The sequence below is a fragment of the Pseudoalteromonas atlantica genome, assembly GCF_043641955.1.
Classification (GTDB): Bacteria; Pseudomonadota; Gammaproteobacteria; order Enterobacterales; family Alteromonadaceae; genus Pseudoalteromonas; species Pseudoalteromonas atlantica_A.
In genome coordinates this window covers 1-115,343 of sequence record NZ_JBHZRV010000008.1, presented here as the reverse complement: position 1 = coordinate 115,343, position 115,343 = coordinate 1, and the positions used below count along the sequence as shown (strand labels likewise).

At 40.3% G+C, this 115,343-nt stretch carries 101 protein-coding genes, 2 tRNA genes and 1 rRNA gene (1 of these 104 running past the window's edge); 41 read left to right on the top strand and 63 right to left on the bottom strand.

From position 1 onward, the window contains the following. The 5 genes from ACHUE3_RS15440 to ACHUE3_RS15420 all read left to right on the top strand — a co-directional run. Nucleotides 1-1,111, top strand: partial view of an SIS domain-containing protein gene (locus ACHUE3_RS15440; RefSeq protein WP_394193252.1) — the 3' portion only. Its footprint begins 26 nt before the window's first position; the window shows 1,111 of its 1,137 coding nt (coding positions 27-1,137); the start codon falls outside the window, past its left edge; the stop codon is at nucleotides 1,109-1,111. Continuing rightward, entirely contained in the window at nucleotides 1,104-2,033 is a 930-nt protein-coding gene (locus ACHUE3_RS15435; protein WP_394193251.1) for an ROK family protein, read from the top strand. Before ACHUE3_RS15440 ends, ACHUE3_RS15435 begins: the two co-directional genes overlap by 8 nt. After that, nucleotides 2,030-3,196, top strand: a complete 1,167-nt coding sequence (nagA, locus tag ACHUE3_RS15430; protein WP_394193250.1) for an N-acetylglucosamine-6-phosphate deacetylase — start codon at nucleotides 2,030-2,032, stop codon at nucleotides 3,194-3,196. The genes ACHUE3_RS15435 and nagA overlap by 4 nt, the downstream gene beginning before the upstream one ends. A gap of 161 nt (nucleotides 3,197-3,357) precedes the next feature. Further along, the gene (gene fusA / locus ACHUE3_RS15425) at nucleotides 3,358-5,442 is read left to right on the top strand and encodes an elongation factor G (RefSeq protein ID WP_394193249.1); all 2,085 of its coding nucleotides are present in this window, start codon (nucleotides 3,358-3,360) and stop codon (nucleotides 5,440-5,442) included. Nucleotides 5,443-5,830: 388 nt separating this feature from the next. After that, nucleotides 5,831-6,244 carry a hypothetical protein gene (locus tag ACHUE3_RS15420; RefSeq protein WP_394193248.1) on the top strand — a complete coding sequence of 138 codons (414 nt, stop codon included), beginning with the start codon at nucleotides 5,831-5,833 and terminating at the stop codon, nucleotides 6,242-6,244. A gap of 109 nt (nucleotides 6,245-6,353) precedes the next feature. Here ACHUE3_RS15420 and ACHUE3_RS15415 read toward each other — a convergent pair whose 3' ends face one another. The 12 genes from ACHUE3_RS15415 to ACHUE3_RS15360 all read right to left on the bottom strand — a co-directional run bounded on the left by ACHUE3_RS15415 (nucleotide 6,354) and on the right by ACHUE3_RS15360 (nucleotide 18,940). Continuing rightward, nucleotides 6,354-9,089: an ExeM/NucH family extracellular endonuclease gene (locus ACHUE3_RS15415; protein ID WP_394193247.1), complete on the bottom strand. Its 2,736-nt coding sequence runs from the start codon at nucleotides 9,087-9,089 to the stop codon at nucleotides 6,354-6,356. A gap of 142 nt (nucleotides 9,090-9,231) precedes the next feature. After that, a complete protein-coding gene (gene hemB, locus ACHUE3_RS15410) occupies nucleotides 9,232-10,239 on the bottom strand; it encodes a porphobilinogen synthase (protein ID WP_394193246.1) in 1,008 nt (335 codons plus the stop codon). Nucleotides 10,240-10,248: 9 nt separating this feature from the next. Further along, entirely contained in the window at nucleotides 10,249-12,096 is a 1,848-nt protein-coding gene (locus tag ACHUE3_RS15405) for a sensor domain-containing diguanylate cyclase (RefSeq protein WP_394193245.1), read from the bottom strand. Between the two features lie 2 nt (nucleotides 12,097-12,098). Continuing rightward, nucleotides 12,099-12,881 (bottom strand): TatD family hydrolase, encoded by a 783-nt coding sequence (locus tag ACHUE3_RS15400; RefSeq protein WP_394193244.1) that lies wholly within the window; start codon nucleotides 12,879-12,881, stop codon nucleotides 12,099-12,101. Beyond that, nucleotides 12,881-13,399, bottom strand: a complete 519-nt coding sequence (locus ACHUE3_RS15395) for a hypothetical protein (RefSeq protein WP_394193243.1) — start codon at nucleotides 13,397-13,399, stop codon at nucleotides 12,881-12,883. The genes ACHUE3_RS15400 and ACHUE3_RS15395 overlap by 1 nt, the downstream gene beginning before the upstream one ends. After that, nucleotides 13,400-14,143 (bottom strand): twin-arginine translocase subunit TatC, encoded by a 744-nt coding sequence (tatC, locus tag ACHUE3_RS15390; protein ID WP_394193242.1) that lies wholly within the window; start codon nucleotides 14,141-14,143, stop codon nucleotides 13,400-13,402. It abuts the gene before it with no gap. Between the two features lie 45 nt (nucleotides 14,144-14,188). Further along, the gene (tatB, locus tag ACHUE3_RS15385; RefSeq protein ID WP_394193241.1) at nucleotides 14,189-14,521 is read right to left on the bottom strand and encodes a Sec-independent protein translocase protein TatB; all 333 of its coding nucleotides are present in this window, start codon (nucleotides 14,519-14,521) and stop codon (nucleotides 14,189-14,191) included. Between the two features lie 5 nt (nucleotides 14,522-14,526). Beyond that, nucleotides 14,527-14,766, bottom strand: coding sequence for a Sec-independent protein translocase subunit TatA (tatA, locus tag ACHUE3_RS15380; protein WP_394193240.1), 240 nt, complete (start codon nucleotides 14,764-14,766; stop codon nucleotides 14,527-14,529). A 68-nt stretch (nucleotides 14,767-14,834) separates the two neighbouring features. Beyond that, the gene (gene ubiB, locus ACHUE3_RS15375) at nucleotides 14,835-16,439 is read right to left on the bottom strand and encodes a ubiquinone biosynthesis regulatory protein kinase UbiB (RefSeq protein WP_394193239.1); all 1,605 of its coding nucleotides are present in this window, start codon (nucleotides 16,437-16,439) and stop codon (nucleotides 14,835-14,837) included. 9 nt (nucleotides 16,440-16,448) lie between these two features. Continuing rightward, entirely contained in the window at nucleotides 16,449-17,063 is a 615-nt protein-coding gene (locus tag ACHUE3_RS15370; protein WP_394193238.1) for a ubiquinone biosynthesis accessory factor UbiJ, read from the bottom strand. A 36-nt stretch (nucleotides 17,064-17,099) separates the two neighbouring features. Continuing rightward, nucleotides 17,100-17,855 (bottom strand): bifunctional demethylmenaquinone methyltransferase/2-methoxy-6-polyprenyl-1,4-benzoquinol methylase UbiE, encoded by a 756-nt coding sequence (gene ubiE, locus ACHUE3_RS15365; protein ID WP_099295194.1) that lies wholly within the window; start codon nucleotides 17,853-17,855, stop codon nucleotides 17,100-17,102. 98 nt (nucleotides 17,856-17,953) lie between these two features. After that, the gene (locus tag ACHUE3_RS15360; protein ID WP_394193340.1) at nucleotides 17,954-18,940 is read right to left on the bottom strand and encodes a GGDEF domain-containing protein; all 987 of its coding nucleotides are present in this window, start codon (nucleotides 18,938-18,940) and stop codon (nucleotides 17,954-17,956) included. Nucleotides 18,941-19,275: 335 nt separating this feature from the next. On the opposite strand from ACHUE3_RS15360, the gene ACHUE3_RS15355 reads away from it, so the two are divergent. Then, nucleotides 19,276-21,066, top strand: a complete 1,791-nt coding sequence (locus ACHUE3_RS15355) for a DUF885 domain-containing protein (protein WP_394193237.1) — start codon at nucleotides 19,276-19,278, stop codon at nucleotides 21,064-21,066. Nucleotides 21,067-21,111: 45 nt separating this feature from the next. On the opposite strand, the gene mtnK is transcribed toward ACHUE3_RS15355, so the two are convergent. Beyond that, nucleotides 21,112-22,329 (bottom strand): S-methyl-5-thioribose kinase, encoded by a 1,218-nt coding sequence (mtnK, locus tag ACHUE3_RS15350; RefSeq protein WP_394193236.1) that lies wholly within the window; start codon nucleotides 22,327-22,329, stop codon nucleotides 21,112-21,114. Between the two features lie 133 nt (nucleotides 22,330-22,462). Here mtnK and mtnA point away from each other — a divergent pair, with 133 nt between their 5' ends. After that, nucleotides 22,463-23,488 carry an S-methyl-5-thioribose-1-phosphate isomerase gene (gene mtnA / locus ACHUE3_RS15345; RefSeq protein ID WP_394193339.1) on the top strand — a complete coding sequence of 342 codons (1,026 nt, stop codon included), beginning with the start codon at nucleotides 22,463-22,465 and terminating at the stop codon, nucleotides 23,486-23,488. On the opposite strand, the gene ACHUE3_RS15340 is transcribed toward mtnA, so the two are convergent. The 4 genes from ACHUE3_RS15340 to ACHUE3_RS15325 are packed head-to-tail and all read right to left on the bottom strand — an operon-like array spanning nucleotide 23,485 to nucleotide 25,693. Continuing rightward, complete coding sequence (locus tag ACHUE3_RS15340; protein ID WP_394193235.1) at nucleotides 23,485-23,823, bottom strand: gamma-glutamylcyclotransferase family protein; 339 nt, start codon at nucleotides 23,821-23,823, stop codon at nucleotides 23,485-23,487. The two genes, mtnA and ACHUE3_RS15340, sit on opposite strands and share 4 nt — an antisense overlap. 18 nt (nucleotides 23,824-23,841) lie before the next feature. After that, nucleotides 23,842-24,384, bottom strand: a complete 543-nt coding sequence (locus tag ACHUE3_RS15335; protein WP_394193234.1) for a 1,2-dihydroxy-3-keto-5-methylthiopentene dioxygenase — start codon at nucleotides 24,382-24,384, stop codon at nucleotides 23,842-23,844. Beyond that, a complete protein-coding gene (gene mtnC / locus ACHUE3_RS15330) occupies nucleotides 24,381-25,067 on the bottom strand; it encodes an acireductone synthase (protein ID WP_394193233.1) in 687 nt (228 codons plus the stop codon). Before mtnC ends, ACHUE3_RS15335 begins: the two co-directional genes overlap by 4 nt. After that, entirely contained in the window at nucleotides 25,064-25,693 is a 630-nt protein-coding gene (locus tag ACHUE3_RS15325) for a methylthioribulose 1-phosphate dehydratase (protein WP_394193232.1), read from the bottom strand. The genes mtnC and ACHUE3_RS15325 overlap by 4 nt, the downstream gene beginning before the upstream one ends. A gap of 98 nt (nucleotides 25,694-25,791) precedes the next feature. On the opposite strand from ACHUE3_RS15325, the gene ACHUE3_RS15320 reads away from it, so the two are divergent. Both ACHUE3_RS15320 and ACHUE3_RS15315 read left to right on the top strand, forming a co-directional pair. After that, complete coding sequence (locus ACHUE3_RS15320; RefSeq protein WP_394193231.1) at nucleotides 25,792-26,934, top strand: methionine aminotransferase; 1,143 nt, start codon at nucleotides 25,792-25,794, stop codon at nucleotides 26,932-26,934. Next, on the top strand, nucleotides 26,922-27,698 hold the full coding sequence (locus ACHUE3_RS15315; RefSeq protein WP_394193230.1) for an amidohydrolase: 777 nt from the start codon (nucleotides 26,922-26,924) through the stop codon (nucleotides 27,696-27,698). Before ACHUE3_RS15320 ends, ACHUE3_RS15315 begins: the two co-directional genes overlap by 13 nt. A gap of 516 nt (nucleotides 27,699-28,214) precedes the next feature. Here the strand turns inward: ACHUE3_RS15315 and ACHUE3_RS15310 are convergent. From ACHUE3_RS15310 to ACHUE3_RS15300, 3 genes are all read right to left on the bottom strand, one after another. Further along, nucleotides 28,215-28,307: transfer RNA gene (locus ACHUE3_RS15310), tRNA-Ser, on the bottom strand. A 51-nt stretch (nucleotides 28,308-28,358) separates the two neighbouring features. Next, nucleotides 28,359-28,449: transfer RNA gene (locus tag ACHUE3_RS15305), tRNA-Ser, on the bottom strand. 212 nt (nucleotides 28,450-28,661) lie between these two features. Continuing rightward, entirely contained in the window at nucleotides 28,662-28,802 is a 141-nt protein-coding gene (locus ACHUE3_RS15300) for a hypothetical protein (protein ID WP_167850806.1), read from the bottom strand. A gap of 324 nt (nucleotides 28,803-29,126) precedes the next feature. Between ACHUE3_RS15300 and ACHUE3_RS15295 the strand changes: the two genes are divergently transcribed. Next, complete coding sequence (locus tag ACHUE3_RS15295) at nucleotides 29,127-29,996, top strand: diacylglycerol/lipid kinase family protein (RefSeq protein ID WP_394193229.1); 870 nt, start codon at nucleotides 29,127-29,129, stop codon at nucleotides 29,994-29,996. A gap of 39 nt (nucleotides 29,997-30,035) precedes the next feature. Here the strand turns inward: ACHUE3_RS15295 and ACHUE3_RS15290 are convergent, their stop codons facing one another. Then, nucleotides 30,036-30,965, bottom strand: a complete 930-nt coding sequence (locus ACHUE3_RS15290) for a DMT family transporter (RefSeq protein ID WP_394193228.1) — start codon at nucleotides 30,963-30,965, stop codon at nucleotides 30,036-30,038. Nucleotides 30,966-31,103: 138 nt separating this feature from the next. Between ACHUE3_RS15290 and ACHUE3_RS15285 the strand changes: the two genes are divergently transcribed. Then, nucleotides 31,104-32,546 (top strand): aminotransferase-like domain-containing protein, encoded by a 1,443-nt coding sequence (locus ACHUE3_RS15285; protein WP_394193227.1) that lies wholly within the window; start codon nucleotides 31,104-31,106, stop codon nucleotides 32,544-32,546. Between the two features lie 62 nt (nucleotides 32,547-32,608). Here ACHUE3_RS15285 and ACHUE3_RS15280 read toward each other — a convergent pair whose 3' ends face one another. Beyond that, nucleotides 32,609-33,406, bottom strand: coding sequence for a YggN family protein (locus ACHUE3_RS15280; RefSeq protein ID WP_394193226.1), 798 nt, complete (start codon nucleotides 33,404-33,406; stop codon nucleotides 32,609-32,611). Nucleotides 33,407-33,800: 394 nt separating this feature from the next. Here ACHUE3_RS15280 and ACHUE3_RS15275 point away from each other — a divergent pair, with 394 nt between their 5' ends. Next, a complete protein-coding gene (locus tag ACHUE3_RS15275; protein WP_082665493.1) occupies nucleotides 33,801-33,989 on the top strand; it encodes a PA3496 family putative envelope integrity protein in 189 nt (62 codons plus the stop codon). Nucleotides 33,990-34,025: 36 nt separating this feature from the next. Here the strand turns inward: ACHUE3_RS15275 and ACHUE3_RS15270 are convergent, their stop codons facing one another. Together ACHUE3_RS15270 and ACHUE3_RS15265 are read right to left on the bottom strand one after the other, a co-directional pair. Further along, entirely contained in the window at nucleotides 34,026-34,508 is a 483-nt protein-coding gene (locus tag ACHUE3_RS15270) for a glutathione peroxidase (RefSeq protein ID WP_394193225.1), read from the bottom strand. Nucleotides 34,509-34,575: 67 nt separating this feature from the next. Beyond that, on the bottom strand, nucleotides 34,576-35,445 hold the full coding sequence (locus ACHUE3_RS15265) for a LysR family transcriptional regulator (protein WP_394193224.1): 870 nt from the start codon (nucleotides 35,443-35,445) through the stop codon (nucleotides 34,576-34,578). Nucleotides 35,446-35,613: 168 nt separating this feature from the next. Here ACHUE3_RS15265 and ACHUE3_RS15260 point away from each other — a divergent pair, with 168 nt between their 5' ends. Further along, nucleotides 35,614-36,768: an iron-containing alcohol dehydrogenase gene (locus ACHUE3_RS15260; protein ID WP_394193223.1), complete on the top strand. Its 1,155-nt coding sequence runs from the start codon at nucleotides 35,614-35,616 to the stop codon at nucleotides 36,766-36,768. Between the two features lie 7 nt (nucleotides 36,769-36,775). Here the strand turns inward: ACHUE3_RS15260 and ACHUE3_RS15255 are convergent, their stop codons facing one another. Next, nucleotides 36,776-37,075 carry an AzlD domain-containing protein gene (locus ACHUE3_RS15255; protein WP_394193222.1) on the bottom strand — a complete coding sequence of 100 codons (300 nt, stop codon included), beginning with the start codon at nucleotides 37,073-37,075 and terminating at the stop codon, nucleotides 36,776-36,778. After that, nucleotides 37,072-37,779: an AzlC family ABC transporter permease gene (locus ACHUE3_RS15250; protein WP_394193221.1), complete on the bottom strand. Its 708-nt coding sequence runs from the start codon at nucleotides 37,777-37,779 to the stop codon at nucleotides 37,072-37,074. Before ACHUE3_RS15250 ends, ACHUE3_RS15255 begins: the two co-directional genes overlap by 4 nt. Nucleotides 37,780-37,895: 116 nt before the next feature. On the opposite strand from ACHUE3_RS15250, the gene ACHUE3_RS15245 reads away from it, so the two are divergent. Continuing rightward, the gene (locus ACHUE3_RS15245; protein WP_394193220.1) at nucleotides 37,896-38,552 is read left to right on the top strand and encodes a cytochrome b/b6 domain-containing protein; all 657 of its coding nucleotides are present in this window, start codon (nucleotides 37,896-37,898) and stop codon (nucleotides 38,550-38,552) included. Between the two features lie 60 nt (nucleotides 38,553-38,612). Here ACHUE3_RS15245 and ACHUE3_RS15240 read toward each other — a convergent pair whose 3' ends face one another. Beyond that, nucleotides 38,613-39,065 carry a c-type cytochrome gene (locus ACHUE3_RS15240; protein WP_394193219.1) on the bottom strand — a complete coding sequence of 151 codons (453 nt, stop codon included), beginning with the start codon at nucleotides 39,063-39,065 and terminating at the stop codon, nucleotides 38,613-38,615. A gap of 237 nt (nucleotides 39,066-39,302) precedes the next feature. Next, nucleotides 39,303-39,773, bottom strand: a complete 471-nt coding sequence (locus ACHUE3_RS15235; protein WP_394193218.1) for a DUF2721 domain-containing protein — start codon at nucleotides 39,771-39,773, stop codon at nucleotides 39,303-39,305. Between the two features lie 250 nt (nucleotides 39,774-40,023). Between ACHUE3_RS15235 and ACHUE3_RS15230 the strand changes: the two genes are divergently transcribed. From ACHUE3_RS15230 to ACHUE3_RS15220, 3 genes are all read left to right on the top strand, one after another. Beyond that, a complete protein-coding gene (locus tag ACHUE3_RS15230; protein WP_394193217.1) occupies nucleotides 40,024-44,079 on the top strand; it encodes a S8 family serine peptidase in 4,056 nt (1,351 codons plus the stop codon). Between the two features lie 182 nt (nucleotides 44,080-44,261). Then, nucleotides 44,262-48,653, top strand: coding sequence for a S8 family serine peptidase (locus ACHUE3_RS15225; protein WP_394193216.1), 4,392 nt, complete (start codon nucleotides 44,262-44,264; stop codon nucleotides 48,651-48,653). A gap of 140 nt (nucleotides 48,654-48,793) precedes the next feature. Continuing rightward, nucleotides 48,794-50,977: a S9 family peptidase gene (locus tag ACHUE3_RS15220; RefSeq protein WP_394193215.1), complete on the top strand. Its 2,184-nt coding sequence runs from the start codon at nucleotides 48,794-48,796 to the stop codon at nucleotides 50,975-50,977. A gap of 189 nt (nucleotides 50,978-51,166) precedes the next feature. Here ACHUE3_RS15220 and ACHUE3_RS15215 read toward each other — a convergent pair whose 3' ends face one another. After that, nucleotides 51,167-51,688 carry a TlpA family protein disulfide reductase gene (locus tag ACHUE3_RS15215; protein ID WP_394193214.1) on the bottom strand — a complete coding sequence of 174 codons (522 nt, stop codon included), beginning with the start codon at nucleotides 51,686-51,688 and terminating at the stop codon, nucleotides 51,167-51,169. An 82-nt stretch (nucleotides 51,689-51,770) separates the two neighbouring features. On the opposite strand from ACHUE3_RS15215, the gene ACHUE3_RS15210 reads away from it, so the two are divergent. Together ACHUE3_RS15210 and ACHUE3_RS15205 are read left to right on the top strand one after the other, a co-directional pair. Continuing rightward, on the top strand, nucleotides 51,771-52,142 hold the full coding sequence (locus tag ACHUE3_RS15210; RefSeq protein ID WP_394193213.1) for a DUF4870 domain-containing protein: 372 nt from the start codon (nucleotides 51,771-51,773) through the stop codon (nucleotides 52,140-52,142). A 67-nt stretch (nucleotides 52,143-52,209) separates the two neighbouring features. Then, nucleotides 52,210-52,644, top strand: a complete 435-nt coding sequence (locus ACHUE3_RS15205; protein WP_394193212.1) for a YqaA family protein — start codon at nucleotides 52,210-52,212, stop codon at nucleotides 52,642-52,644. On the opposite strand, the gene folX is transcribed toward ACHUE3_RS15205, so the two are convergent. From folX to ACHUE3_RS15175, 6 genes are all read right to left on the bottom strand, one after another. Then, nucleotides 52,641-53,000, bottom strand: a complete 360-nt coding sequence (gene folX, locus ACHUE3_RS15200) for a dihydroneopterin triphosphate 2'-epimerase (protein WP_394193211.1) — start codon at nucleotides 52,998-53,000, stop codon at nucleotides 52,641-52,643. The two genes, ACHUE3_RS15205 and folX, sit on opposite strands and share 4 nt — an antisense overlap. Before the next feature lie 3 nt (nucleotides 53,001-53,003). Then, complete coding sequence (gene folE, locus ACHUE3_RS15195; RefSeq protein WP_099295229.1) at nucleotides 53,004-53,558, bottom strand: GTP cyclohydrolase I FolE; 555 nt, start codon at nucleotides 53,556-53,558, stop codon at nucleotides 53,004-53,006. 21 nt (nucleotides 53,559-53,579) lie between these two features. Further along, complete coding sequence (gene folM / locus ACHUE3_RS15190) at nucleotides 53,580-54,299, bottom strand: dihydromonapterin reductase (protein ID WP_394193210.1); 720 nt, start codon at nucleotides 54,297-54,299, stop codon at nucleotides 53,580-53,582. 290 nt (nucleotides 54,300-54,589) lie between these two features. Continuing rightward, nucleotides 54,590-55,420: an ammonia-dependent NAD(+) synthetase gene (gene nadE, locus ACHUE3_RS15185; RefSeq protein WP_394193209.1), complete on the bottom strand. Its 831-nt coding sequence runs from the start codon at nucleotides 55,418-55,420 to the stop codon at nucleotides 54,590-54,592. Nucleotides 55,421-55,479: 59 nt separating this feature from the next. After that, complete coding sequence (locus tag ACHUE3_RS15180) at nucleotides 55,480-56,109, bottom strand: YceH family protein (protein ID WP_394193208.1); 630 nt, start codon at nucleotides 56,107-56,109, stop codon at nucleotides 55,480-55,482. A gap of 18 nt (nucleotides 56,110-56,127) precedes the next feature. Beyond that, nucleotides 56,128-59,484 carry an ATP-binding protein gene (locus ACHUE3_RS15175; protein WP_394193207.1) on the bottom strand — a complete coding sequence of 1,119 codons (3,357 nt, stop codon included), beginning with the start codon at nucleotides 59,482-59,484 and terminating at the stop codon, nucleotides 56,128-56,130. Between the two features lie 242 nt (nucleotides 59,485-59,726). On the opposite strand from ACHUE3_RS15175, the gene ACHUE3_RS15170 reads away from it, so the two are divergent. Further along, on the top strand, nucleotides 59,727-62,015 hold the full coding sequence (locus tag ACHUE3_RS15170; RefSeq protein WP_394193206.1) for a penicillin acylase family protein: 2,289 nt from the start codon (nucleotides 59,727-59,729) through the stop codon (nucleotides 62,013-62,015). 10 nt (nucleotides 62,016-62,025) lie between these two features. On the opposite strand, the gene ACHUE3_RS15165 is transcribed toward ACHUE3_RS15170, so the two are convergent. Beyond that, on the bottom strand, nucleotides 62,026-63,111 hold the full coding sequence (locus ACHUE3_RS15165; protein ID WP_394193205.1) for a GGDEF domain-containing protein: 1,086 nt from the start codon (nucleotides 63,109-63,111) through the stop codon (nucleotides 62,026-62,028). Nucleotides 63,112-63,443: 332 nt separating this feature from the next. Here ACHUE3_RS15165 and ACHUE3_RS15160 point away from each other — a divergent pair, with 332 nt between their 5' ends. After that, nucleotides 63,444-64,976, top strand: coding sequence for a carbon-nitrogen hydrolase family protein (locus ACHUE3_RS15160; protein WP_394193204.1), 1,533 nt, complete (start codon nucleotides 63,444-63,446; stop codon nucleotides 64,974-64,976). Then, nucleotides 64,977-65,294 carry a DMT family transporter gene (locus tag ACHUE3_RS15155; protein WP_394193203.1) on the top strand — a complete coding sequence of 106 codons (318 nt, stop codon included), beginning with the start codon at nucleotides 64,977-64,979 and terminating at the stop codon, nucleotides 65,292-65,294. A gap of 348 nt (nucleotides 65,295-65,642) precedes the next feature. Here ACHUE3_RS15155 and ACHUE3_RS15150 read toward each other — a convergent pair whose 3' ends face one another. Further along, entirely contained in the window at nucleotides 65,643-66,524 is an 882-nt protein-coding gene (locus ACHUE3_RS15150; protein ID WP_394193202.1) for an EamA family transporter, read from the bottom strand. 412 nt (nucleotides 66,525-66,936) lie between these two features. Between ACHUE3_RS15150 and ACHUE3_RS15145 the strand changes: the two genes are divergently transcribed. After that, a complete protein-coding gene (locus ACHUE3_RS15145) occupies nucleotides 66,937-67,320 on the top strand; it encodes an MAPEG family protein (protein ID WP_394193201.1) in 384 nt (127 codons plus the stop codon). Nucleotides 67,321-67,418: 98 nt separating this feature from the next. On the opposite strand, the gene ACHUE3_RS15140 is transcribed toward ACHUE3_RS15145, so the two are convergent. From ACHUE3_RS15140 to ACHUE3_RS15130, 3 genes are all read right to left on the bottom strand, one after another. Continuing rightward, a complete protein-coding gene (locus ACHUE3_RS15140) occupies nucleotides 67,419-68,630 on the bottom strand; it encodes a M56 family metallopeptidase (protein ID WP_394193200.1) in 1,212 nt (403 codons plus the stop codon). Between the two features lie 9 nt (nucleotides 68,631-68,639). Next, nucleotides 68,640-69,014, bottom strand: coding sequence for a BlaI/MecI/CopY family transcriptional regulator (locus ACHUE3_RS15135; protein ID WP_394193199.1), 375 nt, complete (start codon nucleotides 69,012-69,014; stop codon nucleotides 68,640-68,642). A gap of 61 nt (nucleotides 69,015-69,075) precedes the next feature. Then, nucleotides 69,076-69,768, bottom strand: coding sequence for a pseudouridine synthase (locus tag ACHUE3_RS15130; RefSeq protein WP_394193198.1), 693 nt, complete (start codon nucleotides 69,766-69,768; stop codon nucleotides 69,076-69,078). Between the two features lie 83 nt (nucleotides 69,769-69,851). Here ACHUE3_RS15130 and ACHUE3_RS15125 point away from each other — a divergent pair, with 83 nt between their 5' ends. Then, entirely contained in the window at nucleotides 69,852-70,157 is a 306-nt protein-coding gene (locus tag ACHUE3_RS15125; protein WP_099295242.1) for a DUF6482 family protein, read from the top strand. 40 nt (nucleotides 70,158-70,197) lie between these two features. Then, nucleotides 70,198-70,602 carry a GNAT family N-acetyltransferase gene (locus tag ACHUE3_RS15120; protein WP_394193197.1) on the top strand — a complete coding sequence of 135 codons (405 nt, stop codon included), beginning with the start codon at nucleotides 70,198-70,200 and terminating at the stop codon, nucleotides 70,600-70,602. A 53-nt stretch (nucleotides 70,603-70,655) separates the two neighbouring features. On the opposite strand, the gene ACHUE3_RS15115 is transcribed toward ACHUE3_RS15120, so the two are convergent. From ACHUE3_RS15115 to ACHUE3_RS15105, 3 genes are all read right to left on the bottom strand, one after another. Further along, the gene (locus ACHUE3_RS15115; RefSeq protein ID WP_394193196.1) at nucleotides 70,656-71,957 is read right to left on the bottom strand and encodes a hypothetical protein; all 1,302 of its coding nucleotides are present in this window, start codon (nucleotides 71,955-71,957) and stop codon (nucleotides 70,656-70,658) included. Between the two features lie 174 nt (nucleotides 71,958-72,131). Beyond that, complete coding sequence (locus ACHUE3_RS15110) at nucleotides 72,132-72,494, bottom strand: HopJ type III effector protein (protein ID WP_394193338.1); 363 nt, start codon at nucleotides 72,492-72,494, stop codon at nucleotides 72,132-72,134. 13 nt (nucleotides 72,495-72,507) lie between these two features. After that, nucleotides 72,508-73,617 (bottom strand): TIGR02281 family clan AA aspartic protease, encoded by a 1,110-nt coding sequence (locus ACHUE3_RS15105; RefSeq protein ID WP_394193195.1) that lies wholly within the window; start codon nucleotides 73,615-73,617, stop codon nucleotides 72,508-72,510. 312 nt (nucleotides 73,618-73,929) lie between these two features. Between ACHUE3_RS15105 and ACHUE3_RS15100 the strand changes: the two genes are divergently transcribed. Further along, a complete protein-coding gene (locus ACHUE3_RS15100; protein ID WP_394193194.1) occupies nucleotides 73,930-74,967 on the top strand; it encodes a hypothetical protein in 1,038 nt (345 codons plus the stop codon). A gap of 5 nt (nucleotides 74,968-74,972) precedes the next feature. On the opposite strand, the gene ACHUE3_RS15095 is transcribed toward ACHUE3_RS15100, so the two are convergent. The 6 genes from ACHUE3_RS15095 to lptM all read right to left on the bottom strand — a co-directional run bounded on the left by ACHUE3_RS15095 (nucleotide 74,973) and on the right by lptM (nucleotide 79,613). Beyond that, on the bottom strand, nucleotides 74,973-75,677 hold the full coding sequence (locus ACHUE3_RS15095; protein WP_394193193.1) for an HAD-IA family hydrolase: 705 nt from the start codon (nucleotides 75,675-75,677) through the stop codon (nucleotides 74,973-74,975). A gap of 11 nt (nucleotides 75,678-75,688) precedes the next feature. Next, complete coding sequence (locus tag ACHUE3_RS15090) at nucleotides 75,689-76,654, bottom strand: tyrosine recombinase XerC (protein ID WP_394193192.1); 966 nt, start codon at nucleotides 76,652-76,654, stop codon at nucleotides 75,689-75,691. Further along, on the bottom strand, nucleotides 76,651-77,274 hold the full coding sequence (locus ACHUE3_RS15085; protein WP_394193191.1) for a DUF484 family protein: 624 nt from the start codon (nucleotides 77,272-77,274) through the stop codon (nucleotides 76,651-76,653). The genes ACHUE3_RS15090 and ACHUE3_RS15085 overlap by 4 nt, the downstream gene beginning before the upstream one ends. After that, a complete protein-coding gene (gene dapF, locus ACHUE3_RS15080) occupies nucleotides 77,271-78,101 on the bottom strand; it encodes a diaminopimelate epimerase (RefSeq protein ID WP_394193190.1) in 831 nt (276 codons plus the stop codon). The genes ACHUE3_RS15085 and dapF overlap by 4 nt, the downstream gene beginning before the upstream one ends. A 63-nt stretch (nucleotides 78,102-78,164) precedes the next feature. Then, complete coding sequence (lysA, locus tag ACHUE3_RS15075; RefSeq protein ID WP_394193189.1) at nucleotides 78,165-79,418, bottom strand: diaminopimelate decarboxylase; 1,254 nt, start codon at nucleotides 79,416-79,418, stop codon at nucleotides 78,165-78,167. Then, on the bottom strand, nucleotides 79,419-79,613 hold the full coding sequence (gene lptM, locus ACHUE3_RS15070; RefSeq protein ID WP_394193188.1) for an LPS translocon maturation chaperone LptM: 195 nt from the start codon (nucleotides 79,611-79,613) through the stop codon (nucleotides 79,419-79,421). 134 nt (nucleotides 79,614-79,747) lie between these two features. On the opposite strand from lptM, the gene cyaY reads away from it, so the two are divergent. From cyaY to add, 8 genes are all read left to right on the top strand, one after another. Beyond that, nucleotides 79,748-80,071, top strand: coding sequence for an iron donor protein CyaY (gene cyaY, locus ACHUE3_RS15065; RefSeq protein ID WP_394193187.1), 324 nt, complete (start codon nucleotides 79,748-79,750; stop codon nucleotides 80,069-80,071). Continuing rightward, on the top strand, nucleotides 80,068-80,724 hold the full coding sequence (locus ACHUE3_RS15060; protein ID WP_394193186.1) for an alpha/beta hydrolase: 657 nt from the start codon (nucleotides 80,068-80,070) through the stop codon (nucleotides 80,722-80,724). The genes cyaY and ACHUE3_RS15060 overlap by 4 nt, the downstream gene beginning before the upstream one ends. A gap of 22 nt (nucleotides 80,725-80,746) precedes the next feature. Beyond that, entirely contained in the window at nucleotides 80,747-81,589 is an 843-nt protein-coding gene (locus tag ACHUE3_RS15055) for a DUF2914 domain-containing protein (protein WP_394193185.1), read from the top strand. Nucleotides 81,590-81,629: 40 nt separating this feature from the next. Next, a complete protein-coding gene (gene hemC / locus ACHUE3_RS15050) occupies nucleotides 81,630-82,580 on the top strand; it encodes a hydroxymethylbilane synthase (RefSeq protein ID WP_394193184.1) in 951 nt (316 codons plus the stop codon). Beyond that, a complete protein-coding gene (locus ACHUE3_RS15045; protein WP_394193183.1) occupies nucleotides 82,581-84,413 on the top strand; it encodes a uroporphyrinogen-III C-methyltransferase in 1,833 nt (610 codons plus the stop codon). Continuing rightward, nucleotides 84,410-85,513 carry a heme biosynthesis HemY N-terminal domain-containing protein gene (locus tag ACHUE3_RS15040; RefSeq protein ID WP_394193182.1) on the top strand — a complete coding sequence of 368 codons (1,104 nt, stop codon included), beginning with the start codon at nucleotides 84,410-84,412 and terminating at the stop codon, nucleotides 85,511-85,513. Before ACHUE3_RS15045 ends, ACHUE3_RS15040 begins: the two co-directional genes overlap by 4 nt. Before the next feature lie 28 nt (nucleotides 85,514-85,541). Then, entirely contained in the window at nucleotides 85,542-88,220 is a 2,679-nt protein-coding gene (locus ACHUE3_RS15035; RefSeq protein ID WP_394193181.1) for an ATP-binding protein, read from the top strand. A gap of 89 nt (nucleotides 88,221-88,309) precedes the next feature. Then, nucleotides 88,310-89,311 carry an adenosine deaminase gene (gene add / locus ACHUE3_RS15030; RefSeq protein WP_394193180.1) on the top strand — a complete coding sequence of 334 codons (1,002 nt, stop codon included), beginning with the start codon at nucleotides 88,310-88,312 and terminating at the stop codon, nucleotides 89,309-89,311. A 35-nt stretch (nucleotides 89,312-89,346) separates the two neighbouring features. Here the strand turns inward: add and ACHUE3_RS15025 are convergent, their stop codons facing one another. From ACHUE3_RS15025 to ubiD, 5 genes are all read right to left on the bottom strand, one after another. Continuing rightward, nucleotides 89,347-89,757, bottom strand: coding sequence for a CBS domain-containing protein (locus ACHUE3_RS15025; protein WP_394193179.1), 411 nt, complete (start codon nucleotides 89,755-89,757; stop codon nucleotides 89,347-89,349). Between the two features lie 123 nt (nucleotides 89,758-89,880). Continuing rightward, on the bottom strand, nucleotides 89,881-90,603 hold the full coding sequence (locus ACHUE3_RS15020; protein ID WP_394193178.1) for a helix-turn-helix transcriptional regulator: 723 nt from the start codon (nucleotides 90,601-90,603) through the stop codon (nucleotides 89,881-89,883). A 26-nt stretch (nucleotides 90,604-90,629) separates the two neighbouring features. Beyond that, nucleotides 90,630-90,950: a hypothetical protein gene (locus tag ACHUE3_RS15015; protein ID WP_394193177.1), complete on the bottom strand. Its 321-nt coding sequence runs from the start codon at nucleotides 90,948-90,950 to the stop codon at nucleotides 90,630-90,632. 103 nt (nucleotides 90,951-91,053) lie between these two features. Further along, nucleotides 91,054-91,767: an NAD(P)H-flavin reductase gene (gene fre / locus ACHUE3_RS15010; protein ID WP_394193176.1), complete on the bottom strand. Its 714-nt coding sequence runs from the start codon at nucleotides 91,765-91,767 to the stop codon at nucleotides 91,054-91,056. A 73-nt stretch (nucleotides 91,768-91,840) separates the two neighbouring features. Further along, nucleotides 91,841-93,307 (bottom strand): 4-hydroxy-3-polyprenylbenzoate decarboxylase, encoded by a 1,467-nt coding sequence (gene ubiD / locus ACHUE3_RS15005; protein ID WP_394193175.1) that lies wholly within the window; start codon nucleotides 93,305-93,307, stop codon nucleotides 91,841-91,843. Between the two features lie 270 nt (nucleotides 93,308-93,577). Between ubiD and ACHUE3_RS15000 the strand changes: the two genes are divergently transcribed. Further along, the gene (locus ACHUE3_RS15000; RefSeq protein WP_394193174.1) at nucleotides 93,578-95,461 is read left to right on the top strand and encodes a diguanylate cyclase domain-containing protein; all 1,884 of its coding nucleotides are present in this window, start codon (nucleotides 93,578-93,580) and stop codon (nucleotides 95,459-95,461) included. After that, a complete protein-coding gene (locus ACHUE3_RS14995; protein ID WP_394193173.1) occupies nucleotides 95,436-96,128 on the top strand; it encodes a putative bifunctional diguanylate cyclase/phosphodiesterase in 693 nt (230 codons plus the stop codon). The genes ACHUE3_RS15000 and ACHUE3_RS14995 overlap by 26 nt, the downstream gene beginning before the upstream one ends. A 16-nt stretch (nucleotides 96,129-96,144) precedes the next feature. Here ACHUE3_RS14995 and ACHUE3_RS14990 read toward each other — a convergent pair whose 3' ends face one another. The 5 genes from ACHUE3_RS14990 to ACHUE3_RS14970 form a co-directional block, all read right to left on the bottom strand. Further along, nucleotides 96,145-98,166 carry a methyl-accepting chemotaxis protein gene (locus ACHUE3_RS14990; protein WP_394193172.1) on the bottom strand — a complete coding sequence of 674 codons (2,022 nt, stop codon included), beginning with the start codon at nucleotides 98,164-98,166 and terminating at the stop codon, nucleotides 96,145-96,147. A gap of 76 nt (nucleotides 98,167-98,242) precedes the next feature. Then, entirely contained in the window at nucleotides 98,243-98,527 is a 285-nt protein-coding gene (locus ACHUE3_RS14985; RefSeq protein ID WP_394193171.1) for an MliC family protein, read from the bottom strand. Between the two features lie 311 nt (nucleotides 98,528-98,838). Beyond that, complete coding sequence (locus tag ACHUE3_RS14980; RefSeq protein WP_394193170.1) at nucleotides 98,839-99,783, bottom strand: tetratricopeptide repeat protein; 945 nt, start codon at nucleotides 99,781-99,783, stop codon at nucleotides 98,839-98,841. Nucleotides 99,784-99,869: 86 nt separating this feature from the next. Next, complete coding sequence (locus tag ACHUE3_RS14975; protein WP_394193169.1) at nucleotides 99,870-101,270, bottom strand: M20/M25/M40 family metallo-hydrolase; 1,401 nt, start codon at nucleotides 101,268-101,270, stop codon at nucleotides 99,870-99,872. A gap of 131 nt (nucleotides 101,271-101,401) precedes the next feature. Continuing rightward, nucleotides 101,402-103,480 carry a TonB-dependent siderophore receptor gene (locus ACHUE3_RS14970; RefSeq protein ID WP_394193168.1) on the bottom strand — a complete coding sequence of 693 codons (2,079 nt, stop codon included), beginning with the start codon at nucleotides 103,478-103,480 and terminating at the stop codon, nucleotides 101,402-101,404. Between the two features lie 192 nt (nucleotides 103,481-103,672). On the opposite strand from ACHUE3_RS14970, the gene dbpA reads away from it, so the two are divergent. Further along, entirely contained in the window at nucleotides 103,673-105,061 is a 1,389-nt protein-coding gene (gene dbpA, locus ACHUE3_RS14965) for an ATP-dependent RNA helicase DbpA (RefSeq protein WP_058561174.1), read from the top strand. 8 nt (nucleotides 105,062-105,069) lie between these two features. Here dbpA and ACHUE3_RS14960 read toward each other — a convergent pair whose 3' ends face one another. Next, nucleotides 105,070-105,654 (bottom strand): DNA-J related domain-containing protein, encoded by a 585-nt coding sequence (locus tag ACHUE3_RS14960; RefSeq protein WP_394193167.1) that lies wholly within the window; start codon nucleotides 105,652-105,654, stop codon nucleotides 105,070-105,072. Nucleotides 105,655-105,778: 124 nt separating this feature from the next. On the opposite strand from ACHUE3_RS14960, the gene ACHUE3_RS14955 reads away from it, so the two are divergent. After that, nucleotides 105,779-108,598, top strand: a complete 2,820-nt coding sequence (locus ACHUE3_RS14955; protein WP_394193166.1) for a tetratricopeptide repeat-containing hybrid sensor histidine kinase/response regulator — start codon at nucleotides 105,779-105,781, stop codon at nucleotides 108,596-108,598. Here ACHUE3_RS14955 and ACHUE3_RS14950 read toward each other — a convergent pair. The 3 genes from ACHUE3_RS14950 to trxA all read right to left on the bottom strand — a co-directional run bounded on the left by ACHUE3_RS14950 (nucleotide 108,590) and on the right by trxA (nucleotide 111,835). Beyond that, nucleotides 108,590-109,834, bottom strand: a complete 1,245-nt coding sequence (locus ACHUE3_RS14950; protein ID WP_394193165.1) for a methyl-accepting chemotaxis protein — start codon at nucleotides 109,832-109,834, stop codon at nucleotides 108,590-108,592. The two genes, ACHUE3_RS14955 and ACHUE3_RS14950, sit on opposite strands and share 9 nt — an antisense overlap. A 234-nt stretch (nucleotides 109,835-110,068) precedes the next feature. Continuing rightward, complete coding sequence (rho, locus tag ACHUE3_RS14945) at nucleotides 110,069-111,328, bottom strand: transcription termination factor Rho (RefSeq protein WP_058561178.1); 1,260 nt, start codon at nucleotides 111,326-111,328, stop codon at nucleotides 110,069-110,071. A 180-nt stretch (nucleotides 111,329-111,508) separates the two neighbouring features. After that, the gene (gene trxA, locus ACHUE3_RS14940) at nucleotides 111,509-111,835 is read right to left on the bottom strand and encodes a thioredoxin TrxA (RefSeq protein WP_058561197.1); all 327 of its coding nucleotides are present in this window, start codon (nucleotides 111,833-111,835) and stop codon (nucleotides 111,509-111,511) included. Between the two features lie 90 nt (nucleotides 111,836-111,925). Here trxA and rhlB point away from each other — a divergent pair, with 90 nt between their 5' ends. The 3 genes from rhlB to ACHUE3_RS14925 form a co-directional block, all read left to right on the top strand. After that, nucleotides 111,926-113,203 (top strand): ATP-dependent RNA helicase RhlB, encoded by a 1,278-nt coding sequence (gene rhlB, locus ACHUE3_RS14935; RefSeq protein WP_099295271.1) that lies wholly within the window; start codon nucleotides 111,926-111,928, stop codon nucleotides 113,201-113,203. A gap of 47 nt (nucleotides 113,204-113,250) precedes the next feature. After that, nucleotides 113,251-114,744 carry a guanosine-5'-triphosphate,3'-diphosphate diphosphatase gene (gene gppA / locus ACHUE3_RS14930; protein WP_394193164.1) on the top strand — a complete coding sequence of 498 codons (1,494 nt, stop codon included), beginning with the start codon at nucleotides 113,251-113,253 and terminating at the stop codon, nucleotides 114,742-114,744. Nucleotides 114,745-115,276: 532 nt separating this feature from the next. Continuing rightward, nucleotides 115,277-115,343, top strand: a 16S ribosomal RNA gene (locus ACHUE3_RS14925); the annotation flags it as partial.

Here is a 115,343-nt window from a genome sequence, read left to right as displayed (position 1 = left end):
AACCCTTCTAGAATCTAGAAATAGTGCATGGACAGCAAAAGAAATTATGCAGCAAAGCAGCTGCTGGAAAGAAACACTTACTATTGTTGAGCTTGCGCGTAAACAGCTTGATAGTTGGCTTGCCCGTGTTTTGGATAAGCCTAATGCGCAAATAATTTTTACTGGCGCAGGTACATCTGCTTATGTTGGAGAGGCGGTTGTTGGTTATTTAAACCAAAAGTTATCAACGTCATGTAGAAGTGTTAGCAGTACAGAGTTAGTTGCTTGCCCTGAGCAGTACTTACAAAAAAGTAAACCAACTTTACTTGTGTCTTTTGCGCGTTCGGGTAATAGCCCGGAAAGTGTTGCTGCTGTAGATGTAGTGAATAATTATGTGCAGGAATGTGCCCACCTCTTTATAACCTGTAATCCAGATGGCGCCCTTAATAAGCAAGCCAAAGGGCATGAGAATTATTTTTCGCTATTGATGCCACCGCAAACGCTCGATCAAAGCTTTGCAATGACCAGTAGTTTCACTTCGATGTTGATTGCAAGTCTTGCGGTATTTAGCGATGTGGGTAACGCAGTGTCGGTAATGGCTAATTGTGTTGAAAAAAATATCCCCCAACAACTTACTCAATTAAAAGCATTAGCTGAATTGCCTATGCATCGTTTAGTTTATTTAGGCGCTGGGTCGTTAAAAGGTTATGCGCAAGAGTCGGCTTTAAAATTATTAGAGTTAAGTGCGGGGCAGGTGATGGGGTATTTTGAATCTCCACTTGGTTTTCGTCATGGCCCAAAATCATTGGTCGATGACAAAACTTTAATCGTCTTATTTGGCTCAAACAATAAATATACAAAACAATATGATACTGACCTATTTAATGAATTGAAAGGCGATAACCAAGCACTTGCAGTTCATAAACTAGCCTTGCCAAGTGAGGCTTTTGGTGAGCAATTAGATGATGTATTTAATGGTCTGTATTATATGGTGTGTGCGCAAATCATATCCTTTTACAAAGCGTGGCAATTAGATATTACGGTAGATAACCCATGCCCAACCGGTGAGGTAAACCGAGTGGTGCAAGGGGTGACTATTTACCCATTCCCGCAAGGTGATACTAATGACTAAGCAGTATATTTATGGCATTGATATAGGTGGCAGCAAAATTGAACTTGCCGTGTTTGACGCTTCATTAAATCAACTAGAGTCATGGCGCATCGCTACGCCACAAAGCAGTTATCAAGACTTTTTAAACGCGCTAGTAGATATGATTTTAAATGCCGATAATAAATATCAATGCCGTGGTGCCGTAGGAATTGGTATGCCAGGGATTATTAATGCGAACCAAGAAGTTTTATCCGCGAACGTGCCTCATGCAACAGGTAAAAATGCAGCAAACGATTTAGCAACGTTGATAAATCGACCCGTTGCTATCGAAAATGATTGCCGTTGTTTCGCCCTTTCTGAAGCGCAAAGTACTGTTGGCTTGCAAAGCACTCGTGTATTTGGTGCGATCATTGGCACTGGTACTGGTGGTGGGTTATGCATCGATGGTGAGCTTTACAAAAGTGCGCAAGGCATTGCTGGCGAATATGGGCATTATGCGCTGTCTGCTGTGTTACAACAAAAATACCAATTACCGATTTTAAAATGTGGCTGTGGTTTGACCGGATGTATTGAAAGTTATATCGCTGGCCCTGGATTAGCACGCATCTATCATCACTTTTCAGGCGAAAAGCTCAGTACTTATGAAATTGTGGAAGGTTTGCGAAAGGGCGATGTACTTTGCCAGCAGAGCTTTGCATGCTACCTAGATTTATTAGGCAGTACCTTTGCCGCAATTATCATGGCGTATGACCCCGAGGTAATAGTTGTTGGTGGCGGTATGTCGCTGGTTGACGAGCTCATGAGTAAGTTAGAAGCGGCAATAGTGCCGTATGTTTTTGCTGATATTCGTGTACCAAAAATTGTGTTGGCCGAGTTTGGTGATGCCAGTGGTGCCCGCGGTGCTGCTATTTTAGCTAAAGCGCAAGTGGGAGCATTATCATGACAGAGTCGGTATTTTACGTTAAGGCAGATGCTATTTATTGCCAACAGACTGTACTCAAAAACCATCTAATGTTAATTGTTGAGGGCTGTATTGCTGGCTTCACAGAAAACCCTAAAGAGGGGGTGCCAATTCATGATTACGGTGATGCTGCAATTATTCCAGGCTTAATTGATTTGCACATTCATGGTCGCGAAGGCTGCGATGTGATTGATTGTAAAATGAGTAGTATCGAGACTATCTCATGCTCACTTGCACAGCATGGAGTAACTGGGTTTTTAGCAACAACAGTGACAACTGACTGGCAGCAAACTCTTGATGCGATGGCTATAATCGGCCAAGCTTATACACAACAACCTAGCGGTGCGCAGGTGCTAGGAGGTTACAGCGAAGGCCTATTTTTTAGTGAAAAGCATAAAGGTGCGCATAACCAAGACTATTTTTTAGAGTTATCGCAGGACCATTTAGAGGCGATGATCAATGCCGCCAACGGGTGTTTAAAAGTAGTTGCATTAGCGCCTGAAAAACCCGGTGCTAATGCGTTAATTAAGTACCTTACTGAACAAGATATCAGAGTTATGCTTGGTCACTGTGATGCAAATTATGAACAAACTCAAAGCGCGCTGGAACATGGTGCATGCGGGGGAGTGCATGTTTTTAATGGCATGCGCGGCATTCATCATCGCGACCCTGGTTGTGCTGGTGCGGTATTAATGAATGATAACGCTATGGTAGAGGTTATTGCAGATGGTGTGCATCTTCACCCAACAATTTTACAGTTAATCTATAAGCTAAAAGGTCCGCAAAAAATTGCACTGATAAGTGATTGCATTAATGCGGGCGGATTAATTGATGGGCAATATAAATTAGGGAAAATGGATGTTTTTGTTAGTGAGGGAGTAGCAAAAACGGCATCAGGATCACTCGCTGGCAGCACTTTAACGCTTGAAAATGCAGTTAAGAACATGCATGAATTGGGTTGTATAGACTTACGTGAGGCACTCAATATGGCCAGTATTGTACCTGCTAGATTTCTTGATATGGCAGATAAAGTGGGTTCGCTTGAAAGCGGTAAACAAGCTAACTTTGCCATTTTAAAAAGAGATTTTACAATTCAAGCAACTTATATCAAAGGGCGACAATGTTTTTTGAGTGATAGGAAGTGAGCGAAAAACAAGGGCTTTAGCGAAGATATATTGTCCAAACTCACAAGAAAGAAATATTTTCTAGAATTGATTGCATTTTAAGCGACTTCTATGGTGATGTTCGCTTTAAGTGATGTTATACTCCCGCCGAATAATTTTTCGACTTTATTAAGAGTAAAATAATGGCAGATTTATCGAAGTACAGAAACATTGGTATTTTCGCGCACGTTGATGCGGGTAAAACCACGACTACTGAGCGTATCCTGAAGCTTACAGGTACTATCCATAAAACAGGTGAGGTTCATGATGGTGAATCTACTACTGACTTCATGGATCAAGAAGCTGAGCGCGGTATTACTATCCAGTCTGCGGCAGTAAGCTGTTTCTGGAAAGATCACCGTTTTAACGTTATCGATACTCCTGGACACGTTGACTTCACAGTTGAAGTTTACCGTTCACTTAAAGTATTAGATGGCGGTGTTGGTGTATTCTGTGGTTCTGGTGGTGTTGAGCCACAATCAGAAACTAACTGGCGCTACGCGAACGAATCAGGTGTTGCACGTATTATTTTCGTAAACAAATTAGACCGTATGGGTGCTGATTTTTACCGTGTAACAGCGCAAGTACAAAAAGTACTTGGTGCTACTCCACTTATCATGACTTTACCAATCGGTATTGAAGATGATTTCGTTGGTGTTGTTGACGTTTTAAACAAACAAGCATACGTATGGGATGACACTGGTCTTCCAGAAAACTACGAAATCACAGACGTTCCTGCAGACATGGTAGACAAAGTTGAAGAATACCATGAAATGCTTATCGAAACTGCTGTTGAGCAAGACGATGATCTAATGGAAGCATACATGGAAGGTGAAATGCCTTCAGTTGAAGATATCAAGCGTTGTATCCGTAAAGGTACTCGTGACCTTGCTTTCTTCCCAACGTTCTGTGGTTCTGCATTCAAAAACAAAGGTATGCAACTAGTACTTGATGCTGTTGTTGATTACTTACCTGCACCTACAGAAGTTGATCCTCAACCTCTTATGGATGAAGAAGGTAACGAAAACGGCGAGCATGCAATTGTTTCTGCAGACGAACCTTTCAAAGCGTTAGCATTCAAAATCATGGATGACCGTTTTGGTGCATTAACTTTCGTACGTATCTACTCTGGTAAGCTTAACAAGGGTGACACAATCCTTAATGCGTTTACTGGTAAAACTGAGCGTGTTGGCCGTATGGTTGAGATGCAAGCAGATGAGCGTAAAGAGCTTACTTCAGCACAAGCGGGCGATATCATCGCTATCGTTGGTATGAAGAACGTGCAAACTGGTCACACTCTATGTGATCCTAAGCACCCAGTAACTCTAGAGCCAATGGTATTCCCAACTCCAGTAATCTCGATTGCTGTACAGCCTAAAGATAAAGGCGGTAATGAGAAAATGGGTGTTGCTATCGGTAAAATGGTTGCAGAAGATCCATCTTTCCAAGTTGAGACTGATGAAGATTCAGGCGAAACTATCCTTAAAGGTATGGGTGAGCTTCACTTAGATATCAAAGTAGATATCCTTAAGCGTACTTACGGTGTAGACCTTATCGTTGGTCAACCACAGGTTGCTTACCGTGAAACTATCACTCGTGAAATCGAAGATAGCTACACGCATAAGAAACAATCTGGTGGTTCTGGTCAGTTCGGTAAAATCGATTACCGCATCAAGCCAGGCGAAGTGGGTTCAGGTTTCGCGTTCACTTCATCAGTTGTTGGTGGTAACGTACCTAAAGAATTCTGGCCTGCAGTTGAGAAAGGCTTCAAATCAATGATGGGTGAAGGTGTTCTAGCTGGCTTCCCAGTACTTGACGTTGAAGTTGAGCTTTTCGACGGTGGCTTCCACGCCGTGGATTCATCTGCAATTGCTTTCGAAATCGCTGCTAAAGGCGCTTTCCGTCAGTCTATCCCTAAAGCGGGTGCACAACTTCTTGAGCCAATCATGAAAGTTGACGTGTTCACGCCAGAAGATCACGTAGGTGACGTAATCGGTGACCTTAACCGTCGTCGTGGTATGTTAAGCAATCAAGAAGCTGGTTTAACTGGCGTTCGTATTAAAGCTGACGTACCGTTATCAGAAATGTTCGGTTACATCGGTTCACTACGTACAATGACATCTGGTCGTGGTCAGTTCTCTATGGAGTTCTCACACTACGCTGCATGTCCACAAAACGTAGCTGACACTGTAATCGCTGCAGAAAAAGAGAAAAATGCTGCTAAGTAATTAGCACCTTAACTCTTTAGAAAAAACCCGCACTTGTTGCGGGTTTTTTGTTTTTATAATATGGCTACGTAGGTAGCCCCAATTCCCGTATCGTTTAAGTCATAAGTAGGGTGTATAAATAAAGGTACGTGCTTTATTATGATGTTCCGTTTGTTGTTTTAATCCTAAGTATTAGCGATTAATGTATATACTAAAATAATATAGATATTTTTTATTATTAATTCTATGTATATTAAAGAGTTACTTTAAATGCTTTTGTTCTAGTTAAAAAGTAGGGTAATTACTCTTGTTTAGATTTCTGTTATAGGTAAAATTACGTCTTGTTTTTCTAAAACCAGTACAAGAAAAGGCACCTTTTTAATAAAGGGGTGGGCGTAAAGGGACCGCAATGAATGTAGTAAAAATTTCACCTAATTGGACGTTACAACTAATTAAAATTAGCTTGGCTTTGTTTATCACCTATATCTTGAGTGCAGCCACTCCACTGGAGTTTAAGTCTGTAAGTATCATAATATTACCTCTATTTTTGATAATCAGCTTTTTCAACATTATGCAATTAAGGTTTTTACATTGCTATAAGGCTGGGATCAACTATTCTCGCGGAGCTGGAAAGCAGTACATAAATGCAGATGAAATTAAAAATCTAAGCTTTAAACGTTTTTGGGTTATAACAGCTTTTAATGTTGTGACACATTCAAATAAATCACATCGCTTTATAAATTGGCAAGTATCAGAAGAACAAAAAAAAGCGATATGTAACTTGTATGAAGGGAAATGCATAGGAAATATGGGTAGTGCTTAATTACCTGTTGTGTAAACCCTATCAATAACAGAAAGTAACCTGTTCACCAGAGTTCTGGTTAAGTAAATGCCACTTTAATAGCTAAAGTGGCATTTTTTGTATTAGCTCATTACTTTTTAACGCGTCGGCGAGTTAAAAATGGCAATGCTAATAAGCTTAACCAACCTAATGAGCCGGAATCATCTTCGTCATCAGCTTCATCATTATTGATGTTGATGTAAACTAGTTGAGCGGCAGATAGGTTACCAGCACTATCTTTAGCTTGAACCATTAAAGTAATTTTACGCTCAAATTCATAATCTAGCGCAGCAGCAACTATTAGTTGGCCTTGTTCATTAATAGTGATAGCAGAATGTCCTGACACAATAAACTCAACTACAGGCGTGTAATCACTATCTGCATCTGTAAATTCAAGCTGCCCAATAACAGCACCCATAGCTGCACTTTCAATGATATTAAAGCTTTGTTCAGGCGTTAGTACTGGTGCTTGAGGCTCAGGAATTGGCTCTGGCTCTGCAATTGATTTAATATCAATAAGGACTGGATCATGATCAGAAGCACGGTAGGCATTGTCAGAATATAGACTAGCCACTTGCGTATCTGATTTATACTCAACGTTGTAATCTAGGCTGATAGGTTCGTCAGCATTAATGTGCCAATCAGTTGCGGCGACTACTTTATCGAGCAAACTCTGTGTTGCTACAGCGTGATCTAAGCTACCTAAGCGGCCAGAGAAGCTGTATGAATAACCTTGAGTATCGCCATCAACTTCAGCTACAACGTTTTTATAACCTTTATCAGCGAGCGCACGGATAGGATCTTCCATCGCGTAGGCATTTAGATCGCCAACTAAAATAATATCTTCATCTTCAACACCTGTAGGCTTGGTGTCTAACCAATCAGCAAATGAATTTGCACCAGCAACACGAATTTCGTTCCAACATGCTTGGCCGTCACCTTGGTCTGCATTGTTACCTTCTGCACTGCTACAGCCACCTTTAGATTTTAAATGTGCAACAGCTACAGTAAATACTTCACCTGAACTAAGTGCTTCAAAGCTTTGTGCGATAGGTGCACGATTGCTGTAATCAAAAGGGTATTCAGAAGTTGTTGCAGCGGTGCCTACTTCTTTTATCATATTTGAACGATAAATCAGTGCAGTTGTAATTGCATCAGTACCAATTTGATTCATATTGAAATCAACAAAAGCGTATTCGTTAGTGCTATCTGCGTCATTGAGTGCAGCTACTAAACTTGCTACAGCGCTTAGCTCACCGAAGCCATCATTTTCGATTTCCATCAAACCAATCACATCAGCGTTTAGCGCGGTGATTGCATTGACTAGTTTAGCTTCTTGACGGATTAATTCCTGCTCAGAGTCTGCGCCACGGCTAGTTGGGAACCCACCACCTTGGCCATCACCATTAAAGTAGTTAAGTACGTTGAAGCTTGCGATACGTAAGTTAGCATCACTGTGAAGTGCTGGAGCCTCTGTACGTGGGTTTGTAGCAGTAAATTCAGGTTGAACAGTTGGGTGAATGCGGTAGCGGTCAAAACTATACCCTAGTACACCCGTAATTGTGTTTACTGAATCACCCAAGCGTAAGGTGTTGTATGCGTCCAAGCCAACGCCAGGGTAAGAAATAGGATCAAGGTTTTGCTTTGTTGACCCATCATCGAGTAGGATTTGCTTTTTCTGGTTTTCAGCTTCAACAGCGTTAGCAGCTTCACCAGGAAGGGCAATTTGTGTACCTTGGTATAAGCGCTCTGTGGCTAAGTCTACTTCACCATAGCGGCCTAGACCATAATTATTAGTGACGACTAATGCTTGTTCTAAAGTGATTAACATACCTTCAAAGGCTTCTAAGTCGGCAACATCTGCTACTGGTAAAGAAATTTTTGTCGCGGCTGTAGTCAGGCCCGACGCACAGATCTCTACTTGGCTTACATCGCCAATTTGGGTTGCATTATAATACTCAGCAACACTGCCTTTAACGCGAACATGGTCGCCCACAGCCACATCAGTATCTGAGAAATATACGAACACCCCTTCAGATGTAAGAGCGTTAGTATCAACATCAGCTTCAAGAGATGAAATAAAGAAACCATTTAGTTGCTCGTCACTTTGAAAATCTGCAGTAACGACACCTTCTAATTCGACTTCTTGGTTGATAAGTGGGCTGTCACCGCCTTCGCCTTGAATTGCGTTTATAAGAGTTTTAGCTGCGCCACACTCTAGTGGAGTAACTGGATCAGGATCGGGTGTTGGTTCTGTGCTTTCGCCATGAAAACCAATTCCCGAAAAGTCATCTTTATCAAACTGTTCCCATTGTTCACTTGGGTCAAAAGCAGATGTTGCATCAACGCGACCCGTTGTTATATCAAGTTTACGACGCAAAGATTTATCTTTTGTAGTTACGCCTCCAGCAGACCACTCTTTACCCGGGTCAACGCCTAGTTGACCAAAGCTGTCTACAATAACACCGTCTTTTGTTAGCACGAGTGCATCGTCGCCATTAAAGTAGGTTACCGTTGCTTCAATGTCAGCTTTTGTTTTTAGTTCGTCGACAGAGCCTGCATTTACAATGACATAAGTGCCATTAGCAGGTAAGGTTCCTGATAGGTCAAGGGTGTTATTTGGGCTTGCTAATTCACCGTTACCATTAGAGTAAAGGCTGATATTATATCCATCCAACGATAATTCTGTGCCTGAGTTATTATAAAGTTCAACGGCTTTATTGTTGGAACCACCTTCAACATATTCAGAAATAATCAGATTAGCTGAGGCTGGCGCACTAATACTTGCAACGACAAGCGCCAGTGGCGTAAGAGTTGTTTTAAACATTATTATTTTTTCCCGTGTATTGTGTCCCAAATGGGACAAACAGTGTAAGGAAAATTTATGACAAATAAAATAATAATTGTTAACAAAATGGAAATAAAAAGGGCGTTCTTGCCCTTTTTATCAAACATGAGGAGGCATTTAGTTATTTGTTGAGAAGCTGTGCCGCTTGCTTAGCAAAGTAAGTGAGAATGCCGTCGGCACCAGCACGTTTAAACGCCAATAGCGATTCCATTATAGTGGCTTCTTCATTAAGCCAGCCATTATTAATTGCGGCTTTATGCATCGCATATTCACCACTGACTTGATAAGCAAAAGTTGGAACGCCAAATTCATCTTTAACACGACGAACGATATCAAGGTAAGGCATGCCAGGTTTCACCATGACCATGTCAGCCCCTTCTTGTAAATCTAATGCGACTTCGCGAATTGCCTCATCTGAATTGGCAGGATCCATTTGATAAGTCTTTTTATCAGCCCCTTTTAAGTTGCCAGCAGAACCAACTGCATCTCTAAATGGACCATAATAACTTGATGCGTATTTTGCCGAGTACGCCATAATACGTGTATGTATGTGGCCATCTGCTTCGAGAGCTTCACGAATAGCGCCAATACGGCCATCCATCATATCTGAAGGGGCAACAACATCTGCGCCAGCCTCTGCGTGAGATAACGCTTGTTTAACTAATATTTCAGTGGTGACATCATTAATAACATAGCCTTCATCGTCAATGATGCCGTCTTGGCCATGAACAGTAAAAGGGTCGAGTGCAACGTCAGTAATTACACCTAGCTCTGGAAATGACTCTTTTAAAGCACGAACAGTACGTTGTGCTAGACCATCTTCGCTATATGCTTCTTCTGCTAAAAGTGATTTTTTATCAGCAGGTGTCACAGGGAAAATAGCGACTGCAGGTACACCAAGATCAACAAGCTCTTTTGCTTCTTCTAGTAATAAGTCGATAGATAAGCGTTCAATTCCTGGCATTGACTCAATTGCTTCACGACGGTTTTTACCTTCAAGTACAAATACAGGGTAAATGAGATCGTTCACGCTGAGTTGGTTTTCAGCCATCAAACGACGAGAAAAGTCACTGCGGCGCATTCTGCGCATACGAGTGTAAGGGAAAAGATCAAGACCTGATTGGGCCATTATTTACTCCTAGTCTACTATTGGAAAACTAACTACGCGATTCCGGCCAGTTTGTTTAGCGTGATAAAGTGCTTTATCTGCGCAGTCAGTAAAAAATGCTGGATTATTAATATCTTCGGCAATTGAGCTGTAAACACCGGCGCTAATTGTAAATGTAATCTGAGTATTAGCCACAGTGATTGTTGAGTCCATAATTGCTGTGCGGATATTATTAGCTATTTCAAGCGCACCAGGCAGAGGTGTATTTGGTAAAAGTACAACAAATTCTTCACCGCCATAACGAGCTACTTCATCAAGCGGGCGTTTTAATTGGCTTTTTATTAAATCAGCAACAGCACGAATAGTTTGATCACCTATTAAGTGGCCATAGTTATCGTTGATCGACTTAAAATGATCAATATCCAACATAATGATGCTTAAAGGTGTTTGTTCTCTGCGTGAGCGACGCAGGTCCATGACTAATTTTTTGTCGAAGTAACGACGGTTTTTAATTTGTGTGAGAGGGTCTTCCATATTGAGCTGTTCTAGTGCACGGTTCTTTTCTTCGAGCTCGCGTAAAGTTACTTGTAGCTCAAAAGTACGCTCTTCAATGTTAGCCTCTAAATCTAGGCGGGCTTGCTCTTGCAGTTCTAGGCGTTCTTGTAGCAGCTGATCTTGTGCTTCGCTTTGCGCAATTTTGGCGTGCTGTGCGGCTACTTGTGCATCACGTTCAACTAGAAAATGTTTTATCGTGGCAAAGCTCAAGCTTAATGCGCAAATTAAAAAGCTACCAAACATGAAGGGGAGATTGCGAGAGTCAAAATCGAAAATGCTAAATACAACAATGTTTATGTACAGCAAAAATGCGCAATAAATGATGGCACCGACTAGCAGGGCACTCAATGGTTGGCTGCGTTTGTACTTAATGTTCATAATGATAACGGTAATATGCATCAGCATTATTAGCATACTCGCTATTAAGCTATAAATGATAATAACGCTTGTGGGGAGTAGCCACATAACAAAAATACTTATAAGTAACAGGTTGTTGCACCAGGTATGAAGAGTATCTATTAGCGTTTTTAGTTCGCTTTTAAGCTTTTCAAGCAGTGGTTTAAATAAATAGCAAACAACCAGAAGCAAGCTAGGTATAGCAACTTGCTGGAGGCTCGGTAGTGAAGGGTGAAAGTAACGGTAACCAAAGCCATATAGATAGATAAGCAAAAACCATAACGTAAGTAATATAGCACCGCTTAACGTAAAATAATGTTTTCTTGAGAAAGCAAATAATACAAAGCAGGTTAGCGCTAGCGATAGAATAAACCCTGCAAGCAAACCATATAAAAGGTTGAACTTACTTTTGTATTTTAGATATTCATCACTTTGCCATAGGCTCAAAGGAGCTCGTAAACCCGCTTCATTTTCAATGCGCAATAGTAATGTTGAAGTGCTTTTTGCTGGCAACATAAGTTTTACCAGCAAAGATTCATTTTTTATTTGTCTGTTTTGAAGTGGTAATGCATCACCAATCTCTTTAAACAATACAATGTCATTATTGTGGTACTGGTAAACAGATACTTTATCTAACAATGGGTTATCGATAGATAACATAATTGGCAACTCAAGGGACTCTTGGTTAGTTAAATTCACGCGAAGCCAGACGACTTTCTCAGACATACCTAGATTTAAAATTTGATTATTTATTGGCAGCCATTGAGTGGCTATCTCAGCTTGGGCTAGTGTGAGCGGTTCACCGACGTACTCAAATGGAATGTCTTTTAACTGTTTAACGTTTTTATTGAGTGTTATATCGGATGCAAACGAGTAGAGCGAACCAAATAAAAATAAACAGTAAAGTACCCTCCAAGCAAACGTCATTATTAGGCCTTATGGCTGAATAACTGTTGAAAATTAAGTGTAGTTTGCTTTGCGACGGTTGCAAATTCTAACCCCTTTAGGTCTGCAATTGTTTGGCATACATAAGGAAGGTAGCAGGGTTCATTTCTACGTGATTTAGGTTTTGGTGTTATCGTACGCGGAATTAAAAAAGGGGCATCCGTTTCAATCAGTAGTCGTTCTAGCGGAATACTAGGGATAAGCTGCTGCAATGCTTCACCACGGCGTTCATCACATACCCAGCCTGTTATACCAATATATAGGCCAAGTGCTAAATAGTGCTTAAGCGCATCTTCATCACCCGTAAAACAATGCAATACGCCGCGCACTTTGTGCGATTGAAGAATCGATAGCATATCCTCGCTAGCGTCTCGCTCATGTAAGTAAACGGGTAAGTCGAGCTGCTCAGCGAGCTTTAATTGACGTGAAAAAATATTGCGCTGGATGTCTCTGGGCGAAAAATCACGATTATAATCTAAACCACATTCGCCAATGGCTACAACTTCAGAATGCTTAGCCAACAAGCTAATCTGCTGTTCTAACTGGTCATCGGCTGACTTAGCATCATGTGGATGGATACCTGCAGTAGCAAGTAAATTATATTTTTTTGCTAGTCGCAATGCTTGTTGGCTGCTTTCAAGGTCGCACCCAATCAATAACATTTGAGAGATGTTTTGTGCGGTTGCGCGGGCAATGATAGCCTCATGCTGACTATCAAATTGATGGTTCGTAAGGTTTACACCCGCATCTATCAACCGCTCACTCATTAATTTGTTCGCTTCACGCGAATTGAGCGATTTTGCCCTTCTTTTTTCAGTAAGAATGAATTAAACATGCCGCGTACAATAACTACTGTGTCGCCAGCATCAATACGTAAGCGATCAGAACCAATTTGACGCCATTGCTGGGCGTTATCTAATGTTATGATTAGTTCACCATAAGGGGCTTCTTTAACGCTAGTTACGCTTGCTGTAATTTCATCATCATTATCTTTGACAGCTTCTTTATGCTCTAGGCCAAAGTCGTCATTTTTTGTTTTGACAATTTGATTTTCCGCAGCAGCTGCGCTCGCCGCTGTGGCCGAAGGCTTTGCTACAGATACTTGTTTTTTATCGTTATTAGGTCTGCTTAATGATTTACCGGCCATCGTGTTGTCATAACATAATAGGCGGTTAAAATCATTTTCAACAAATGTACATGCTTGCAGTGCTTGAACATTCACTTCATTAGCGTATGCCGTTGAGATGCTTAATAATGCAACTAGTGGTACGAGTTGTTTTTTCATTTATTCCTCTGACTCATCTTGCTGAGGTTTAGCGCTATAAAAAGCGGCTAAAATTAACCCCAATTCAAATAACAGTAGCATAGGAAATGCTAATAATGTTTGTGATAGTACATCAGGTGGCGTTAAAAACATTGCCACCACAAATACGCCAACCACAATATAAGGTCGTTTTTCTTTTAAGCTTTGAGTAGTTGTTGCACCACTCCAACATAGCAACATAATTGCTACAGGTATTTCAAACGCTACCCCAAAGGCAAAAAATAGCTTTAAGGCAAAACTTAAGTAACTACTAATGTCAGGTGCAAGTGTCATCATCTGAGGCCCAACACTGGTAAAAAACCCAAGTATAATAGGCAATACCACGAAGTAACAAAAAGCGATGCCGCTATAAAACAAGATAATGCTCGATGCCAAAATCGGCATTAACATACGTTTTTCGCTTTTGTACAAACCTGGGGCTATAAACCCCCAAATTTGATGTAAAATAACTGGAATTGCGGCAAATAAAGCTACAAAAAGTGTAAGTTTAAATGGCGCAAAAAACGGCGCTGTTACATCGGTTGCTATCATAGTTGCGGTACTGGGTAAGTGCGCAACCAAAGGAGCAGCAACAAAGCTATAAATATCATTCGCAAAGTAAACAAACGCAATAAAAAATAATAAGATAGCCAATATAGCTTTCATTAATCTATTACGTAATTCTATTAAATGACCCACAAAGCCAGATTGAGTTTGTTCGGTCATTGTTACTTGTTACCTATTAATTGACCACAGATCGCAAAAAAGATTTCATTTTTGTTCATCAATATTCACTTTATCTGTTTGCTCAGAAGATGTTTTTTTATAACTGCGGGTAACAGAGTCAGCAGCTTTTTGTAATTCATCAACAGAATCTTTTAACGCAGGACTTAGGTCTTGCATACTTTGCTGCTCTGCTTTTTTTAAGTTTTGGTGTAGTTCATGTACACGAAGTTCTTCATTTACTTCTGCTTTGACTGAATTGGCCAAAGATTTTATAGTTTTAATCCAACGGCTTACCGTTCTAATAGCAACGGGTAACCGCTCTGGCCCAAGAACCACAAGGCCAACGATTAAAACTATAACAAGTTCCCACATGCCCATTTAGTTTAAGCCTTATGGTCTTCTTTGTTTTTTTCAGCCGTGTCTTTGTTTTGCACAGAATGATTAGCTTGCTCTATATTATCAGTGGTTTTCGTTTGTTCTTCTTCAGAGACTGCTTTTTTGAAGCCTTTTACGGCGTTACCTAAATCACCACCAATACCACGCAACTTTTTAGTACCAAAAAGTAATACTATGATTGCTAAAACAATTAACAATTGCCAAATACTGATACCACCAAAACCCATGACTTACTCCAAAATTTATTGTCGTGTTAACGCTGATTATACTCAGCAATATGTAAATAGCACTTAATTTATGCGCTTCGCCACGCTAAAACAAAGCCAATTAATGAACAGCTTGCTGCAATACTGCTCGCAATCAAATCGTTTTGCAAATAACACAAACCCGATACGACCATTGCAGCCCCTGCAAATACACTCAAAATAAGTGGTTTGTGTGACACTGGTGCTACGGGCGGAGACGATGCTTTATGCTGCTGTTTTAAATTGTGATAAATCAAATCCGGCAATTCAGGCATTTTTTCTGCCCAAAACGGAAGATTTGCATACATTTGCTTAAGTACTGAAAGTGGGCCTACTTGCTGCTTAACCCAATCTTCTAAAAAGGGTTTCGCTGTTTTCCACAAATCTAATTGTGGGTATAGTTGACGCCCCAAGCCCTCAACATACAGTAAGGTTTTTTGCAGTAGAACTAATTGGGGTTGAACCTGCATATTAAAGCGACGAGCGGTATTAAATAGGTTGACTAAAACGTGACCAAATGAAATTTCAGCGAGAGGTTTATTAAATATAGGCTCACAGACAGTGCGAATAGCAAATTCAAATTCTTCAACACAGGTATCTTTTGGCACCCAGCCAGAGTCAACATGTAATTGAGCAACCTGTCGGTAATCGCGATTAAAAAAGGCGATGAAATTTTCTGCTAGATAGCGCTTATCTTCTTTATTTAGTGTGCCGACTATACCGCAATCAATACCAATGAACTTAGGGTTCTCAGGCGTATCGTAAGAAACAAAAATATTGCCTGGGTGCATATCTGCATGGAAAAAGCTGTCGCGGAACACTTGCGTGAAAAACACCTCAACCCCGCGTTCAGCAAGGAGTTTCATGTTAGTGTTTTGAGCTAGTAATGATTCAGTATCAGAGACGGCAATGCCGTATATGCGCTCCATAACTAAAATATTTGCCCGGCTATAGTCGCTATAAACGTAAGGGATATAAAGTGAATCCGAGTCTTCAAAGTTTCGTCTAAGTTGAATTGCGTTGGCGCCTTCACGCATTAAATCGAGCTCATCCAGAAGGGTCTTTTTGTACTCTTTGACCACTTCTACAGGGCGCAGACGCTTTGCTTCATTAACCAGCTTTGCTACCACTTTAGCAAACTTTTCCATTAAGGCTAAGTCTGCATCAATTTGTACTTTTATATCTGGGCGAATAACTTTAATAACTACGTCTTGTGGTTGGTTATTTTCATCAATTAACGTAGCAGTGTGAACTTGTGCGATAGATGCGGAAGCAAGAGGGGTTTGTTCAAAATCACTAAAGCATTCGCTAATATCGTTTATATCTAGTGCATTTTCAATTAGCGTCTGGGCAAGTGCGCCTTCAAAAGGCAACACTTTATCTTGCAACAAGGCTAGCTCTAAAGCGATATCATGCGGTAATAAATCACGTCGCGTTGAGAGCATTTGACCAAATTTAATCCAAACAGGGCCGAGCTGTTGCAATGCTAAACGCAGGCGTAAACCCGCAGGTTTTTCTTGGTGTTTGTTTTTTAGCCAAAACAAACAAGCGCGACCCGCTTTACCATACCAAGGAATTTTTTTGGGTGGGATTAACTCATCTAAACCATAATTAAGCAGGGTTTTGGTAATGTAATAAAGCCGAGCTGCTGACACAAATAATCCTTACTGAATTGAGTGGTTTTGGAGTAATCGGTTAATGCGTTGCTCTAGTTGAGCAACGTGACCTTTTAATTGACGCGTGTGTTGTTTGAACTGTTCAAGTTCAATAGGATGAATGGTTACTTTTAGCTCATCTTGGCATAACTGGCTGAGCGTTGTGGCGAGCTTTTTATCAGCCGCTTGACCTTTTTGCTGCACACTTTTTAATGATAACCATAATTGCTGGGCTGGGGCGTCACCTAAATAACGTGAAAAATGCTCCGGCCAATCTACATCCATCGCTGCAAAAGCGTTACTAAAGCCTTGTGCAATATTCAAATCGCCTTGCAGGTCTAATTTATCTTGGCGGATAAGCTGGGTCAGCATTGCGGGGTTTTGCAGTGCCATTAATGTGTCAATATCACCGCTTATCATGCAGTCATATTGATTTTCTTCTGTGCTGTAAAGGTGTAGTTGTTGGTCTGAAAAAACCAATAAAAACCGCTGTTGCCAATCGCGTATTTCAATAAGCAGTTGCTTATGCGCAATCGGTGCTAGCTTATCTATTAAGGTGCTGTCTAGTTTTAAGCTGGTATTTAAAATACGTTCTACTATTGCAACTAAAAAGTTAGTAAACATAACAACACCTTAATTCGGTTTTGGTCGATTTAAATTTTAATATTTAAAACCACGATGCAGAGCAACAATGCCGCCTGTTAAATTCTGATAAGTAGTTTGTTCAAAGCCGGCATCATTCATCATCGCTTTTAACGTGTCTTGGTCAGGATGCATACGTATAGACTCAGCTAAATATTTGTATGATTCACTATCATTTGCGACTAGTTTGCCCATTGTTGGCAATAGGTTAAATGAATAAAAGTCATAGGCTTTACTGAGCGCTTCATGCTCTGGCTTTGAAAATTCTAATACCAGTAAACGGCCACCTGGCTTTAAAATACGGTACATAGAGCGCAATGCTTTATCTTTATCGGTAACATTACGAAGGCCAAACGCGATGGTGATCAAGTCAAAGCTGTTATCTGGGAACGGTAATGCTTCAGCGTTCATTTGCACGTAATCGATATTACCTACGAGGCCTAAGTTATGCAGCTTTTCACGACCGACTTTGAGCATAGAAGAGTTTATATCACCAAGTACTACTTGGCCTGTTTCACCCACTAATTGACTAAACTTGGCGGTTAAGTCGCCTGTACCACCTGCTAAATCAAGCACGTGATGGCCTTTGCGAACACCTGAACTGGCGATAGTTTGTCGTTTCCACAAACGGTGAATACCAAAAGACATTAAGTCATTCATCACATCGTATTTAGCTGCTACAGAATGAAATACGTCGGCAACCATCGAGGCTTTGTCGGTTTCAGCTACTGTTTGATAGCCAAAATGCGTCGTCTTTTGTTGATTCTCGTTCATGATAAATCTCTTTCTTGATTATAGAGACTAGTGTACTTGATAGTGACCCTGAGGTGCAATTTGATTATGGAAAAAATGCTTGTGGATCAAGGTGCAGATCATTGACCTGCGATAAAGCTGCTTTGCCCTAATGAACGCGCTTTATGTGCTGCATTAGATGCTTTGCGGGCGAGTTTATTAAAGTCTTTTTCGTCACTGTGCTTTGCGATGCCTAAAGATAAGTCTATTGTGGGTAATTTAATCCCGCTTTTAGAGCTTACAAATCGCAGTTTTTCAACGCCGTTACGGACCTTTTCTGCGATGACGTTAGCCGTTTCTGGGTCTATATCAGCTAATAAAACGGTAAACTCAGCTTTTCCTGTGCGCCCTGGTAAGCCACTTTCAAATACATATTTTTGAATTTGCTTTGCTACTTTGTTTAGAATAACTTCGCCTATCATGTCACCATAATTATCAATAAAGTGATCTAAGTTATCTATTTGAATTGCAATAGCACACACCGATTTTTGCTGATCTAACCATAATTGAGTTTGTTGGTTAAGGTAGTGTCGCTTGTATAAGCCAGTTTGCTGGTCGGTGATATGTTTTGTACGTAATTGCACAAGTTGCTGCTGGGTTTTTTCTTGGAGTCTTTTGGCTTTTATGAGCTCTTGTTTAAATTGTTGATGTTGAGTAAGTAAGTGCGCTGTATGTTTACTTAAGATATTTAATGCATTGCGGCTTTGCTGAATGTTTTTTTCATCTAAAGAGTGAACACAATCACTAACCTGATTGGCAAAGCGCATTATATCTTTTTCTGTTGAGTTTGCGCTGCGTGATAACGAGCTTATTATTCCATCAACATTTTGAACCATAGATGTTTCTGCTTGGTGGGCTTTATCCATATAATCAAAGTACAGTTGTTCAATGTAAACACAGTCAATTGTTTGCCCAAGGGCTAAAGCACGATCAATGGTTGCATTTAATTCTGTGTTAACTTGGCTTATATAGGTATAGACAACGTTATAATTTAGCGGCGATGGGGGTAATGCGTGATGCTCTAAAAAGATACATACTTTTGTCATTTTTTCTTGAGCAATAGCCATGGAGTCATGGAACATCATTTATTTATACCAACTAAATACGCAAAATAGCTAAATTAATTGCCTCGCTCCATAAGACATCAGTGCTTTCCTAGCATACGACATTCTCACTACATTAATCTGTATCGCGCCTTTTTAAAAGTAAAAATGTGATTTTTGGCACAGATCCATCGATTTTTTTTGCTCTGCCGCCTACTTTATCATCAATATTAAACTACTGATTAAGTACTAGGCATAGCGTGGTTGATAATTGAGCATCGTCTTTGGTCGCATTTATTTTGGTAAAACCTCTGCGATAAGGTAATTTAAACGCCATGTAATAATTGCAGAACTTTAATATGAAAATAAATACCAACAAAAAACCAAGCGGTGCATTACGCCATTCATTATTGAGCATTGCATTTATCTGCTCGCTTAGTGCTTGCCAAATGACCACAGTTGATAGCGATCAGCAGTTTACTACTGTGGCGCAATCAATCGTTGATTATCGCCAGAGTATCAGTCCATTTAGTAATCCCGAGGGGGTTGATGGTTACTTACTAAGTAATTTAAGTGCTGAATTTTTAGAGGCAAAATATCAAAAAAATACCGCACTTTTAGCACAGCTAGATGCGATTGATGTAAGCAAGCTAAGTGAAGAAAACCGTATAAACTTAACCATCATACGTGCGCAAGTACAAAACAGTGTGGATGAGTATGTATTTAATAGCCATTATATGCCGCTTACTTCGGAATATGGTTTTCACTCAAGCCTATCATTTATGGTATCGCAATCTGATTTTAAAACGTCGGCAGATTTTCAGCTATATCTAGAACGTTTGCAGCAAGTTCCTCGATTTTTCGCGCAAAATATTGGTTGGATGCGTAAAGGTTTAGAGGTCGGGCTAACTCAGCCTAAAGCTGTATTACAGGGTTATCAAGACTCAATCACTGCCTATATTGTGGATGATGTAACGCAATCTGAGTTTTATAAGCCATTTTTAACTAACACTGCAGGCCTATCTAGTAGTGAGTTTAGCACGCTGCAACAGCAAGCGAAAAAAGTAATCAAAGAGCAAGTGATTGGTGCTTATAAAGATTATCTGACTTTCTTTAATGAAGAATATCAACCGGGTGCACGCAGTGACATTGGTATTTCGTCTACGCCTAATGGCGAAGCGTTTTATGCTAATCGTGCAAAGTACTACACCACCACCGATATGACGCCAAAAGAAATTCACGAGCTGGGTTTAAAAGAAGTGGCGCGTATTCGTGCTGAGATGGATGAAGTTATTAAACAAGTTGGCTTTGAGGGCACATTCGCCGAGTTTGTGCACTTTTTACGTACCGACCCACAGTTTTATGCAACTACGCCAGAAGAGCTATTAAAAGAAGCATCTTACATTGCAAAAAAAATGGATGCGCAGTTACCAAAATTATTTCATACCTTACCGCGTTTGCCATATGGCGTTGCTCCAGTACCTGCGAGTATTGCACCTAAGTACACAACAGGTCGTTATTCTGGGTCACGTCGTGATGATCAAGCTGGCTACTATTGGGTAAATACGTATGCACTTGATAAGCGCCCTTTGTATGTATTAGAAGCACTGACATTACATGAGGCTGTTCCGGGTCATCACTTACAGATTGCCTTAAACGCTGAGTTAGAATATTTACCAAGCTACCGACGTGATGCGTATTTATCAGCGTTTGGTGAAGGCTGGGGATTATATTCAGAATACTTGGGCCTTGAGGCAGGTTTTTATCAAGACCCATACAGTAATTTTGGCCGCTTAACCTACGAAATGTGGCGTGCTGCGCGTTTAGTAGTTGATACAGGTATGCATATGTATGGCTGGAGTCGTGAACGTGCAATGAACTTTATGAGTGAAAACACTGCGCTTTCATTACACAATGTGAAAACAGAAACTGACCGTTATATTTCATGGCCAGCTCAAGCACTGTCATACAAAATTGGTGAGCTAACTATTAAACGTTTACGTAAAGAAGCTGAACAGGCTTTGGGTCAAAACTTTGATATTCGTGAGTTCCATAACCAAATTTTGCGCCATGGTTCGGTGCCACTTTCTGTATTAGAAGAGCAAGTTCGCTTATACATTCAATCTGAACTGGCTAAATCTGACGCATAACGCATAACGCGGGGTCAGTAGCGCATTGCTACTGACCCCGTAGTATTAATTTAATAAGCTGATCAATAAAGTAAAAAAGTCATCTTTATCGTTACAACCTTGAGCATTTACCATGAGTTGTTCACCAAGAATAAGAGTTTGCTGCTGCACTGCTAAGCGCGCTTTCTCGTCTTCAATCCCATCAATGTCTGCAACATGGGCCAAGCCTATTGTGCGGCGAATGAGTTCTGCGCCACAGTAACCGATAGCATCTTGTAGCACTTGTTGTAAGTAATAGCGTGCAAATTCAGGGCTAGCTAAACTTGCATCATTACTATGCTGATTAATGAGGTTAATCCATTTTTGCTCAAATAATGTATAACTATCTTGTAGGCAAGTCAGTAAGTGGGTTTGATATTGGCGGCGCTTAGCTAATTCAGCTATACGTGCGTTTTGCGCACAATAATTTAATAAAATGTTACCCATAAACGAGCCGATATCAAAGCCAACAGGGCCGAAAAAGCCAAACTCTGGGTCGATTATCTTCGTTGTTTGTTGATCAACAAAAATACTGCCGCTGTGCATGTCACCATGTAGCAGTGTTTGCGGGCAAGATAAAAACTTGGCTTTCAATTTTGCAGCGGCAAATTTAAGTGCTGAGTTATTACGAATGCTGGCAACATGTTCGCTAAGCTCAGTGGGGAAATTATTACGCTCATGAATAACATAGGGGTCACTAAAAAATAAATCTTCGGTGATTTGGCACAACTCTGGGTTGCTAAACTGACTCACTTTCGCTTTTTTATCTTGTGCGGCTAGATAAAAATCTGAGTTATAAAAACCGGTATAGCTTAGGTAATGTGCTACATGTTCAGCAAGTAAAGGAAACTGCTCAGCGTTAATTTGCGCGCCGCGCAATATTTGTAGGTGGCCTAAATCTTCAAGCACCGTTAGGGCAAGTGTAGGGTTGTAATGCACGACTTGTGCAGTGTGCTCTGAGCAAATAGCACCGTGGTTAATGAGTACTTCAGCCTCAATGCGGGCGCGGTCTAATGTAAGTGGCCATGATTCCCCAACACAGCGAGCATACGGCAGTGCTTGTTTTAAAATAACACTGTTATTGCTTTCATCTCTTATTCTAAATACCAGATTTAAATTGCCATCACCAAACTCATAAGCCGTCAATTCAGTCTCTTTATTAAAATAATTTAGACCGTCATTTTTAATAAGGTGTTTAATATAATCAACAGCGTTCTTGGCATTAAAAGCAAAATAATCGGCCATAAAGAGAATCTCATAAAATAAGCAGGTGCAGCATTCTATACTCTCAACCGTTTAGATGTCTATACTTCTTGGTTGTATGGTTTAAAAACTGCTGTAGAATAAATAGCAGTAAAAAACATTGTCAGGATTAATGATGCAAGATCTCATCGCGAGCAGTTTAAAATATCAAAATAATACATTAAGTGTGTTAGATCAGTATTTATTGCCCCACCAGCAGGTATGGCATGTGTGCGGTGATGTAGCGACTATGCGAGATTTAATCTTAAGCTTAAAAATTCGTGGCGCACCGCTGATTGGTTTAGGTGCAAGTTTACTGGTCGCGCATTTAGCTGAGCAGGGGTATGAGAAAGCCGCATTGGCAGCAGCGATTGATGAGTTAGAAGCCACAAGACCAACAGCGGTTAATTTAATGCACTGCATGGCAAAATTGCGTACTGCCTTACAGCAGGATGACTTTGTTACCGCGATTGTAAGCTGCGCGGTTAACTTATTTAATGAAGATATTGCCTTGTGTGAAAGTATGGCAAACCACGGAGCAGCATTGGTGAGAAGCGGCGATAATATTCTTACTCATTGTAATACTGGGGCGCTCGCTACTGCAGGTATTGGCACCGCTTTAGGTGTTATTTATAAGGCCCAGCAGCAACATGGTGATATTCATGTTTGGGTTGATGAAACTCGGCCGTTATTACAAGGTGGGCGGTTAACCGCGTTTGAACTTGAGCGCTGGCAAGTACCTTACACACTGATTTGCGACAATATGGCGGCAAGCTTAATGGCTGCAGGCAAGGTTGATAAAATTTTTGTTGGCGCTGATCGTATTGCTGCCAATGGTGATTTTGCCAATAAAGTCGGCACGTATAATTTAGCCGTGTTGGCGCACTTTCATAACATTGAGTTTTATGTTGTTGCACCGCTTACTACGCTCGATGTAAATACAGCATGCGGCGCAGATATTGAGATTGAGCAACGCAATAGCGCAGAGGTGCGAGGTGTTAGTGGTAGTTTTGGTGAGGCACTGTGGGCACCGAGTAATGCCCAAGTGTATAACCCTGCCTTTGATGTAACCCCCGCTAAGCTTATTACTGGTTGGGTGTTAGATACTGGCGTGTATCATCAATCGCAAGTGCTAGCGGGTGAATTAAAAAAGCTGATCTAGCCTTTTTTCGCCACATATACCCAAGCATTACTGCCGGTGCTAAATAGCTCTTCGACACGGATGTAGTCATCGACTTCGTAGCTATCGGCATTCACTAGTTCTTGCTCGGTAATACTAAAAATGGTGCCCGTGACGATGTCGGTTGTTTGTCCTGTTTTTATTAAAGAGGGGTGAAACCGTTGACCACTGCTTTTTAGCACGGCGGCATCAGTAATTTCCACCTCACCGACAATATACCCAGTAAGCGTTGCCGGCTCGCCTTGGAGCAAACGACCAAAGGTATCAAGTTGTACTTGCTCTAGTTGCAGTGTGCCGTATGAAAATAGTTTTTCCATTTAAATTCCTGTCGATACTTAATCTAATAACGGAAATTGCTTAGCAATCTCAGACTCAGTACTCTGTGCCACCCAGCCTTCAGTGTTATTAAATAAGCGAATAGCGGTAAACTCTGGATCGCTGCCCATATCAAACCAATGTGGAGTCAGCTCAGGCACTGAAATTAAATCGCCTTGTTGGCAAAGCACTTGATAAACTTTGTCATTAATATGCAGGCAAAATAGGCCTTGGCCCTTAACAAAAAAGCGCACTTCATCTTCACTGTGGGTGTGTTCGAATAAAAACTTAGCACGCAGCTCTTCAGCTGCGGGGTTGCCTTTTGCTAATGAAATTACATCAACCGTTTGATAACCACCTTGTTGTTTTAAGCGCTCTATATCGCTGCTGTAGGCGTTAATTATATCATCCTGACTGGTTGTCTCGGTAATGGTTGCGTTTGCCTGCCATTGTTCAAAACGAACACTTACTTTATTCAGTTCTGCGGTAATTTGTGTTGCATCTTGAGTGGTTAATAATGCATTGCTGCCATTACAATCGGCAAAAATAGTCAGTTGGCTCATGCTAAATGCTCCGCAGTAAATTGGCTGAAATCGTTAATATAATTATGTGCAGGCGAGCTTTCTTGACCATCGCGAATTAAGTGTAAAGTTTTTAAACCTGCAGCTTTAGCGGCATCAAGCTCTGCAACTACATCACTTAAAAATAATACTTCATTGGCGACAAACGGTAGTTGCGAAATAATATTTTCATAGGCGCTAGGTTGTTGTTTGGCTCCTACTTGGGTATCAAAGTAATCAGTAAACAGTGGGCGAATATCACCAAAATCTGAGTATTGAAAAATTAATTGCTGGGCTTTTACTGAACCCGACGAGTACACATATAACTGTTGCCCAGCTTGTTGTTGAGTTTGCAAAAATTGGTAGGCATCGGGATATAAATGGCCATTAAAATCGCCATTTTCGTAGCCAGTTTGCCAAATTAGCCCTTGTAGCTGCTTAAGTGGGGTAATTTTTTTATCTGCAGCTATCCATTCGAGTAACGTATTAATTACGGTGTCTATATCTGCATTTGGTTGATCAATAAGTGCCTTCACTGCATCAATTTGTTCAGCAACTATAGTATGTTGCTGGTTGGCTGCTACAAATGTTGGCAATTGCGCTGCGGCATAAGGAAAAAGCACTTCTTTGACAAATGAAATGCGGGTGATGGTGCCTTCAATATCCGTTAATAATGCTTTGATCATAATGCGACCTCTGTGTGAAGACCTTCTAATTTTAAGCGTTCTAATTCGCAGCTAAATAAAAATTCAAGACCTTCTAATTGTCGGCGTACTTCGCGTATGTCACGGCCAACTACATATAATCCGTGCCCACGAATAAGCACACCGTGCTCAATAGGGGTGTGTAGATGATGGTCACTGACTAATAAGCTTAAGCGGTCAATATTTTGGTCGTTATCAAAAATAGGAATGCTTAAAACCTCTAAATGCGAGCTTACGCCACGCAGTGACTTTTGCATCTCGTAACCTTGTAAGTTTAAGCTGTGGCCTTTAATAATACGAGATAAAACCGTCGCCGCGACAGAGTGAGTATGCAAAACAAAATTAGCGATAGGAATTAACTTATATATGCTTAAATGTAACTCAGTTTCAGCTGAAGGTTTAGAGCCTCCAGTTTGTCTATTCCCTTGATGATCAAGCTCAATAAAGGTGTGAGTACCTAGCTTACCTTTATCGAAGCCGCTGGCAGTGACAACAAAACCTGTACTGGTGCGCGCTGAAAAGTTTCCACCGGTTGCGGGTACCCAGCCTTGTTGGCTGATCCATTTTCCTGCTTCTATAAGTTCTGAAATAGCGGTATTGTTATGCATATATTCCTCAAGCTACCAAAGTTATTTAGACGGCTATACTTCTGCTATTTGCAATGATAGCATCGCTTTGGGTGCAAAACCATCATTAAGGGTAACCAGTGTTTGAAAGTAAATTGCCAAATTTAGGCACCAGTATTTTTAGTCAAATGAGCGCACTTGCAAATCAGTTTTCGGCGATAAATTTATCCCAAGGTTTCCCAGAGTTTGATGCGCCAGAGCTACTTAAAAAACAGCTTAATCATTATGTACTCGAAGGACTTAATCAATATTCACCATCAAGTGGAGTACCACGCCTACAGCAACAGATAGCTGAACTAGCACAGCGTAAATATGATGCGAATATTAATGCGAGTGAGCAAGTTACCGTGACTTCGGGTGCTACCGAAGCGCTGTTTGTAGCGATTCAAGCAATTGTGCGTAAAGGTGATGAAGTTATTGTATTTGACCCTGCTTACGATTCGTACCAACCAGCCATTGAGCTTGCAGGTGGTCGCGCTGTACATGTTGCATTGCATGCGCCAGATTATGCAATTGACTGGTCAGTAGTCACAAATGCAATAACCACTAACACCCGCGCAATTATTATAAATACACCCCATAACCCAAGTGGTAAAACGTTTAAACAAGATGATATAAATAAGCTAAGAAGCTTAGTCGCGCAACATGATTTGTATGTAATAAGTGATGAAGTCTATGAGCATATTACGTTTGATCAGCAACCGCATTTAAGTGTACTACGTGATGAAGAATTGTTTTCTAAGAGTTTTGTTATCTCAAGCTTTGGCAAAACGTTTCACAGTACAGGGTGGAAAATGGGTTATTGCATTGCGCCAGCTGAGCTTGCGGTGGAATTTCGCAAAATTCACCAATATGTGACGTTTTCAAGCTTTACCCCGGCGCAACATGCACTGGCTGATATGTTAGAGCAGCAAGGTGAGCATGTTGATGAGCTCAGTGAGTTTTATCAACGAAAGCGCGATGTGCTGAGTAATGCCCTTAAAGATAGCCGTTTTACCATTTTACCTAGTGAAGGCACTTACTTTTTATTACTCGACTACAGCGATGTTTCAGATTTAAATGATGTCGAGTTTTGCCACTGGTTAGTAGAGCAAGCGGGTGTTGCCGCCATCCCACTTAGTGTATTTTATGAAAAGCCCAGCAATGATAAGGTCATACGCTTATGTTTTGCTAAAAATGAAGCCACACTGATTCAAGCTGCGGAGATTTTATGTCAACTATAACCATCGCTTCTATTCAAGCATCACTAAACTGGCTCGATAAAGAAACTAATTTGGCAGCATTTGACGATAAAATTGCCAATATTGATAATGCGGTAGACTTGATTTTATTACCTGAAACCTTTGCCACTGGCTTTGCCATTAATCTAGATTGTGCGGAGCCCGAAAATGGTAAAGTACTTGATTGGATGATTGCGACGGCAAAATTAACCAGTTCCGTGATAGCAGGCTCGGTGTTGGTGCAACAAGGTGATAAAAAAGCCAACCGCTTTTATTGGGTTTGGCCTAATGGCGAGGTGAAATTTTACGATAAGCGTCACTTATTTTGTTTAGGTAAAGAAGGTGAGTTTGTTAAAGCGGGTGAGCAACGCGAAGTGTTTACTCTCAATGGTTTTAGAATTCTACCGCAAGTATGCTATGACTTACGTTTTCCGGTATTTCAGCGCAGCCGCAATGATTATGACGTGATGATCAATGTGGCTAATTGGCCTGCAGCAAGACGCAAAGTGTGGGATACCTTATTAATGGCCCGCGCTATGGAAAACGTATGTTATGTAATAGGTGTAAACCGCGTTGGGGAAGATGGCAACGGCGTAGCCCATAACGGCGGTACTGCCGTGTATGATTTTAAAGGCGATAAGCTGGCGACTACAGCAGATGATAAAGTGGAGACTATAATTACTACACTTGATAAACAGCCTCTGGAGCAATTTAAACAAAGCTTCCCCGCACATCTGGATGCTGACGGGTTTAGTTTGGACTGCTGAAATAAAATGCTGCGATATACTCCGTAGCTTGGGTTGAGTATTACGAAACCCGAGGAGAAAAGAACGCTGCGAATAGGAAGGTTTTTGCTTTGATTCTCACCCCCTTTCATCGGTGTAAAGGTTACGGACATAAAACGATAGGCTTTTCATACTGATATTTGTGTCAAACGTGGGGATGGGCTTGCTTACGTCCATGTAATCAATCGCTTCGCGACGCTTGCAGCGGCCTATAGTGTTCCTGACATTTTATCGAACCCTGATCGAGGATTATCACCCTCCTTCATCGGTGTAAAGGTTACGGACATAAAACGATAGGCTTTTCATACTGATATTTGTGTCAAACGTAGGGATGGGCTTGCTTACGTCCATGTAATCAATCGCTTCGCGACGCTTGCAGCGGCCTAAAATGTTCCTGACATTTTATCGAACCCTGGTCGAGGGTTCTCACCCGCCTTCTGCCATTTTAACAACAAAAAAAGCCCCACAATAAATTGCGGGGCTTTCTTCGTTATTAAATGGCGGAGAAGGAGGGATTCGAACCCTCGATAGAGCTACAAACCCTATACTCCCTTAGCAGGGGAGCGCCTTCGGCCACTCGGCCACCTCTCCGACGCATAAACTGTCATTTTGATGATCGAGTGAACCACCAAAATCTAATAATGGTGGAGAGATAGGGATTTGAACCCTAGAGGGGCTATAAACCCCTGCCGGTTTTCAAGACCGGTGCATTCGACCACTCTGCCATCTCTCCGTTGGGAAAGAATAATACGCAGGTGATTGGGGTGTGTAAATAGTAAAAAAGATCGTTTGCTGGTTTTTTGTTCTAAAAGGTGTGTTTTTTTATAAAAGAGGGGGTTTTTAATTGTTTTAAGAAGAGGTTGCAGCAAACGAGGGAGCTAAAGAAGTATCTTCGTTTAGTGGTTGGGTGTTTGCTGCACCGCTAAAATAATCATGGTTGGGTGATTATTTGTATTGTATTACGCCGCCTAGCGCGAGTGCTTTACCGTACTGGTTAAGTCGCTTAAGTATTTTTGCTTTGCGATTGGTTGGTTTTACGGCAACATGGGCTGCTGTATTTTGATTTAATGTATTTACTGTGTTCATTACTTTTGCTCCGGGTTATGTCTGTCTTGAAAACGTGGCTATTCTGACGTTTAATTGCACAAAAATAAAACGATAAAAAGTAAGGTGGTCGGATTAAAATAACTAATGTATTTAGGGGTTATTAACTTGGCGTTAAGTTTTTTATTTTGTAGTGTCTTGCATGGTTATGAATTTTAATAATGTTATAAATAGCTTTTTTACAGTGGTTTAAGCTATTTTATGTTTTTAGTATGCATTTACTTTTGAATAAAGTGATTAATTATTCAGATTAATTTATTTTTTGTTTATTGCTATTTTTTTAGCAGCTTAATGGATGTTTAATCAATGCTAATAATAATAAAGCCAAGTACGAAAAAAAAACATAAAAAAATGTTTACTTGGTTGTATGAAGAGTGCGAAAAACGGCAAGTTTATGTTGACACATTTGCAACAACAGGAGATTTTAAGGCTGATTGTACAAAAATAGCGCAATTGGCTAAGCCGCATATGCGTGCTGTTGTATTAGGGGGAGATGGTACACTCCACCTTGCTGTGAATGCATTACTTAAAACAGGTTGTTCATTGGCGTTGTTACCTTTAGGTACGGGGAATGATTTCGCAAGAGGTTTTGCATGCTCACAAGTGGCGTGGCAGCAAGCTGTGTTTGCTGAACAAGAGCAGGCAATTGATATTGGGCAAATTAATAACCGCTATTTTATTAACGTGGCCGGTGTTGGGTTTGATGCGCATGTTGTTAAAGCGTTACAAGAGAAGTCTAATTTATCGTCTTTGGGTTATAGTCTCGCAGGCTTTCAACATTTATTAAAATATAAACCTGCTAGATTGAATGGACGCTTTGCTAATGAAATTATTGATCACAAAAATTTGATTACAGTGTTTGCGAATCACCGTTATTTTGGTGGTGGATTAGCCATCGCCCCAAAAGCTCAATTATCGGATGGAAAATTAGAATGCTATGCCATGCCTGCACATGGATTGTTTTCAAACTTGTATAGTTTTATCCGCTTGTTGTTAGGCTGTCATCATACAATGCGAGGGTTGAGTTATCAGCGCTTGGATAAAGCGTGTATAACAAGTGAGGGGTTACCTATAGAAGCTGATGGAGAGCTAATAGGCGAAACACCTGCAACGATTACGGTACACCCGCAGGCATTACGGTTTTGTGTGCCTTCAGAAAATAAAAAAAGCGCCTAACAAGTAGGCGCTTTGGCGTTAGTTGCACTATTGTGCATTCTAACTGGGGATGGAGCTTTTTTGCTGCATAGCTCTTGCTGCAAAAAAAGCGTTAATTTTTTTAGTTGGTGTCAGCACGATAGCGTTGCCAAGCAATACTAAACTAAACCCTAAAAAGGTATTGGCCTGCCACATAAAGCCTTCAAATAATGTGCTCAAGGTTACTGCTACCAATGGAAACAAAACAATAACGTAGCTTGCTCGCTCTGGACCGATATTTTTAAGCAGTGCAAAATAACAAGCAAATGCGATAACAGTGCCAAATACGGCTAAATAGATTAATGAATACCAGTAACTCGCTGGTGCTACAAAGCTCATACTTGCATCGCTTATAAGCAGGTAAACGAATAAGCCAACTGCGCTGTACAGCATGCCCCAAGCATTGCCTTGCATTACGCCAATGTGTTGTTTGGAGTTTCTTACGCTCACCATATTACCCAATGAAGCCACAAAGGTACCTGTAAGGGCAAGTAGTAAACCGACCAACACCTCATTATTCAGGTCGAACTGCTGTAGTTGTGGCCAGAATAAGCAACCAATACCTATTACCCCTAAAAGGGCACCGAAATAAATACGTTTAGCGATCGGTTTGCCAAAAAATAAGCGCGTATTAATAATATTCATTAATAACAGTAATGAAAAAGCGATTGAAGCCATGGCTGAAGTTAAGTGGTTTTGCGCCCAATACAACATTAAGTAATTTAAACCAAAGTTACACAAGGCTAATAAGGCAAAGAAAGCATGATCTTTTTTAGCGTATTGCATGGGTAACTTTTTAACACTTACCCAGCACCACATGATAATGGCGGCCAGTGCAAAACGGTAAAACAGTGATGTTTCAACGGCGACATCACCTAATTGAAATTCAATAGCGAGCCATGTTGAGCCCCAAATAAGTACAGTAACAAGGTAAAGCGCAATACTTTTCATGGCATTGTTCCAAAGTTGATGGAGGGTGTAGATTAAGTGTGTATTTTAGAGTGGTTGTGTATACTTAACATACACAGAAAACCATAAATGTAACCTATACAGATTTTATGGTTACAAGGGTTAAATAGGATCAATGCTATGTCACTAGTGGTGAGTAAAGGTAATCAGGACTTTTTATATCAACAAGTAATGCAGTTAGTGCGCGAGCTGAGTGATCAAGGTACGTTGTTGCCAGGTGAGAAGTTACCTTCGTTGAGAAAAATGGCAGATAAACTGACTGTTAGTATTCCAACCGTTAAGCTTGCTTATCAAACACTTGAAGCGCAAGGGTTGGTCGAGGCACGCGAAAAGTCGGGTTATTTCTTAAAAGCAGCGGCTGTGCAACTGGCAAGACCAAAGCGGATAAAATTAAGCCGAGAACCGGTGTCGGTAAACATGCAGGTGTTGATTGAGCAAGTCTATGATGCCATTCATAAAGCGGATGTGGTGCCTTTTGGTATTGCTAACCCAGTAGCGGCGGCACCAACCGATAAAATGCTAGCACGAACAATGCGCCGAGTTATGTCTATGGCAGGCAGTAGAGCAATTAACTACGGGGCAATAGATGGCTACGCACCACTAAAAAAACAACTCATTCACCGTTATTTAGATTTTGGCATTGGCATAGATAACCAAGAGTTAGTGATCACCAATGGTGCACAAGAAGCCTTAACGATCGCGCTTAAATGTGTTGCTAAAGTGGGTGATGTGATTGCGATCGAATCTCCTTGTTATTTTGGCATCATCGAGTTGATAGAAAGTTTGGGTTTAAAAGCCTTGGAGATCCCTCTATGTCCAGATGACGGGATCTGGCTTGATGATCTCACTCAGGCTTTGAGCGATCATGATATTAAAGCGTGTGTGTTTTCAACCTCTATTAATAACCCTGTTGGCAGCTTTATGCCCAATCATAAACGTAAGCAATTAGTAGAGCTATTAGAGTCACATGAAGTAGTGTTGATTGAAGACGATGTATATGGCGACCTATACTTTGGCGCTGAGCGTGGGATACCTGCGCAGGCTTACTCCAAAAAAGGATTGGTTATCACCTGTGCTTCATTTTCGAAAACCGCGGCTCCCAGTTATCGTGTTGGTTGGCTCATTGCTGGTCAGTTTGCGCCAAAAGCCCGGCGTTTTAAGCGAGCCTTTAGTTGCTCCACCTCATTGATCAATCAGTGGACGCTGTATGAGTTTGTTGCCAGTGGCGAGTATGAGCGCAATTTAAAGTTGCTCAGACAAAAGCTACGTAGTAACAAAGAACGAATGATCTGGTGTTTGCAGCAATCATTACCAACGACGGTGAGAATTAGTGATCCGCAAGGGGGATGTGTGATCTGGATTGATTTAGGTAAAGATTACGATAGTATAAAATTGTTTCATTTAGCATTAGATGAAGGGATCAGTATTACTCCGGGTTACATATTCTCAGCGACAAACAAATATAGAAACTGCATACGATTAAGCTATGGTTTACCTTGGAGTGAGCGCTTTGAAAACGCGATTGTGAAACTCGGTGAGTTGTTACATTTAGCTAAAAAGTAAAAAAGCAGCAATGGGGTTAAACCACATTGCTGCTAAAGGGATATCAAATGTTTAAATAACAGTTAGTTATTTTGTTTATAACTAAATAATTGGTAGCCTTTAAGCTCAGGTACTAGTTTAACAAGTTGTTGTTCTTGCTCCGCAATCGTTGAGAAGTTTCCGCACAATGCATCAGCACGTTTTTCTAATTGATCAGCCTGTACTTGTACTCGCTCCTCAATTTGTGCGCCCATGTTTTCCATACGTGCTTCAAATGCTTGCATATCGCCACCTGAACCCATTAACTCCGAACCAAGAGCCATTAAAATACTGCCCATAGATTGCATCATGGCAGATTGAACTGCGGTTTCAATTTGTTCATCAAAGTGGTGTTCAAAGTTTTCACCAAACTCGTTAAAGCTTTGTTGGCCCATTACAAATGCGCCTTGCTGGTAAAATGTGTCTTCAACTTCAACTTGAATGTCTGCCATAAGGTCATTAATGCTATCAAAACCTTGGATGTTAAAAGCATTGGCTACTTCTTCAATAGCTACGCCCGCGATTTTTACACCATCAAGCGCAATATTGGCGACTTCTGGTAGCTGGCTGCGTAAGCTATCTGAGTAATTAGTAATAGCTTGACGCTGTTGGCTGTTCAATTGCATTGTTTGGCCGTTAATTACTAAATCAGCATTTCTGGTAAAGACCATCTTTTGATTATCAGCGGTGAAAATCTCAAGCTCACTGGGTAAAATTCTTACATCGTTTTGAAACTCAACTTCACACGAATCACCACTAAATGAGATGTTGGTATCGTGATCATCATGTGCCATTGCGCCTGTAGCAATAAATAAAGAACCGACTAAAAGTAACTTTTTCATTTTTGTAATCCTGTTAACTGTTGTTTTTAACGATTGTGTAATTAGTAGTAATCAAGTTTGGTGCCAACTTTTTATTCTTTATTAAACAGTTGTTTATGGTTTTTGTGGTAGATAATTAATAATAATAACCTTAAATAAATAACTACATTTTAGTTATTTTGACCAACATTTATAAAAGCATAAAGAATACTTATCGTATCGATAAAAAACTCTCACTTTCCAGAATTCAAATTTAGCGCTATTTATTCACATTACTGACATATCGCCTTTGTAAGATGAGGGTATGGCTTTATTTTGATGTTTTTTTATACAGGTAAATTACATCAAACATTTTTAATTCTGCCAATGACAGTAATCACACTGTTTTGGTCTAAAACACTTTATGGAGTGGGTTGTGGGTAAGACATTTAGTTACGATGCGCTAGATGACGATTTTGTTGAAGATGAGTACGAAATGGTTGGGCGTAATCAGCACGACAAGAAAAAGCAAAAGGTAAAGAAAAAGTTGGAAGACTACCTTGAGCAAAAACGCTTACGAAAAAACTTAGGTGACGAAGACTTTGATGAGTACCTAAACGATTAAATTAAAATAAAGAGGCTTTTGCCTCTTTATTGCTTTTTATAAACCTAGCGCTTTAATTATGCTGTTTTCAATTGCTTCTGGTTTAGTAAAGGGTGCAAAACGTTTAATTGCTTCGCCATCTTTACCGATTAAAAACTTAGTGAAATTCCACTTTATTTTTCGCGTTATAAATCCTGGCAATTCAGATTTTAAATGCCTAAAGACAGGGTGAGCATGCTCGCCATTTACATCCACTTTGCTCATGATTTGAAAATCAACACCGTAATTTAGTAGGCAACCTTGCTTTATTTGTGTTGCATCTCCGGGTTCTTGTTTACCAAATTGATTGCAGGGAAAGCCAATAATAACCAAACCTTTTGAATAGTATTTTTCATGAAGGGTTTGCAGTCCTTCGTATTGAGGAGTAAAGCCACATTGGCTTGCGGTATTAACTATAAGCACAACTTTATCTTTGTAGTCATTAAATTCAACTTGTTGCCCTTGTAGGCTAGTTGCGCTGAGTTGGTAAAAATCTTTCATAATGAACGCTTATTATTGTTGTGGATTAAATTCTATCCCGAGTAGCTAAAGACTTAAAGAATAAAATTTAAGCATTGTTAAAGCTGACCAGCAAATGCTCTATTAAAAGTCTGACTCGGTAAGGCATTAAATCTTTACGCGGGTACACTAGCCATGAGGCATTATCACTGACTTGAAACTCATTAAGCAATGTAACTAATTTACCCGATGCAACATAAGGCTGCACAATATCGCTCGCTAAATGTGCAATCCCCAAACCTGCTAATGTTGCATTGAGCAGTGCTTGAGGGTGATTACTTCGCCAATTTCCGTTGACCTTTACTTCTTTGATATCACCGTCAAAACTGAATCGCCAACGTTTTTTCATCGCAACTAGGCAATTGTGATCAATCAGTTGTAAGGGGGTTTGTGGTGATGTATTGGCTGCTAGATATTCAGGGCTGGCTACTAAGGTCATTATTCGTGGACACAGAGGGCGGGCAATCAAATTGGAATCTTGCATACGGCCAAAGCGAATGGCTAAATCAAACCCTTCTTCAACTAAATCGACATTGCGATTGTTAAAGTCCATGTCTACTTCAACCTCAGGGTAGCGTTTTACAAATTCAACTATTTTAGGTGCCACTTTATTTGCGACAAACTCACCTGCACCAGTAATACGAATTAAGCCCTTGGGCTGCCTTTGCTCACCTTGTAGTTGAGTATTGGCATCGAGCAACTCTTGCTTGATAGCTTTGAGCTTTATTGCATACTCTCGCCCTGCATCAGTGAGGCTGATTTTGCGAGTGGTGCGTTGAAATAATACCGAGCCTAGGCGGTTTTCTAATTGCTGAACTTGTCGGCTTATATGTGAGGTTGACACTTCCATCGCCTTTGCTGCGTGAGTAAAGCTGCCATGTTCGACGACATGCAAAAACTCATCTAGACCTTGCCACATTATTTTATCTCAAAAGGTAAGTAATATACGTATATTGCATTAATTGTTGCAGCTGTGCAAAAGTGATTACCTAATTGTCGTCTTTAATTTAATGCTTAAATGCCTACAATGAATGAGTCAAATAATTTCGCTCAGCTAATTGGGCCTCTTCAAAGCAATGGAGCAAGCATGTTAAATTTTAGTTTTGCAAACCCGACCAAAATTCATTTTGGTGAACAACAAATCGCGAAAATTAAAAATGAAATCCCAGCAGGTGCCAACGTATTGGTGACTTATGGTGGTGGGAGTATTAAAAGTAATGGTGTATACGATCAGGTTGTTGAAGCACTCAATGAACATACTTGGTTTGAATTTGCAGGCATAGAGCCAAACCCAAGCTACCAAACATGTATGAAAGCCGTTAGCGTAGTAAAGGAAAAGCAAATTGATTTTATCCTCGCTGTGGGTGGTGGCTCAGTCATTGATGGCAGTAAATTTATAGCCGCAGCAGCAAATTATGATGGTGAACCCTGGGATATTCTGGCTAAAGGAGGGGCAATTAAGTCAGCTATTGCTCTGGGCGCAGTATTAACGTTACCGGCAACCGGTTCAGAATCAAACGGCAATAGTGTTGTTTCAAATCTTGAGAGTCACGATAAACTACCATTTGCTAGTCCATTAGTGTTGCCAAAATTCGCTGTACTTGATCCCGCAGTTACTTACTCATTACCAGAGCGCCAAGTTGCTAACGGTATTGTTGATGCTTTTGTGCATACTATGGAGCAATACCTAACATATGATGTGGGTGCTAAGTTACAAGACCGTTTTGCTGAAGGTATTTTAATGACGCTGATTGAAGAGGGCCCTAAAGCATTCAGCGAGCCTGATAATTACCAAGTGCGTGCAAATATTATGTGGTCAGCAACAATGGCGCTTAATGGTTTAATAGGTGCTGGTGTACCACAAGATTGGGCAACGCATATGCTGGGCCATGAAATGACCGCAGTATATGGCCTAGACCATGCACAAACACTTGCGATTGTGTTACCACGCATGATGGCTGAACAAAAACAAACAAAACGCGGTAAAATTTTACAGTATGCGGATCGTGTTTTAGGTTTGGACATCAGCGATGAAGAGCACGCAATTGAGCAAGCGATTGCTAAAACTGAAGCGTTTTTCCACAGTGTGAATATGCCAACACGCTTGAGTGACTATGAGCTTGGCGAAGAAGTTGCTGATAAAATTGTTGAGCAACTTGAACGTCATGGTATGACTGCTTTGGGTGAGAGAGAGCAAGTCACACTGGATAAGAGCCGTGCTATTTTATTAGCCAGCGTTTAACACGCGCTTAGTTTAATATCAAAAATAAGCCCATGCCCACCAGTGTTGTGTAGTAAATATTGTGTGTTTTATAGGCCACAATAATTGCGGCTATTGCGGCACTTAGGTATGGGTTTTGCCAATCTAGATTAATCCCTTCATCATTTACAAATACAATCGGCACCCAAATCGCCGTTAGCACAGCGGGAGCGCTAAAACTGAGAAATTGCTGCATTTTTGGGCCGACCTTAAATGGCAAAGCGCGGTGCAAAAATAAATAGCGTGTGAAAAATGTAATGCAAGCCATAAGTAAGATAGTAGTCATCATTGGCTGTGCTCCTGTTTTGTTTGTAAACGACTGACAATATAACCTACGGACATTGCAGTCAGAGCGGCAGCAACAAGCCATAACTCAAAATGCAGGCTTTTTAAAATGCTTGCAACAACACCCGCAGTAATTACTGTAAATAAGGTCGCAAGATTTTTAATGCCAGGTATCACTAAAGCAATAAAGGTTGCCGCGATAGCAAAATCTAACCCTAGGTTTGTTAAATCTGGTAATAAACTGCCTGCTACAATGCCAATTAGCGTCCATAAGTTCCATGCTATATAAAAACTAAACCCCGCACTAAGCGCATAAATTAAACGTGTTTTAGTTCGATAGGCTTTACGGTGATGAGAAAAAGCAAATAACTCGTCGGTAAGCACAAAGCTCACCGGTAACCGCCATCTTAACGGTTGATCAATCACTTTGTGACGCACAGCCAAACCATACAAAAAGTGACGAGAGCTAATTATGAAAGTGGTAAATAAAATGGTAAGCAGGGGAGTATTTCCCGCCATCAGTTCAATAGCAACTAATTGTGCAGAGCCTGCAAACACTAATAATGACATTGCTTGCGTTTCAAACGCACTAAAGCCATTTTGGATTGCCAATGAACCACATAATATTCCCCATGGGATCACCGCTAAACACAGCGGAAGCATATCTAAAAAGCCTTTTAATAGGGCGTACTTGGTATTTAATTTCATTGTTATTATATTTGCCACTCAATTAATACTTGTAGTCTGCCATAGATCAATTAACTATGAACAGCAAAGATGGTAACTTAGCAAAAGTTTAGTAATAGTTGTTTAAAGAGGTCATTATGGAGAAGCTTAAAGTGTGGGATGGCTTCATCCGCAGTTTTCATTGGTTGCTAGTTGTTGCAATTGCGACGCTTTACTTTAGTGCTGAAGAAGGCATGATGGAATTACACTTTATCGCCGGGTATTTCACATTAGCCTTGCTGTTAACTAGGTTTGTTTGGGGGGTCGTAGGTAGCCAAACTGCAAAGTTGAGCGCTCTACTGCATTCACCTATTGCTGCGATAAAGTCATTCAAGCTTGGTGATACTAAGCCAGGTCATGGAGCGGCCGGTAGTTATATGGTTATCGCATTTTTTATTTTAATTTTGACACAATTAATTAGCGGTTTGATGACCACAGATGATATTTTAACTGATGGGCCTTTAGTGCTATATGCCTCTAGTGACGTGGTTGAGTGGGCTGGTTGGGTTCATCATAATAACTTTGATCTGCTGTTTTATGCGATTATTTTACACGTTGCGGCTATTATTATTTATCGTATAAAAGGCAAGAAGCTAGTTAAAGCAATGATCACAGGTCGAGCTGAAAAGACACAATTAAGCGATGATGCTAATGTTGTTAAATCACCTTTGCTCGCTTTCATTATCTTTGTGATTTTGCTCATTGCGTTAATGGCAACGTGGGGAGCTGAACCATTAAGTTATTTGTTTAGTTGAGCAAAAAATCGAGAAAAAAACGGGGCCCTATTGGGCCCCGTTTTTGTAGAATGCATAATCTTAGTCTTTAAAAGACTTATGGCAATCTTTACAGCCTTTAGCCCACGGGCCAAACGCTTTTGCGATAAGCTTTTTGTCACCGGTTTGTGCAGCAACAGCTAATTCATCAGCGTATTGCTGAAATGAAGCTGCTTTTTTCATGAACGTTTCATTATCGCTCCAAATAGCAGGTAAAGCAGACGTATCGCCTTTATCTGTACCTGCGCCAAATGCTTCCCATGGCATCTTTGACAATGCAGCGGCGTTATTTGCACGGTATTTAAAGCGCTCTGCGTCAAACTCTACTTTGCCTTTTAGCATGTCACCCATGTCACCGATTTGTACGCGAATCATTGAGAATGCTGCTTGGCGATACTCAATGGCGTCGTTTGGGTCTTCAAATGTTGCGTTAGCTGATGCACCCAGTGTTAGGGTCGATAGTACCGCCCCTAAAAAAATATGTTTTAATTTCATTCCTTTTGCCCCTTTAGAGATAATATAAGCTGTATTGAAGTAGTTTTATCTTAGCTGTGATGATAATACAAGTGTATTGCGGTTAAACTTAATCGCGCTTTAACCGCTGTACTTTTATTAATTGTTGATGTCAGTTCTTAATCGTTAATATCAGCTCTTAATCATTAATATCAGCTCTTAATCATTAATATCAGCTCTTAATCATTAATATCAGCTCTTAATCATTAATATCAGTTCTTAATCATTAATATCAATGTCTGCAAATATCATTCCTCTTCGCATGCTGCGTGTGGCTAAGAATACTTCACCTAGTAACGACATAAATGCGCAAATCAACAGCGCCATAGCACCGACAAAGCAACTGCCAATAGTAACACCGAGATTAACAGCTTGAATATGCGATAAAAACAATAACATAACCACCGCGCATACTAGCACTGCACTTAAAACACTTAAGCTAAATGCGACATGTATACAACGAGAGCGTTTAAGTAAAGCTCTTAGCTCCGTGGTAAGGGATACATTAAATTCTTCGTCGATACTCACTTTTAATTTACGTTCAAGCTGCCTAGCACGGTCTGTTATGCGGGCTAAACGATTAGAAAGTACACCTAATGTGGCTGCAATACCCGTAATTAAAAAAACGGGCGCTACCGCAGTTTGTATTACTTTGGCCATTGTTAATATGTTAATAACTTCTGAGTTCATTTGTTTCCTTATATGGTACATTTAACAAGAGTTTGCTTTATTATTTACATTCTTTCACAATTTGTTTTTTTTGTTTATTTTCTTTTAAATCAGGTTCTTACTTTTGTGTGTGAAAGCATTGGCTCTGTGTTTGTAATTCATTTGTAACTGTGTTGTTGCCATTTTCTGTGTGGTAGTTTTATATTAGGCAACAGTATATGTTTATACTCACGGTAGACAACATAAAACATAACATATCCCAGGGGAAATCATGTCTAAGAATTTAATAAAAAGAACCGCAGTTGCAACAGCTGTCACCAGCGTACTTATTGCAGGTGCTGCAAACGCAAATTCAATTAACCAATCAGCACTAAAGCACCAAGGCTATACGCCAATTTCTCAAGCAGATGTCGCTGATAAAAAAGAGCCAACGTCTTTCCTTGTGGTATTAAAAGCAACCACAGCTGCAGATATGATGGAGCAAGGGACGTACAGTGTATCGAGTGCTCGTGCAAGCTATGACAACGTTCAAACTTTACAAAGCCAAGTTAAAGATGAGTTATTCACCCTTGACTCAAATGTAAAAATTCTTGGTGAAACTAAAATACTAGCGCCAACGCTTATTGTTCAAGCAAGTCCTGGTGCACTTGAAAAAATTAAAAACGACCCACGTGTAGACCGTGTTTTACCAATGTTTGATTACGATCTACATGTAGCTGCATCAGCAGATTACATTAAAGCGACTCCAGTAGTTACTGGCGGTATGTATACTGGTTCAACACAAAAAGTAGCCGTACTAGATACAGGTATTGATTATACTCACTCAATCTTTGGTGGTGCAGGTACCGTTGAAGCATACGAAGAAGCGCAGTCTGATCCAACTATGGTTACATGGCCACAAGGTCAGGTAATGGGCGGTTATGACTTTATGCGTGACGACGCGGATCCAATTGAAAATGACCCGGAAAATCCTACTGAAGCAGACGCACCAACAAGCCACGGTACATCGGTTTCTCACTCTGTAACGGGTATTGCGCCTAATGTAGAACTATATGTTTACTCTGTGTGTGGTGGCGGCTGTCCTGGTGCAGCGCAATCTGCAGCACTTGAAGCAGCAATGGATCCAAATGGTGATGGCGACACATCTGACCATGTAGATGTAATCAATATGTCTTTAGGTGGTGAATTTGGTGATACTTACATCGGTGGTGGTACACAGTTTTTAATTCAACAAGCTGTTGAAGCTGGCGTAAACGTTGTTATCTCAGCGGGTAATGACGGTGATCACCCGTTCCGTATTGGTGGTCCATCTACTACACCAAATGCACTTTCTGTAGGCGCGATGACGCACCCTGCGAATGACATTGGTGTTGCATCTGGTACAATTGCTGGTGAAGAAACAATAATTCAGCCTTCAGGTTTTGGTCCGCAAACAGCGTTTGAAATGTCAGAAGTTGACGCTGAAGTTGTTTACCCAGAAGCAAATCAAAATGGCTGTGAATCATTCGCTGATGAAATTGATTTCACAGGTAAAGCAGTGTTAATTGACCGTGGCGCATGTGCGTTTACTCAAAAAGTACTTAACGCTCAAGCACGTGGTGCTGCATTTGTATTTATCGCGAATAACACAGATGACGGTACACCAGCACCGATGGGTGGTTTTGATGCTGATGTTACGATTCGTAACGTAGGTATTAACTTTGCCGCAGGTGCAGCGATGAAAGCGCAGTTAGATGCTGGCAACGCAGCAACTTATAGCATCATGGTTGAGCGTAAAGTAACAGCCGGTGCAGTTGCTTCATTCTCATCACGTGGTCCATCAATGGATGGTTTATTAAAGCCTGAAATTACTGCGCCAGGTACCGATATTATGGTTGCAGCTACTGGCACGCAAGATGGTCTTGCTCCAGCTACAGGTACTTCGTTCTCAGGTCCAATCACTGCAGGTGCAGTAGCACTTGTTCGTGAAGCTCACCCAGACCGTAATGCGCTTGAAATCAAAGCGACGCTAATGAATGCTGCAGACCTTAACGTAACTGTAGACCCACTTACAATTAATCCAGATTCAGCGCTTGCGCCTATTAGCTTAATTGGTGCAGGTTTAGTTGATGTAGAAAAAGCGGTTAACCTACCTGTTGCTGCATGGGTTGTAGATGACGAGTACCAAACAGCACAAGCTGCATTGTCATTTGGTCTTGAACGTATGACTGAAATGAGCAGCTTCACTAAAACTGTTACATTGAAAAACTTCTCTGACGAAGATAAAACTTACGACCTTCGTATTGAAGAGCGCTTCATGAATGATGCTGATTCAGGCGCAGTAAGCTTTGATATCCCACGAAGTGTTACGGTTGCTGCAAACGAAGAAACAACATTTGAAGTAACAATGTCAGTTGATCCAACCATGTTGCATGACTGGACACTGGAAAACCCATTTGATGCTGATGATTTAGCAGCACGCAGCCCTTCATTAACGATGTCTGAATTTGATGGTGCATTAGTATTTGATGATACATCAACGACTGATACAGACCATGATTTACATGTTGTTTACCACGCACTGCCTAAAGCAGGCGCAGAGCTTGAGTTTGCTTTCGAAGAAGTTGATGGTGTAACTGAGCTAGTTGTTGAAAACGTAGGTGCAGTTGATGTTTCACCAATCGCTGAGCAAGTAGTTGCTAATAGCCCTCAAAACGATGAAGCTGACTTTGATATCTTAAGCACAACATTTGCTGCTTATGCTTCTGAAAATTGTGATTCAGGTGTATTTATCACCTCTTCAATCCAACTACGTGACGAAATCACTCATATGCGTCAAGTTGGTGTTCGCATGAACTTAGACACTGATAACGATGGTGTTTACGATCACTTCATGATGAACTTAAACGATGTAGGTCGTTCAGCTGCAATCCCAGGACGTAGCCGTACATTAATTGGTTCAATTGACGCTGATGGTAATGATGGATGGATGTGGGGCACACCTATGTTCCATGAAGCTGGTGAAAGTACAGTAACATTCTCTGGTTGTAGTGAGTTAATGGGCTTAAATGCAGATATGCTTGGCGGCCAAATTAACATCCAAGCTTCTGTAGGTTACCCTAGCTACCAAGCAGGTGTTTACTTTGAAACAGACTCGGCAGTAGGTTCAACAACCTTCACTGGTAACCCTAGCGTTTCAATGCTTGCAACTGATGGCAGTGGCGACAAGTTAGCTTCTCTAGCACCAGGTCAAAAAGCAGTAGTAGATTCAATGGGCGCATTTGCACTAACTTCACCTGCTGGAACGCAAGTTTATCTAACAGCGCCGCGTGATATCGCAGATGCTCCTAAAGTGCCTAATTTGGTAATTGAAGATTTTGCTATTGATGAGTCAGTCTTAGAAGGCGTAACTGTAGGAGCTATTGAGTTTGAAGATGAGACTGGTTTAGATATTGCTTACTTCGAAACGTTGAGCATGTCAGCGCCAGGCTTAATGGTTGATGAAGAAACTGGCCATATCATTGTTGAAGATATGGATGATCTTGATTCAGAAAGCGGTTTGACTGAAATCATGATCACTGTTAAAGCGGTAGATGTAATTGGTACTGAATCAGCGCCAGCAACATTCACTGTTACAATTAACAATGTGGCTGATGAAGCACCAGTAATTGCATCAGGTCAAAGTTTCAGCGTAATTGAGTCGGCTGAAGAAGGCACTGTGATTGGTCAACTTGACTTTGAGTTGTTTGAAAATGCAGCTACGATGATGAGCTCTGCAAGCGTATCTGGTACAGATGCGATTTCAGTAAATGAGCTAGGCGAACTAGTCGTTACTGGTAGTTTGAATCACTATGCAACGCCAACGATGGAAATGGAAATCACTATTACAGATGATACAGGTTTAGAGTCTGAAGCAGTACCTGTCATGTTGAACGTTGAAATTGACCCAATGTCTCATGCTCCTATGATTGAGATGAACCAACGTTTCAGAATCGACGAAAACGTTGCACTTGGTACAACGATTGGCATGCTTGATTTCTCTGACCCAGATGCTGATGTTTCTCCAGTTGAAAGCTTCATTGTTTCTGGTAGCTACCTAGTGTCAGTTAATCCAGACGGTACAATCGTAACTGCTGGTGAAATTGATTATGAATTTGACCGTGAAATTATCTTCAGTGTTCAAGCGGTAGATAGCAAAGGTTATGTATCTAAAGCTGTTAGTGTTGAAGTTGGCGTAAATAACTTACGTGCAAATGATGACGATGACAATGATGAGTCAGGTTCATTAGCTTGGTTAACACTACTTGCTGCACCATTTGCGTTTATGCGTCGTCGTAAACAAAAATAAATTACAGCACTAAAATTTAACTTTTAAAAATACCGCCAATTGGCGGTATTTTTTTTTGTACGAGAAGTTTTTGTAACATTTATTGTTTGTATGTTGTTTTTTTGTTTATTGCTGGTGTAGTATTCGGGACTGCCGTTCCTATATTGGAACAATAAATAACAATAATCTCGCCAGGGGAACTTATGTCTAACAAGTTAGTTACAAAAACCGCTTTATCGATTGCGGTATCATCAGCATTAATAGCTACATCAGTTAGTGCACAAACAACGAATGAAATTGCGGCATTAAATAATTTTGTCTCTTCTGCTTTGAGCCAAGCAGAGCATGTAAAACAAGAGCCTTCTGCTCATATGATTGTTTTAAGAGCTACAACAGCTGCAGATCTGATGGCACAAGGCACTTATCAAGCGGGAGATAGCAGAGCGTCAATCGCTCAAATTGAGCAAGTACAAACTCAGGTTAAATTAGAACTAAGCAGTTTCGACTTTGACGCAAAGGTAATAGGCGAAACAAAAGTATTAGCTCCAACATTAATTGTGCAAGCTAGCCAAAATGCATTACAAAAAATAGCGAAAGATCACCGAGTAGTAAAAGTTTTACCTATGTATGACTATGAGTTACATGTTGCTGCAAGTGCTGATTATCTAAACGCTTCACCATTGGTTAATAATGGTATTGTGACAGGTAAAGGTCAAAAGGTGGCGGTACTTGATACTGGTATTGATTACACTCATAAGGTTTTTGGCGGTGAAGGAACCGTTGAAGCATACGATGCAGCTCAAGCAGATCCAACGTCAGTGGCATGGCCGCAGGGCGTAGTGCAAGGCGGTTATGATTATATCCGCGATGACGCAGATCCAATTGAAAATGATCCCGAGACACCTACAGAAGCAGACGCACCAACAAGTCACGGTACATCAGTATCTCACTCTGTAACAGGTATTGCTCCAGAGGTTGAGCTATACGTGTACTCTGTTTGTGGTGGTGGTTGCCCAAGTGCAGCACAAGCTGCTGCTCTTGAGTCAGCAATGGACCCAAATGGTGATGGTGATATTTCAGACCGTGTTGACGTAGTAAATATGTCTTTAGGTGGTGAATTTGGTGGTACTTACACTGATGGTGGCGCGCAGTACTTGATTCAAAGAGCTGTTGACTTAGGTGTCAATGTTGTAATTTCTGCTGGTAATGATGGTGATCACCCATTTAGAATCGGTGGTCCATCAACGACTCCTAATGCATTATCAGTGGGGGCAATGACACACCCGACTTTAGAGCAAGATATTCTATTAGGTAGTGTCAATGGTGAGAATATCAATGTAGGCGCTGCAACTTTTGGCTTAACAGGTGAATTTACATTTAGCCATGAAGATGCAGAGCTTGTATACCCGGATGCAAATCAAAATGGTTGTGAAGCATTTGGTGAAGAGGTTGATTTTACAGGCAAAGCAGTCATTATTGACCGTGGTGGTTGTGGTTTCTCTGTTAAAGCGTTGAATGCCCAAAATAATGGAGCTGCATTTGTTGTTATAGCTAATAATGAACCTGGTGTCGCACCTGGTATGACCGGTAGTCCTGGCTCCGCTGAATTAGTAACAATTCGTACTATATCTGTTACACAAGAGGTTGGTTCACAACTGAAAGCTGCACTAGAAGTCGGTGAGCAGCCAAGGTATAGCTTTGAAGGCAAAGTTGATAATATTGCTGGAGGTGTTGCAACTTTCTCATCTCGTGGCCCATCTATGGATGGTTTGTTAAAACCTGAAATCACAGCTCCTGGAACCAGTATTATGGTTGCCGCTACAGGTACGCAAGATCAACTTGCTCCAGCATCGGGTACTTCTTTCTCAGGACCAATCACTGCTGGTGCTGTAGCCCTAGTACGTGAAGCTCACCCAGATCGTAATGCGTCAGAAATTAAAGCCACATTAATGAACTCGGCAAATTTAAATGTTACAAATGAGTCTCGTAATGCCAAGCCTGACAGTGAATTAGCGCCTATCAGCATGATTGGTGCAGGTTTAGTTGATGTTGAAAAAGCGGTGAGTTTACCTGTGGCTGCTTGGGTCAGTCACTCAGAGTACAATACTAACCAAGCGGCACTTTCATTTGGTCTTGAAAGTATGAGCGAGGTGACATCACTCACTAAAACCGTCACAGTTAAAAACTTTTCTACGCAAGAAAAAACATATAACTTACGAACTGAAGCACGCTACAGCAACGATGAAGACAGTAGCGCAATTAGTTGGGAGCTACCTAAGAATGTAACCGTTCCTGCAGGTCAGACAGTAGAGTTTGACGTAACTTTAACGGTTGATCCTAGTAAACTTCCTGCATGGGGACTTTCAAACCCGTTCTCTGCACAAGATATCGAAGAACGTAGTGGTGAGCTAACGCTTGTTGAGTTTGATGGTGCACTTGTATTTGACGATGTTGATGATTCTGAATCTGATCATGCTCTTCATGTTGTTTATCATGTATTACCTAAAGCGGCCTCATCACTAAATATAGCGGCAGAGGTTGTGGGTGATGAGATGCAACTTGTTGTTGAAAACACGGGTGCAACGACAGTATCTACACTGAGTGAAAATATTGTTGCGGTTGGTGAAGAGAAATCAGCTATTGAAGCGCCATTTAATATCTTATCTACAACATTTAATATTTTGCCTTTAGAAGCGTGTGAGTCAGGTATTTTAGTTACCTCTTCGATTCAGCTTCGTGATGAACTGACGCATGTGTTCCAAGCTGGATACCGCTTAGATATCGATACGAACAATGATGGTTTATATGATGTATTAATGCAAAACTACAATGATCGTGGTCGTAGAACAGCATCACCAGGTCGCTCACGTACAGTAATTGGCTCTATTGATGTAGATGGAAACGAAACGCTGCAATACGTAACCCCGCTGTACCATTCAGCAGGTGAAGACACCATTACATTCTCAGCATGTAGTAACATATTAGGCTTAACTGCCGATAACATCGGTGATACGTTAAATATTAAAGCATCAGTTGGTTATGCGAGTTACCAATCAGGCGTTTATTTTGAAACTGACAGCCTTGTGGGTAGCACGCCATTCAATCAAGTGCAACCTGTTGCATTAACCACAATGGATGGAAGCGACACCCCTGTTCGTTCTCTAGCGCCAGGCGAAAAAGCGATTGTTAACGCTACAGCACCGTTCGCTTTCACTGCGAATACATTGCAAGATGTTTTAGAGGTAGTGACAGCTGAAGATTTAGTGTTACCAAGCAGCACATTACCTGTACTTGAAAGCGCTGTTTTTGAAGTAGCTGAAAACTCAGAGAATGGTCATGTAATTGGTCAACTTAATGTGGTTGAATCAGACTTTGATTTTGAAGTCTCAGAGTATTATGTCCAATCACAAACGCACCAAGGGTTTGGTATTAATAACGACGGCCAAGTAACTGTTACTAATAGTGACCTTGTTGATTTTGAAACAGGCGCTCAGACGGCAGAGTTAGTTGTTGTGGCCATTGATATAAAAGGTCAAACATCAGAACCAGCTTTAATAACAATTAACATTACTAATGTTGCAGATGAAGCTGTTGAAGTAACGCCAGTTATCAATCCTGGGCAAGTATTTTCAATTGCTGAAAACGCGATGATTGCAACAGAAATTGCACAATTGAGCTTTACTGATCCAGATGATAGTTCAATCACTATGTTTACAATTGAAGGTAGTGATGCAATTACTATTGATAACACAGGTATGTTAAGAGTTTCACAAGCACTAAATTTTGAAGAGCAAAGCACCGTTGAACTAACGGTTGTGGCAATTGATGAAGACGCCAACCAGTCTGCTCCTGAGGTAGTAACGATTAATATCCTTGATGTTGCAGATGAAGGTGATGAAGTTACGCCTGTAGTTGAAGCTGGCCAAACCTTTAAAGTGCAAGAAAATACTGCTGTAGGCACCGTTATTGGTCAATTAAGAGCGGTTGATCCGGATACAGAGATGACACCAATTGAAAGTTTCTCTGTAGAAGGTCATGATGGTTTTGAAATTGATAGCTTAGGTCAAATTACTGTTAGTGGTGCAATCGATTTTGATATCGAGTCAGAAATCACACTAAAAGTGACCGCTGTAGATAGTGCTGGAAATACATCTGAGGCAGTTGATGTTGTTATCACTGTTACTGAGGATGCATTAGAAAATACACCTGTTGTTGAGCAAGGTCAGAGCTTTACAGTTGATGAAAATACACCTTTCGGTACAGTTATCGGTTCATTAAAATTTAGTGACCCAGATGCAGATACTTCACCTGTTACTAAGTTTATAGTTTCAGGAACCGATCGTGTAACCATTAATAATGCAGGTGAGCTTGTTGTTGCAGGTGAAATTGACTATGAGTACGAACGTATGTTTACGTTTAATGTTGTTGCAGTAGATTCTGCAGGTAATAGCTCAGAAGCTGCCATTGTTGAAGTTCGTGTTAAAAACGTTGTTGGTAGCGATGATGATGACAACGACGGTGATGCAGGTTCACTGGCTTGGTTATCACTATTAGTGGCACCATTTGCGTTTATGCGTCGTCGTAAACAAAAATAATTGCAAGCTAGAAAATTAGTTATGTTTTAAAAGGGAGCTTCGGCTCCCTTTTTACATTGCTTTACAAACATATATAGGTAAGTAAGCAAGATTTATATATATTAGCCTTGGTGGAAAAATAACAACATTTAGGGAAATTTATGAAACCAATACATTCTTTTGCACTGGCTGCATTATCCGTTGCCGTGCTTGCTAGTTGTAATAAAGCGCCAGAGCAGGGCTCACAATCAACTTCGATGACAGCCACCAGTGTTGCTACTCAAGCAGCTGTAAAAGCGCCTGTTGCAAAAAAAGTGCCTCATGAAATGACGATTCATGATGATACACGCATCGATAATTACTACTGGATGCGTGACGATGAGCGAAAAGAGCCAGCTGTAATAGCGCACCTAAACGCTGAAAATGCTTATACAGATCAGCAGCTCGCGCACACAACACAGTTACAATCAACGTTATTCGATGAGTTAAAAGGGCGCATTCAAAAAGATGATGACTCAGTGCCAACCAAGAACGGAAGCTATTATTACTCCTCGCAAACACGTGGTGATAATGAGTACCCAACTTATGTGCGTGCGAAGGATTCGAAGGGTACCGATCAAGAGGTTATCTTAGACGTTAATGAATTAGCGCAAGGCCACGATTACTATGCCGCAACGGGTTTAACAGTTAGCCCAAATGGGAACTTACTTGCATATGGTGAAGACACGGTAAGCCGCCGTATATATACAGTTTTAGTGAAAGACTTAACAACTGGGGAGTTATTAGAAGATAAGCTGGAAGGGACTGATGGTGATGTTGTTTGGGCGAACGACAATAAAACGTTTTATTACATTAAAAAAGATTTACAGACCTTATTAGGCTATCAAGTTTACCGTCATACACTTGGTACGCCGCAATCACAAGATGAGCTGATCTACGAAGAGACTAATACCAGTTATTACACTGGGCTTGGCAAGAGTAAAGATAAACAAGAAATTTATATTTGGCATGGAAGTACCAGTGCATCAGGTGTCTCAGTGATTGATGCCAATAACGTTAAAGCACAGCCCAAACGCTTGATTGAGCGTGAAGAAAACCTAGAATACGATATTGCTAAACACGGTGATTGGTATTACATCGTGACTAACCTAAATGCAGTAAACTTTCAGTTAATGAAGGTACATAAAGACAAAGCGAACGATAAAGCGAATTGGCAAACAGTTATTGCTGCGCGTGATGACGTGAAGTTAGAAGGTATAGATTTATTCGCAAACCACCTTGTTTATAAAGAGCGTGAAATGGGGCAATCTCGCTTAACTGTACGTAATTTAACATCGGGTGATGAGCAAACTTTGGGCTTTAACGATAGCAGTTATATGATTCATGCTTACGGCAATAATGAACTAGATAACCCTAGTTTACGTGTCTACTATGCAAGCATGACTACGCCTGGTACCTCTTATGATATTGATTTAAACAGCACAGAAAAGACCTTACTCAAACAGCAAAAAGTAGTGGGTGATTTTAATGCTGATAATTACGCATCAGAGCGCTTATTTATTACTGCCCGAGATGGCGTGAAAGTGCCAGTGAGCCTGGTTTATCGCAAAGATAAGTTTAAAAAAGATGGCACTAATCCATTATTACAATATGCGTATGGTTCATACGGTGCAACGATGGATCCTAGCTTCTCAAGCTCTCGTTTAAGTTTACTCGATCGTGGCTTTGTATTTGCTATAGCTCACATTCGTGGTTCACAAATGTTGGGTCGCCCTTGGTATGAAGACGGAAAGTTACTGAATAAAAAGAACACATTTAATGACTTTGTTGATGTCACCAAGGGGTTAGTAACTCAGCAATATGGTGACGAAAGTAAAATATTTGCCATGGGTGGCAGTGCAGGTGGCTTACTAATGGGCGCCGTGGCAAACCAAGCGCCTGAACTGTACCAAGGTATGGTTGCTGCAGTACCGTTTGTTGATGTTGTGACAACGATGCTTGATGCTAGTCTTCCACTTACAACCAATGAATACGGTGAATGGGGTAACCCAAACGAGAAAGTGTATTATGACTATATGTTGTCTTACTCACCTTATGATCAGGTAAGTAAACAAGCCTATCCAAATATGCTTGTAACTACGGGCTTGCATGATTCACAAGTGCAATATTTTGAACCGGCAAAGTGGGTTGCAAAGCTACGTGAGTATAAAACAGACAATAATAAGCTGCTATTCAAAATTGATATGGAAGCAGGGCATGGCGGAGCATCGGGGCGTTTTAAAAGCCTACAAGATACTGCGTTTAACTATGCGTTCATACTTGATTTAGCGGGTATTAAGCAATAGTCAAAACTGTTATCAGTAAAGGCGTGATTTAAGTCACGCCTTTATTTTTTGCGTTAAGTTAAACCTAAACTGCGTACCCTTTCCGAGTTCACTATGTACATTAATTTCACTGTCCATAAGTTTGAGTAACCCTCTGCAAATAGCAACATCATGAAAGCCTCACAAAGTTATCACTTTTTTATCACAAGATTACCAGCTCACTTTTTGCAGCGAATTAGGGTCTTCACCGATTAGTGTTTTTACGACGTGGTTATTCTCATCCAACAGGATTAGACGAGGAACTCCTTTATTCGCGTATTGGTTGTAGATTGCGCGCTGAGGGTCAGCAATGAGTGGGTAAGCAATATTATAGTCTTGTTTAAACTGCATAAGTGTTGCCGCGTTTTCCTCTCGCCCAATAGCAATGATCTGCAATTGTGGATCTTGACTCAGAGGAGACTGTTGAAGCTGTTTAATAAGGCGTTGTGAGTCTGAGCACCAAGTGGCAAAAAGTATCACTAACTTCTTCTTTTCAACAAGGTTTACGTCGTTGTTATAAATATCTATAAAATGAGTTTGTGTTAAATTATCGCCTATTTTTAAGTAGGTCTCATAGCCTTTATGGGTAGTTAGGATAGGCTGCGACGTTGACGTGCTGCTAGTCTGTGAGCATGCCGATAATCCGACCAGTGAAATACATATAGTTGCTATACGCATCATGTAAGCTGTCATTACTAAATTCCTTTTTAGGGTGAGTGATTTATAGACATTATGCCCTAAAACGGTCACTATAAACAAAAAAAAGGAGATGGTAATGGAAGAAAATCAAAAGGTTGAGCCTGTACAGGCAGATAAAGAACAGCGTACATGGGCGATGCTTTGTCACCTAAGCGCACTGGCAGGCTTTATTATACCAATGGGCAGTGTTATTGGGCCGCTTATTGTATGGTTAATTAAAAAAGAAGATATGCCACTTGTCGCAGAACATGGTCGTAAGTCGCTTAACTTTCAAATCACGATGTTAATTGCTTACATCATATGTTTTATATTAATGATTGTCGCAATTGGCGCTATTTTATTACCGATAGTGGCCATATTCTCATTTATTATGGTGGTAATTGGCGCGATAAAAACCAATGATGGGAAACCATTTAGCTACCCATTTAGTATAAATTTGATAAAATAAGCAACGAAAATTTTACGTAAAGCCCAGCGATATGCTGGGTTTTTTATATGTATCACTTAAGGCTTCAATGGCTTATTTAACATTATTTTTTACTGCATTTATATCGGCTACCTTATTACCTAGCTCATCTGAAATAGTACTTACGGCTATGATCACTAAAGGCGACTACGTACTCTGGCTATTATGGGTAAGTGCAACGATAGGGAATGTATTGGGCAGTTGTGTTAATTATTGGCTAGGCACACAAGTGATGCGCTTTAAAGACCGCAAATGGTTCCCTGTTTCTCCGCAGGGGATTAAGAAGGCGCAAACTCGCTTTCAAAAATATGGCGTCTACAGCTTGTTATTTGCATGGTTGCCAATCATTGGTGACCCTCTGACTGTAGTTGGGGGAATTTTTAAGGTGCGCTGGTGGACTTTTTTATGGTTAGTTACCTTGGGCAAAGGAGCACGCTATTTGGTGGTGCTGGCCTTTGCCGTAGGGTTAGATAACCTGCTTTAAGATTTTTTCCAATCAAGAGTGAGAGATACAGAGTCGGCAAAGCGTAACGCATGTGGTTTATCTACACGTGCTTTTGCGTAGTTAACACTACTATGGCTGTGACACACGGAGAGTATTTCTGCTACTAGTTTTTCCAATAACAAAAAATGTCCATTTTCAACAATGCTTATTACTTGCTTAGTAATTGTTTTGTAGTTTAACGCTTGTTCTACTTCATCGGTTTCGCAGGCTTGATCAGCTGGATAATGAATTTCTAGGTTGATCACCACATCTTGCTTTTTTTCGCGTTCTTCTGGGTTAAAGCCAATAAAAGTACGCAATCTCAGGTTAGTTACATTAATAATCGCATTAGCCATTCGTTAGCCTTTAATCAATTGTAGAAACTCGTTACGGGTTTTAGGATCAGCTCTAAAGTTACCCAGCATAACTGAAGTGCGCATGCTTGAATTTTGCTTTTCTACACCACGCATCATCATACACATGTGTTTAGCCTCAACAATAACGCCAACTCCTTTAGCGCCTGTTACTTCTTCCACTGCTTTTGCAATTTGATGAGTGAGTTGCTCCTGTATTTGAAAGCGGCGAGAAAACATATCCACGATGCGTGCAAACTTAGATAATCCAAGCACTTTACCATTTGGTATGTAGGCAATGTGGCAGCGCCCAACAAACGGTAATAAATGGTGTTCACACATAGAGTAAAGCTCAATGTCTTGAATTAACACCATATCGTCGGCATCTGAGGAAAACACCGCATTGTTTGTTATTTCTTCCAGCGTTTCACGGTAGCCTTTGGTTAAATACTCCATCGCTTTCGCTGCGCGCTTTGGTGTGTCGAGTAGGCCTTCACGTTGTGGATCTTCACCTACGGCACTGATAATTTCTTGGTAGCTATTTTTTAGTTCGTTGTGCATAAAGTTCTCAATTTTAATTCGTTATTTTAAATGTCTGCCGCCATCGACAGGTAATGTACGCCCCGTGATGTACTGACTTTTCAGTAGCAGATCGATGCTATTAATTATTTCTTCACAGCCAGGCTCTATACCCATTAATGACTTTTTAAGGGTTTTGGCGCGGTAAAATTCATCATCGTCTTGGTTAAAAATAATCAATGACGGAGCAATCGAATTTACTTTAATGCGTGGAGCATACTTGGCTGAAAACGACTTTGTTAAATTATCTAAAGCCGCTTTACTTGCAGCGTAGGCAAGGTGCTTTGGACTACCTGTCTCTACTACATAATCAGTTAGGTGAATTATATCTGCAGGGGTTTGGGCTAACCGTTGGTGTTCCAATAAAAGTGGCGCGCAATTTAAATTAATTAAATAAGGTGCTTTGGCATGGATGCGCATCATATTATCAAATAAGTCAGCACTGTCTGGATTATTGGCTTCGCAATCCCAGCTTGAGGCATTATGTATAATGGCTTGTAACGACTCTGTGTGGCTTTTTAATGTTGTGATGAAATCAAATATTGCTTCATTACTTTTAAAATCTGCGGGCAAACATGTCACTCCCAATGATTCTAATTCATCGATTGAGCTGTGGCGTGTGCGGTAAGTAATAATTACTTTTTGCCCTGCGTTGCGCAGGTGTTTTGCGAGCGCTAAGCCTATACGTTGGCCTGCGCCAGTTATCAAAATCGGCGATGTCATAAATGTGGCAGCTCTCTACTAAACACGATGTTTTAATTCTAGTCACTATAAACTAAATTACAGTAATATTTCACCTATAGTCTCATAGGCTTATACAATTTTTTACGAATTAACGAGTTTATTCGATCAATGTATTGAGCACTAACACTATAGCCATGCTTTATTAGCTGGCGCTTATTATGCTCGGTACATATGTATAAAATGAGAGGTGGGCAATTAATTGCACTTTTATTGCTTTTAATTACCCTTGAGGTAGTGTTCACTTTTTATGAGCTATTACAATATCAAAGTTAATCGTAGACTGTTGGAATTGCTTGGCGCTTATGCTGCGTTCGCAGGTAAATCGCAATTAGTTTTTCACTGACTTCGTCGCTCACTGGCTTGCCTTCTAAAAAATCATCGATTTGTTCGTAGCTCAGGCCAAGCGCCTCTTCATCTGTTAAGCCAGGGCGGTCGCATTCTAAGTCGGCCGTGGGGGCTTTTGTGACTAATAGCTCTGGAGCACCGAGCTCTTTAGCAAGCGCTCTTACTTGGCGTTTTGATAGTCCAAACAAAGGAGCTAGATCGCAGGCACCATCACCAAATTTTGTGTAAAAGCCGGTAATGTTTTCAGCACTATGATCCGTTCCAACAACCAAGCCTTGGGTAAAGCCAGCAATTTCGTATTGGGCTATCATGCGTTGGCGTGCTTTTACATTACCTTTGATGAAGTCTATTTGGGATTGTTCAGGTAAGGTTTCACCACAGCCTACAATCGCTGCAAGAGCTTGCTCATGCATGCCATCTGCTGCTGGCTTGATGTTTACCGCTAAGCGTTTGGTTGGCTGAATGAAATCAACAGCAAGTTGTGCTTCGTCCTCATCAGCTTGTACTCCGTAAGGCAAGCGCACTGCGATAAATTGGTATTTATCAGTGTTTTGTTCTTCATTTAATTGGTTAACTGCAAGCTGACATAAGCGACCGCAGGTTGAAGAGTCAACGCCACCACTAATGCCAAGTACCAAAGAGCGCGAATGTGCCGCGACGAGTCGATTTTTGATAAAATCAACGCGACGGTTAATTTCATTTTTTATATCTATATTCGGCTGTACTTTCATTTCAGCGACGATGTCGGCACGCATTTAGAGCTCCTAATTAGTTTTGGGTTGTCATGGCTATTATGTTATTCATAGCGGCTAATTTAAAGTCCTAAGTGTTGCTTAATTTTTTCAACTTCGGCTTTTAAGTCATTAATTTCTGCAAGTAGCTCATTGATTTCGGTTACTTTGAGCTGTGGTTGTTCAGGCTCACTCGCTGTGGTTAAGGCCGTTATATCCGCATCTGTGAATAAATGACTGTAGCGGCTTTCTCTTTTACCAGCTTCTCGAGAGTGTTTTATGACGTAGTCTTTTTCAATAAGACCGTTTAGCGCGGTTTCAACGTCTGTAACATTTGCAAATTCGGCCAAGCGATTACTGCGAGTTCTTAATTCGCCCGGGGTTTGTGGCCCGCGTAATAACAAAATACATATAATTGCGCGTTGTTGCTCGCTAAATTGCAAACTACTAAACTCGGTATTACAAAAGCGATGCGCATATTTATTAACGCGGCCTGATAAACCTTCGTCTAATGTTACTAACCGTGATGCAACAAGTTCATCTACTGTGTCTTGTACTTGCGCTTCGGATAAAGTGAACACAGGCTCTCGGTTAGATTTTTGATTGCATGCATTTGTTAGGCTATTGAGTGAGAGCGGATAGTGCTCAGGTGTTGTACTCTGCTTCTCTAACAAACAGCCAATTACACGTTGCTGATGAGTTGTTAATTGCATTATGTATCCTTATTCTTTTTATTTTAACCAGTGTTCAAGCTTAGGGCTTAAGGCATTAAAGTCGAGGGGTTTTGATAAATAGTCATTCATCCCCGCCGCTAAGCATTTATCTTTATCGCCTTGCATTGCATTAGCCGTTAGCGCAATGATAGTAATATCTTTATATGCCTCACCAGCATCCCCGTTACGAATTGCTTGAGTGGCTTGGTAACCATCCATTTCAGGCATTTGGCAATCCATGAGTAAAAGTTTGTATGGGGCCTTTGAGGCTGCTTTTAATTTTTCGAGTGCGTCAACTCCGTTTTCTGCAATATCAAATTTCAAGCCTGCTTGCTTGAGTAGCGCACAAGCAACAATTTGGTTTACCTTGTTGTCTTCAACTAATAACACTTTGCTCTGAACGCTTTTTGTAGGCTTTGCGGGTTCAGGTTGTGGGCTAACTGAGAGGTCGTGATGTTGATGTTCGATAAACTTTTCGTTTGCAAGCGAATCAAATAAGTCAGAAGGTGTCAGCGGTTTAAATATTATGCAATCTGGGTCAACTGGTAATTGAGTATTTTCCTGTGAGTAGCTCATCGGAGCCATTAAAATCAATTTAACTTGCTGCTCTTGTATATAGTTCTTTAATGTATTGATAGCTGATTTATCTGCCAATAAAAAATATGAGTAATCAACTAACATGGCGTCAATGGGGTGTTTAAATGTTGTAAGGGTATCATTGAGTGCTTGATACTTATCAATGATCCGTGAATGCGCCCCCCATAAAGTAAGCTGTTTATTAGTGATAGAGCTGTTGAGATGGCAAGTATCGACAATTAAAATTTGTTTGTTTTTGATTAAGTGGCTAGGTAAATCGTGTGCTGTAGTTAATAATGCATTTACCCTGATCGAGAATGTAAACGTACTTCCCTCACCATATGAGCTGGTGAAACTGATTTCACCATTCATTAAATCGCAAAGTTGTTTCACAATCGCTAGACCTAGTCCTGTACCGCCATATTGTCGTGTAGTTGATGTATCTGCCTGCGTGAATGAATCAAATAATGAAAGCTGTTTTTCAGCTTTAATACCAATACCTGAATCAATTATTGAGCAGTTTAAAAATGTGCCATCAGTTGTCTCTGTTAGCTGGGCAACGACAACTATTTCACCATTTTTGGTAAACTTTATTGCATTGCCTAGTAGGTTAGTAATTATTTGGCGTAGCCGATTTGGATCACTGATAATTTTGCTTTTACTAATCTTTGTCGCATCTAGAATCAGTTTAGTGTTATTTTTCTCAGCCTTAAGAGCAAATGATTCCACTATTTCACCAAGTAACTGAGGTAAATTAAAAGGAATACTTTCAATATCTAGTTTACCTGCTTCAATTTTGGAAAAGTCTAAAATATCATTAATAATATTGAGCAATGAGTGCCCAGAGGATTTGGCTAATTGAATATGATGACGTTGCTGAGGATCAAGCTGGGTTTGTTGAACAATATCAAGCATACCAAGCACCCCATTCATAGGGGTGCGAATCTCATGACTCATACTGGCTAGGAATTCACTTTTAGCGGCCGCAGCCTGTTCAGCTGCCTCTTTTGCTGTTACCAGCTGTTGTTCAGTTTCAAAACGTTGTTCGCTAGAGTATAAGCTACCAATAATTGCTGCAACGGCGAGTAAAAAACTTTCCTCATTGTGTGACCAATTTCGCGTATGGTGACAATTTTCGGCAAACACAACTCCTATTGGACTACTACCACTGACAATAGTAACACTGAGGATGGATTTTATAGCCAATGGTTTTAAATAGAGATCAGTCAGAGGAGCGGTCAGTTTATTGGTTCGTGCATCCGTTGCTTTAATAATCATGTGGCTATCAATAGCATTAAAAAGAGCACTAAAATCGTCTTTTTGCAATGTGTAGAGCATTGAGCTTTCGGGGGCAAACGTACCATGGTAGGCAAAAGATAGTAGCGTATCTTTATTATCATTAAATAACCAAATACTGGCTCTTTGTACATCTAGAGCGTTGCAAATAGCGTGTGTAATAACATCTTTTGATTGTTTTAAGTGGCCGGTTAAAATAGCTTTGTTAACAGTTAAAGAGGCTAAAACTTCATTGTGGAGTGCGAACTTGTTGTTTTCAAGTTCGGTACATTTACGGGTGTTAATATCTTGCAGCGAGCCAAAAATACGCACACAACGGCCGTTGCGGACCTCCGTTTCTCCGTGGACTAGCACCCAAACAATATTGCCTGTTGCATCGACTATTTCCAGCTCGGTTTCATAGCTTTCATCGTGTTTTATTGCTCGCGTTATTAATTCCTTAATTTTATCGCGGCTTTTTCCTTCTTTAAAATAGTTTAAATCATTTGGCCAAATAGGTTGTTGGTCTAGCGGATATTTAAATATTTTCTTAGTAGTATCAGACCAATAGACTTGTTGTGTTTCTAAATTGTATGACCATGCGCCAATCTGAGCTAATCGACTCATAGACGATAGCATTTTTTCATTCTGCTTTTGACGGTTAAGCATTTTTAAGAAGAAAGTAAATGCCCAAATTAAAATAGCCATAATAATTGCAATAGCAATGCGTAATGGCCAAACAGATGATGCAGGGGGGGCCCAACCCGTTTTAGGGCTAACATATATAACCCATTCGCCGCCTTGAATTGCTAGGTGAAGTTTCAAAGGGTTGGTAGCTAAAATAGCCTCACTACCATAAAAAAAACCACCTTGTAGGCCAAGCCCATTACGTCCTTGTATGGCAACATTAAACGTTTTTTCTAACTCTTTAATACCTGAGTTTAAATATATTTTTTCAATATCTAGCACTACAGATAATAAGCCCCAAAATGTATTTTCTGGAGGTAAAAATACAGGTATTCTGGCTATTAATGCTTCTCCTCCTTGCACTAGCGTCAATGGGCCAGCCATCACTATTTCATTGCTGTCTCGTGCTCTTAAGGCATCTGCTCTTTGAGCTTTATTTTCCAAAAAATTAAGGCCAATTGATTTTTCATTCCCTTCTAAGGGGTAGGCCATACGTATCACCATATCTGGTGCTCCGCCTATATTTCTAAGTTCTGAGGATGTTTCAAAGAGCGGAGCGGCAATTTGTGAAAAACGTTCCTGTTCGAGATCGGGTTCTGCTGCAACGGCCACAGCTAAACCACGCACTAGCTGGATGTTTGAAATTAACGTTGACGATAGCTGAGTTCGATAAGTTTCCACCTCAGAGAGTATAAGTAATCGGTGAGCTTGTGTTGCGCGATTATAATTAATTTGATCAACCACAATACTGATAATAAATATGACGCTAAGAGAGAGCCAAAATATCAGCTTAAATCTATCTACTTGCTTATGTTCTTTTTTTTGTAGCAGCTGCATTAGAAAGTGTACTTTTTGAATAGGCTAATCAACTATAGTCAATTTATCATGGAAATTAAAATACACAATAAATTAAGGCCATGCTTTGAGTAAAGTGTGAGCACAGAATAAAAATCGGCAACGGAGAAATAACATTATTCTTTCATAAAACTGTGTGTACTATATAACTAACTTTTAAACGCTCAGCATTAAGCGCTTTAGTTGGTTGAACATTAAGTCAATATTATGCAAGGACATTGAGTATGCTCAAAATTATTAAGTGGTTAGTATTAACATTGCTTGTTTTAGGCCTGGCCGCAACAGCACTTATTTATGGTGTACTGTCGCTAAGCTTGCCTGCACTTGACGGTAAGGGCGTTAGTAAGGCAATTAAGGATAACGTATCTGTGTCGCGAGATGTTTTAGGACAAGCCGTGATTGATGCTAATAACCGAAATGACGCTGCATATGGACTTGGCTTTGCTCACGGACAAGATCGTTTTTTTCAAATGGATTTATTACGCCGTAATGCAGCTGGTGAACTCAGTGAGTTATTTGGTAAAGCGGCACTCAATTTAGATAAAAAAATGCGCTTTCATCAATTGCGTAAACGCAGTGCAAATATTGTTAAGCAATTACCACAGGCTGATCAGGTTTTACTTAATAGCTACAGTGCAGGTGTGAACGAAGGGTTGGCTCAAGTTGGCTTTTCGAGTTTTGAATACTTATTAACAGGTGCTGAGCAAAAGCCGTGGCGTAGCGAAGATAGCTTACTGGTTATTTTTAGTATGTATTTAGATTTGCAGACTGCTACCTTTGAACGTGATCAGACTTTAATACAAATCAATGAGTTATATGGTGCAGAAATGCTGGGTTTCTTGACCCAACCAAGTCGTTATCAAGCTGCACTAGATGGTAGCACTTTACCTCCTTATCAATCTGGCATCCCTGAATTACCTAAACAGCTAGATTATGCCTATAAGCACATTCAGCAAACTCAAGAGTTTGGCAGCAATAATTGGGCGGTGTCAGGGCAGTTAACAACGACAGGTTCAGCTATGCTCTCTGATGATATGCATTTGTCTATGGCTGTGCCTGTTATTTGGTACCGTGCGCAACTTAATTACCGTAAAAATAACGCAATCCATCAAGTAACCGGTGTTTCTTTACCTGGCGCCCCTGCGATTGTTGTGGGGACTAATAATCATATTGCTTGGGGTTTCACCAATGGCTATTTGGATACGGCCGATTGGGTTGCGCTAACTGAAAGTAGTAAAACTTGGCAAGAAACTGAGCACATTATACTTGCTGACGGCAGTAGCGAGCCTTTCCAATTAACAATGAGTGAATATGGGCCTGTGCGTGAAATAGATGCAAAGCAATATGCACTTAGCTGGGTAGGACATCAACCCTATGCGGTGGATATGGGGTTACTGCAACTAGAGCAAGCTAAAGATGTTGATGCTGCGTTAGCATTAGCTAGTGATGTAGGCATTCCAGTACAGAATTTAATGGTTGTAGATAGCCAAAGTAATGCAGCATGGAAAAACATGGGCGCCATTCCTGCTCGTAAAACACCCAGTGATGTGGCCGTGACTGAAGCGGGTTATTCACCTTTATGGCAACAGAATGAACAACAAAGGCCTAGTGTTAAAAACCCAGATGATGGTCGCTTATGGACGGGGAACTCGCGTGTGGTTTCAGCGCAAGATCATAATCGTTTTGGTAATGGGGGTTACGCATTAGGTGCACGCTCAACACAAATAAGAGACAGGCTTTTAGAGAAAGCTAAGTTTAATGAGTCGGATTTCAATGCGTTACAGCTTGATAATGAGGCACGGTTTTTAATGCCTTGGCATGAATTACTTTTAGCGCAATTAAATAAACAGCCTGTTGATAATCAAGCTTATATTTCATATGTTGAGAATTGGCAAGCGTGTGCATGCCCAGATTCTATTGGTTATACGTTAGTGAGACGCTACCGCGGTGCGGTTATTGATAGCGTATTTAGTGGTATGCAAAATACGTTGGAACACAGTGGTGGGTCTTTAAAATATATCAAACGCGATTTAGAACCAGCCGTATGGCAGCTTATTGAACAACAACCCGCGAGTTGGCTCAACCCTGAGTATAGCAGTTGGGATGAACAGTTAAGTGATGCGTTCACTCAATCCATAATCAGCTTAACTGAGCAATTTGGTGAAAATATGCAAAACTGGCGCTGGGGGAATGTCAATGAACTCGCCATAGAGCATCCATTTGCAAAGCAAATACCACAGCTGAGCAAGTTTTTAAATATGCCAAAAGCCCCAGGGTTTGGCGATAGCTTTATGCCAGCAGTGCAAGGGCGAAGCTTTGGCGCATCACAGCGTTTTATTGCACAACCGGGTCACTTGGAGAGCGCTGTTATGGCTATTCCCGGTGGTCAGTCTGGGCATCCTTTATCACCATTTTATAGAGCTGGTTTTGATGAATATATAAATGGTGAGCTCACACCATTATTACCGCAGACTATTAGCCACAAAATAGTGATCAATCCAAACAAGCTATAAATACAGTCATTTAGACAGACTTGAGGTTGTTAATATAGTCTTGCTCTGGGGTCGCGATAGTTGTTTTGTTGCGGCCACTGTGTTTGCTTTTATAAAGTGCAATATCTGCTTGGTGAAGCGTGTCGTTGAGCGGTGCTAGCGGTCGCCATTCAATTAAACCAAAGCTCATTGAGATAGATATTTTAGGATCGTCGGGGCAGGGTTCAAGAGTATGTATCTTTTGGCGTAGTTGTTCTATGCGCTCAAATGCGGCAGATTCGTCAGTGTCGGTGAGAATGATCAAAAACTCTTCCCCGCCCCAGCGAACTATAATGTCTTTTTGGCTAAGATAATCCGTAATTGCATTGGCTACACTCATCAAAATCGTGTCGCCCTTGTCGTGGCCGTAGGTATCGTTTATGCGTTTAAAAAAGTCGATATCTCCCATCACAATACACATTTTGTTATCTGATTCGATGCACTTTTGGCGGGTATCAATAATCAGTTTTTTAGCATAGCGGCGGTTATATAGTTTTGTTAAATGATCCTTGGCTGCCATTTCTGTGAGTTCTTTACGCTGTGAAATACTTGTTTCACGAATTAAAACAAAGGCATAAATCATAGGTAAACCGGCAATAATGATGTTACTGATGTTTATATAAGGTATAAGTTCAGCGTAGGGGTAATTGTATGTGACATCTTTAAAGAAAAAGTATAACGCTGCAAATGCAAGTATTAGCGATACGCTATAGAGAAAGGCTTTTCTCAACTTTAGCTGGTAATCGACCAATAACATTGATGAAATAGTCCATAAATAAAATTGAAAACCGACCTCCAAGCCCAGTGTTGCACACACAAAAATAGAGTGTAAAACTACTTCGATACAAAAAACTCTTAGCGCTAAAGAATTTAAGCCCTGAGTAATTAAAAAAATACCTAACGCCCATGCGAACACACTAAATATATTAACAGCCGCTAATGTTATAACGCCAATATGAGCGAACAAAAAAATAAGAAGAATATGAATAACTAACGCAAAGTAAGATACTTTCTTTACGATTTGAAAAACGACTTTTTCAATATCTTGAAAGTCCACCGTGGTATTTTTTGACGACAAAATAACTCCAGTTAGAAAGTGAACTTTTAAAAAAGTATAGGAGATAATAGTCAAATAGAAAGTTTATGCGCAAGCACCTTAGGCTATGATGAACTTTGGGTTTGAAATTTGCTTTAGTAACTTTAAAAAATGCCTGCATCTTAAGCAGGGTGCATTGAAGGTAAAGTAGTTTAAAAAATAGCTTTTACGTTAAACTGAAATTAAGTTGGCCACAATATATTGAATAATTACGTACAACTTAAAATAAAAATAGCCAATAATAAGTATGTGTTCACAGAGTTATGTTTATTATTAGCTAATAATAGTTAATTTGAGTTCTCACGGAGTAGTGTATGTCGATTGAAAAAACCCATCTTGAAATTTGCAATTTAAGCAAAGATCAATACCCACAGGTCAAGACTCTCATGGACCAAGCTTATCCCGACTTAGGTGGTGCATGGCCAAGCCATACTATATTTAGGCTGATTGATCAGTTTCCAGAAGGTCAGCTGGGGATGGTGGATGATGGTGTACTTGTTGGCATTGCACTAAGTGTTCAAGTAGATTACAGCCGTTTCTCAAACCCTCACACATATGAAGATATTGTCGATGGTCATGACCGTGTTTTTAGCGACCCAGAAGGGGATGCACTATATGGGCTAGATGTGGTCATATCAACAACGCACCGTGGTATGCGGTTAGGGCGCAGGCTTTATGATGCGCGCAAGGAACTATGCCGTCAATACAACTTACGCGCTATTTTAGCGGGTGGTCGTATTCCACGTTATTTCAATTACAGTGATGAGATGACACCCACAGAATACATTGAGAAAGTTGACCATAAAGAGCTATATGACCCAATTTTAAGCTTTCAGTTATCGAATGACTTTCAAGTGAAGCGCTTGCTTAAAAAATACTTGCCAGAGGATCAAAACTCCGTTGGTTATGCCACTTTACTTGAGTGGAATAATATCATGTTTGAACCGACCGACACTGTGCTTGAATCAACCAAATCTATTGTGCGAGTCGGTGCTGTGCAATGGCAAATGCGCAGTGTTGCATCAGTGGAAGAAATGCTCACACAAGTAGAGTATTTTGTTGATACGGTATCGGATTATAAAAGCGACTTTATCTTATTCCCTGAATTTTTTAATGCGCCGTTAATGGGGTTAACTGAACAAAGAAACCAAACAGAAGCGATTCGTTATTTAGCAGAGTATACAGAGACCTTTCGTGACGCGATGTCGCGTATGGCAATTGAGTATAATGCAAACATCATTACAGGTTCTATGCCTTTGGCTGAGGGCGACAAGATTTATAATGTCAGCTACCTCTGTCATCGCAGTGGCAAAATAGACGAGCAGCGTAAAATACACATTACGCCTCATGAACAAAATGATTGGGTGATACAGGGCGGCGACAAAATTGCGGTTTTTGATACAGACGCAGGTCGCGTAGGTATTCAAATTTGTTACGATGTTGAATTCCCTGAACTTTCACGGATTTTGGCACAACAAGGGTTAGATATTCTATTTGTGCCATTTTGGACTGACACCAAAAACAGTTACCTACGTGTGCGTCACTGCGCACAAGCACGTGCAATCGAGAACGAATGTTACGTGGTTATTGCAGGCTCTGTAGGCAATTTACCAGAAGTTGAGAGTTTGGATGTGCAATATTCGCAATCAGCTGTACTGACACCGTCTGATTTTTCATTCCCACACGATGCGACATTGAACGAAGCAACGCCTAATACCGAAATGTTATTATTCAGCGATTTAGATATGGATAAATTAAAAGTACTTCACAGTGAGGGCACAGTGCGTAATTTAAAAGATCGTCGTGGTGATTTGTACGACGTCATCTTAAAAAAGCGAGATAACTAAATGGCATGGGTATATTTAATCATCGCGGGCTTGCTTGAAATAGGCTGGCCTGTTGGGTTGAAAATGTCACAAGACGGTGAAAATCGTTGGCTTGGCATTGCTATTGCGGTGGCGTTTATGGTCGCCAGTGGTTTTATGTTATGGCTGGCACAACGTGATATTTCAATGGGCACCTCGTACGCTGTATGGACAGGTATTGGTGCCGCAGGCACCTTTATCGTCGGTATTTTGTTTTATAACGATGCCGCCACATTTGGCCGTATTGCAGGTGTTTTATTGATTATAAGTGGCGTTATTACTTTAAAAATTAGCCATTAATACTTAACTAGCGGTTACTTTAGGGTCTGTTGACCTTTGCGGATTAAAATTTGTTCAAACTAGGGGCGGTTTAATCGCGGCGCGAGGTTTGTAACCTAGTGGGCTAAGTCAAAACCGAGCAAAGCTTCCGCGTCCTGCTCACGCCCCTTACCTATATCCATGTAGGCAACAAAGAGTAAATCGCCCCTAGGCAGAACCCGAAGGGCAGCGCCTGTTTGGCATTGATGCTGCGTTATCACCTATTTATGGGGAATAACCACACTACATAGGCGCAGCCTTGCCTAAATACCAAACAGACTGCTGCAAATTTAACCTTGAAAGGTCAACAGACCCTAGTAACCGCCTATTTCATGTAGTGGGTAACATAACAAGTATTGCTGCAACAGCAATCAGTATAAGCCCTGCTGTGTCTTGGCGCTTGAGTGGTTGCTTTAGCCATAAAACCGATATCAGCATAGTAAAAAATACTTCCACTTGGCCTAGCGTTTTTACATAGGCAACATGTTGTAGGCTCATGGCACTAAACCAGCCAATTGATCCTATGCAGCTAAAAAAGCTCACTAACGAAACCATTTTTTTGTGGTGCCACATTTGCTTGAGCGTATGGGGCTCTTTGATAGCTAAATATATTAGCAAAATAACACTTTGCAGGCTGATAACAAACAACAGCACCCACGCTGCCGAGTGAGGAAATAAAAGGCCTGAGTTTAAACTTGCCTCACGCACCCAGAGCGATGTTAAAGCGAAGCAGGTACCACATGCTAGCCCGAGCAAGGCTGTGCTGGCGTTAAACTGTTTTACTTTAGTGATACCACTTAATAACAAGACTGCGATAGCACCTAAGAATACTCCCAGCCAACCAAATAAGCTTAATGCTGAACCAAAAAATAGCACTCCTAGAATAGCGGCGACTAAGGCTTCACTTTTAGCAAGCCCTGCCCCAACAGCGTAATTGTTCATTTTGAACAACTGGACCATTAATCCTGTGGCAAAGATTTGCATCACACTGGCACCGACAATAAAGCCCCAAAAAGCGCTGTTAAAGGTTGGCATTGTGTTAGGTTGATAGTGGTACAATGAATACAGATAAACAGCCGCGATTGGGCTGGCAAGAATAAACCGTGCGAGTGTAACGCCGGCGACACTCATATCGTTACTTAATCTACTTTGAAGTGCATTTCGCCATGCCTGCATAAAGGCGGCTAAAAAAGTGAAAAATATCCAAGTCATGAGTTAGGAAAGTTAATAAATTCAGACGGGTAAATTAACAGCCCCGGCCAGATAAAGCTAATCGATTTTAGTTATAGTGACTATATCCAAACCACTTTAAGATAAAAGTAAGTTACTTCTTAAAGCGACTGCCATGCTCACAAAAGAGCGCCTTGATTTTAAGCTCCTTTGAAACGCTGAACGCTATATCTTGAGGTATTTTGGGTATGTATGCTAACTGCGACAATATGCCACAGTTTAAAATGCCTCAATCTGGGCTATAGTGAGTGTGATGTTATTGTTAGCCGCAATGACTGACATGGTTTCATGTCAGTCATTGCGGCTTTTTTATGCTCTAAATATATTCCCAAACAGTTTAGCTGTGTTAAGTTTGAATGTGACTTATCGATAGATAGATTAACTAGGAGTAAACATGACCACGCTATTAATTTGCGCACTGTTGGCAGTGCTTATGCCTTATTTAGCAAAGGCCCCCGTTGCGTTTGCAATGAATAAGCTTGATGGCTATGACAATAAACATCCACGTGATCAACAAGCTAAATTGACAGGATTTGGCGCAAGGGCACTTGCTGCACACCAAAATTGTTTTGAAGCCTTGGCTGTGTTTGCTGTGGCTCTAGCAGTGGTGCTGGGCACAGGTAATGTTCATCAAGTAACAGAACTACTTGCCATAACTCACATTATTGCGCGTATTTTATATTGTGTTTTTTATTACTTAAACTTAGATGTGCTGCGCTCGTTAGTATGGTTTGTGGGGTTAGGCAGTGCGGTGGCAATGATCGTGGTGAGTATTTAATATTCTTATTATAATGATAAAAAGCTGTTAAATAGCTAAAACACCAAAGCAAGCGGCTTAAATAAGGCGCTTGCTTTGGGGTCTTCTGGTACGAGTGCTTACTTAGAAGCGACTGTGATTTTTTCTACTAAATCTTTTGATTTGTAATTGTCATCGATTGCAAAGTCTAATTGCACAAGTACGTTTTTGAAGCCTGAGTTAGACGGCTTGTATTGCCATTTTTTTAGCGCTCTCTTCGCTTCTTTATTAAATACGTTTTCAGGAGTCGCACTGACAACGGATACATTTTGAGTTTTACCTGTTGGACTAATATCGTATTTCAATACCACTGAGCCACTAATACCTTGTTCTGCAGCTTGAGTTGGGTAGAGAGGTTCAATGCGCATAATCGGCGAAATTGAATGTTTTTCGTTTTTCGCTTCTGGCTGTTTCGCTGTTGCAAAACTGCTGAGCATGCCAGCGGCAAAAATAAGTATGGCACCTTTGGCAACCAATGAGCTGTTACCTGTGTGTTTAATTTGCTTGAGTCGTTGTAGCATTGTATTTTTATCTCCATAGTGTGAATAGGCCATCAAACTTGCACGTGTATTTGCGGCGCAATTAATGAGGGCTTTGCTGTATAAAATTCGTTGTTGGGTACTTTTATTTTTTAGCACAGTTTCGTCGCATGATAGTTCCTGTAGGCGTCTAAAGCTCATATACCCAAGCCATGCCAAGGGGTTAAACCAAAAGGCGAACGTGATGGTTAATTGCATCATATTTAGTAAGTTATCAGCGCGCTTTATATGGACTTGTTCGTGCTCGATGATCATGGCTAATGATGCACTATCTGTTTTGTGTATATACCCTGTAGGCAGCACAAGCTGAGTGTGCAATAGCCCAATAACCATGGGAGTATCTATCGTATCGCTTTGTAAAATTTTAATATCTGAATAGGTGCCGACAAGCTCACAACCTTCAAGGCGAGTGAGCTTTAGTTGTTTTACAAAGCGCCTGTGAGACACCGTTGCAATGGCAGCTAAAAGACTAAAAACCAACGCATACATCAAGGCCCAACTAATACTAAAATCAGCAACTAAGGTTTGATTGGGAGTGATCAGCATTTTACTGATATCTGTATTTTGTAATGGTTTTAGATGCGCCGGTAAATTAGTAAGTACCAATGAGGTAGGTATCAACAGCCATAGCTTATAAACAAAGTTGGCACTGAGCCATTTAAGTGAGTAGCGCTCTAAAATTAACAAGCTAAAAACCAGTGAGCTAATTAATAATTGCTGTTCAATAAGCCAGTTAAAGAGTGTTTCAAACATAAGCAATCCTTACTTTTGTTGCTTTTCCCAGTCATCAATTACTTTTTTAAGTTCGTTGATATCTTGTTGAGAAAGCTGTTCTGACTTTGCAAAACCACTAACTAAAGGTGCAATACGGCCACTAAAAAAGCGCTCAATAAAGTTTTGGCTTTCCTTTAGCGTATATTCAGCACGCTCCATACAGGGGGTGTAAATGTATTGGCGACCTTCTTTCTCAAAACTTAGTGCGCCTTTTTTAACTAAACGACCTAATAATGTTTTGATGGTTTTTTCATGCCATTGTTTTTCATCGCTTAGTCGCTCAATAATTTGGCTAGCCGTAGCGGGGTAGTTTACCCACAATGCGTCAAGCACTTCAAATTCTGCCTTTGACAATTCAATCATCTTATATAGCCTACAAATGTAATCCTTAACTTTAGATTACACCTGTAATCATATTTTGCAACTAATTTTTTAATATGTCGGATTTTTGAATTTGACGATAGTTATTTTCACTGAGGTTAAGTGACGCCAAGTTAAGACTACTAATTTGCTCGCGATATAAATCAATCACGCGATATCCGCAATAATGCGCCATTTTGCGAATCTGCCTATTGAGCCCTTGCTTGAGAATAATACTAAATTGGCAAGGCGCTATTTGTTCAACGGTACATGGTAACGTTATGTGTTTATCGACAGGGACGCCGCGTGCCATTTTACAACAAAAGTTTTCATCAAGCGGCTTATCTACCGTGACTATGTAGCGTTTTGGCTGGTGGAAATCGGGGTGGATTAATTGGTTACAAAACTCCCCATCGTTGGTCAAAATAAGGAGTCCTCGGGAGTCTTTATCAAGTCGACCAATCGGATAAACGCGCGTTGTAGATGGCAAGTGGTGGATCAAGCTGCTGGTATCGGCTTGGTTTAGCTTACAGTCTATTCCAACCGGCTTATGGTAGGCGTAATAAACCAGTTGAGCCTTTCCTTGCACGCGAACGCCATTGACAGTCACATTGTCGCTATCATCTACGTGATCAATATGGTTTGCAGCACGGTGATTAACGATAACAACACCCTCGTCAACCAAGCGAGACGCTTGTTTTCGTGAGCACACACCCGCATGGGCGATGTACTTTGCTAAGCGGATTTTATCAGCCATTTATTTTATCTGCTGTTTAGATTGATCAAAGTATATCAAAGCTGCGTACGAATATTTACAACACTTTGTAAAAGGTTAAGACCATGGCGATTAAATTATCTGAACTGAGTAAACATCAGCCACTTCAAAAAGTCATCGTACATTCATTGGAAATGGCGCTTTATCAGGTGTCTGTGATGATCAACAATGTAGAATATTATGTGACAGACGACAGTGGTGAGTTTGTTCGGGGTCTTAGCCCTTTGCATATTCAAAAACGTTTGGATCATCTAAGTTACGCACAGATGGTACTACGCCATACCAGTGCTTATGATGAAATGTGTGGCCAGCCAGAAAAGCTTTCAAGTAATATGCTTGAAGTCCCTTACGGAAAAAACCATTTATATTAATTTAGGTATATACTGAGTTACCCTAATCTATGGTGTGATTATGTATACCGTACAAATAGATAACTCAATTGAGTTACATAGTGATTTAAGGTCACATGTTGTTGCCTTTAATGCTCAGCACTTTAATGCAGAGCGTATTCCACTGGGTTTTAAAGTCGTTGATGACGAAGAGCTGATAGCGGGCATTTCTGGTCACGTTTTTGGTAATTGGCTGCTTATTAATTGGCTTTGGTGCGATGCAGCTAAGCGGGGCCAAGGGTTAGCAACACAGTTGTTAGTTGCAGTAGAATCAGCCGCTAAAAAGCACGGGGCTAATGTCAGCCAACTTGATACGTTAGACTTTCAAGCAAAGCCGTTTTATGAAAAAAACGGCTATATAGTCAAGTACCAAATGGATGATTACCCACTCAACGGTACGCGTTATTTTATGGAAAAACGATTATAGTGCTTGGTTTCTTCACTTTCGTTGAGAGTCTATTTTTATGCTTCTTATCTCAGTTAATATGCATGATTAGGCGTCAGTGTTGCGCTGATAAGTTTATTTTCCATGATGTAAAAGTATCCATCCCAGTCTTTAGAGCTAAATTCCGCACTATCAAGAAAAAAATCATAGCTACCTAGCTCCGTAAGCTTTGTAATGCTGTCGCCTTGTGACAATGAATAAAACTGCCACTCATCATTTTTAAAGTAACTCTTCAGTGGATCAAGGTTTAAATCGGTAGTATCTATGGGTGGGGCTAATTTTATTTGTGAAATATAACCCCTACTAAAATACACCATTTCATTACACGGGCTAACAAGCACTTTTTTCCCTTTAGTGGTATACATTTTTAACTTTGCTTGAGCATTTAATTGTGCCGATTGGTTATTCGATTTATCGTCGAAATTAAAGCAAGGCGCAGATATCTCCATGTCGGAAATCAATGAGCCGAGCTGTAAACTAATAATGCGATGTTTGCTTTGAGAAGAGCTAAGTTTAAATAAAGCGGTTTCAAAATTTTTATAGCTGTTCTTTAACGTAGATAAGTCGTTTGGTTCTAAATCTTGTGATAGCAAATAGCTTTCCTGATTTTTGGTTTCTATATTGATCGATTGATCTAAAAGGTTAAGCTCATTACTTAGGGACATAGGTAAGAGTTCGCGATGGTACTGGTAACCTGTTAGTTTATTATCAACAAAGTGAAACGCATGGTTTCTAAAATAGACCAAAATTTGTTGATTGGCAGATGCGAGCTCCAAGCTTGCAAGACCAAGTTTTTGTTCTACTTCTTGTTTAGAGTCATTAAGTTGAACCCCAAAAAGAGATGAATGAGAAAGTGTGGGTATTGCAAAGGACGATAAAGGGCGCTCTTTATCTTTAGGTTGTACAATGATTTCTTTTTCAGGTACTAAAATTGTGTTGTATGTTCGCTCTTCAGCTATGAACTCTGCAATTGTAAGTGCATACTCTTCGTCGCAGTCAGTTGCTGAAGTAATATTTACTGTGTAATGAAGTTGCCTGACGACCCAATCATTACCGGCAGTTGAATTTCTCTGTGAATTACTAACAACAAAGCGCTCTTTTATATAAGCTGAATGTATAGCTTTATGGTCAATAGTCGCAAGATATTCAGTGATTAATTTTTTTCTTAGTATCACTTTTTTTTCATTCATATCATCTGTTGTTGGACTTAATCTAATATCGGTTTTGAAGAAGTGACTATCACCTGAAAGCGTACAATTATTGTCATCTAAAAATACACTGATAGCACTGGCAGCTCCGTGCCAAAGTAGTAAGCTGAGAATAAAGACGTTGCGCATATTAAGTCCATTTATGAAACCATGTTCCCCAAAGTAAAACATATGGCGAGTTTTTCATCAAGCTTTGATCTGATATTAAATTCAGAATATTAGAACAGGGTTTGTATAATTCTGAAGGGGTTATAAACGGCTTTTAGTTAGGTTAAAAGGGGCCTATTTAAGCCCCAATGACAGCTATGTATTTGTTCGCAATACGTGTGGTTCGTTAAATGTGATACCTAAAAATGGGGTTGCTTCAGGGGCAAGCATGAAGGTACGTATATTCATATGATCCTCACCACTCGGGTTGCTTAACACGTCATCACGATAGAATGCGCCAAAGCAATCTAAAGTATTTTGTTTACTCAGCCCGTTTAGTTTAGCGAAAGCAAATATTTTACATGAGCCATTATTCTCATTCGCGCTGCTGATGAGTCCGTGATTATTAAAGTCAGACGGAGTAAATGTGTAGTTTGTATCAATTACAGCCATGGTATCGTTGAATGCAATATTTTGAGGGTCATTAGCAAGACGGGTTAGAAAGTCGTTGAGCGTCATCATTATCCTTAATTTACTGTTTCTTTAACTCTAGCTGATTTGTTTGCTGATTAATATTAAATTTAAAATGTTGTAAAAAATTCATACCCAATAAACCATGACCTGTGTTTTGACTAATAGCCAAAACATTAAAATCAGTCAGTATGTGTTGGCCTATTTTGATTGATTCAATTCTATAGTGTTGGGCAAGCGCTTTCCCATTTGCAGTGTTCACTGTAATGGTGCCTAAATAGTCAGGTGTTGGGTATAGTGAATCAATTAATGTGTGTGGCAGCACAGTGGTACTTGCCCCTGTATCAATCATCAATTGCGTGTTTATATTATTATTTACTGTAATGTCTACCAGGTAATGGGCGCCATATTTTGTAAGCGGGATATATGCTTGCTCAGCATAAATTTGATTAATTTTATTTTGTAATAGTGTTGCTTGAGATTTAAGAGGGTGGTTAGGGTTAAGCCTATCTAAACTATTTTGAGCGTTTATGTAGTCATCAAGCTGATAAAATGCATTAGCTTGGGCAAGTAAATAATATGGATTACTACTATCGTAATCTAGCCAAATAGTCGTTTTCTCAATCAGTTCTTGCCAAGCTTGTTGTTCACTTAATGCCTTTATGTGTAACTGAGTTAAGTGCTTCAACTCAATGATAATAGTATGTTGCTTTGTGTTATCCGCCAAAGGTTTTAAATTATACAGTGCGACAATTGCCTGATGAAGCTGTTGGCTTTTTACAAGCCTTTCGGCATCCATTTGCAACATATTAATATCATAAGGGTAGCGGTTTAAAAATACTCGTAAAAACTCATCCGCAATACTTAGCTTATTAGTTGTTAACCATTGTTTTAAGTGGGCTAGCCAGTCGCTGTAGAGCTGTTCAGCTTGTTGAGGATAGTGCTTTATAAGTACGGCGTAGTTTTGAATTGCTAAATCAAATTCTCGCTGGCTAAAATAATCTTTAGCTTTTAACAATTCAGTAGCTTGTTTAGCTGAGTTAGGTGCTTTGGCTCTTATATTTGGCGTATAGTTTTTTAAAGTTGTTGTTGTGCAGTGAGGTGATGAAGAAGTAAATTGTAAAAGTAAATAGGCGTTACAGGCTAACGATAATACAAGAGAACTTATCAAGACTTTAGTAACGCTTCTCATAATCTCAGGCAGCACTTAAACATAGCAAGGTATAATAAAATAACAGTTCACCTTGAATAATCAAGAACGAAGCTGGGTGTAAATCAATAAAATGAAATAAAATAAAGTGTCACGTTTCACTTTAATAGCTTGTAAAAAGTTATTGATAAGTACGTATAGTGCGTATTCATTATTATAGTAACGCTTGCATAAATTATGAGCGAATGGCAAGTTATATAAACTACATTGGGATATTTTCGAGAGTATGTCTCACGTGAAAGGGAGTCCGGCTCTAGCTGCAAGGAGAGTAATATGAAAAAAATAAGTTTGTTACTAATGATATTGTTAGCAGGTTGCTCGCCCAGTGAAACTCAGACATTACAAGCGACCTATAGTGAAGCCAAGTTGCACGGAGATATTGTCACGTTAAGCCAGGTTTTAGCAAAACTTGCAGATATTAACCCTGAGGATTGGAAAGAAGAACATTCCAGTGTATTGCAGGCACATGAATACTACATTCGGGCTAAAAAATCACTCGATGAAGGTAATTTAAATGAAGCTATTACTCACGCCAATAAGTCGTTTTTGCTGTCTGAAAGTCAACAAGTTTTAACTCTTGTTAAACAAATCAAACAGGAACTTAAAGATTTTCAAAAAGCAAAAAATGTATGGATAACATTTGATCAGCAGCTTGATGAGTTAAATAATAGAATTAATGACTTTAGTTTAGTGGCAACCAGAGATTGGAGTATCATCAACTTTAATCAGTTGCTGGTAGAGCTCATCGATTTTAGAAAGCAATTTTTACGAGCCAAGTTAAAAATTGAAGAATCACAACGTAAAACACAATTACATGCCCAAACCTTAGCTAAAATCAATCAACAACTCGTTATTTTAGAAGCGTGTATAAACTCGTTATTAGGTAAAGTGGTAAGCTCTGCGGGTAATGAGTTATATGTTTTCACGAATACTATTTCTGAACAAACGATTTCACATTTAACTTACTTTTCAGACGACAGTGTGCCAGGTATGGTTGGTCCATTTTATAAAAAATTTCTTGTTAAATATCGACCTTATTATGAGCTCGTTGAAAATGCACACTTTGTGACATACCAAAATGATTTTAGTGCCTTTATGGATATAGGCACATTCACGCAACTACAAAGTAAGTTAGTATTCCAGCCGAAGGATTATGAGAACTACAAAAGTGACATTAAGAAACATTTGAATCAGTTGTCAGGGAATATAAAAGACGCGAAGTTAGTTTATAACGATGATCAAATGCTAATAAGTACGTCACCATCACTCTTAATCTCACTCGATAAGCATTTAAAACCATTTAGCGGATAACATTCTTATAAAAAATATTTAAGCGCATTAATTGATGCAATCTCGACATCAGGTAGACCACGGTACGCATATTGAGTAGGCTGATCGCTTAGCCATAGTGATTGACAGCCCGCGTTGTGGGCGCCGTGAACATCTGTATCTAAGCTATCACCGATATGCAGTACGTGTTTTGGTTCAACGTTTAGCTGTTCGCAGGCCTGCTCAAACATAGTTGGGTGCGGTTTAGCCTTTCCATGTAGCCCGGCTTGTAGAACAAGGTCAAATACGCCATTTAGATTAAATCGTTCAACCTCGACATTGCCATTCGTGATAGCAATAAGTTGATATTTTTTAGCTAGTTGAGCCAGGAGTGACAATACTTCATCACTGACCACAATATTACTGCGTGCATCAGCAAACGCTTGATAAGCGCCGCTAACATGTTGCTCAAGTTGCGCGCCTTGATAGCCTAATTTGGCCAAGCCAAGTTGTAAGGTGTCTTTTCGCCATTGGGTCACATTATCCACTAAAGCAGGGCTTCGTTTAACGGCGAGCTCTCTACAGTGTTGCCAATAATGACGCCCTTGCGCTTGCCAGTCAGGTAACGCGTTTAAATAATCAATTTGTGCCTGCACAGCCGCTTTTATAATAGGGTGATTATTGTAAAGTGTGTCGTCTAAATCAAAGCTGAGTACTTTTATTGGCGTAATGGCACGGTTAAAGCGGATCATAAAATTCCTCGTTAGTCTGGGTCGTGACGTTTTTTAGCACGCGGGTGCGTGTTGTCGTACACCTTAGCCAAATGTTGAAAATCTAGATGGGTATACACTTGCGTTGCAGATAAACTGCTGTGGCCTAATAGCTCCTGAACTGCGCGTAAATCACCAGATGATTCAAGAATATGGGAAGCGAAGGAGTGGCGCAACTTATGCGGATGAACTTGGCTACTAATACCTTGCTTAATACCCCATTGTTGCATTCGTAATCGTACTTGGCGCACTGATATTCGGCATTTTTTACTGCTGACGAATACAGCAGGCTCGTCAGGGCCTGTAAATTGTGGTCGTAACTTTAACCAACAATTTAATGCATCAAGGGCTTTGCCACCCACAGGTAATAAGCGTTCTTTATTGCCTTTACCACGAACCAATATTTCACCTTCGCTGCGGTTAATATCTTGCATGTTAGCGCCAACTAACTCGCTGATACGCAACCCTGATGAATACATTAATTCCATCATCGCTTTATCGCGGATAGCGAGGGGGTCATCGTCATCAATTTCTAATAATCGGGCCATTTGATCAACATCGAGATTTTTTGGCAGAGGCTTGGCAAATTTAGGGCCTTTAATTGCTTCAGCAGGGTTGTGATAGTGGTCTTGCTCGGTGATTTTTTTTGATTTTAGAAATTTATACAGGCTGCGAATACAGCTAAGTTTTAAACTTATTGTGCGGCCACTGAGCTGTTTGCTGCGCAGTGCCATGCTGTAGCGGCGTATGTGCTCGCCTTGAACATCCTGCCAGTTATTGCATAGTTTACTAAAGTAATGAGCGGCAAATTGTAGCTGGGTAGTATATTGGGTAATTGTGTGCGCAGAGTATTGTTTTTCAAACCGTAAGTAATCACTAAACAGCTCTATAGGCGTGAGCCATTGCTCGTTTAATTGCGTTGTTAATTGCTCTAAACCCGGAGGCTGCTCCTCGCTCATGCCAATTCCAGTTGGAGTTCCAATAATCTAAGCTGTAAAGAGCGTACAAATTCAAGCACAAAAAAGCTGTCTTTGGCGGGTTCAAAATGATTCGCATCAAGGCTACCAAAGGCAAGTATTGCAACGGGATGTTGGTTGTTACCAATTAGGTACAAAGCAGTTGATTGAGTTTGCTCAGTAAATAATAAGTCTCGCTCCTGCTGGCTAACTCGACCAAGGTAAGTGCCAGAGTCTTTTAATCGATGTTCGATTAATCCATCATATTTAGCTTCATAACGTACTAAATGACACTCACTGATTGCAGGGTTGGTGCAAATAATGTTGCGTAGGTTTGTCGCGAGTGTTTTAAAATCGTAATTAGTCCAAAGCTGACGGTGGCATTGGCTAAATAGGCGGTAAATAGATTCGTTTTCAGTTGCTTGTTCAATCAGTTGCTCAATTTGTGCTTTTAGCTTGGTATTGTGTTCACGCAACTGGCGTTGCTGAATATGCACCAGCGAAGTCGCTCCCTGAGCTTTTTGTTGTAGCTCTAACTGCTCTAAAACGTCTGGGTTTTGCAGCAAGAAATCCGGATTTTCAGCTAGAAAGTCGCTAACTTGCTGTTTTGTTATTTTACTCATAGGGCAACTTGTCCATCGAATACGTGTTCTGCAGGGCCTGTCATTCTTACTGGGTGTCCTTCGCCTTGCCAGCGTACCTGCAAGCTACCACCGGGTAAATCAACCTGTACCGTCGTGGCTAGCTTGCTTTGTACTTGGCCAATAACCATGGCTGCACAAGCACCTGTACCGCACGCGAGAGTTTCATTGACACCGCGTTCCCACACTCTTAGCTTAATATGCTCTTGAGAAATCACCTGCATAAAGCCCACATTTACACGTTGCGGAAAACGTTCATGGTTCTCAAGTAATGGCCCTAAGGTATTTACATCAGCGGTTTCTATGTCATCCACCTCTAGTACACAGTGCGGGTTACCCATAGAAACGGCACCACTAAATACGGTGTGTTCTTCGGCGCGAATAATATAGGTGAGCTCTCGTTTGCTGGCTTTGAGTGGGATTTTATTTGGCTCAAAATTGGGGTGGCCCATATTAACCGTGACTTGCCCGTCTTTTTCAATATAAAGAGTAAGATTACCTGACTTGGTAGACACGGTAACCTTATGTTTATTGGTCAAGCCTTTCATGCGCACAAAGCGTGCAAAACAGCGAGCTCCGTTACCGCATTGTTCAACTTCGTTGCCGTCAGCATTAAAAATACGATAATGAAAATCGAGATCAGGAGAATAGGGCGCTTCGACCATTAACAGTTGGTCAAAGCCAATGCCAAAATGGCGATCTGCCAATTTTTTGATTTGATCTCGTGATAAGAAAACGTTTTGTGTAATGTTATCAATTACAACAAAATCGTTGCCTAGGCCGTGCATTTTAGAAAAATTAACTAACATAGCGCTCTAATTCGGATTTGCTCTGCGCTAATCATGCCACAGAGCAGCCGGGTTACAAAAAGTTTATGGTAAAATTTTCTCGCCTTGCCATAGGCTTTCAATTGTTTCACGCTCGCGGATTAAATGACTATGTTCACCATCCACCATTATCTCAGCTACGCGTGGCCTTGAATTATAGTTTGAACTCATCGTGAAGCCGTAGGCGCCAGCGCTGCGTTGGGCAAGTAAATCTCCTTGTTGTAGCGCAAGCATACGATCTTTACCTAAAAAATCACCTGTTTCACATACGGGACCGACAATATCAAAGTTACGGGTTGGCGTGTCATCTGCGCGAGGGGTTACAGGGATTATATTTTGCCAAGCTTGGTAGAGTGAAGGGCGCAACATGTCGTTCATACCGGCATCAACGATGGCAAAGTATTTGTCTTGGTTTTGTTTGATAAACTCAATTTTAGTAACCAAAATACCGGCGTTTGCAGCAATAGCGCGGCCAGGTTCAAATATAAGCTCTAAATCTTGGTAATTTGCTAAGCGTTCAGTGATATGCGCTACATATTCACTTGGATGTGGAGGTGTCTCTCCATTGTATGGCACGCCTAGACCCCCGCCTATATCAATATGGCTCAGTGCAATACCGTTTGCTTTTAATTCATCAATCAGTGCTAATACTTTATTTAAAGCTTCTAAAAATGGCTTTATCTCAGTGAGCTGTGAACCAATATGGCTATCAACACCGATTATTTTTAGGCCCGGTAATGAGGCTGCGTATTGATACACACTTACAGCAGTAAGGATATCTATACCAAATTTATTTTCTTTTAAACCTGTTGAAATATAAGGATGCGTTTTAGCGTCTATATCTGGGTTTACACGAATTGAAATAGGTGCAATTAAGTCAAGCTCAGTCGCAACTTGTGAAATACGGTCAAGCTCAGATACAGACTCAACGTTGAAGCATTTTATGCCAAGCTTAAGTGCATACGCTATTTCATCTGCAGTTTTTGCAACACCTGAAAAAACGACCTTGCTAGCATCGCCGCCGGCTTTAATAACGCGAGCTAATTCACCTTTAGAAACAATGTCAAACCCTGACCCTAAACGTGCCAAAATGTTTAATACAGCAATATTCGAATTTGCTTTAACTGCATAGCAAACTAAGCTTTTATGGCTTTTAGCTGCGTGTGCAAAGGCCATGTAGTGTCGTTCAAAGGTTTTACGTGAATACACATAACATGGAGTACCGTATCGTTCAGCTAATGTGCTGACAGCGATGTCTTCAGCATGAAGGTGATCATTTTTATAGTCAAAAAAGTCCATCTATTGATCCTGTTTCGATTGAGTGGGTGATGCAGCTGCTTTGCTCTGTGAAGTTACTGGTTTTTCTTGAATATTTTTCTCTACTTCATCATCAGGTAAGTACAAAGCGCCACTTTGTCCACAACCCGCTAAAGTGATGAGTAATACACCCATAGCAAAAAGTGGTTTTAATTGTTTAAGATGCATCTCTTTCATTAGATTAATCGCGTTGCTGGCTTTATAATCGCAGATTAACAGAATATCTAAAAAATGCAGCTATTCGCGGATGATTTTATTCCTGTTACACTACCTGCATGCAAACTGTACCCAATGCCGTAAAGGAAATTATAATGACAGACCATGAATATCACCAATTAGCCGAAGCACTTATGTTCACAATTGAAGAGCAAGTTGATGATTGTGAAGCAGATCTAGATTATGAATCTGCGCAAGGGATCTTAGAAATTATTTTTGCTGATCGCTCTAAAATAGTGATTAATAAGCAAGCACCATTACATCAGGTGTGGGTGGCAACAAAATTTAATGGTCATCATTTTGAATTACAGGGTGATAAGTGGATTGATAATCGCTCAGGCGCTGAGTTTTGGCAGTTCATGAACGATGCCAGCACGCGTCAAGCTGGGCAAGAAGTTAAGTGGCAATCAGCGCTATGAGTTTAGAATTTGTAGAATACCCGGCAAAAGCAGCCCACAAAGCAACCATTATTTGGTTGCATGGTTTAGGTGATTCAGGGGAAGGTTTTTTACCAGTTGCCTCACAGTTATCATTACCTGATGAGCTAGGAGTTAGGTTTGTTTTTCCGCATGCTCCGGTGCAACCTGTAACGATTAATGGTGGCATGGCTATGCGCTCTTGGTACGATATTAAATCGATGGATTTAGATAAACGTGCTGATGAAGCGGGTGTACGTGAGTCAGCAGAAAAAGTTGAGCAGCTTATAAAGCAAGAGCTTGAAAGTGGTGTGCCGGCTGATAAAATTATTCTAGCTGGTTTTTCACAAGGCGGCGTAATTTCACTACACTTAGCGCCTCGTTTAACGCAGAAATTAGCAGGGGTTATGGCCCTTTCAACTTATATGTGTGTGCCAGAGAAACTATCAGACGAAGCGAATCATACTAATTTAAATGTATTTATGGCGCATGGTCGTCATGATGATGTAGTACCGCACAGCGCGGGTCGTAATGCGTTTGACGTATTATCTGCGCTGAACATGGATGTAAGCTGGCAAGATTACCCAATGGCTCACCAAGTCTGCGGAGAAGAGCTAATGGCAATCCGCCAATGGTTAATTGCTCGCTTGAGTTAATGATTGAAAGCATGAGGCTATTATGAGTCAAAAAATCGTGATTACTGCAAGTATGAATAAAGCGGCAACAGATACGCTACCGTCCGTCACTTATCAATGGCATTGGCGGCGTATTGCGACTGCCGCGCTGTTTGTCAGCGTTCTGTTGGTGGTGCTTGTTTATAGCCTTATGGGGTCAGTAAATGCTGAACAAAATGACTTATCTACAGACAACATGCCCCAAACGAGCTCACAAATTAAAGTTGAAGAAGCTGAGCCTGTAATCATAGAGCAATCATCAACAACACTTTCATCTAATGACAATGCGATAGAAGTGAGTGAGCCCATCACTGTAAGTAACTTAGATACTGATTCGCCGCAAATGCAAGTGGCAAACGAAGTAAAAGAGGAGCCGCAGGTCTTGTCTGAGCTACAGCGTGAACCGCAAGAAATTGCTGAGCCTGGTGTTGAAACTCCATTACCAAGCAATAACCAAGAAAGCTTTGCAGAAACAGCGCATATTGCTAGCGTTGCAATTGGAGCTAAGATAGATACAGATAAAGTGAGTCGAGCTGTACTTACTCGCAAGGTAGTAGAGCGTGAGCCAGTAAATGTTTTTAAAGCTGACGTACGATTAGCTGAATTTACCGATACACTGACTTTCTTTAGTGAGCTTAAAAACTTGCAAGGCCAAAGCATCAGGCATATTTGGCGTTATGATGACCAAGTTATGGCGAGTATTGAATTGAAGGTGACCACACCACGTTATCGTACCTATTCAAATAAACACATTTTACCAGAGCAAATAGGGTATTGGCGCGTTGACGTGGTTGACGAGCAAGATCATTTATTAGCGCAAAAAGAGTTTCGTATTTTAGCTGATTAGTCTTTAGGTTTGATTAGCAAAAAAAAAATTGGATTTATTCATGACAAATGAAGTAACTGAAAAAAAACATGTTATTCGTATCGCCACACGTAAAAGTGCATTAGCACTATGGCAGGCTGAGTTTGTGAAAGCACAACTTGAGCATTTTCATAGTGACTTAACCGTTGAGCTTGTGCCTATGTCGACTCAAGGCGACATTATTTTAGATACACCGCTGGCTAAGATTGGTGGTAAAGGTTTGTTTGTTAAAGAACTAGAACAAGCAATGCTAGATGGCCGTGCAGACATTGCTGTGCATTCAATGAAAGATGTACCCGTTGATTTTCCAGAAGGCTTAGTGCTGCATACAATTTGTGAGCGTGAAGACCCTCGCGATGCGTTTGTCTCTAACTCGTATGGCAATATTGATGAGCTTCCGCAAGGCGCTGTTGTTGGTACATCGAGTTTACGTCGTCAATGTCAAATTCGTGCACTTCGCCCTGATTTATATATTAAAGACTTACGCGGTAATGTTAATACTCGATTGGCAAAGTTAGATGACGGCCAATATGATGCCATTATTTTAGCCGCAGCAGGCTTAATTCGTCTTGAAATGCATGACCGCATTAAAGCATTTATAGAGCCAGAAGTATCACTGCCAGCAAATGGTCAGGGTGCTGTAGGTATTGAATGCCGTGATGACGATGATGTCACAAAAGCTTTACTTGCACCGCTTGAGCATAATGAAACACGCATTCGTGTAAATGCAGAGCGTGCTATGAACCGCCGATTGGAAGGGGGATGCCAAGTGCCGATTGGTGCATATGCACTTGTTGATGGTGATGAAGTTCATCTTAGAGGGCTAGTGGGCGCCGTAGATGGTAGTGAGATTTTACGCGCTGATATTAGTGGCCAAGCTGTGGATGCACAGATGCTAGGGACTCAATTAGCTGAGCAGTTGCTTAGTATGGGTGCTGATAAAATTTTAGCTGAAGTATATAGAGACGCATAAATGCCAAATATCCTGATAACTCGGCCACAAGGAAAAGGTGTTGAGCTTGCCAAGCAACTTGAGCAAGCGGGTTATCAGGCAACCTTATTTCCTGTTTTATCAATTGACTATCTTGAGCCAAATAGTGCGCAATTAACGCCGTTGTTAAATGCGGATAAGATTATTTTTATTTCTCAAGATGCAGTTAATGCATTGCTAGCGCTTAAACCTGATATTAATACCAAAGCACAGTTTTACGCAGTGGGGGAGCAAACAGCCGAGGCCATTTGGCAAGCGTTTGGTGTGCGCGCTGCGGTGCCTAAAATTCACGACTCTGAGGGCTTATTAGCGCTTAATTCATTGCAACAGGTTGCACAGCAGAATATCGTATTAGTGAAAGGTAAAAATGGTCGGCCAGCTATTGCGAATGCACTCAAAAAGCGAGATGCTTTTTTAAATAGCTTAGTGGTCTATCAACGCCAACCCGTTAAAGGTGTCCAGAGTGACTGGCTAGACCACTGGCAAAGTATTGATGTTGAAGGTATAGTTATTACAAGTAATGCGGCTGTTGATGCTATTTTTCATCAACTCTCGTCAACACAACTACAATGGTTAGAACGCTGCCAGTTTTATGTTGCCAGTAAGCGAATTGGTGAATATTTAAAGCAACATTTAAGTTCGGCAAACATACACATTGCTGCAGGCGCAAGCGATAGCGCGATGTTTACCTGCATCAGCCAAGGTAATACTATGAGTGAAAATGCAAAGCCATCGGCCTCTGTTGAGGTGAAGCCAGCTGCCAAAGCGGCACAAAAATCAGCCTCGACTGCTGCTGAAAAACAAGAACCTGCCATGAATCAAAACAATAAGAAAAGTATTAGTAAAACGGGGAGTTTAGCGTTACTAATCTCCTTAATTGTTGCCTCAGGTGTGGGGTATCAGTTTTATCAAAAACTAAATACTGGGCAGCAAGAAAATGTAATTATTGAGCAGTTAAAGTCAAATAACGAAACCTTAAGCGCTGAATTAGCAGCTGTAAAAAGTGCGCAGCAAACATTGCAACAGGCATTGTTTAACAGTGAAAACAAAGTGACAGCGGCGCTTGAAAAAAATGCAGCACAAACTCAACAACAGTTAGAGAGTGCTTTGCAGCGCGCAGAGCAACAGGCATATAGCCTGAACCCTCAAGAAGTCACTAGTTTGCAGCGAATGGCTGAATTTAAGCTATGGGCTGAGAAAGATTACCAAGGGGCAAGTGCAGTATTGTCTCGCTTAGACTCTTTGCTTGCAGAACATCCTGGCACCGGTGCTATTCGCCAAGCTATCCATCAAGATTTACAGGCGCTTAGCAGTGTACAAAGTGTGCCTGTCGAAGCTATTTACTTGAAATTACATGGTCTTGTAGAACAAGTTGAAAATTTGGAATTCAATGCAGTTTCTTTGCCTGAAGAAGTCGTACAAGAAGAGCAACACGCGTTGAGTGAAAACGTGAGCGATTGGCAGCAGAATTTAGCCAATTCATGGCATCAATTTAAAGATAATTTTATTAAAGTGCGTCAACGTGAAGGGATGGCTATTGAGCCTTTGTTAACCGAACAAGAGCGTCATTTAATTCAGCAGCGTTTAAACTTGTATTTAACACAAGCACAAGATGCAGTTTTAACGAAGCAAGCAAGCGTTTATTTTACCGCACTTAGCCAAGCAAATAGCTTAGTTAAAGCATACTTCAAGCTCGAGCACCCCCTAACAAAAAGTACCGTTAAGGCACTGGATGAGCTTAGTAAAGAAAGTTTGCAATTTAAACATGATATTGCATTAACCAGCACCGAGCAGGTCAAGGAGTGGGCAAAATGATCCGCTTAATATTGGTTATTTTAGCCATTGCTATATTGCTTGCTGTATCACCTATGCTAATTGGTGAAGTGGGTTACGTGTTAATCTCATTTAACCAAACAACAATTGAAGGCTCTATTGTTGCGTTTTTTGCCACCTTTATTGTTATCGCATTGGGGTTATATTTAGCGTATAAGCTGATTCGTTATGTCTGGTCGTTATACAGTCGTACACGCCATCGTTTTTTTGCGCGAAGCGAAGAACGTAAACAAGCGGCTATTGAACAAGGTGTGTGGTGTTTAGTTAATGGTGATTATGAGCAGCTTGAGCTCGCGCTAGATAATAATAGCGTGGCTGAGTCTTGGCAAGATGTGCGTTACGCCATGCTGGCTAAAGCAGCATTACAAGATAATAATGCAAATAAAGCCATTATCTATTTAGACAAAATTAGTCCAGGCAATCAGCTTAAAGCAGCTAAATTATGGCTTGCCAGTGGCGACAGTAGTACTGTTACCGGTGAGTTAAAAGAGTTGGCAGAGTCAAAGAAAGCCAGTGCTTTAGAGCTTAAACTGTATGCTGAAGTGTTGGTTCAGCAACAAAAGTGGTCTGTGCTTGAACAATTTATGCCTCGTTTATTAAGTAAAAAAGCACTCACAGAGACTCAATGGCAGGTATTGTTTAGTACTTATTTTAATGCTCAATCAGATATTAGTGGCAAGTATCAATCTCTTAGTAAAAGCTTAAAAGCGAAGGCGCACTTTGCTTATTTGTCAGCTATGGCAAGGGCAGGTCGATTAAGTGAAATTGAGCTAATATTATTAAAAATGCTGAAAAAGTCAGATGACCAGCATCAATTAGCACAAATACTCAAAGTATCAGCACCGGGAGATGCCTTAAAGTTACAAGCTAATTTGCAAGATGCATTGAAAAAAGAACCCGATAATCAGCAGTTGCTGTTGGCATTAGCATGTTTAGCAAATGCACATGGTGAGTATGATTTAGCTGCACGGGTGTTTGATAAAGCGTTAACGACAGATAATCAAAAAGATTATTTAATACAAGCTCAACTTAGCTATAGTAAAAGTGCGCAGCCTCAAAAAGCACTAGATCTATACTTGTAACGTATTAACGGCAAAGGAGCGCCAGATATTGAAGAATACATTTATTTTAACCTTCAGTCTGGCGGCTGCTTACTTTAGTACAGGTTACCTTAGTAATTTTTTACTTTCTATTGATGGTTATGCTGTTGCGTCTTGGCCTCCTTCAGGCATTGCATTAGCTGGCTTGTTGCTTTTTGGTTATAGAGCAGCTTTGGGTGTATTTATTGGGGCGATATTGACCAATTTAATTCATCTTGATGGCGTTTCCGATATTCTCCAATGGCACGTTTTTTTACAGGCTATCTGCGTCTCTTTTGCTGCACTATTACAAGCCTTAGTTGGGCGTTATTTTATTGTAAAAGTAATCAAAGCCCCTTTAGATTTATCATCATTACAACGCAGTGTTCAAAGCTTAATTGTTGCTGGGCCTGTTAGTTGTGTAATTGCAGCTGCAATTGGCACGAGTTTATTGATGATTAACCAGGTTATTCCTGCACATGCCGCACTCAATAATTTTGTAACTTGGTGGATTGGTGACAGTATTGGGGTATTAATATTTACACCTCTGTTACTTGCTGCTTTTAACTATGAAAGAGCACGCCATCGATTACAAGTTATTGTGCCTGCAATTATTATATATGTTGTGATAAGTGTTAGTTTTTATGCCGCTGCAAGTTTAAAAAAAGACAAAGATATTCAAAAGGAAGAAGCCAAAATTGCTGAAGTGCAATCAGAAATTAACCACAAAATAAATGAGATTACCGGGCACTTAACTTTGCTATCAACGTTCTTTGCAAGTAGTAACCAAGTCGGCCCAGTCGAGTTCAAGCGCTTTACCTCTAAGTTGCTAGATTATAATAAGGAAATTATCGCGTTAAAATGGGTTCAGTTAGTTAAAATTGATCAGGTCGAACAATTTGAAAAAACACTGTCAGCCAGCCAGTCTGCGGCTTTTATAAAAGAAAAGTCCCCCCAAATGTTTTGGCAAAAAGCGGTTACACGACCGATTTATTATCCCGTACGTTATGTTCAACCATTATATGGTAATGAAGAACTAGTTGGGTTTGATATGGGCTCAGATGAGATTAGAAAAGACGCGCTATTAATGTCAAAAGCATTAAATGAGCTTGTAATAACCAAGCCAGTTCAGCATTCTCGTTTTGGAAATGTAGTTTTATTTTTTATGCCTGTTTTTGGTGACCTCGATACGTTAAGTGATTACAAAGGGCATGTTGTAGGTGTGGTTAGCTTAACTGAATTTGTTAATCGATTGCAATTTGACCATTATGAACAAGTGAGTGCGAACTTTTATGATGTGACTGATAACAACAAGAACATTATTTTTGAAGACTCAGCAAATAGATTAAATATGCTAGAAGAGTATCAATTGTTAATAGGTACGCGCCTATGGCAGGTTGAATTGGTAGCACCTAAGAATCAATCCTCCTGGTTACCTTATTGGTTGGCTCAAATACTTGGAATGTTATTTGTGTGGTTGTTAATTACCTTTTTAATCTCGGTAACGGGCACCAATATTCATGTTAGAGAACAAGTCGCTAGACAAACCCGTATATTGCGAGAAGAAAAACAAAAAGCAGATGAAGCAAGCCAGATAAAAAGCCAATTTTTAGCGAATATGAGTCATGAAGTCCGAACGCCAATTAATGGCATTAAGGGATTACATTACTTGGCATTACAGCAAGATAACTGGCAGCAAGCGAGGCATTATATTGAGCAAGCGGATGGGGCATTGAATGTACTATTACGAGTATTGAATGATGTGTTAGATTTCTCAAAAATGGAAGCGGGCAAGCTTGATTTAATGCAGGAGCCAATTTACATCAACCAACTAACCGATGAAATATTTAACTTAGTTCAATTTGATGCGGGAGTTAAGTCCTTAGCTGTTAATTTGGAATTAGAAAAAGAGGCCGAATTAACGCTAAACACCGATCCTATTCGCTTGAAGCAAGTATTACTAAATTTATTAAATAATGCGATTAAGTTTACTGCTTCTGGCACGATAACCATTAAAGTATGGCAACAAGCACAAAATACCTTCTTTAGTGTCAAGGATACTGGGATTGGAATTAGCCCGAGTGCTCAGCAACAGTTATTCCAACCATTTGCACAAGCAGATAGCTCTACATCGCGAAAGTTTGGTGGCACAGGCCTTGGATTAAGCATCTGTAAAAAGTTAGTTGAGCTGATGGGTGGAGAGATTTCGTTGCATAGCGAGGAAGGTCAAGGCGCGACCTTTACTTTCTCGTTGCCGAACAATTCTCCTTTGCCAAAGGCTGAGCATTTTCAGCCAATGTTTAACAACCTTGATATTGGTAGCCTATCGTTTGCTGATACGAGAGTGTTATTGGTTGAGGATAACCCATTAAACCAACATGTTGCATCCGCAATCCTGAAAACGAAAGGGTGCGAAATTGACATTGCAAATGATGGTTATGAAGCTATTGAAAAAGTGACACTGAGTAAATACGACTTAGTACTAATGGATATCCAAATGCCAAATATGGATGGGCTTGAGGCTACGCAGGTTATTCGCAATGAGTTAGGGATGACTGAGTTACCTATTATTGGTTTATCAGCAAATGCGCATGATGAAGATGTTAATAAAGCATTGAGTGCAGGAATGGATGGGTATTTAACGAAACCAATAGAAGCAGAAAAGCTGTTTAAAACGATATGGCACTATATACCCAGGGATGACAAATGACCTCTCTATTAGAAACAGAGTCAGCTAAACTTGAATTACCGATGTAAATGCGTATGATCCGCGCAAATTCAATAGACTGAGCACTAATTATGATAAATAAAAATCTTCCGTTGCTAGATATTCATCGCCATCTTGATGGCAATGTACGTGCGCAAACAATTTTAGAACTAGGTCGTCAGTTTAATATTGAATTACCTGCTGACAATATTGATGCGTTGACCCCACATGTTCAAGTGATCGATCCTGAGCCAAACCTCATGGCTTTTTTACAAAAGCTTGATTGGGGAGTCACAGTACTAGGTGATTACGATGCGTGCCGTCGTATCGCTATTGAAAACATTGAAGATGCTCAGGCTCAAGGTCTTGATTATGTAGAGCTGCGCTTTAGTCCATATTACATGGCGCAGAGTCAAGGCTTGCACCCTCAAGGAGTCGTTGAAGCTGTCGTAGATGGCATTAAAAGTGCTACCCAAACCAGTACTGTAAAAGCCAATCTAATTGGGATTATGTCGCGTACTTATGGCACAAAAATTTGTCAGCAAGAGCTTGAAGCTTTATTGGCGTTTAAAAATGATTTAGTCGCTGTTGATTTGGCTGGTGATGAAATTGGTTTTCCTGGTGAATTATTTGTAGAGCACTTTAAACAAGTATCAAATGCGTATTTAGCTGCAACAATTCATGCTGGTGAAGCGCTTGGTGCAGAGAGTATTTGGCAAGCGATTAATCAGTTGGGTGCAAATAGAATAGGCCACGGTGTTAAAGCAATTGAAGACCCTAAGTTAATGGATTACCTGCGTGATAACCGTATTGGTATAGAGTCATGCTTAACAAGTAACATCCAAACAAGTACCGTTCCAAGCTTAGACATACACCCATTAAAACGCTTTTTAGATCATGGTATTTTGGCAAGTATCAATACCGATGATCCTGCTGTTGAGGGTATTGAAATCGAGCACGAATACAGTGTTGCGGCACCGGCAGCTGGTTTAACGCAAGCTGATATGGAAAAAGCCCAAGCAAACGCGTTACAAATCGCTTATTTGAGTGATGCAGATAGGCAGCAGCTACAGCAAGTCGCCGCTGCACGTTAATTAACAGCGGCTAGTAGGCGCGCTTTATTGCGTGCCTAATGTTCTTGGCAGCTAACATAATTATCATAGAGTGCTTTTAATATATCACTTCGACCAATCATACCAATAACCGTAGTGCCATCGACAACAGGGTAGTTTTTCGGTTTGCCTGGCTGCATCTGCTCTGCCAGTTCAATGATATTCATGTCACCACTTACTGTAACAACATCCGTGCGCATTAACTGCGATACTTTAACAACACCATCACAAAAGTAGCTGTTTTGCATGAGTGGTTTTAATAGTTCTTGCTCAGAAATAAAGCCTACTAAACATTTATTATCGTCAAATACTGGCGCACCTAGTAACTTAAACTTTTGCAGCTCGGATATGGCGGCGGTCATTTCAGTAGTTGGGGTGATATGTGGCAACTTATGTTGCATAAAGTCTCTTACTTTTGTATTTAGCATTTGGGTCTCTCCCAATTATTAAGTTACATAAAGTATGGTTAATGAATGGGATTTTGTGAAATTGTTTATACTGATTAACTTGATAGGCAAAAACAATCTAAACATAATACTAAATTGTATCGGCTATTTACCGCAGGTCTTTGACTCTTCATTGTCATGATTTAAATATTTCGCTTTAACCAACTCCATATAGTGGGCTAAGCTTTTTTCCTCAGATGTGCAAAATAACGTTCTGGATGCTTCGATTCGCTGCACTCTATCAAGGCGAAACTCTCGATAATCGTTGCGTAACTGGCAATGGGCGATGAGTGTCCATTTACTGCCCCAATAGACTAACCCCAGTGGCTCTACAGTTCGCTGGCTTAGTTGTTGGTTTGCGTCTTGATAGCTAAGACAAACACAGGTTTTATGGTTAATCGCTTGGCGTAATATCAAGGTTGTGGCTTGGTGATTTTTATCATGACTAAAAGCCGATACTAAGTAAGGGAGTTCTTCGACTTGTTGTTTTAACTGTTGCGGCAGTACTGCATTAATTTTGGTTAGAGCTGATTGAGCATGTGCTGCCAGTTGTGGATCAGTCCAAGCGCTGACCATTTTAGTGCCCAGTAATAAGGCCTGTAATTCCTCAAGGTTGAACATCATCGGCGGCAGATCATAATGAGCAATAAGATAACCAGTACCAGCTTCTCCCTCAATTGGGACGCCAGAGCTTTGCAAGTGTTGAATATCACGATAAATAGTACGAGATGAAACATCCAAGCGACTCGCAAGTTCAGCTGCTGTTATCGCAAAACGACGACTTTTAAGTATATTAACTAGCTGAAATAGCCGCTGCGATTTATGCACTGGTTATCACTCCTTGAAATGAGCAGTTAGCTTTGTTGGCAAGCCGTTTGACTAAGCACTTCGTATTGAGCTAACTGCACACTTTGTTTTTCTATTAGTGCGGCAAATTGCTGGCATACTTGGTTGTTAGAAAATGCATCACTGACTCTTTTAGCATCCGCAGGCGTTGCAAAGTAGATTAGATCTACATACTGCAGAGTATTGGCTTGTTTGGCAAGCGAGCGATAAAGCACACCAGGCTGGTTGTCTAAATAATCTTGCAGTGCATTATTAGCTATGTGGAACTGAGCTAGATCAGCATTATTAATAAGTTTAAAGTTAACAATTTCGGTTACATTGGTAGTCATTACTGTTCTCCTTGTTTAAGAGAGTCTAGTAAATCATGTTGGATTGTCAGGGAGTGTCAGTAACCAGCTTAATTATACAATTAAGCTGGTTTGTGGGTGTCATTTACTTAATAAATGCGAATGCATCAGCGTACATGTTTTCACGAAGCGCACCGTGAGTGATAAAGTCGTCACGCACGATACCAATCATGTCAAAGCGACCAGCCATATAAATATCATATGGTTCAAGTGAGACAATATCGTCCATAACTGCTTTATGAACAAATCCCGTGTGGCCGTTCCAGCTATCGCTAGGGTTTTCAACAACAGGAATAAACTTAAAGTTTTCACGGCTATCAGCCCATGCTTGCATTTCTGTATGGGCGTATAAAGCAGATTCTTCACGCACACCCCAGTAAAATAACACAGGGCGATCACAGCCGATTTCACTTAAATGATCAGCCATTGATTTAACGTAAGAAAATCCCGTACCACCGGCAAGTAATATTATTGGGCGTTCACATTGTAGGCGTAATTGTGAAACACCTAGTCCAGTTTCAATGGTGACTGTTTTATTGCTTTTATGTGCATCACGTAGGTGTTCAAGTGTTTGCATTGCATATGAGTCAGCGGCTGACGCACCTATGTGTAGCTCTAACTCGTCACTTTGTGAAGGGCGGCTAGCAATTGAAAATGCACGTTTATCTTTTTCACCTAAAACGACTTGCAAGTATTGGCCAGCTTCAAAAGTAACGCTTTCAACTGGCTTTAAAACTACTTTGTTAACAAATTCAGTTAATGGGCTGATAGTAACAACTTCAGCGTGTAATGTTTGCATGTTTTACCTTAAATTAGCGGAGATGCACTTTATTTGAGCAATAGTAGCATATCCGCACAGTGAGTTTACAGAGTTAGAGAATATCTAGGCTATCCCAAAGTTCATCAACGCGGTCTTTTGTTTCTTGATTCATCACAATCGGCTCGCCCCATTCTCTATCGGTTTCGCCAGGCCACTTGTTTGTTGCGTCCATGCCCATTTTTGAACCCAAGCCAGAAACAGGCGAAGCAAAATCAAGATAATCAATAGGGGTGTTTTCAATAAGTGTTGTATCGCGAGCAGGGTCCATGCGTGTTGTAATAGCCCAAATAACATCATTCCAATCGCGGGCGTTAACATCATCATCGCAAACAATGACAAATTTGGTATACATAAATTGACGTAAGAAAGACCATACGCCCATCATAACTCGCTTAGCATGACCTGGGTATTGTTTTTTCATAGTCACAACAGCCATGCGATACGAGCAACCCTCAGGTGGCAAGTAAAAGTCTACAATTTCAGGAAATTGCTTTTGTAAGATAGGCACAAAGACTTCGTTTAGTGCAACACCTAAAATCGCAGGTTCATCAGGCGGGCGGCCAGTGAATGTACTGTGGTAAATAGGATCTTTGCGATGTGTCATATGCGTAACAGTCATTACCGGAAAATCATCTACTTCGTTATAATAACCAGTGTGGTCACCATATGGTCCCTCAGGCGCTGTTTCACCTGGCATGATATAGCCTTCAAGCACGATTTCGGCGCTAGCAGGGACTTGCAAGTCATTTGAAATAGATTTTACAACTTCGGTTTTACTGCCACGTAATAATCCAGCAAAAGCGTATTCACTGAGTGTATCTGGCACGGGTGTAACAGCGCCTAAGATTGTAGCCGGATCAGCCCCTAAAGCAACGGATACAGGGTAAGGTTGGCCTGGGTTTTCTTTACACCATTCTTGAAAATCAAGTGCGCCACCACGGTGCGATAGCCAACGCATAATAATTTTGTTTTTACCTAGTAGCTGTTGGCGGTATATTCCTAAATTTTGACGTTTTTTATAAGGTCCGCGGGTAACTGTTAATCCCCATGTAATTAATGGAGCGGCATCACCAGGCCAACAATGTTGAATGGGCAGTTTAGTCAAATCAACATCGTCGCCTTCAATAACAACTTGCTGACATACGGCTTTTTTTACTTCTTTAGCAGGCATGTTCAATACTTGCTTAAACACAGGGATTTGACCAAGCGCTTCTTTTATTCCCTTTGGTGGCTCAGGCTCTTTAAGAAACGCTAAGAGTTTACCTACTTCACGAAGCTCGCTTACATCATTTTGACCCATTCCCATAGCAACGCGCTTTGGGGTGCCAAATAAATTAGCCAGCACAGGAATATTGTGCCCTTTTGGATTCTCAAACAATAAAGCGGGCCCTTTTGCACGTAGTGTACGATCTGCAATTTCGGTCATTTCTAAGTAGGGGTCAATTTCTTGGTGAATGCGTTTTAATTCACCTTGCTTTTCCAGTAAATCTATAAAATCTCGGAGATCTTTGTATTTCATAATTGGCCGCTTTAAGGTTAAAAATGTTCTTTGCATTATACCCAATAAAGTAGCTTAAGCGAATTATACAATTCTCTCTAACAGCTTAATTTAAATAGTGTTAGCTATTTTTACCAAACATTTAAGTTACCGGTTTCATTTCATTTTTAGGTGTATGAGCTATAGTTGATACAGTTGCGTTTTGTGAGTTTTCAATTAATGGGTGGGTTTATTATAAAAGTAATACTTAGGTTTTGGATAGTATGTGCTTTTATGCTGCCATTGAGCAACGTGCAGGCAAAAAGTTTACTAACGCACGTGATTGATGATCAAATCTTCGCAGAGCACAGTGCTGTTATGTTGGTTGTTGAACCTCAAACGGGTGACATTTTATTTGCTAATAAATCAGCCGCAGAGTTTTATGGTTATAGTATTTCACAACTACAAGCTATGAAAATTCAACAAATAAATATTTTTACCGAGCAGCAGGTTGCTCAAGAGCGACAAGCGGCATTAAACAAAGGGCAAAATTATTTTGTTTTTAAACACCAATTAGCCAGTGGTGAAACCCGCACCGTGAGTGTTTATTCAGCCCCATTTGAACTTGATAATAGACGCCTTTTATTTTCTGTAATTCATGATATTTCCTCTCAGCGGACCCTCGAAAAAGAACTCTGGCATTATCAGGAAAACCTTGAGGAGTTGGTTGCAAGCCAAACCCAAGAAATCGAAAAAAAACGTTTAGATCAATTTATTCTATCTGCCATATCAATCTTTTTGCTTATAGGCTTACTTGCCATTCTGACTGTATTAGCAACACGCTTACGGACCGCAAAAAAGTCAGCACAAAAAGACAGTGCTACATTAAAAGCGATTTTTAATGGTATTGATGATCTACTAATTTTCACCGATACCGATCACACCATATTGGATGCCAATAGGATGGCAATACAAAAGCTAACCAATGGAGATTCACTTAAAGGGAATAATATTTATAGCTATGTCGATAAGGTATCTGCTATTGGTCAGCTTGACAACGAATGTCAATTTAGCGGTGCGGATGGCATTTTTTGGGGGGAGGCGAATGTAACAGCCGTGATGGGTGAGGCTGATCATAAAATTGGTGAGATTCACTTAATTAGAGATATTACTCAAAAGTTGAAAATACGTCAGCAGCAACGTCTTGCCAGTACTGTATTTGCTACCACCAATGAAGGTATATTAGTTTCTGATAGCGTAAATAAGATTCAAGCAATTAATAGTGCATTTACACAAATAACAGGTTATCAAGAAAGTGATGTGTTAGGGGAGACACCAGCAATATTAAGTTCAGGCCGTCATAAACCTTCGTTTTTTAAAGCGCTTTATAATAACTTAAAGGAAAATGGTCACTGGGAAGGCGAGGTATGGAATCGTCGCAAAGATGGCAGTATCTACCCATGTTGGCTAAATATTTCGGTTGTGTTTGATGAAGAAAAACAAATTGAGATGTATGTAGCCTTGTTTAACGATATTTCTTTACGTAAAGAAAGCGAACAAGAAATGTGGTTACAAACTAACTTTGATAACTTAACAGGGCTCGCCAATCGCTATTACTACAATAATAAACTTGATCAAGAAATGATCCGTGCAAGTGCAGAAAATACACGTTTAGCAATTTGTTTTATCGATTTAGATCGCTTCAAAAGTGTCAACGAGACTTTAGGGCATAATAGTGGTGATGTGTTGCTGCTAGAAGCCGCTAACAGGTTAAAAGCATGTATGCGTAGTACTGATATGGTGGCACGTTTGGGAGGAGATGAGTTCGCTTTATTACTCTCAGGTAGAAATAACCTTGGTGATATTGAAAGGTTGGCGAAAAAGTCCCTGCAAGCACTGAGCTCTGCATTTAAAATCGGTGAGCATGAGGTTTTTGTTTCCGGCAGTATGGGGATCACTATTTATCCTGATGATGGCGTAGAACGAAAAATATTATTACGCAATGCAGACAGCGCAATGTACAAGGCTAAGGAGAAAGGTCGTAACTGCTTTGAGTTCTTTACCCGAAGGATACATGAGCAAGCTACGGCTCGCAGTAAACTTGAGAATGCCTTGCACAAAGCATTGAGCAATAATGAGTTTACTGTCTATTATCAGCCAATAATAAGTAATGATAGAAAAACCCATTGGGTGTGAAGCTTTATTGCGTTGGCAAAGCCCTGAGCTTGGCCACGTATCTCCCGCTGAGTTTATTCCAATTTGTGAAGATTTAGGGCTGATTATTGCCATAGGTGAGTGGGTATTAAGAGAAGCATGTCGCGAAGCCGCTAAGTGGTGCAGTGAGTTTAACGGTCAGTTCTTTGTCACTGTTAACTTTTCCAGTGTACAGTTTGTTCGCCAGGATATCGCTAAGTTAGTTAGTGATGTATTAGAGGAATATCAATTATCAGCAGAATGCTTAACCTTAGAGATCACTGAAACTTTACTTGCTGAGAATAGCCCCAATATTCTGCAGCAATTACAAGCTATTCGTGCTTTAGGCGTTGGTTTAGCCATTGATGACTTTGGTACTGGTTATTCATCATTGAGTTATTTGAAGCGTTTTCCATTAAGTAAATTAAAAATAGATCGTGAGTTTATTAAAGATTTACCTGACGATAATGAAGATTGTGCGATGGTGAGCGCTATAATCTCTATGGCAAGTAACTTACATTTAGAAGTGGTTGCTGAAGGTGTTGAGACTGAGGAGCAGCGGGTTTATTTATCAGCGTTGAATTGTGATTATATTCAAGGCTTTTTATACAGTAAACCGCTCCCGATGGACGAGTTTGATAATTACTTGAAAGCATTTATTGAACAATAGTCACTTGGCTTGGGCACTAAAACTTGAAACGTTCAACAGCACTTGCTAAAGAATGTGCTAGCTGATTTACATCTTCACTTTGAGTCGCTAAAGATCCTGCATGGTCAGCATTGCTTTGTGCTTGTTCTGTCACCGTGGTCATGATGTGTTGTATTTCATTACTATTATTAAGCTGCTGATGTGAGGAGTCTGCTATTTGCTGACTCATTTGGTTAACTGTCACTAAGGTACTTTTTATTTTATCGACTGCTTGTTTTAACTCACTGCTATTAGTTACACACTCAGCAGCTTGTTGTTGCCCATCGTTTATCTCATGCTGTGCTGTATTAGCTTGTTGTTGCAATGTTTGAATCATAGTGTGAATTTCATTTGTTGAGGTTTGCGTGCGTGATGCAAGTGAGCGCACTTCATCGGCAACGACAGCAAATCCCCTGCCATTTTCACCCGCACGCGCGGCTTCTATAGCAGCATTCAATGCAAGTAAGTTAGTTTGTTCTGCGATGCTACTAATTGTATCTACAATGGCGCCAATAAGCTGGGTGTGTTGTGCTAATTCTTCAGTGCTGCTTACAGCTTGATCTAAACGCGCTAATAGTGCTTGTATTCGCTGGCTGTTTCTATCAGCAATTTGGTTTACATCGTTAGAAAGCTGCGATGCATTAGCTATTTCATTTGACGTGCTTTGGGCTTGCTCATTAACGGTTTGTGAATTATTTAGCATGGTTTGTGCAACGCTTGTAGCTTGCGCAATCCGCTCAAGTTGTTGCGCTGCTGCAACAGTCATTTGTTGACCTTGCGCACTTGTTTGAATGGCTGACTGATCAAGTATGTGAGCGTTGTCACTAATATCTGAAAGCAACTTACCTAAGTCATCGCTGAGCTTGTTGATATTCTTTAATAGAGTACCAAACTCATCATCACTTCGAGGGTGAGTACGTTTGGATAAATCGCCCGAAGCGATTCTTGCCAGTGCTTTGTTGACTGCATTTAAAGGTTTAAGCATCGCGCGGGTTGTAAGTACTGAGATTAGAGCAGCAAATGAGAGCAAAATAATACTAATTATAACTGCCAATGAAGACCCTGTACTAATTGTCGACTGAGCGCTTTTTTGTAATGATGCAAATCGTTCGTCAGCCAGTTGATTCAGTTCGATAATGAGTTTTTCAGTTTCTTGGAATTGTTGCTGAAAATTATTAAATGCATTTTCAGCATCTTGGCGGCTCGTCAAAATAGTTTTTTGTGGCTGGTAAATAGTGCCAAGCTTCTCATTTACTGTATTCATTTTTTCAGTTAAGGCCGAAAAATCAGCAACATTATTTAATTCGCTTGCTTGTCGTTTCAAGTAGTTAAAGTTTGATTTAACATTATCGAGTAGGAAACTGGCATCTTGCTGATGTTCATCCAATGTTGCTAATGAACTAATGTGTTTAATGCTTTTCAAGTTATTACTCAAGGTAAACAATAAATCGTCGATACGTGTTGCTGTACCTACCATGGCGTCAAGAGTAGCTTGTTGTTCCCGAGTAACTTGTAATAGTTCTAAATCGAGTAAATCATTACTTAACGATGTTATTTCTTCTATGTATTGTGTGCTTTGTGAGGCTAATGTTGAAACCGCATCCAAACCGCTTTGTTTGGCGCTAAACATGGCTGTATTAGTTGTTACTAAACGCTGGAATTCATCATCAATTTGAACAAGTAGCGATTGCATTTTGGGTTGATCTTGTAGTTGCAACTCAAGGATAGCAAGCTTGTCGTTAAACAACTTTTGTTCACTATCAGTTTGTTTTTGTTCGTGGACCAATTTTGCAATTTTGCTTTGGCTAAACGCGACAGCATTGAATTTTGTGATTGATAAGAGCGAAAGTTGTAATGCGTTACTCTGTTGTTGAACAGGAACTGCCAACGTTTCAATGTCTGAATTGGCAACACTAATTTTTCCGAGTGACCAGTAAAAAAAGCCACTACTTAATAGCATTAATACACCAATTGCGGTGAAGGCAAATATTACTTTGTATTTAATAGCAACTGACTGCATAACTAACTCATTTCAACAGATTTAATCATTAGTGTAGCAGTGTTTTCTTAAAATATAAGATTACCAATAAAAGACATTACTCGATAATACAGTGAACTTTATCACCATCAATAATTAGCACGGCTTCATTTTCTTTTGTCCAAAACAAGACCTCCTCACTATTAAATTTGACACCCGATGCACTGCGCTGCCTAGTTAGTTGGTAGTATTTATTTATATATTGAAGTGTTGCACTTTCAGCGTCGTGGCTAATGATCGTCGCCATTTCTTGATTGTCACAGGAGTAAACATTTGTGTGTGCTTTTTCAGAACAAGCACTTATGGTAAGTAAGCTTATAGTGAATAAGATCATTTTATACATAGAGGATTCGCCGATTAACTAAAGACCGCTATAGGGTAGCAAATGAAAATTAACCGCTGGTGAAAGTACATATTTAAGCTGTATTGAAGTTAAATTATTTTGTGCGTCAGGGTCTAATATAACAGCAGATATATTAGGTGAAGAGGTAGTACTGAGCTTGAATTGTCCGTTGCGTGCGCAGTTGCCAATAGGTTGTTATGTAATAAAGTTAAACTGTTTCTTACTGCGTTGCTCATAAGTGCTTACCACACAAAGATAACATGACACAAAAACAGTGACTATCTGAGTGAGGTTATGCACTTTCACATAAGTTATAAGTCACATGTGTAAAAGCGGCATAAATCTTTTAGCTCTATTTTTGCTTTTCGGTTACCTTGAGCTGCAGCTTGCTGAAACCAGTAAATAGCTTTTTTTATGTCTTTGGTGGTACCTTGTCCATCTTGGTACATTTGTGCCAAGTTGAGTTGTCCCCACTGAGAGCCCTCTTCTGCTGCAAATAAAAAGCTCTTAAATGCATCTTCGAATAGATCATCTTTATAATAATTAATTCCTTGCTGGTTATGCTCATTGAGCTTAACTCCTTCATAAAGTGGCTTTGGTCGTGGGGGAAACATCACAAAGCCACCATATAAACTGTAAGCATGGGGGCGAAGTACATTATAAATAACTCCTTCATCTACCATGCGTTGAACCTCACTGCGTGGTAATGTTAACGTTTTTGAAGAAAAGTAATCTCTTTGTACAAGTAAACTTGTACGCATTGCCATTGTGATACCGCGATCATGCTTATAACGATAGTTACTAATTTGAAAGGTGATATATCTATCATCAAACTCAAGTATTTGAGCGATCTTTAAATTTTCTGGACGCAGCGGTTCTTGGGCAAACTTATCTGCTTTTACTAAGTAAGTATCATAGGCTTGTGGAGCATTAATGATCGCTTGCTGTTGAACTGCTTGAGCATGAAAATGAGTATAAAAGTATAGTAAGAATAAAACGATTAATATCGAGCCTATAAAGTATTTCACTAAAGATAGAAGCTCAAATAGAGGTAGCTTAGTTAATGACACAGGTTCACTGTGCTTACATTCGTTGCATTGAAAATGATATTGCCAAGTTAATGGGATGATAGGCACGATCGCAAAACGCAAAAAACGGCTGTTATTTTTTAATTGGTAATCGTTGCTTTTACAGTGAGGGCAGGTTGTAGTTTGGCTGAATGACGATAATGTGTCGCAGGTATTAAAAAGTAGCATAAACGCCCTCCTTGCTTTTCTATTAAATTAAAACAAACAAGGGCGTATGCAAAGTACAAAACTGTAAGAAAGTATGTTTACTTAATTTATTTTTTTACAGGCTTTGGTTTGATTGTGGTTTTGGCATCAGCAGCCATAAACGCAAATACTGCGTAAGCGGCTGTATTTTGTTTAAGCTTAGCTGGATCAACTTTATCTAAAGTATCATCTGCTGTGTGGTGATAATCAAAGTAATCAGTACCATCTTGATGTAGATCGAAAATAGCTGCGCCGTCTGTATTTCTAAGCGGTATGAGATCTGGACCGCCGCGCGCTCCATTTTTTGCAATGTATTCTACATTCAGTGCTGAAAGTTCTTTCGCTATTGCACGTACTACAGGTAGTGATTCTGCTGATACGTTAGACTCAAACCCATACACAACATCTGCACCAAAGTCAGATTCTGCAGCTGCTACAATGTTTTTAAGCTCATTAGCATGTTCCTTAAAGTAGGCTTTAGCACCCCATAACCCCAGCTCTTCAGCAGCAAATAAAACTACGCGAATACTGCGTTTAGGGCGTTTGATTTCACTAATATGTTTAGCCGCAGCCATAGTTAATGCGACACCCGCACCATCATCGAGTGCGCCTGTGCCTAAATCCCATGAGTCTAAATGACCGCCAATCAACACATATTGCTCAGGGTTTTGTGTGCCATTAAATTGGCCAATGACATTATAGCCAGTGCCTTGACCACGATCTTCTGTTTGAACATTAATATTAACCGTGACATTTTTATCAAGTGCAATAAGGCGAGCAATTTGGTCGGCATCAGGGTTAGCGATAGTGACGTTTGGTATCTTAGTCACTCCCTCTTTATAATGACTACCACCTGTGTGAGCAAAACGGTGCTCGGCGGTGCTAACAGAGCGCATCATATAGCCAATCGCGCCTTTTTTAGCGGCTTCAACAGAGCCTGTAGAGCGCGCACGAACGGCAGGTCCGTATCCGTTACCATCAATATGACGATTCATACGGTAATTAATGTAGGCAATCTTACCTTTTAGGCTATTTTTAGGTGCTGCTATTAGTTCATCAAGGGTTTCAAATAATACCACTTCGCCAGTAATGCCATTTTTAGGTGTACTGACACTGTGGCCCAGTGCAGTTAAGTGTAGAGGTTGCTCACTAGGCGTTAAAATTTTTCCACTTTCGCTAAAACGGCGCCATTCAGGGAATGTGGCTTCTTCAAGCCATACTTTATCAAAGCCTAGCGCTTTAAATTGAGCTTGCGCCCAAGCTACGGCTTTTTTATCGTTTTCAGTGCCGGGTAAACGCGGACCTACTTCTGTAGTAAGTGATTCTAATAATTGATAACTTAAATCGCTATTACTGGCACTTTGTCTTAATTGTTCTACTTGTTGCAGTTGTTTACTGGTAAATTCAGGTTCTGCAGCAGAGGCTAAAAAGCTACTGACAAGTAGCATCCCGGTGATGAGTTTGTTCATTGTTGACCTTGGCTTGTTAGATACTTGGGGGTATTTAATCATTAAATAGCTGATTTAAAAAATACAATGAGATAAAAATTAAAAAGCCCACACTTTTTACAAAGTGCGGGCTGTTTTAACGCATATTAGACTTAAAAGTTAAACTGCGCTGCTAAACGTAAGCTAGTGCCTTCGCCGACCGTTACATTGTTTGTACCACCACCGCCAAGGTAGTTGGTATCAAATAAGTTTTCAACGTTAAGGCGTAAGTTAATATCGGTGTTACTCATTTCAAACTTATACGTTGCACCTACATCAACACGTGTATAGGCATCTTTAGTGATGGTGTTATCGTTATCAGCAAAACGCTCACCTTCATAGAATGCGCCAGCATTGAATGCAAATGCATCGTTTAATTCGTAACGAGTCCATAATGATGCAGACCACTTAGGAGCATCAGTGGGGCGCTTACCTTCTAAGTTTGTATCACGCTCATAGTTTGCATCTAAATACATAGTTGAGGCCATTACAAATAAGCGATCAGTTGCTGCTCCTTGTGCTGCGACTTCAAACCCTTTGTGGCGTTGCTCACCAACTTGATTAGTTTCACTTGTAAATGAACCTACAGGTGTTTCGAGTTTTTCAGTAACAAGAGTGCCATTTTTACTGATATCAAAAACAGCACCGCTAAGCATTAGGCGGTCATCAAATAGTTGCCATTTTATGCCGACTTCTTTTTGTTCAGAAGTAACTGCGTCAATCTTCATACCGAAGTTAATATCTTCTTCGTTAGTGATGGTTTCATTTTGTGGCTCGAAACCTTCTGTATAGCTGGCATAAATAGTAGCCGATACATTTGGATGATAGAGCACGCCGAATTTAGGCAAAAATGATTCGTTATTTTGCCCTTTACGCGTTTGTTTATCAAAACGTCCGCCTACAGATACTTGCCACTGTGGTGAGAAAGTAATTAAATCTTGGGCATAAACACCATAGTAATCGTACTCGGTTTCACTTTTTGTGGTATCACTGTGGTAGCTAATATCAGGACTTGCAGGTTCACTTTCGCCAGCTGAGTAATAAACGTAATCGCTGGTTGTACGTAGTTGACCGTAATAGTAGTCAAGCGAGTTAGCACCAATTAGAAATTGATGGTCTACACCGGCTGTTTCAAATTCACCAATGAAGTCAATAAATGCAGTCGTAAATTGCCAATCATCAAAACGGTCGTAAGGGCGAGATTCATAACTGTCGTCTTCCATAAAGTTAGACGGTTTACGAGGTGCAGATTCAAAACGTTGGCGCTCGAAAGTTTGTTCGTTATAACCTAAGTTAACTTGCCAATCATCAGATAAAAATATATTGAAATCTATACCAAGGTTTTCTACGGTTATATCAGTAAACGCCCAAGACATATCGCGTATAGTTTTGTCATCACCAATCACGTTAGCGTTATCATCAATCCAGGCACCTGTATCTAAGCCAGCTTTGTCATCGGTACGATCATAATGTACGCGTACAAGTGCATTGTCGCTAATATCATAATCAACGACTAAAGCACCTAAGAAGCGGTCGCGTTCACGATTTTCACCATTTTGATATTCGCGCCAATATTCAACGTCTTGCTTTACTAAGACACCGCGAGCACGCAAATCTTCAGCTTCTGTTAGAGCACCGCCAGCATCAAGCATAAAGCGGGTTGAGCCATGTTGATCTACATCTGCACTGGCATTAAACAATGTTTGTGCAGTTGGCTTTTTTGTAACCATATTAACCAAGCCACCTGGACCTGACTGGCCATATAAAATACTTGATGGACCTTTGATTACTTCAACTTGTTGTAATATTTCGATTGGCTGCTGGTAGTGTGACCAATGTTGGTGACCATCACGTAAGTAACCAGTACCAGAGCTTAGCTCAAAGCCACGAAGGTTAAATACTTCACGGTTACGTTGTTGTGAGCCTGCCGTTAAGCTTGCGTCGTTTGTTAGTACTTCACCTAATGTGGTGGCAAGCTGTTCGTTTACGATTGTGTCTGTAATAACAGTGACCGATTGTGCCGTTTCAAGTAATGATGCCGATGTGCGCATTGCTCCGTTAGCATTGTCTACTTTGTAGTCATTAAAGTAAGTGCCTTTAACTTCTATTTTTTCTATGTTTTCGTTATTTTCTGCTGCACTCAATGTGCCTGCAGTCGCTACAAGGGCGAGATAAAGTGGACTAAATTTCATTCAATGCTTCCGGCTGAGTTATAAAAACAGCACGAATCTTAATGAAAATACATGTCATTTACAATTCTTTTGTTGAGTAATTTATAACAATGGTAGTTAATGGTCGCTAATAGCTATTTCTGCTATTATTAGCACAATAATCCAAGGTAACGTTTTAGCCTTGCTCATTAACTTTTTTGTTTGGAAATAATTTTGACTGCAACTGCATTTTCTTCACTCGCTTTACCTTCTGGTTTGGTCGATAATTTATCTACTTTAGGTTATAGCCAAATGACGGCTGTTCAGGCACAGAGCTTACCGCCAGTACTTGAAGGTAAAGATATCATTGCGCAAGCTAAAACGGGATCGGGTAAAACCGCGGCATTTAGCTTAGGAGTGCTGGCTAAACTTAACGTAAAGCGCTTTCGTATTCAGTCTTTGGTACTTTGCCCAACAAGAGAACTTGCTGAGCAAGTGGCTGTTGAAATGCGCAAACTCGCCCGAGGTATTCATAACATTAAAATACTTACATTGTGTGGTGGTGTTTCAATTGGCCCACAAATCGGCTCGCTTGAACATGGTGCACACATTATTGTTGGCACACCTGGTCGCGTAGATGACCATATCCGCAAAGGCACCTTGCGTTTAGATGATGTAGAAACTTTAGTTTTGGATGAAGCCGATCAAATGCTCGATATGGGCTTTCAAGATACGCTAGATGCAATTATCGATTGCATACCACAACAGCGTCAAACACTGTTATTTAGTGCGACTTTCCCACGTGCGATTGAAGCGGTTGCAAAGCGTGTTTTAACTAACCCTGTGATGGTAAAAGTTGAAGAAGAGCAAGAAAAAAGCACCATCAAACAGTATTTTTATAAGATGGATAATAATAAGCAGCGCTTTAATACACTGAAGTTGTTGCTGTTAAAGTTTCAGCCAACAAGCTGTGTGGTATTTTGTAATACTAAGGTTGAAACACAGCAAGTGTGTGATGATCTCGCCGCTGAAGGTTTTAGTGCCGTGGCTTTACATGGCGACTTGGAGCAGCGCGATCGTGAACGTACACTCATTCATTTTGCTAATAAAAGTGCCTCTATTTTAGTTGCCACCGATGTAGCTGCTCGTGGTCTGGATATCGACGATATGGACATGGTGATTAATTACCATTTAGCGCATGACCCTCAAACACATGTTCACCGTATTGGCCGTACTGGCCGTGCAGGTAAAAAAGGCATTGCGTGTTCAATCTATGGTGATGCTGAGCAATTCAAAGTGGCGCAAATTGGCGACCATTACGAATGTGATTTTTTACCAGAGCAGCTGCCACCATTTAGCTTGTTAGAAAAACCACCGTATAAACCAGAAATGGCCACACTAATGATTGACTCAGGTAAAAAGCAAAAAGTACGTGCCGGTGATATTTTAGGTGCGCTAACAGGTAAAGAAGGTATTGCAGGCCGCCAAGTGGGTAAAATTAACGTGCTTGATAACGTGGCATTTGTTGCGGTCGAGCGCAATTGTGCAAAACCAGCATTACGTAAATTAACTGAAGGTAACATTAAAGGGCGTAAAATCCGCGCTCGTCGACTCACTCGTTAATTACTTATTTATCTATTTGAGCAGCTTGCCTTAAGCTGCTCATATTCTTCTCGAATACGTTTAAATACCTCTTCATCTTCTGATGATTTATCTGGGTGATATTGCAACGCTAATTGTCGCCATCGTTTTTGTATCATTTTTAAACTTGCTTGTTCATCTAGTTGCCATTGTGCAAGAATTACGTTGCGTTGGCTTATGCTTAATTTGGGTTTTACTGGTTTAGTGGCGACAAAATCTTGCCAAAATTGATTTAATAATGCATTCACTTCATCGGCTGACGTATCATAGTTTTGCCAATCTAAGTAATAGTCTCTTAAAGGATCTATAAGCGTAACCGAGTTTTCAGTGGATATATCTTCTAATTTAATATGTAAACTTGCAATTGATAAAGTTTGGGCAGGAGCAAGTTGCTGCTGTAATTGAAACAGTGCATTCATTATTAAAAAGTTACGTTTAAATAAATTACGAGAAGGGTCCTTATCTAACACGGTTATGATACCGCTTTGTGATAACTCTGATGCTAAAGTGTGAACCTTCCATACCTGCTTTGTTAATAGTCGTTCAAAAATCTCATCTATAAGTGGGTTAAGCATTGTTTGAACTCTAGGTAATAGTGTATCTTGATAAAATAATTATATACACATGCGACTAGAGTTGTAAGTTAGCTTTCATGCGAAGCATGTGTTGTTTTAACGGATAAATACCAAGGATACATTTATGTTAGGTAAGTTTAAGCGGCTACTCTTTATTGCGTTTATTACTGTACTTGGCGTGGTATCTCATGTCTGTTCTGCTCAAGAGCCCTTACTTGAGCAATTTAATCAGGTTGATGATTGGCAGCAAAAGCAAGTAATAGCCAACCAATTACTCTCAACAGCACAATTAACACCACAACAGCGGTTAGCTATTTACAGTACAATGGCTGAGCGCGCATTCACTGAGAACGATTACTCATTGGCGCTCGATTTCTACCAGTCTCAAGAGCAGAATAGCAATATAAACGACTCTCCAGAGCAATATTTTCGATCTATAAAAATGCAAGGCGTGGTGTACTACTATCAAGGGTTAATGAATCAAGCGATTAAAGAGTATAGCCGTGCCTTGGTGATTGCAAAGCAGCTAAATAATGCGTTGAAGCAGGCCAACTTGCTAAGCAATATTGGTTTATCTTACTTTGATATGTACAACATGGAGCTTGCATTAGAGCATTACCAAAAAGCAAAAACCATTTATGAAACGAACGGGAATGCACAAGATAAAGCGGACATACTTCATAATATTGCGGGAGTATATATTAAATTATCGCGCTATGATTCGGCGTTAGAATTTTATCGTGAAGTGTTAGAGGTATTTCAACAACTCGATGACAAAGATGGCATTGCCCAAGTATATGGAAACATGGGTGTGGCCTACGTTGAGTCAGGGCGTTATCAATTAGCATTACATTATTATCAATTAGCTTTACGCTACTATCAAAGTATTAATGATGCTTATCAACTTTCCACTCGACATAAAAATTTAGCCAACTTAAACCTTAAATTAAATAAAATAGACACAGCCTATTATCATGCGCTTGCAGCGAAAGAATTTGCAGTTAAAGCTGATAATAAGACTCTTTTATTGACTGCATTACATGTTTTAGCAAAAGTTCAGTTAGTGAAAGGGGACATCAAGGAAGCAAGAGAAAATTTAAACGAGTCCTTTGCACTTGCTAAAAAATATAATAATGAGATGTTGGCTAAGGACGGGTTAGGCATAAACTCGCTTCTACTTGCAAGCGTGGGTGATTATGAGCAAGCTGTCGACATACACGAGAAATTTGTTGAGTACCAACAAAGCATAAAAAGTGAAGAGGTTGCAAAGGCACTTACTGTATTTCAAACACAGTTTAAAGCGAATCAACTCAATCAAGAAATCGTGCACTTAAAGCAAGAGCGAGACTTACAAGATTTAAAAATAGCAAAGCGTTCGCAACTTGCTATTTTACTGGCAATAGTAATGGTGCTTGGCTTAATTTGCACCATTGCATTGTATCGTCGAGCGATAGAGAAAAAGGCTAAGATTCAATTAGAAGAGCAAGTTGAACAACGCACACAGGAATTGCAATTTGTAGCACAAGAGTTGCGTTCAGCCAATGAGATTAAAAGTCAGTTTCTTGCCAATATTAGTCACGAGATTCGCACTCCTTTAACAGCTATTCTTGGGCAAACCGATGATCTCATCAATGGATTATACAAACCAAGCGAGTTACAAGATGAGCTATTAGTTATAAAAAAGCATAGTGATCATTTAAAAGATTTAATAAACGATGTGCTGGATATTAGTAAAATTGAAGCTAATAGGTTAGAGCTTCATTTAACTAAATTTGACCTCATTGAGTTGGTGAATGACGTGTATGAAATGTGCCAAGCGCATGCATCTCAAAAAGGCTTAAGCCTGACATTTGATAACCAATTAGAACCCAGCCATTGGGTTAAACTCGATTTAATGCGTGTAAAACAAATACTGATTAACTTGTTAACTAACGCAATAAAGTTTACTTATCAAGGTAGTGTAAAATTACGATTGAGCCAAACAGAGAGCGGGGTGCAGTTCAATGTGGTTGATACAGGTATTGGCATGAGTGTTGAGCAATTGAAAATGGTTTTTGAGTGTTTTCAACAAGGCGATAATACGATCAGCCGTCGTTTTGGAGGGTCGGGATTAGGGTTGTCGCTATCGCAACAACTAGCGATGATGATGGGCGGATACATCAGTGCACTTAGTGAACCTAATAAAGGCAGTGAATTTATTTTTAATCTGCCATGTAAACAAAAGAGCGCAGCCTCCTTATCAAGCCAAGTTATCAATAATGCTCAGCATGTTCAACTTCAGGGCAAAGTAGTTTTAGCAGAAGATCACCCTGATAACCGCCGTTTAATCACGCGCTACCTTACCTCTTTAGGACTTGAGGTGATTGCTCTGAGTGATGGTGAACAAGCGGTTGAGCAATGTTTACAACAGTATCCTGATATTGTTTTGCTGGATATTCAAATGCCTATTATGGACGGGCTTAGTGCTCTTGCGCTACTACAGCAATGTGGTTTTAGTAATCCAATTTACGCTTTAACTGCGAATGCTATGAGTCACGAAATTGATAACTATATTGCTCAGGGCTTTACTGGCTATTTAAGTAAGCCTATAGACAAAAAAGTGTTTTATAGTACTTTAGCCAGTCAGTTAGCAAAGAGTAACGAACAGCCCATAAATGAAAGCAAAGTTGATATGACGGATTTGACACAAAGCTTTATCAGCAGTTTTACCCAAGAAGCAAAGTCACTCAATGTCCACCTTCAGCAGCGTGATTATCAAGCGCTACAGCAAGACAGTCATCGTATTCTGGGTGCAGCTCAAATGTTTGCAGTTCAGGATATTATTCAACCAGCTTTAAACTTAGATAAAGCATTATTGAATAAAAGTACTGCATATGAGTTCGATAAGGTTGCTCCGTTAACGTTAGAGTTAATTAATGCATTAGAAGCGTACTCGTCAAAATAGCTCTATCTCACTTTCTTCTGCTGTTTCAGTAATAGTTTCTTCTTTGTGAGTGCGCTTTCTTGGTTGTGTATCAGGGGCATAATTGGTAACAAGGAAAAAACTGAATTTTTCTTCTAGGCTGGTGGCGAGTAAATGCAAGTCGTTACTAGAAACAGCCTGTATTTTAGAACTTGAAAGTGCATCAGAGTTCAGCTCGACTAACGAATTGATACTTTCTTGAGACTCATCCGAAAATTGTTTCTGATTACTCACCTGTTGGTTGATAGAATTCGACATTTCACTTATCTCAAGTACAGCAGTTTCAATGGCTGTAATTTCACTACTTGACGTTTTAGTAAGAGATACCGTCTGTTGAGCTTCATCCAGCGCTGTATTCATTAACGTATGGGCTAAATCAGTGCTATGTTGGATTTTACTGACCATGGCGCTTACTTCTTGTGTCGATTTACTCGTGCGTGAAGCTAAGTTTCGTACCTCATCAGCCACTACAGCAAAACCTCGGCCTTGTTCACCAGCTCTAGCAGCTTCAATGGCAGCATTTAATGCAAGTAGATTTGTTTGCTCAGCAATAGCATTAATGACCTCAATAACGGATCCAATATTATCACTGTCTTGCTTTAGTTGTTTTATATGTTCACTGGTTTGTTCAATATTACTTGCTAATGTGAGTAAGCTTGCTTGGCTCTTATCTGAATCAATACGTGTTTTTTTTACTGACTCTGTTGCATTGGCAACAGAGGTGTAAATTGTTTTAACGTTAACCCCAAGCTCACTCGAGGTGTTAAGCATTTTTTGGATCGTTTGGGCAAGATCTTGACCATGTGAATATTGAATTGTGGCTTTTTGGGTCATTGATGCATAGGTATCTCGTAGCTCATCAGCCATAGGTCTTAATCTATTAGATGAAATTTGTAACTCTTCAAACAGATGTTCAATCGTTGTTAGGCTGGCGTTGAGTGCTAAGCAAGAGGGTGGGATTGCGGGGTCACTTTCGTCAAATCGAAAAGTAAAGTTAATACCATCCTTACTGACTAAGTTCTCCATCAATACTCTTAGATATTTATCTGGCAGCGCTAACTTTCGTTTTGTAAGTAAATAAAAGAAATACACGGGTAACAATACAGTTAAATATAAAGTCATAATAGCAACAGAAGGTAAGTTAAATGAATAACAAATCACTCCAATACTGATAATTAAAAAGCACTGCAGGGCTATGAAGCTTTGGGTAATTGTCATTCTGATTTTCCTTTGTAAAACGCTATTGACCAACTTATTTTTCGAATGCTTAGAGTTGGTTTTCAATAAGTATAGTTAAAAAAGGCCGAACGACAAAAAATGTTTCACTACATACATGAATTTCAAGATATTGTGGGATATTCACTTTGCTTTGAGTGGAAGATAAATTGAGGGGGGATTGATAAAAACAAAAAAGCTCGCCATTAAGCGAGCTTTTCAACAGTATACTTATGCTTACTGACGTCTCATAGAGTCAAAAAACTCATCATTCGTTTTGCTCATTGATAGTTTATCAATTAAGAACTCCATAGCGTCAATTTCTGACATCTCATGAACAATCTTACGCAAGATCCACATTTTCTGAAGCTCATCAGGTTTTGTTAGTAACTCTTCGCGACGAGTACCTGAACGGTTAAAGTCGATAGCTGGGAAAACACGCTTTTCAGCAATCTTACGATTTAGGTGTAATTCCATATTACCTGTACCTTTAAACTCTTCATAGATTACTTCATCCATCTTAGAGCCGGTATCGATCAGCGCAGTAGCGATAATAGTTAAGCTACCACCTTCTTCAACATTACGTGCTGCACCGAAAAAGCGCTTTGGTTTGTGTAGTGCGTTTGCATCAACACCACCGGTAAGTACTTTACCTGATGAAGGAATAACCGTGTTATAAGCACGTGCTAGACGAGTGATTGAATCTAATAAGATTATGACATCTTTTTTATGTTCAACTAAACGCTTTGCTTTTTCAATTACCATTTCAGCTACTTGCACGTGACGACTCGCTGGTTCATCAAATGTTGATGCGATAACTTCACCTTTTACTAGGCGTTGCATCTCAGTAACTTCTTCCGGGCGCTCATCGATAAGTAAAACCATCAATGTCGCATCAGGGTGGTTATGGGTGATTGATTGAGCAATGTTTTGCAGTAGCATTGTTTTACCCGCTTTTGGCGGTGCTACTAATAAACCACGTTGACCGCGGCCGATTGGTGATGCTAAATCAAGGACTCGCGCAGTTATGTCCTCGGTACTACCGTTACCACGTTCCATACGTAACCGTTCGTTAGCATGTAGTGGAGTTAAGTTTTCAAAAAGGATTTTAGTACGAGAGTTTTCTGGTCTATCAAAGTTTACTTCGTTTACTTTTAGAAGAGCGAAGTAACGTTCACCGTCTTTCGGCGGACGAATAAGACCCATTATAGAGTCACCAGTACGCATGCTAAAACGACGAATTTGGCTAGGTGATACATAAATGTCATCAGGGCCGGCTAGGTAAGACGCTTCTGAAGATCTTAAAAAGCCAAAACCATCCTGAAGGATTTCTAATACACCACCGCCAAAAATGTTCTCTCCACTTTTGGCGTGGGCCTTAAGGATAGCAAAGATAATATCTTGCTTTCTTAAGCGGGCTACGTTTTCGAGCCCCATGGACTCAGCTAAGGCTACAAGTTCTTTTATAGACTTGTCTTTTAATTCGCGTAAATGCATATTGGTGGGTTCTTTATTACAGTTATCATACTCATATAATCGATATTGATTAGTGAGAGAGGTTTGTTGGTAAACTAAGGATTAGTTGGCTTTATAAACTAGCAGTTCACTGGCCCAGCGTCCAGTCTTTATACAAAATAAACGTAAAAAAAGGGCTTATCGCCCTTTTTTTAATGGGTATTAGATATTGTTTTCTAAAAACTCAACAAGTTGTGTTTTAGAAAGTGCACCAACTTTAGTTGCTGCAACTTGACCATCTTTAAAAAGAAGTAGCGTTGGAATACCACGAATACCAAACTTTGGTGGTGTACCCGCGTTTTGGTCGATGTTTAATTTACCGATAACAACACGGCCATCAAACTCGTCAGCTACTTCATTTAGAATAGGGGCGATCATTTTACAAGGTCCGCACCATTCTGCCCAAAAATCAACTAGTACAGGCTTGTCTGATTGTAATACGTCAGCTTCAAAGCCATCGTCAGTTAATTGAATAATTTTCTCGCTCATTGCGCTCTCCGATAAGTTAGGCGAATTATTTAATGCGTATTTAAACACTCTTGTTTCTTATTGCAAGTTTAAACGTTATGCTTAAACGCTATGACTAAGACACATTTGACCGATAAAAAGTTTTCAGACTTTGCTATCGCACCGGAAGTGGTTACCGGTTTAACCGAAAATGGGTTTGAATACTGCACTCCCATTCAAGCTAAATGCCTACCTTTTATTTGTGATGGCCGCGACATTGCGGGTCAAGCACAAACAGGTACAGGTAAAACACTGGCTTTTTTAACAGCTACATGCCATCGGTTATTACAATCTAGCAAAGCACCTAGTAAACATCCAAGAGCCCTGATCATGGCCCCTACTCGGGAGCTTGCGATTCAGATCCATAAAGATGCTAAAATTTTAGCGCCACACTGTAATCTTAACTTAGGTTTAGTATATGGTGGCGAAGATTATGAAAAACAACGTGCGCAGTTAGAAAAAGGCGTAGATATTTTAATTGGTACCACTGGCCGCCTTATCGATTTATATAAGCAAGGCTGCTACACCTTAAATGAAATAGAAGTTGTAGTGCTTGATGAAGCCGATCGCATGTTTGATTTAGGTTTCATAAAAGATATACGTTATATGTTCCGTCGTATGCCTGATACTTCTGAGCGATTAAACTTACTTTTCTCTGCAACGTTATCATACCGTGTGCAAGAGTTAGCATTTGAACACATGACTAATCCTGAGCATGTGCAAGTTGAGCCAGATGTAAAAACAGGTAAGCGAATTACAGAAGAACTTTTCCAGCCATCTCAAGAAGACAAGATTAAATTATTACTTACTTTAGTCGAAGAAGAATGGCCAGATAAAGCGATTGTTTTTGCAAATACCAAGCACAGCTGTGAAACAGTGTACGCATGGCTTAAAGAAGACGGACATCGTGTTGGTATGTTGACTGGTGATGTAAACCAGAAAAAGCGCCAATCAATCTTAGCGCAATTTACTAAAGGCGATCTTGATTTCCTAGTTGCAACAGATGTTGCTGCACGTGGTTTGCACATCCCTGAAGTAAGTCATGTATTTAACTTTGATTTACCAGATGATTGCGAAGATTATGTTCATCGTATCGGTCGTACTGGTCGTGCAGGTGCATCAGGTAAAGCAATTAGTTTTGCATGTGAGCAATACGCATATAATCTGCATGAAATTGAAGAATATATAGAACATAGCATTCCTTTATCGCATTATGATAAAAGTGCATTGCTTGATGATTTAACAAAGCCTACTATTCAAAGAAAGCGCAACTATTCGACAGGCCCTCGTAATCGTAGTAATAACGGCGGACGTAGACCAAACAATAGTTACCAAAAAGCACGGTCGTAATTTACGACCGAAGTAGAGTCGTAGTAGTAACTAGAGGTTTTTGAACGGTGGGGCAACTTAAACCGCAAAAAAATGTTTATGCAGTAATTGATTTAGGGTCAAACAGCTTTCATATGCTGATTGCTAAATCAATTGCTGGTGGCCTGCAAACTATAGGTCGAGTTAAACGAAAAGTCAGATTAGCGGCAGGGCTTGACGAGGATAATTTGTTAAGCGCTGAAGCTATGCAAAGAGGTTGGGAGTGTTTGGCACTTTTTGCCGAGCGCCTTCAGGATATTCCCAAAGCTAACATAACCATTGTTGCTACTGCTACCTTGAGGCTAGCAACAAATGCCGATGTATTCAAACATAAAGCAGAGCAAATCCTTTCTCACAAAATTAATGTTATCAGTGGCGAACTCGAAGCCCGCACAATTTATAAAGGTGTCGCGCATACTTCTTCTTGTTCTGGTCGCCAGTTAGTGATTGATATTGGCGGTGCAAGTACTGAAGTTGTTATTGGCAAAGGTTTTGATGCACTGCATTATAAAAGCCTTAACATGGGTTGTGTCACATACCTTGAGCGTTATTTTAAAGATTGCAAACTAAGTGATGCAAATTTCAATAATGCTATTTCAGCTGCAAAAGAGGTTGTTGCTGAAATTGCTTCAAGCTACAAAGCCGCAGGCTGGGAAATAGCGTCTGGTGCATCAGGTACAGTACAAGCAATTCAAGAGATAATGGTTGCACAATCATTAGATGAAACATTAAGTCTCGACAAACTACTTGAAATTAAAAAGCAATCAACGGCCTTTAACACAATTGCTGAGCTTGATTTACCAGGTTTGAGTGAAGAAAGAAGATTAGTATTTGTTTCAGGTCTTGCTATTTTAATCGCATTATTTGAGTCCCTTGAGATTGAAAAGATGGGACTAGCAGGTGGAGCGCTTCGCGAAGGCGTTTTGTATAGCATGATCCCTGAGTTTCATAATCATGATATTCGCAAGCGTACTGTTGATGCCTTTATGAGTCGTTATCATGTTGATCAAAAGCAATCAAATCGAGTAGCTGAATTAAGCAATCATTTAGCACATCAGGTTAGCGCACAATGGGTTGCTTTAGAACATGGTGGCTTTGCATTATTAAAGGCAATCGCTCAGCTGCATGAAATCGGTTTGCTAATTGAATATAAGCAATATCAAAAACACACTGCTTATATTTTAGAAAACACCGATATGCCAGGCTTTTCTCAGTCAGAGCATAAAATTATAGTTGCTGCTACCAATGCGCATCGCTCTGACTTACAAAAAGATGCATTTGAATATTTAGGATGTCATCAGCAATTAGCACAATACATAACAAGGCTTATTAGAATTGCTGTAATTCTTTCGATGCGTCGCCAAGACGACGTGCTACCTAAATTGAGCTTAACTGCTGATAATGAAGTGTTAACCCTTTCTTTTGAAGAAGACTGGTTAAAAGCACATCCGCTAATGGCAAGTGAGCTCCAGCTTGAGTCTAAACAGCAGGCAAAAGCAGGATGGGAATTTTTAGTTAAATGAAAAAGGCTCGAAAGAGTCTTTTTTTGTAGCAAAATACCGCACTTTGATTTAAAAATGTTCAAACAGTTCTTTTTTTCCAAAAGATCGAAAAAAAGGGTTGATCTGTTTTCGGATCTCCCTATAATGCGACCCCACTGAGACAGCAGAGCGCAACGCACAGCGGGGCACGAACTACTCAGAGAGTTAAATAAAACTTAAGTTTAAATTGTCGGAAGAAAGTTTAAAATTAAGTGTTGACTCGAAAAATAAAGGATGTATTATACGCATCCCTTGAGACGCTAAAGCGACTCAAGCGTTCTTTAACAATATAAAGCAATCATCTGTGTGGGCACTCGTACAGATTGAGTTCTAACAGCCAAGCTTAGTTCGCTAAGTGAGGCAAAAAATTTAGAGTCTCAATTGAAACTGAGTGACCAACAGCAATAAATTTATTTATTGCAGCACAGTCAATTCAATATCGAAAGATATTAAATAAATTCAGAATTCATTGAGCATGTCGGCTCTCTTTATGGGAGAAGACAGAAAAAACTTTTAATTGAAGAGTTTGATCATGGCTCAGATTGAACGCTGGCGGCAGGCCTAACACATGCAAGTCGAGC

Bases quoted from the DNA above. Each gene is read 5' to 3' on its own strand.
- mtnC (WP_394193233.1), bottom strand. From the start codon at position 25,067: ATGATCAAAGCATTATTAACGGATATTGAAGGCACCATCACCCGCATT.
- mtnA (WP_394193339.1), top strand. From the start codon at position 22,463: ATGCAAGATCTCATCGCGAGCAGTTTAAAATATCAAAATAATACATTA.
- ACHUE3_RS15025 (WP_394193179.1), bottom strand. From the start codon at position 89,757: ATGCTAAATACAAAAGTAAGAGACTTTATGCAACATAAGTTGCCACAT.
- ACHUE3_RS15285 (WP_394193227.1), top strand. From the start codon at position 31,104: ATGTCACTAGTGGTGAGTAAAGGTAATCAGGACTTTTTATATCAACAA.
- ACHUE3_RS15255 (WP_394193222.1), bottom strand. From the start codon at position 37,075: ATGATGACTACTATCTTACTTATGGCTTGCATTACATTTTTCACACGC.
- ACHUE3_RS15235 (WP_394193218.1), bottom strand. From the start codon at position 39,773: ATGAACTCAGAAGTTATTAACATATTAACAATGGCCAAAGTAATACAA.
- ACHUE3_RS15055 (WP_394193185.1), top strand. From the start codon at position 80,747: ATGAGTCAAAAAATCGTGATTACTGCAAGTATGAATAAAGCGGCAACA.
- folE (WP_099295229.1), bottom strand. From the start codon at position 53,558: ATGCACAACGAACTAAAAAATAGCTACCAAGAAATTATCAGTGCCGTA.
- ACHUE3_RS15300 (WP_167850806.1), bottom strand. From the start codon at position 28,802: ATGAACACAGTAAATACATTAAATCAAAATACAGCAGCCCATGTTGCC.
- cyaY (WP_394193187.1), top strand. From the start codon at position 79,748: ATGACAGACCATGAATATCACCAATTAGCCGAAGCACTTATGTTCACA.
- folM (WP_394193210.1), bottom strand. From the start codon at position 54,299: ATGACATCGCCGATTTTGATAACTGGCGCAGGCCAACGTATAGGCTTA.
- ACHUE3_RS15210 (WP_394193213.1), top strand. From the start codon at position 51,771: ATGGAAGAAAATCAAAAGGTTGAGCCTGTACAGGCAGATAAAGAACAG.
- ACHUE3_RS15175 (WP_394193207.1), bottom strand. From the start codon at position 59,484: ATGCAGCTGCTACAAAAAAAAGAACATAAGCAAGTAGATAGATTTAAG.
- ACHUE3_RS15130 (WP_394193198.1), bottom strand. From the start codon at position 69,768: ATGGCTGATAAAATCCGCTTAGCAAAGTACATCGCCCATGCGGGTGTG.
- ACHUE3_RS14995 (WP_394193173.1), top strand. From the start codon at position 95,436: ATGATAGAAAAACCCATTGGGTGTGAAGCTTTATTGCGTTGGCAAAGC.
- ACHUE3_RS14975 (WP_394193169.1), bottom strand. From the start codon at position 101,270: ATGAACAAACTCATCACCGGGATGCTACTTGTCAGTAGCTTTTTAGCC.
- hemB (WP_394193246.1), bottom strand. From the start codon at position 10,239: ATGGCCCAATCAGGTCTTGATCTTTTCCCTTACACTCGTATGCGCAGA.
- ACHUE3_RS14950 (WP_394193165.1), bottom strand. From the start codon at position 109,834: ATGACAATTACCCAAAGCTTCATAGCCCTGCAGTGCTTTTTAATTATC.
- ACHUE3_RS15145 (WP_394193201.1), top strand. From the start codon at position 66,937: ATGACCACGCTATTAATTTGCGCACTGTTGGCAGTGCTTATGCCTTAT.
- trxA (WP_058561197.1), bottom strand. From the start codon at position 111,835: ATGAGCGAGAAAATTATTCAATTAACTGACGATGGCTTTGAAGCTGAC.
- ACHUE3_RS15205 (WP_394193212.1), top strand. From the start codon at position 52,210: ATGGCTTATTTAACATTATTTTTTACTGCATTTATATCGGCTACCTTA.
- nadE (WP_394193209.1), bottom strand. From the start codon at position 55,420: ATGCGTGCCGACATCGTCGCTGAAATGAAAGTACAGCCGAATATAGAT.
- ACHUE3_RS15045 (WP_394193183.1), top strand. From the start codon at position 82,581: ATGCCAAATATCCTGATAACTCGGCCACAAGGAAAAGGTGTTGAGCTT.
- ACHUE3_RS15140 (WP_394193200.1), bottom strand. From the start codon at position 68,630: ATGTTTGAAACACTCTTTAACTGGCTTATTGAACAGCAATTATTAATT.
- ACHUE3_RS15260 (WP_394193223.1), top strand. From the start codon at position 35,614: ATGTTAAATTTTAGTTTTGCAAACCCGACCAAAATTCATTTTGGTGAA.
- ACHUE3_RS14970 (WP_394193168.1), bottom strand. From the start codon at position 103,480: ATGAAATTTAGTCCACTTTATCTCGCCCTTGTAGCGACTGCAGGCACA.
- ACHUE3_RS14985 (WP_394193171.1), bottom strand. From the start codon at position 98,527: ATGTATAAAATGATCTTATTCACTATAAGCTTACTTACCATAAGTGCT.
- ACHUE3_RS15415 (WP_394193247.1), bottom strand. From the start codon at position 9,089: ATGTTTAAAACAACTCTTACGCCACTGGCGCTTGTCGTTGCAAGTATT.
- rhlB (WP_099295271.1), top strand. From the start codon at position 111,926: ATGACTAAGACACATTTGACCGATAAAAAGTTTTCAGACTTTGCTATC.
- ACHUE3_RS14990 (WP_394193172.1), bottom strand. From the start codon at position 98,166: ATGCAGTCAGTTGCTATTAAATACAAAGTAATATTTGCCTTCACCGCA.
- ACHUE3_RS14980 (WP_394193170.1), bottom strand. From the start codon at position 99,783: ATGCTACTTTTTAATACCTGCGACACATTATCGTCATTCAGCCAAACT.
- ACHUE3_RS15215 (WP_394193214.1), bottom strand. From the start codon at position 51,688: ATGACAGCTTACATGATGCGTATAGCAACTATATGTATTTCACTGGTC.
- ACHUE3_RS15370 (WP_394193238.1), bottom strand. From the start codon at position 17,063: ATGTTTACTAACTTTTTAGTTGCAATAGTAGAACGTATTTTAAATACC.
- ACHUE3_RS15095 (WP_394193193.1), bottom strand. From the start codon at position 75,677: ATGATCCGCTTTAACCGTGCCATTACGCCAATAAAAGTACTCAGCTTT.
- tatB (WP_394193241.1), bottom strand. From the start codon at position 14,521: ATGGGCATGTGGGAACTTGTTATAGTTTTAATCGTTGGCCTTGTGGTT.
- ACHUE3_RS15245 (WP_394193220.1), top strand. From the start codon at position 37,896: ATGGAGAAGCTTAAAGTGTGGGATGGCTTCATCCGCAGTTTTCATTGG.
- rho (WP_058561178.1), bottom strand. From the start codon at position 111,328: ATGCATTTACGCGAATTAAAAGACAAGTCTATAAAAGAACTTGTAGCC.
- ACHUE3_RS15115 (WP_394193196.1), bottom strand. From the start codon at position 71,957: ATGCGCAACGTCTTTATTCTCAGCTTACTACTTTGGCACGGAGCTGCC.
- ACHUE3_RS15110 (WP_394193338.1), bottom strand. From the start codon at position 72,494: ATGACGCTCAACGACTTTCTAACCCGTCTTGCTAATGACCCTCAAAAT.
- ACHUE3_RS15150 (WP_394193202.1), bottom strand. From the start codon at position 66,524: ATGACTTGGATATTTTTCACTTTTTTAGCCGCCTTTATGCAGGCATGG.
- ACHUE3_RS15355 (WP_394193237.1), top strand. From the start codon at position 19,276: ATGAAAATAAATACCAACAAAAAACCAAGCGGTGCATTACGCCATTCA.
- ACHUE3_RS15290 (WP_394193228.1), bottom strand. From the start codon at position 30,965: ATGAAAAGTATTGCGCTTTACCTTGTTACTGTACTTATTTGGGGCTCA.
- ACHUE3_RS15395 (WP_394193243.1), bottom strand. From the start codon at position 13,399: ATGAAAAAACAACTCGTACCACTAGTTGCATTATTAAGCATCTCAACG.
- ACHUE3_RS14960 (WP_394193167.1), bottom strand. From the start codon at position 105,654: ATGCTTAACCCACTTATAGATGAGATTTTTGAACGACTATTAACAAAG.
- mtnK (WP_394193236.1), bottom strand. From the start codon at position 22,329: ATGGCCGATTATTTTGCTTTTAATGCCAAGAACGCTGTTGATTATATT.
- ACHUE3_RS15420 (WP_394193248.1), top strand. From the start codon at position 5,831: ATGAATGTAGTAAAAATTTCACCTAATTGGACGTTACAACTAATTAAA.
- fre (WP_394193176.1), bottom strand. From the start codon at position 91,767: ATGCAAACATTACACGCTGAAGTTGTTACTATCAGCCCATTAACTGAA.
- ubiD (WP_394193175.1), bottom strand. From the start codon at position 93,307: ATGAAATACAAAGATCTCCGAGATTTTATAGATTTACTGGAAAAGCAA.
- ACHUE3_RS15090 (WP_394193192.1), bottom strand. From the start codon at position 76,654: ATGAGCGAGGAGCAGCCTCCGGGTTTAGAGCAATTAACAACGCAATTA.
- ACHUE3_RS15180 (WP_394193208.1), bottom strand. From the start codon at position 56,109: ATGCAATTAACAACTCATCAGCAACGTGTAATTGGCTGTTTGTTAGAG.
- ACHUE3_RS15325 (WP_394193232.1), bottom strand. From the start codon at position 25,693: ATGCATAACAATACCGCTATTTCAGAACTTATAGAAGCAGGAAAATGG.
- ACHUE3_RS15340 (WP_394193235.1), bottom strand. From the start codon at position 23,823: ATGGAAAAACTATTTTCATACGGCACACTGCAACTAGAGCAAGTACAA.
- ACHUE3_RS15270 (WP_394193225.1), bottom strand. From the start codon at position 34,508: ATGAAAGATTTTTACCAACTCAGCGCAACTAGCCTACAAGGGCAACAA.
- ACHUE3_RS15170 (WP_394193206.1), top strand. From the start codon at position 59,727: ATGCTCAAAATTATTAAGTGGTTAGTATTAACATTGCTTGTTTTAGGC.
- ACHUE3_RS15280 (WP_394193226.1), bottom strand. From the start codon at position 33,406: ATGAAAAAGTTACTTTTAGTCGGTTCTTTATTTATTGCTACAGGCGCA.
- ubiE (WP_099295194.1), bottom strand. From the start codon at position 17,855: ATGAACGAGAATCAACAAAAGACGACGCATTTTGGCTATCAAACAGTA.
- ACHUE3_RS15220 (WP_394193215.1), top strand. From the start codon at position 48,794: ATGAAACCAATACATTCTTTTGCACTGGCTGCATTATCCGTTGCCGTG.
- hemC (WP_394193184.1), top strand. From the start codon at position 81,630: ATGACAAATGAAGTAACTGAAAAAAAACATGTTATTCGTATCGCCACA.
- ACHUE3_RS15155 (WP_394193203.1), top strand. From the start codon at position 64,977: ATGGCATGGGTATATTTAATCATCGCGGGCTTGCTTGAAATAGGCTGG.
- ACHUE3_RS15125 (WP_099295242.1), top strand. From the start codon at position 69,852: ATGGCGATTAAATTATCTGAACTGAGTAAACATCAGCCACTTCAAAAA.
- tatC (WP_394193242.1), bottom strand. From the start codon at position 14,143: ATGACCGAACAAACTCAATCTGGCTTTGTGGGTCATTTAATAGAATTA.
- ACHUE3_RS15315 (WP_394193230.1), top strand. From the start codon at position 26,922: ATGTCAACTATAACCATCGCTTCTATTCAAGCATCACTAAACTGGCTC.
- tatA (WP_394193240.1), bottom strand. From the start codon at position 14,766: ATGGGTTTTGGTGGTATCAGTATTTGGCAATTGTTAATTGTTTTAGCA.
- lysA (WP_394193189.1), bottom strand. From the start codon at position 79,418: ATGGACTTTTTTGACTATAAAAATGATCACCTTCATGCTGAAGACATC.
- ACHUE3_RS15250 (WP_394193221.1), bottom strand. From the start codon at position 37,779: ATGAAATTAAATACCAAGTACGCCCTATTAAAAGGCTTTTTAGATATG.
- folX (WP_394193211.1), bottom strand. From the start codon at position 53,000: ATGGCTAATGCGATTATTAATGTAACTAACCTGAGATTGCGTACTTTT.
- ACHUE3_RS15060 (WP_394193186.1), top strand. From the start codon at position 80,068: ATGAGTTTAGAATTTGTAGAATACCCGGCAAAAGCAGCCCACAAAGCA.
- ACHUE3_RS15335 (WP_394193234.1), bottom strand. From the start codon at position 24,384: ATGAGCCAACTGACTATTTTTGCCGATTGTAATGGCAGCAATGCATTA.
- ACHUE3_RS15435 (WP_394193251.1), top strand. From the start codon at position 1,104: ATGACTAAGCAGTATATTTATGGCATTGATATAGGTGGCAGCAAAATT.
- ACHUE3_RS14955 (WP_394193166.1), top strand. From the start codon at position 105,779: ATGTTAGGTAAGTTTAAGCGGCTACTCTTTATTGCGTTTATTACTGTA.
- add (WP_394193180.1), top strand. From the start codon at position 88,310: ATGATAAATAAAAATCTTCCGTTGCTAGATATTCATCGCCATCTTGAT.
- ACHUE3_RS15085 (WP_394193191.1), bottom strand. From the start codon at position 77,274: ATGAGTAAAATAACAAAACAGCAAGTTAGCGACTTTCTAGCTGAAAAT.
- ACHUE3_RS15040 (WP_394193182.1), top strand. From the start codon at position 84,410: ATGATCCGCTTAATATTGGTTATTTTAGCCATTGCTATATTGCTTGCT.
- ACHUE3_RS15265 (WP_394193224.1), bottom strand. From the start codon at position 35,445: ATGTGGCAAGGTCTAGATGAGTTTTTGCATGTCGTCGAACATGGCAGC.
- lptM (WP_394193188.1), bottom strand. From the start codon at position 79,613: ATGAAAGAGATGCATCTTAAACAATTAAAACCACTTTTTGCTATGGGT.
- ACHUE3_RS15015 (WP_394193177.1), bottom strand. From the start codon at position 90,950: ATGACTACCAATGTAACCGAAATTGTTAACTTTAAACTTATTAATAAT.
- ACHUE3_RS15160 (WP_394193204.1), top strand. From the start codon at position 63,444: ATGTCGATTGAAAAAACCCATCTTGAAATTTGCAATTTAAGCAAAGAT.
- ACHUE3_RS15400 (WP_394193244.1), bottom strand. From the start codon at position 12,881: ATGAGTGAGCGGTTGATAGATGCGGGTGTAAACCTTACGAACCATCAA.
- ACHUE3_RS15405 (WP_394193245.1), bottom strand. From the start codon at position 12,096: ATGACGTTTGCTTGGAGGGTACTTTACTGTTTATTTTTATTTGGTTCG.
- ACHUE3_RS15100 (WP_394193194.1), top strand. From the start codon at position 73,930: ATGAAAAAAATAAGTTTGTTACTAATGATATTGTTAGCAGGTTGCTCG.
- ACHUE3_RS15295 (WP_394193229.1), top strand. From the start codon at position 29,127: ATGCTAATAATAATAAAGCCAAGTACGAAAAAAAAACATAAAAAAATG.
- fusA (WP_394193249.1), top strand. From the start codon at position 3,358: ATGGCAGATTTATCGAAGTACAGAAACATTGGTATTTTCGCGCACGTT.
- ACHUE3_RS15225 (WP_394193216.1), top strand. From the start codon at position 44,262: ATGTCTAACAAGTTAGTTACAAAAACCGCTTTATCGATTGCGGTATCA.
- ACHUE3_RS15240 (WP_394193219.1), bottom strand. From the start codon at position 39,065: ATGAAATTAAAACATATTTTTTTAGGGGCGGTACTATCGACCCTAACA.
- ACHUE3_RS15120 (WP_394193197.1), top strand. From the start codon at position 70,198: ATGTATACCGTACAAATAGATAACTCAATTGAGTTACATAGTGATTTA.
- ACHUE3_RS15360 (WP_394193340.1), bottom strand. From the start codon at position 18,940: ATGGCTATTGCTCAAGAAAAAATGACAAAAGTATGTATCTTTTTAGAG.
- nagA (WP_394193250.1), top strand. From the start codon at position 2,030: ATGACAGAGTCGGTATTTTACGTTAAGGCAGATGCTATTTATTGCCAA.
- dapF (WP_394193190.1), bottom strand. From the start codon at position 78,101: ATGTTAGTTAATTTTTCTAAAATGCACGGCCTAGGCAACGATTTTGTT.
- ACHUE3_RS15135 (WP_394193199.1), bottom strand. From the start codon at position 69,014: ATGATTGAATTGTCAAAGGCAGAATTTGAAGTGCTTGACGCATTGTGG.
- ACHUE3_RS15230 (WP_394193217.1), top strand. From the start codon at position 40,024: ATGTCTAAGAATTTAATAAAAAGAACCGCAGTTGCAACAGCTGTCACC.